The sequence below is a fragment of the Pseudomonas sp. P1_C12 genome, assembly GCF_056406435.1.
This window is the reverse complement of sequence record NZ_JBFUAE010000019.1, coordinates 1-110370: the sequence shown is the minus strand read 5'-3', so window position 1 is coordinate 110370 and position 110370 is coordinate 1. Positions and strand designations below refer to the sequence as shown.

The following is a 110370-nucleotide window of genomic DNA, read 5'->3' as shown; positions in this document are numbered from 1 at the left end:
GGTTGAGCATCCCCACCACGACGGTGCCGCTTTTAATCAGCGCCAGCTCGCTGTCGCTGGGCGCGACCACCTTCAAAATCAGCTCTGCACCAAACGCGTCATTGGCGCTGCCAATGGTTGCGCCTGCCGCTTCATAGGCACTGTCGACTACGCTGGCATTGACGCCGGCGCCGCTTTGTACAGTGACCTTATGACCCTGGCTGATCAGCTTCTTGATGGTTTCCGGGGTTGCAGCAACCCGTGTTTCACCGGTCTGGGTTTCGAGAGGAACACCAATGTGCACGTCAAATCTCCTGCGTGATCTTATTGAGTAAACCCATGCACTACGGATGAATGGGGCGGCAGGGACGGCCGATCAGCACGATTGCGCCAAATCGGAACGATCAATCATTCGAACACTGGCAAAAGTCGATTCGTTTCGTGCCTGGTCGAGTGCTGTCAGTGGTCTGGTCGATGACTGCTGCGTAGTCGCAAGCGTTGCCGCTATGCGACTCATTTCAGAGCCGGAACGCTCGTCGCTGGGTGGAACACCAAAGTACTCGCGATAGCATTTGGAAAAGTGGGGTGTGGACACGAAACCGCATACATACGCCAACTCTATGATCGACAATGATGTTTGCTTAAGCAGTTGTCGCGCTCGAACAAGACGTAACCTCAAGTAGTAGCGTGACGGCGTACAGTGAAGGTATTTCTGAAATAGCCGCTCCAGCTGTCGACGTGACAGATCAACGTATTCTGCAAGCTTATCCAGGTCGAGCGGTTCCTCGAGGTTGGCCTCCATCAACGCAACGATCTCCTGCAGCTTGGGCTGATGAGTTCCCAGCACATGCCTAAGCGGAACACGCTGATGGTCCTGTTCGTTGCGTATGCGCTCGTAGACAAACATTTCCGAAATGGCAGCAGATAATTCACGACCATGATCGCGACCGATCAGGTGCAACATCATGTCCATAGGGGCCGTTCCGCCGGAGCTTGTGAAGCGGTTTCGGTCGAGGGTGAACAGACTCGCACTGATGCTGACTCGCGGAAATGCTTCCTGCATGGCGGCCAGAAACTCCCAGTGCACACTGCACTCATAACCATCGAGCAGCCCGGCTTTGGCCAGTGCCCAACTGCCCGTGCACACGCCTCCCAGCCGTCTGGATTGACGCGCAAGGGCTTGCAGCCAGGTAACGTGCTCGCGGGTAATCACGCTCTGGATTCCAACACCACCGCACACGATTACAGTGTCCGCCACTAATGGATTGCTCCACGAACCGTCCGGCGTGATCGGCACGCCGTCACTGGCCCAGACAGGCTCTCCACCGGGGCTGAACGTATGCCAGCGATATAGCTCTCGCCCCGACAACTGATTGGCCATGCGCAGTGGCTCTACGGCTGACGCCAGGGAAATCAGTGTGAATTTATCCAGCAGCAGAAAACCAACTGATTTTGTAGCGGTACCGTCGGAAACGGTGGAGTTCGATGACATCGGAGGTCATGTCCTCACAAAGAGCGATTACGGCCGCAGACACAGGGGCTTGTAATACCCCCCAGCCTCGGCGTAGGGAGTATCAGGTTCGGCGCAAATACCTCCTTGGTTTTATCCCACCGACGTCGCCCTTGCATCCCGCGCAGGCTGACGCGATGTCACAAGACCGATAAAGGAAATCGCCAGCGCCAGGCCAATGGTCGAGCTCACTTCGCTACGGTGCTCTGGGGTTATCATCATGACCGCCAACGCTGCGCAAATGAACGCGATCACCAGCCATGTGAGCCACGGGAACAGCCACATACGAAAGGCCAGTTCGACATTCTGCCGATGTAGCATCCGGCGCATACGCAGCTGCGACACCGCAATGGCCAGGTACACCAGCAAGGCAATCGCACCGGAGCTGGCCAGCAGGAAGTCAAACAGCCCGGCGGGCATGAAGTAGCTCCACACGGTGATCGCTGCGCCCAGCACGGTGCTGGCGATGACTGCTGCCCGCGGCACGCCCTCGGAGGAGGTCGCCTTCAGCGCTTTCGGCGCATCGCCACGACGGCCCAGCGAGTACAGCATTCGCGAGGCAATGTAGATCGAGGAGTTCATGCAACTGGCCACGGCGATCAGCACCACCACGTCCACCATGAACTTGGCGTGGGGAATGTTCATGATTTCCAGTGCGCGCTGGTAAGAGCCTACCGAGGCCAGCAGCGGATCGTTCCAGGGCACCACGGAGATAACCACGAAAATCGACAACAGGTAGAACACGCCGATGCGCCAGATCACCGAACGCGTGGCTTTGGCAATGTTCTGCGACGGGTTGTCGGATTCGGCGGCGGCGATGGTGACCGCTTCAGTACCAATGAAGCTGAACATGATGGTGATGAAAGCGCCGACTACCGCCGACAGGCCGTTGGGGGCAAATCCGCCATGCTCGGCCATCAGTCCGCTCAATCCGCTGACTTCCCGATCGGGCACCCAGCCCATCAGCACGGCAAAACCCACGCCGATGAAACCGATGATCGCCACCACCTTGGCCATGGCGAACCAGAATTCGAATTCGCCGTACTTGGAGACACTGAACAGATTGGTGATCACCAACGCAATGATCGACACCAGGGCGAACAGCCAGGCATCGATCTGGGGAAACCATTGGTTCAACACATGGCCGGCGGCCAGTGCTTCAATAGGGATCACCAGCACCCAGAACCACCAGTAGAGCCAACCGATGGTGAAGCCTGCCCAACGACCTATTGCCTGGTCGGCATAGGTGGAGAACGAACCGGTGTCCGGGTTGGCCACCGCCATTTCACCGAGCATGCGCATGACCAGAACGACGAGCAGGCCTGAGAATAGATAGGCCAGGAGGACGGCCGGCCCGGCAGCGGCAATGGCATGTCCTGAGCCAACGAATAAACCGGCGCCGATGATACCGGCGATTGACAGCATTGTGACGTGACGAGGCTTGAAGCCCTGCGCCAATTGGCCATTCGAATCCTTGGAGCTCGGGCTAATCATTGGTTTTACTCTTTGGCGATCGACATTCAAGCGTTCTGAGTGAGGGGTAGGCGATCAGGGGCTTGCTGTTGCCCCTCCTGAAAGCGACAGTCCTCAACGCTACTGTTCTATATGCTCTGTCACCGCGATGTGGCCACCGCAGTGAAAAGTTGCGCCACCTTACCCGGCTTGTCCGACAATCCAGATACCTGATCGCGCCACCTCCGTGCCTGATATCGACACGGGAAAACTTTGCACTCGCCGTTGATGCCGAGGTTTTGGCAGCCGCGCGCGATCAAGGAAAACTCACGTTATCGGAGTATTGAATGCCGATGTCGCTCCTGAAAGAGATCGTTTCGCTGCCGCAACTGACCTGAATCTGCGCAATCACAGCCATTAAAAAAAGCAGCCCTTTGGCACCGATAACATCGTTTCTCGGCGGCGCTGCTTTTCACTATATTGGCCGCCAGATCCGGTGAGTGACTCAACATTCGCCACCCTCAGTGCGAGTAGTCTTTATGAATAAAAAACCAGGCAGCGCAGGGTTTGTTAATGCGGGTGCGGGAACCCGTGCAGTGTGGGGCGGGGAGCAAGTCAGGCATCCCTACAACGCCACTCAAACGCCCATCGTGGTCAGTGCCGCCTATGGTTATGACGACATCGATGTCTGGTACGACGTTGCGTTGGGCAAGGCGCCCGGCTTTATTTACAGCCGCATGAGCAACCCGACAGTCGAGACCCTCGAGGCAAAGATTCGCGAGTTGGAGCAGGCCGAATCTGCCGTGGCGTTCAGCAGCGGGATGGCGGCGATCAGCAGTGTGCTTTACACCTTCCTGGCCCATGGCGATCGGGTGGTGTCGACCAAGGACAGCTATGGCGGCACCAACAAGATTTTCGAAGAGTTCCTGCCGCGTACCGGTGTGAACGTGACATTGTGCGAGACGTTCGATCACGAAGAAATCGAATGCGAAATCGCCAAAGGTTGCCAGTTGGTGTATCTGGAAACACCGACCAACCCGACGCTGAAAATACTCGATATCGAGCGTCTGGTGGCTGCGGCCAAGCGCGTCGGTGCCATTGTGGTGGCGGATAACACCTTCGCCACGCCATTGAATCAGAACCCGCTGGCGCTGGGTGTGGACGTGGTCATTCACAGTGCCACCAAGTTTCTCAGCGGCCACGGCGACGTGCTTGGCGGCCTGGTGTGCGGTAGTGAATCACTGATGGCCAAGGTGCGTCATTATCGGGAAATCAACGGTGCGGCGCTCGACCCGTTCTCCGCCTACATGATCATTCGCGGCATGAAAACGTTGGTGCTGCGCATGCGTCAGCAGCAACGCAGTGCCCGTGCTCTGGCAGAGTATCTTTGCGTCGAACCGTTGGTGGAGTCGGTCAATTATCCCGGCTTGCCCGGCCATCCGAATCATGCGGTGGCGTGCGCGCAAATGTCCGGTTTCGGTGCAATCGTCAGTTTTGTCGTGGTGGGCGGCATGGACACGGTCAAGGTGCTCTTGCCACGACTGCAATTCGCCCACTGCGCGGGCAATCTCGGTGCGGTGGAAACCATCTACGGTCCGGCCCGCACCACCAGCCATGTCGAGAACACGCTGGAGGAACGCCTGGCCCTGGGTATTTCCGAAGGGCTGGTGCGGATCTCTGTCGGCATTGAAGACACCGACGATCTGCTCGACGACCTGAAACAGGCGTTCGCATTTGTCAGGGAGGCGGGCAACGGACCCGCACAAGCAAACACGCAGCTTTCAATCAATGAAAGTTGCGCCGAAGTTGCAAACTGAAGCGTTAGCGTTAAACCTCACTGCAAGGATGTGAGTGGGGCGTTCATGAAGTGGAATAATAATAAAACTTAGTGGCGATCTGTTTTTTCTCTGCCCAGTCAGTCATCGCAGACGTTAATTCGAGCCCTAATAACTTTCATGAGAACAACCATGTCCATAAAAGAAGAACAACTTCATTCGCGTTCCGGTTTTAAACAGGAAATGCAAACACGGCATATTGTCATGTTGGCATTGGGCGGCGTCATCGGTACCGGACTGTTTCTCACGTCCGGGTACACGGTTAACCAGGCCGGTCCCTTGGGCGCGGTGATCGCTTACATCATCGGCGCACTCATGGTGTACATGGTGATGATGTGCCTGGGCGAACTGGCGGTACAGATGCCGGAAACCGGTTCATTCAGTACGTACGCCACCCGTTTTCTCGGGCCTGGTACCGGCTATACCGTGGCTTGGCTGTATTGGCTGACCTGGACGGTGGCCATCGGTTCTGAATTCACCGCCGCCGGTATCTTGATGGCGCGTTGGTTCCCGGATACACCGGTATGGATCTGGAGTGCGCTATTTGCGGGCTTGGTGTTTCTGACCAATGTGATTTCGGTGCGCCTGTTCGCTGAGACCGAGTTCTGGTTGTCTCTGGTTAAAGTGGTGACCGTCATCGTGTTTTTGATGATTGGCGGTGGCGCGATTCTCGGTCTGCTGCACATCGATCAGGGCCACAGTATCGGGCTGAGCAACTTCACTCGCGAAGGACTTTTTCCTACCGGAGTCATGCCGATAGCAATGACGTTACTGGCGGTGTCTTTTGCGTTCTCCGGCACTGAGTTGATCGGTATTGCCGCTGGGGAAACCAAGGACCCGCAGCGCAACGTGCCGCGTGCCATTCGTACGACGGTGCTGCGCCTGGCGATCTTTTTCGTGGGGACCATTTTCGTCCTGGCGACGCTATTGCCTCGAGAGCAGGCCGGCCTGGTAGAGAGTCCATTCGTCACTGTATTTACCTACATCGGGATTCCATATTCGGCAGACATCATGAACTTCGTGATCATCAGTGCCTTGCTGTCGGCCGCCAACTCCGGTTTGTATGCCGCGTCACGGATGCTCTGGACGCTGAGTGACCAGGGTCACCTGCCCAAGCGGTTCTCGGCCCTGACTCGCATGGGTACGCCGCTCAACGCCATTATCGTCAGCATGGCGGGTGGGGCTGCCTCGTTGCTCAGTAGCGTGTTTGCCGCCGACACCATCTATCTGGCGCTGGTGTCGATCTCCGGATTGGCGGTCGTGGTGGTCTGGATGAGCATCGCTGCGAGCCAGATTGCTTTTCGCCGTCACTATGTGGCCAACGGCGGTGACATCCGCGACTTGAAGTTCCGTGTCCGGGGTTATCCATGGGTGCCGCTGGGAGCGCTGGTCTGCTGCAGTCTGGCGTGTGTCGGGATTGCGTTCGATCCGGAGCAGCGAGTGGCGTTGTACTTCGGTTTGCCTTTCATCGCCTGGTGCTATTTCGTGTATTACATTACCCGCAAAAGCCGCGAGCGACGCTTGTCGGTTGCCCCCTTGGCACAACCGTCCGACGCGTTCTAGTCAGCGTCGACGGGATGGGCAAGCGTGCTCGGTGGAGGGGGCGTCCAAGAGGTTCAAGCCATGAAGCAAAAGACGCTACCCCCATTGAACTGGCTGCGGGCATTCGAGGTGTCTGCCCGCTGTTTGAACTTCACCCATGCTGCCGAAGAACTGTTTTTGACCCAGGGGGCAGTCAGTCAGCAAATCCGCCAACTGGAAAGCCATCTTGGAGTGGCTTTGTTCAAGCGCTTGCCCCGTGGCTTGGGACTGACCGAGGAAGGCCAGGCGTATCTGCCGGTGGTGCAGGATGCGATCACGCGACTGGCAGTGGGGACCAACGAAATTTTTGGTCAGCACAAACGTCGGCCGATCAAGGTGCGTGGCAGCCTGGCGTTCTTCGTGCATTGGCTGGCGCCCAAGCTGGCAGGGTTCAGCCAGGCGCATCCGCATGTCGATATCCGCTACATCAGCAATATCTGGGTCAAGGAACTGGACGGGGAGGATGACATGGAGATTCGCTGGGGCCACGGTCAATGGCCCGGCCTGGTGTCGCAGCGCCTGACCTGGGACACGTTGTTCCCGGTCTGCTCGCCGGACCTGATGGCAAGGTCGCCGCTGACGGTACCTGCGGACGTGTCGCACCATTCGCTGTTGCATGTTCTGGGCTACGAAGAGGGTTGGGGTTACTGGTTGAACATGGTCGGTGCGGACACTGTCGATTTCTCGACCGGCATGCAGTTCGACACATTGATCTCCACTTTGCGCATGGCCGAGTTAGGGCAGGGGATCGCCCTGGCGCGGTCCTCGATGGTGGAGGAGATGCTTCAGGATGGACGATTGGTCGAACCCTTTACCCAGCGTATCGAAGCCAGCGAGTCTTTTTACCTTGTGCGCGGTTCCGGGGCCGAGCAGCACCCCGACGCGGTGATGTTTTCCACCTGGCTGGTCGAGCAGGCACATCGTTTCAAATGAATGGCCGGAGCCAACCATGCGTTATGTGAGTACCCGAAATTCGGCCGTGCAGGTCGACTTCGAACAGGTCGTATTGTCTGGCATTGCCGAGGACGGTGGGCTGTTCGTACCGCTCGAACTGCCGCTGTTTGAATCGCAGGATATCGCCAACTGGTCGACCTTGCCCTATGACGAACTGGCCTACAGGGTGATCAGTCCGTTTGTGGGCGAGGCGATCCCCGAGACAGACCTCAAGCGCATGCTCAAAGAGGCTGGCAGTCAATTCAGCCATCGTTCCCTGGCGCCTTTGCATCAGGTCGATCGTAACGAGTGGGTGCTGGAACTGTTCCACGGGCCGACTCGCTCCTCGAAGGATTTTGCCGCGCAGTTGCAGGCGCGGCTGGTGCCGTATTTTCTGCACAAGCGCGGGCGCCGCGGGGTGGTGATCGGTGCCACCAACGGCGATACCGGGCTGGCGGCCATCGAGGCGTTCAAGCACTGTGAGGACACCCCCGTGGTGGTGTTTTACCCAGAGAAGGGCGTACCCCTGGACCAACTCCAGCATCTGCGAGCAGCGGCGCACCCAAGGGTTCATCAGTTTGCGGTGAATGGCAGCTTCGACGATTGCCAGACCATCGTCACCCGGCTGTTCCGACAATGGCCGTATGCGCAGCACGAGGCGATCAGTTTCAACTCGAGTAACTGGGTCAGTGTGTTGGCGCAACTGGTGTTTTATTTCCACGCCGTGTTGCAACTGGGGGGTGGTCAACGTCCGATCGGTTTCAGTGTGCCGGCGGCGAGTTTTGCCGAGGTGTACGCAGGCTACATCGCGCAAAAAATGGGCCTGCCGATCACCCAGATGATTGTTGCGACCAACCAGAATGACGCGTTGCATCAGTTGTTTCAGAAGAACCACTACAGCAGGTCACGAGCCAACAAGACGCTTTCGCCTGCCATGGACCTGTCGATCTTTTCCAATCTGGAACGGTTTCTCTGGGAGCTCTACGGGCGTGACGACCAGGCGGTGTGTGCCCTGATGGAGGGGTTCGAGTCCAGCGGCGAGATGGTCATCGCCAACGAGTTCTGGTTGCAGGCGCGGATGATCATCGACTCCTATGCGGTCAGTGATGAGCAGACGCTGACGGAAATCACCTCGCTGTATCGTGACACGGGATACGTCATCGACCCGCATACAGCCACTGGTGTGCTGGCCGCCCGGTTGTATCGGCGAAGCCTGGTGGCGCCCATGGTGACCCTGGGGGAAATCTCACCGGTCAAGTCGGCGGCACTGCTTGGCCAGTTGGGCATCAGTGTGGCGGGATCGCAACCTGAGGTCGCGACGCAAGGACAGGCGCAGGTTTACCGGATTCAACCGGACGATCTCGACACCATCCATGAGCTGCTCAGCGCGCAGTGAAGGCGCGGCAACAGGAGGCCAAGTGAAGCGAATTCTGGACCCCCTCGATGAACACATCATCGCGGAGCTACAGCTCAATGCCAGGGCTGCACATGCCGAGCTGGCAGCCAAGGTCAATCTGTCACGCAATGCGGTGCGCCAACGTATAGAAAGACTTGAACGCGACGGGGTAATACAGGGATATACGGTACGCACGGGGGAGGGGCGACAAGCCACTTCGAACATCAACGCGGTGATTTTCGTTTACCGCTACGACCGGATGCGGGGTGCGGAAGTGCTGCAAGCGCTGCGGGCCATTCCGGAAGTCATCCAGTGCGATGTCATGAGCGGTGAATTCGACCTGATGCTGCGGGTGGGCGCTGCGAGTCCGCAGCGGGTGCACAAGGTCTGGACTGAAATTGCCGCGTTGCCCGGGGTGGAAAATACCGTGACCTCCTTTGTGCTGTCGTCTGTCGTATAGCCCATTTTTCGTACCGCTAAAAGCCAACGTGTGTTGGCTTTTTTTTGCGTGCATCGCGAGCATTTGCGCTGTTTATCGAGTGGTTGCGCAGGCATTAAAAGTCAAAGGATCGCAGCCTGCGGCAGCTCCTACGGGTTTTGCGTACACGCGCAAAATGACGGTTGTAGAGGACCCATGTAGGAGCTGCCGCAGGCTCGGGCCGCGTTCGGACGATCTTTTGATCTTCTACTCAGGCGGATCGACCCGGTCCAGCGCGTGGTTCACCGCCAGTTCGCCCAGCGTGATGACTTGCGCGATGCCCAACAGCGTATTTCGACTCGATCCCTGCGTCCGGTCCGCCAGATCCATCGTCATGACATTGGCCGAGGCCAGCGACTCGCAGGCGTGAGCCAACAGGGTTTCGGTATCGAGTTGCGGATTGACGATGAACATGCTGCAGAGTTTGCGGGGAGTGGCCTGTAAGTCGGCGGCAGAGGGGATGCGTTCGGAAGATATTGCCGGTTCATTGTTCGGGGGATTGGGTGTGACCTTGAACATGATTTTCTTTTCCTGTTGTAGTGCAGCCACGCCGTCGCTGCTAAACGAGGGGTGGCGGCTGTACGCAGGTTAGCAGACCGGGGAAAAGAAGAAAGCCGGCGCGCCCAAGGGCGCCCTACGCACAGCCACCATCAAATGCAGGTATGGAATACCTGCCTGACGGACACTCGTACGATCTTCAAATACCACGGGCTGCTAAACCCGATCACTGGGAATCAGTGACGCGGGCCAAGTTACCGATGGCTTCCAAGGCGCACAAGCCGGCGGATTCTGGCGTACCTGTAGGCAACGACGCAAGGCGTTGTAGCTTTCATCGAGTAACACTGACAGGCGTTAAACAAGCTCTATTCAATGGCCAAATCGGTGGCGCGAGCTTGCGCAATAACCTGTAGGAGCGAGCCGGCTCCGGGCGGCGTTCCGACGATGGTCGCCAACGATAACGCTGAAAGCCTGACACCCCGCGGCGTTCTCCGGCTTATCGCGAGCAAGCTCGCTCCTACCCGATTCTGAAGCTTTGTCCCGGCACTGGTCAAAACGCCCATAAAATAGAGCAAATTGGCCTATTTCACTGCCCTGGGCCCAGCCCTAACCTAGTGCCCAACAACCCATCACCCGGATCAAGGGCATAACAAAATGACTGAATACAAATTGGCGCTGGTTGGCTTTGGTGGTGTTAACCGGGCATTGGCTCAGCTGATTGCCGAACGTAACGAACAGTGGAAAACAGAACTGGGTTTCACCCTGAAAATCGTCGGTGTGACCGACTTGTTTCTCGGTTCGGTGATTGGCCGCGAAGGGTTGGATGCCAATGCGCTCGCCCAATTGCCGGCAGTCAAAGGTGCATTGGCGCAACTGTCGGGTGGCGACGTCACAGCCCTCAATGAAGCGGTGATCAAGGACTCCGGCGCGGACATTATTGTTGAAGCCACCTTCACCAACCCGGTGGACGGTGAACCGGCGACGTCGTTCTGCCGTTGGGCGCTGGAGGGCGGCCAGCATGTCGTCACCACCAACAAGGGCCCCATCGCCTTGCACGGCGCGGAGCTCAAGGCGCTGGCTCGACGCAAGCATGTCGCCTTTGAATACGAAGGCTCGGTCATGAGCGGCACGCCGGTTATTCGCCTGGCCAGGCAGGCGCTGGCCGGCAGCTCCATAGTCGGTTTTGAAGGAATTCTGAACGGCACGTCCAACTTCGTACTGACCAGCATGGAAGGCGGCCTGGGGTTTGCCGAGGCCGTCAGCAAGGCTCAGGAGCTGGGTTACGCCGAAGCCGATCCGACAGCGGATGTCGAGGGTCATGACGTACGCCTCAAGGTGGTGATCCTGGCGAATGAACTGCTGGACGCGAAGCTGACGGTCAGCGACGTCACGTGCAGCGGCATTTCGTCCCTGAGCCTTGGCGACATCGAAAAAGCCCGGCAGGACGGCGCTCGCTGGAAGCTGATCGGGTCGGCGATGCGCCATGCCGACGGCTCGATCAGTGCCAGTGTCGAACCGCGGCTGTTGCACAGCGATCATCCGTTGGCCAGTGTTGGCGGCGCAACCAACGCGGTGTCGTTTACCTCGCAACTGCTCGGCGCGGTAACGGTTTCGGGGCCGGGAGCCGGGCGTACGGAAACAGCGTTTGCGCTGCTCTCGGACATCGTCAGCATCCATCAATCCATTGCACGCAACCAGGAGTAAGACTGTGAAATTATCGCGCCTGGTTCTGGATATCGTGGAGTCGCCCATTGAAGTCTTTAACGCCTATGACGGTTCCGTCATCGGTAGCGTAACGAATGTCTGTGCGTCGCAAGTTCCGCAGTTGTTGGAGACCGGGCGCAGTGGTGCACGAGCGTGCGCGGCGTTAGCGCGTCATCGTCGGGCTCGCATTCTTGAGCAAGCCGCAATCAACATCGAACGTGATGCCGGTGTGTTTGCCAGGCTGATCGTCGACGAGGCCGGGAAGACCCTCAAACAGGCGGAAAAGGAGGTCAAGCGTTGCGTCAACACCCTCAAGCTGTCGGCCGAGGAGGCCAGGCGCAATGCCGGGGAGGTGGTGCCTTTCGACGCTTATGAAGGTTCCGAATCTCGTCAGGGCTGGTTTTCCCGTGAACCTCTGGGTCTGATCGTTGCGATCACGCCGTACAACGATCCGTTGAACCTGGTGGCGCATAAACTCGGTCCGGCCATTGCGGGCGGTAACGCGGTGATTCTCAAACCCTCCGAGCTCGCGCCATTGTCGGCCATTAAACTGGTGTCTTATCTGGTCGCAGCAGGCTTGCCTGAATCAGTGGTCACAGTCGCCACCGGCGGCGCGGAGCTGGGCAAGGCGTTGGTCGCCGCCCGTGAGGTGCGGATGATTTCCTTCACCGGCGGTTTCGTCACCGCAGAGCAGATTGCCCGCACGGCCGGGTTGAAGAAACTCGCCATGGACCTGGGCGGCAATGCGCCGGTAATCGTCATGGGCGACTGCAACCTTGAGGCCGCTGTCGAGAGTTGCGTGTCCGGAGCCTTTTGGGCAGCGGGGCAGAACTGCGTAGGCACTCAGCGCTTGCTGATTCAGGCGTCGATTTATGACGCGTTCCGAGAGCAACTCGTCAGCCAGGCCCGTGCGCTTGTGGTCGGCGATCCATTGCTGGCCGTTACCGATATCGGCCCCATGATTACTGCGCAAGCCGCGCAGAATGCCGAGCAAGTGGTGAACGAGGCCTTGCAAGAGGGCGCCACGTTGCTCTGCGGCCATCGGCGTGAAGGATCGTGCTACGCCGCCACCGTGTTGGAAAACGTCGATCACGCCAGTCGACTCTGGCGCAATGAAGTCTTCGCTCCGGTGGTGGTACTGCAGTGCTTCGAGAGTTTCGATGAAGCCATCGCGTTGGCCAATGAGCCCGAATACAGCCTGCATGCCGGGATCTTCACCAATGATCTGGCAACCGCGATGAGCGCCGCACGGAGAATCGAAGCCGGGGGAGTGATGATCAACGACTCTTCCGACTACCGCTTCGATGCGATGCCGTTTGGCGGTTCCAAGTACGGTAGCCTGGGCCGGGAAGGCGTACGTTTTGCCTACGAGGAAATGACCCAACCCAAGGTGGTGTGCCTTAACACGTTGGGTTAGTCGATTCGCGGCCACGAGCGAAATCAGGTTACTGGCTTCAAGCAATGGCGATTCAGTGATCAAACACTTCACGAATCGTGACGTATTGGAATTTCTTCGGCCCCGGAACGCCATTGGTAAAGGAAAACTGGAGGCGGCCAAATGGATCTAGCCGCCCAGCTTGGCCCAGAATTCTTCGGCAGATGGGCTGATTGGGGCTGTGGGACGCGTGAGATGAATCTCCAAGGGAATATCCCAGCTTTCGTCGAGCGCCCTGACAAGCCGACCGTCAGCCATTTCCTGTTCTGTCAGGCTTTTGGGTAACCACGCGACACCCTTGCTTTCCAAGGCCATGGACATCAGCACTGCTGCAAGGTGGCTACTAAAAAGAGGCTTGAGGTTAAGGTAGTCTTCCTTGCCGTGGAGTCGGTGAGCGACGATGCGGCCTAGACCCGATTCGTGGGTGTATGCCAAGTAGGGCAGTGTTTCTGGTGAGGTACCAAAATTGGCAGAGGCACTCGCCAATGGCACGAGTACATCCTCTCCAACTTTCTTCCCAATGAACTGATCAGGGGCTAGCAAGGGGGGGACGTCGGGATGGCGATGGCAAAGCAGGAACTGAACCTGGCCGTGAATCAGCATCTGCTCACAGACAGCCATGCTATCTGAGTGCAGTCGTACAGCATCTATCGGGGCGCCATTTTCCGTACTTCTCAGCCATCTCGGAAAGAAGGTGAATGACAGGGAGTGAGTGGCTGCGAATTGCAGCGTTTTGGCGGCCATCCCAGCCACCTCCTGTGCCTCTGTGCGCATCCTGTACAAGCGTCGTGCAGCCTCCTGAGCACTGGGCAAAATCTGCCTTCCAGCCTCGGTCAGCGTTGCGCCCTGAGGCGTTCGCACAAACAACTCCACGCCCATCCAATTCTCCAGTGAACGGACTCTGCGGCTGAAGGCCGGCTGAGTGACGTGGCGCGCTTCAGCGGCACGAACAAAGCTGCCGTATTCCGCAAGCGCTGAAAAATCTTCAAGCCAGACGAGTTCCAAGGGCAATGCCTCCTGTGCATAGGGCGCGGCATTAATAGCATTGGGCGGGTGTCATCGCAAAGCATAACGTGGGGCCACCAACAACAAGAGGAACCCGTCATGCGTATCGTAGACATCCGTGAAAAAACTGTCTCCATCGCTTCTCCAATCGCCAATGCCTACATCGATTTTTCGAAAATGACCTGCTCGGTTGTCGCTGTTGTCACGGATGTGATTCGCGATGGTAAACCTGTCATCGGTTACGGTTTCAACTCCAATGGTCGCTATGGACAAGGCGCTCTGATGCGTGATCGCTTCCTGGCGCGTATCACGGAAGCTGATCCAGATACTCTCATCGACCACGAGAACAACAACCTGGATCCGTTTGCCATCTGGAAAGCCCTGATGACCAACGAAAAGCCAGGTGGCCACGGCGAACGCTCAGTCGCTGTCGGCACCATTGATATGGCTGTATGGGATGCCGTTGCCAAGATTGAAGGCAAGCCTCTGTATCGCCTGCTGGCCGACCGTTATCGTGACGGCGTGGCAGATGACAAGGTCTGGGTCTACGCGGCGGGCGGCTACTACTACCCGGGCAAAGATCAGACCAAGCTCAAGGCTGAGATGCAGAGCTATCTGGATCGTGGCTACGACGTCGTCAAGATGAAGATTGGTGCGGTGCCACTGGACGAAGATATTCGTCGCATCGAAGCGGTGCTTGAAGTAGTAGGGGACGGGCGTCGCCTGGCGGTCGATGCCAATGGCCGTTTCGATTTGAAAACAGGTATTGCGTACGCGGAAGCCATCAAAAAGTACAACCTCTTCTGGTACGAAGAAGTTGGCGATCCGCTGGACTATGAACTGCAGGCCGAGCTTGCAAACCACTATGAACTGCCCATGGCGACTGGTGAAAACCTGTTCTCCCATCAGGATGCTCGTAACCTGCTACGCCACGGTGGTATGCGCCCTGATCGCGATTACCTCCAGTTCGACTGCGCCCTGTCTTACGGACTCGTGGAGTACATGCGCACCCTGAAGGTGATGGAAGAAATGGGTTGGTCTTCCCGCCGCGTAGTTCCGCATGGTGGTCACCAGATGTCCCTGAACATCGCAGCGGGTCTACACCTGGGCGGTAACGAATCGTACCCGGATGTGTTCCAGCCTTTCGGCGGGTTCGCTGACGGGATTCGGGTGGAGAACGGCTATGTCGGTCTGCCGGATATTCCAGGTGTCGGCTTCGAAGCCAAGTCAGCCTTGTACGCAGTGATGCGTGAGTTGGGCGAAGGCTAATAGCCCTTGAACTGCGGCCTTTTTCAAGAGGCCGCAGTTATCAGGCGTCACCCACTGACGTCACGCCACATGCCCATCACAAAAATAAAATGAGGTGCTTCCGTGGAAATCTCCAAGACCCGCTGGTACAGCCAACTGTATGTGCAGGTGCTGATCGGTATTGTAATCGGTGCAGCAATTGGTCACTTTGAACCGCAATTCGGAGCCAGGCTTCAACCTTTTGCAGACGGCTTTATCAGACTCATCAAAATGCTGTTGGCCCCTATTATTTTTGGCACCGTGGTTGTCGGTATCGCCAAGATGGGCAGCATCAAAGAGGTAGGGAGAATTGGCGTTAAATCGCTGCTCTACTTCGAGATTCTTTCAACCATCGCCCTGGTCATCGGCCTTATTGTGGTTAACGTCGTAAAGCCAGGCGTAGGGATGAACATCAATGTTGACGCACTGGATGGCAGTGCTATCGCCAAGTACAGCCAAGCTGCCAGTGAGCAGGGTGGCACCGTCGATTTTTTCATGAACATCATCCCGCAAACTTTTATCGGTGCGTTCTCGAATGGCGTCATGCTCCAGGTCATCCTGCTTTCGGTCTTGATGGGTGTTGCCCTGGTTCAAATGGGTGAAACCAGCAAACCGCTGATCAATACGATCGACCTGTTCCTGCAAGGGCTGTTCAAAATCGTGGCAATGGTCATGCGGCTGGCTCCAATTGGTGCCGGTGCCGGTATGGCTTTCACTATCGGCAAGTACGGGATCGGTACGCTACTGTCGCTCGGCCAGTTGCTGATTGCGCTCTACGTCACCACCCTGATCTTCATTGTGGTGGTGCTTGGAACGGTTGCTCGATGGTCAGGAATGCCTTTGTTACAGTTTCTCCGGTACTTCAAGGACGAGATCCTCATCACGCTCGGAACCTGCTCGACTGAGGCTGTGCTTCCGCGAATGATGGTGAAACTTGAAAAGCTGGGCTGCAAGAAGTCGGTGGTGGGCATGGTGCTGCCAACTGGATACACCTTCAATGCGGATGGCACCTGCATTTACCTCACCATGGCGGCGATTTTTATCGCACAGGCAACCAATACGCCGCTGACGTTTATGGATCAGATGATTCTGTTGGGTGTTTTCCTGCTGACCTCGAAAGGCTCGGCTGGCGTGGCGGGTGCCGGGTTCATAACACTCGCGGCAACGCTTACAACCATCCACTCCATTCCGTTGGTAGGCCTTGTACTGCTTTTGGGCATCGACCGGTTCCTCAATGAAGCGCGAGCTGTTACCAACCTGATTGGCAACGGTATCGGCACCATCGCCATTGCCAAGTGGGACAACTCGTTCGATGTAGAAGCCTGTGAGCGTGAAATTGCCGCGATGAAAAACGCAAAGGCGGAGCGTAGAGCGTTAGCAACGCAAAAGTAATCAACATCGCTTACCCGGTCATTCCTCTTCGGATAGGGCGCAATGACCGGTAGCTATTCGATGCCTCGTTCACATAGAACCATTCAAGCGAAGTTCTCAGTTGAATTGCGATGGAGCCGAAAAAATGATTGAGCGATCCCATCACGAACTACGCAAGGCGTTCGGTGATTTACTTCATGGAACAGTCTGTAAATTTGCCGCATCAGTGTTCGATCCGATCTCGGTTCGAATGGCCTCTGACCTTGGCTTTGAGGTCGCCATCCAGGGTGGATCCGTCGCCTCGCTTCAAGTGCTCGGTGCCCCGGATATCTCGTTGCTCACTCTTGATGAATATGCGGAGCAAGTTTCCAGGGTCGGACGGGCCAGCCAAATCCCAATCATTGGAGACGCTGATCATGGGTTCGGCAACGCGCTCAATGTAATGCGAACGGTCACCGAGTTGCAGAAGGCCGGTGTTGCCGCTCTTACGCTAGAAGATACTCACCTGCCGGCCAAATACGACGAGCAAGCGCACGTGCTTATCGAAATGGAAGAGGCCGCAAGCAAGATTTACGCTGCGCGATTTGCCCGGTCAGATGATGCCCTCAGCATCATCGCCCGTACGAATGTAGCCGTTTCCACTTTGGAAGATTCCATCGCACGCACTACGGCCTATCAAAAGGCTGGGGCCGATGCGATTTGCCTTGTCGGAGTAAAGGATTTCCAACACTTGGAGGCGCTCACCTCGCATCTTTGCGTGCCAATCATGCTGATTAATTATGGAAACCCTGCACTGAGCGATGTTCAGAAGCTGAGCGCAGCCAATGTGCGAGTTGTGGTCAATGGGCATGCCCCCTATTTGTCCGCAATCAAAGCGTCCTACGAGGCGCTACGCGAACAAAGCGGTATGGAGGGGCGCGAGCTTTCCCTCCCTGAGCTGCTTTCAAAATACACGCTCTCGGATAATTACCGTGAGTGGGCGAAGACCTACTTGAAGTCAGAACACGATTCGAATTGAGCTTGAAACAGGCGAAATAAAGCATCATGAAAAAGACCATCCTGGCCTTCAGCCGCGTCTCACCCAGCCTGCTTGAACCTTATAAAGATAAATACAACGTCATCATCATGAGTCCCGAGCTTGGTGACATGGATGCCCAGTTCGAAGCTGCCATTTCCAGCGCCCACGGACTGATCGGCGGCAATCGTCGTCTGGGTGAAGCTGAGCTGGCTTCGGCTGAAAACCTTGAGATCATCTCGAGCATATCGGTTGGCTACGACAACTATGACCTCAGCTTTCTCAATGGCCGAGGGATCATGTTGACCAACACGCCGGATGTCTTGAACGAAACCACGGCTGAACTCTCCTTGAATGTGTTGGTGCTCCGCAAGACTCCCGGTCTTTGTCTCATAGAGGTTGTATTCCTTTCAGGAATGCAATACATAAAGATAATGAATTTTTATTATCGCTGTTTATGACCTAACTTGATTCAAGGACATGGAGAACCGCCTTGAAATCATTACCTCTCAACCCAGCTGAAAAATTTGATACCACACGGGCCAATGAGTACGGACGACAGAGCCGTATTGCATTAGCAGGGTATGACGCCTGTCACGATCTTGCTGCATGCATGCTGGCGGCAAGCCTCAGCACTACAGGCTCGGCGAAGATACTGGTAGTTGGCGCTGGTGGGACGGCGCAGGAAATCATTGCAATGGCAACCTTGGAGCCCAGTTGGCGCTTCACTGCCGTTGATCCATCCGAGCCAATGCTGGCGGCTGCGAAGCACCAGTTAAAGACGAACGACTTGCTTGAAAGAACGGACATGCATCTTGGACATATTGAAGATCTGGTAGCAGACCAGTCCTACGACGCAGCCACTTTGATCGGCGTCCTGCATCATCTCGAGGGTGATGATGCCAAGCGCCAACTTCTGCATTCCATTCGGGCTCATCTGAAGCCGGGTGCGCCGCTGATTGTCGCAGGAAATCAGTACGCCTATGCCAGCCAACCGCTATTGCTGGCTGCTTGGGGCCAGCGGTGGCGGCAGCAAGGAGCCAGCCCGGATGAAGTGAAGGCCAAACTGGGGAAAATCCTCCAGGGCGCTGATCCGCCACATTCTGAGGCGGCGGTTCAAAAACTGTTAAACGACGCGGGATTCGGGGACGCCACACGTTTCTTCAGCAGCTTGTTCTGGGGGGCTTGGTTGACGTTCAAAATGGTTTGAAGCTGGACGCGACAGGCAGCTATTGGCCGATTCTGTTGAAAAAGTCGGCCATGGTTTCCACGGCAGAAAAATACGCGCCTGAGATTGAAATCTTTACTTTTGGGCAGAGGCTTCCGGGCTCGGATTTCACGTAGCAGCGTGTAAAAAAGGCGTTTTCACCACTCAATATTCAGGCCATTTGGGCGGGCCGACTTTTTCAACAGAATCGGCCGATAGCAGTCTGTCGAATCAGCTTGAGCTTAGCTTGAATGAACACGCAGTCACATTAAACAAGCTCTCCAAAGCCCCCCAAGGAGCAGCCATCGGCAGCTCCTTGGGGATCTCCTTTGTCATTCAGATTGTGCCAGGCATAAAAAACTACCCTCAGGCCTGCGCAACTCATCGAAATGAGCCTGATAGGTGCTTATCGATGACATTCACTCCTCTGAAACCCCTGGGTGCCAAGCAGGACGCGGTGCTTCAACAGGCGGGGTTCCGTCGTGAAACATCGTCTTCAGTTGAGCACGCAGTTCTGGTGAGTCGGTGTGCTTGTGAACACTGACCGCATGCTGCGCGGCGGCCTCGAGCAGTTCGTTTTCAGAGTCTGCGGACAGTGCGATTGAGCAGTGGGAATCGCTCGGAAACTCGCGGCAGTCGATGTATTTACGCGCCATGAATGTTTTCCTCTCTACGACGAAGGCAGGCTGTGGCCTGCGTGAACGATCGCTCGACGCGTCTCCCATACATCAAACACGACTGCATGCCACATCGAGTGTGCCGATCGTTAAAGTATAGGCCCACCGATGTCAGGGTAGTTGTGCCAGACATGGAAAACGGCCGCGCGGAAACAGGGAACAGATCACGATGGCTCGGTATTTACCTGAAATCGTGCTCTGTCCCTTTTTATGCTGGTTACGTGGCAACTACTAATGACTTCACATGGCCGATTGCTGCCTGTAGTGAAGGGCTGCAATCGACCCTGGACAGAGTCGATCAGGCGAGGGCTTGGAAACTCCAGTCCTCGGCTTGGACGACTCGGCAGAATGGCCCTGCCAACGTCGCATTGTGGTGGGCAATGATGGCCTTTGCTTCGAGTGAAGGGGTGTCAGAGCAAGTATGTCCATCGGCGATCAGCACAGCATCGAATCCACAATCGCGGGCAGCCCGGCAAGTACTATCTACACAGTATTGAGTTTTCATTCCTGTAACGACGATGCCATCGCAGTTACGCAGGCGTAGTTGAGCAGCCAGATCGGTCTGGGTAAACGCGTTGGGTCGATATTTTTCAAATATCACTTCGTCACCTCTCAAATCCAATTCCTGGACAAACTCGGTCAGCGGGCTACCACGTTCTATCGGCGACCCGGCTGGGCCCAAATGGCGGGCGAGAAATATGGGCGCGCCCATTTCCCGGGCCTTGCTCATCAGGCGATTTAACGTGTCGACCAGAGATTCACTGCCCCAAGGTTTATCCGGGCCGTGAACGAGTCCTACCTGCATGTCGAGGATCAAGAGTGCGTACATTGTGCGTTTCCTTACGTTTGAGCCAGAAACGCCGGGGCAAAAAAAAGACCCGGTCATTGCTGGCGGGTCTTTGGGGGTTATGCATTGTTTCAACTCGCACAACCTCTCACGACCCGCCTCGAGCGGTCGTGAAAGTTGTGGTCGATTTGATGCATGGCTTAGTCATGGCGTTGACCATATCTTTGGGGCGCCGGCCGTGCAAGTGAACATCCCGAGAATGAAAGTGATTTCATGGGGCAGCAACGTCCGCTATTGGCTTCTCTGCCGGTCATGGCCACGAAGCAAGCGTTCCTGTAGCCGTTTAACGCGGTACCTGATTTTAATGCTGCACGTTCTTCTTCAGGCTTTCTGGGCTGCCAGCGCATAGACCATCCATCACCAGGTTCATCAATCTGGCGAGACGTGAGCGCCATTCGCTCTGGGAATCTATTTGCCATATTCCGGCAATGGCTAGAAAAAAGTCGTCGTTAGTAATCCCGCTACGAATCGTTCCGGCCTTTTCATTAGCCCTCAAAAGCGACTCGGCTGCTGTCTGGACTGGCGCGTATCCCGACTTCCCCGGGAATTCGTAAATAGACGCTGCTTGTCGTATCGCTGTCGCGAGTCCCGCCTTTGTCATTGCATATTCAGCGAGGCAGTCCATCCATTCTCGAAGGGCCTCCTTAGGTGGTTTTGTCGCGAGCAGATATTCCGCCAACGAGGCCACTTGCTGCATTTCGAATTGATAGACCTCGAATACCAGGTTCTCTCTGGTAGGGAAGTGGCGATAAAACGTTCCCTGTCCTACCCCAGCCTTCTTCGCAATCGTACTCAGCGGAACCGCAGGATCGCTAGTCAGCTCTACCACCGCGACCTCCAGTATCCGTTCCCGGTTTTTCCTGGCGTCAGAACGCATCACCAACTCGTCAGGCATGAGCAAAGTTTTCCCTTCATTCCATTGCTAAGCGGACAGTTGTCCGGTACGTTTTGAAAGTGGACAATTGTCCGCTTACACATCGTTTCTGGAGTTTACTATGAACGGCACTGGCAACACGATTCTGGTTACTGGCGGCACCTCAGGCATCGGCCTTGGTCTGGCACTCAGGCTTCACAAGGCGGGCAACAAAGTAATCATCGCGGGACGTCGCAAGTCTCTGCTCGACAAGATCGTGTCGGAACATCCGGGTCTTGAATCAGTGTTGCTGGACGTCTGCGATCCACAATCCATCCAGCGCAACAGCGAAGCGCTGGCGATCAGCCACCCGAATCTGAACGTTCTCATAAACAACGCAGGCATCATGCATTGGGAGGATCTGACTGATCCGGAAAACCTGAGCACTGCCGAAGATATCGTGACAACGAACTTACTTGGCACGATTCGCATGGTGTATGCATTTACTCCCCAGCTGATCAAACAGCCCAGCGCCACGATCATGAACGTCAGTTCAGCGTTGGCATTCGTTCCGCTGCCTGCAACACCGACCTACAGCGCAACCAAAGCCGCAGTTCATTCGTTCACTCAAAGTCTTCGAGTTCAGCTGGAAGCCTCGTCAGTTGAGGTTATCGAACTTGCGCCGCCGGGGGTACGTACCACGTTGCTTGGGCAGGAAAACGACGAACACGCCATGCCCTTGGAGGCGTTTTTGGATGAAATCTTCGAACTGCTCGAGATCTCTCCAACCCCACGCGAACTCGTCGTCGAGCGCGCCAAGCCATTACGGTTTGCTGAAGCGAGCGGTTCACATGATGAGGTGCTGAAAATGCTTGCAGGATACAAACCACCGGCAGAATGACGTTTACCGTGTGGGTATCACCTTATGCCGTCCAGGCAGGCAGATTGCTTCTGCCTGCCTCGAGCCCCTGGATGATTGCGCTGCGCAATCTCGTGCCCGAAGGTTTGGCTACCAGCAGAGCACTCTATTAGAGCCTGAAACGCTGGCCGGCGCTGTCGCGGCACCTCGTCGCCTGGAAGGAATAGGTGACTCTTCGATGGATCGCTACGGAGCGGAAAGCGGGCGGCGACGCAGCGGGCGAGTGGGATTGATCAGTTGCTTGCGCATAGGTGGCAACCGGATAAATTACTTAAAAATGTGATGACCGACTCGCTGCCGCATGACCCGGCGCCCGCCTCAAATCACAGGGGCTGTAAGGCAGAGTCTACTTGGCCAGATTGGCCATTCGTCGAGGGCAGACGGCATCGGTTGACAGTAGGCATTTCTAGCTGGAATATATAGTGCACTATACAATAGCGAACTATCTAATGAGCTCGAATCGGAAACGGGTGGGTACCCAGCTGTCTTTTTCACTTTATGCGGCGGCAAATCGGGTGGTGCGATTGCACAAACCTTATCTGGAACCGTTGGGCCTAACCTTCCCGCAGTACCTGGTCATCCTGGAGCTTTTAAACGGCTCGCCACTTTCTGTGGGTGCTCTTGGAACCCGCTTGGCGATGGACGCTGGAACCATAACGCCATTGCTGAAACGGCTTGAGGCTGCCGGGCTCGTCACTCGCACACGGGATCCCGCCGACGAGCGCCGCGTGATGATCGACCTGACGCCTGATAGCCGCATGTTGGAAGCCGACATTCGGGGAATCACTAGCAAAATCAAGTCAGCTTGCCAGCTCGATGAGCGGGGTATCGATGAGCTTCGTCAAACACTCGATGCGCTCGGCCATCCGGCAACCGACTGAACGTTTTTACACGTGCTCAAAGAGGAAATCATGACCACTTCAATGGCTAGGTTCGATGCTGATACAGCGCTGGATGACACCCTGCAATTTCAGAAGACGGCCCGTACACGGCGGTCTTTTCGTGGGTTTTTAGACACCCCTGTGCCCGACCAGATCATTCAAGAGGTGTTGAAGGATGCCCAGTGCGCTCCCTCCAACTGCAACACCCAGCCGTGGGATGTTCATGTTGTTCGTGGCCAGAAATTGAAAGAGCTTTCGCAAATTCTCCACGCGAAAAATACTGCAGGCGAATTCACCCCAGACTTTTCGTTCGATATGGGTGCTTTTTACGGCCCCTATGGAGATCGCAAGAATGCACAGGGCAAAGCCTACTACGAGGCTATGAACGTTATGCGCGAAGACAAGGAGGGGCGGCGGCGAGCGGCAGCCTTGAATTTGTCCTTTTTCAACGCCCCCCAGGCCGTTTTTTTATTCATGCCGGTGTTTGGTGACAATGTTCGAACTGCTGGCGACATTGGCATGTATGGCCAGACTTTCCTGCTGTCGCTTGCTGCCCGAGGGGTAGGCGGCATTCCGCAAACCTCGCTTGGTTTCTATGCAGCTACGATCCGAGAGGCGCTAGGCATTTCTGAAGAAATGAAAATGCTGTTTGGGATGTCATTCGGCTACCCGAACGAGAGCGCTCCAGGCAACCGCATGCATATGGATCGTGTGCCGGTTACCGACAGCGTTACCTTTCATTCTTGAAGAGTCGTATTTTCCTGAGTCAGGCGACATGCGTGCACACCTCAGATCGCGGGGGCTTCGCGACACACTTGATTCATTCGCACACCCAGCCAAGCAGTAACTTGAATATTGTTTGTAGGTGAGGAGGTTATTGAAATGAAAATCGGAATTATCGGCGCCGGCAACATTGGGGCTACCCTTGCCCGTAAGCTCGCTGCGTGCGGCCATGAAGTCAAACTGGCAAACTCGAAGAGCCCTCAGAGCATTCAGAACCTTACCAACGAAATCGGTGTACACGCGGTGACCAAGGAAGATGCTGTGTCCGATGTGGATGCCGTTATTCTCTCGATCCCCTTCGCGAAGTACCCGGATCTTCGGCAAACGTTGAGTAGTATTCCCGAGAAGGTCGTCGTCATTGACACATCCAATTACTATCCGGGACGAGACGGGGCGATCAAAGAAGTGGACGACGGCAAGCCCGAGAGCGTTTGGGTAAGTGAGCAGATTGGCCGCCCGGTCGTTAAGGCATGGAATGCCGTCCTCGCAGCTACCCTTGCCGATAAAGGCCAACCAGCCGGGTCTTCAACGCGTATAGCCCTACCTGTAGCTGGGGGGGACACCACCGCTGAGGCAATCGCGCAGGATCTTGTTGAGGATACGGGCTTTATCGCGCTTGCCGCTGGCAACCTTGAAGATTCGTGGCGTCAGCAACCAGGTACACCTGCTTACTGTACCGAGTTGACATTGCCGGAGCTGAAATTGGCGCTGTACGCGGCAGACAAGGCACGGGCGCCACAAAACCGCGACGCACTGATCGCCAGGTTCATGGCTCCCGGCAGTCAGTTTACACATGAGCAAATTGTTGCCACGAATCGTGCAATGACGGCCTGATCACGCAGTTTTAGCAATCGCTCAATCTCAGCGCCAGCTACCCCTCAATAGATATAACTGAAGTGGATGCCGTTAAACGCGATTCAGTCATGCATGGATTCCGCTTCATCCAGGTGATCGATGTGCTTGAAGCGCTCAACCAGAAAGTCGATCAGGCTGCGCACTCGCGCCGACAGGTGTAACTGTTGCGGGTAAACCGCGAAAACATCGGCGCGGGTTGGTGTCTGGTCTTCCAGCACTAATCGCAAGCGGCCACTGCGCACATAGCGGGCGATATCCCATTCTGCTCGCAGCAGAATTCCGTGGCCTTCCAACGCCCAATTCAGGGCCACCTCACCGTCATTGCAGCCCAATGCACCACGGACTTTGATGTTTTGTGTACGCCCACCGTGAGTAAAACTCCACACCCCGTAAGGCGTTTCGTTTTGCCGCAGAAAGATGCAGTTGTGTAGCTGTAAATCCGTGAGGCGTTGCGGCACGCCGTGTTTTTCCAGGTAGAGCGGTGAGGCGCATAACAGGCGACGGTTAGAGGCGATCTTGCGCGCGTGGAATGCCGCGTCGGGCAGGGTGCCGAAACGGATTCCCAGATCGAAACCGTGGGTCGCCAGATCCAGCGGGTGATCGCTGATTTCCAGCTGTATTTCCACCTCCGGGTACTGCGCGAAGAACGCGCCGAGGGCCGGGCCGATGTAACGACGGCCAAAGCCCAGCGATGCGTTGACCCGGATCAGACCTTTAGGTGTAGCCCGACTGCTGTTGATCAACTGCTCGACCTCATCGATCTGCGTCAGGATCCGGGCGGCATGGGAAAAAAGCAGTTCACCTTCTGAGGTCAGACTCATTGAGCGCGTGGTGCGATTCACCAGGCGGATGCCCAATCGAGCCTCCAGCACGGTGAGACGCTTGCTCACCGCCGGTGGCGTGATGCCCAGCTCGCGCGCGGTCGCGGCGAGGCTGCCTTTGTTGGCCAGAAGGTAAAAAAATGACAAATCCAAGGTTGGGTTCATTCGTAACTCAAAGCTATTTATGTAGTGATTTTGAGTAACTCACACCTATTTGTTCACTACATATACTCCGCTCACACCCTGATTGAACAGCCCGTTCGACAGGCAAAACAAGAACGTTACGAGAGTGGAGTTGACCATGAGCGCATACAAAATTGCAGCGGTACCAGGTGATGGCATCGGTGTTGAAGTGATCGCCGCTGGCGTCGAGGTGCTGCAAGCCCTGTCGAAAAAATCTGGCTTCGACCTGGACTTCAAACATTTCGACTGGAACTCGGATAACTACCTGAAAAACGGTTACTACATTCCTGAAGGGGGTCTGGAAGAACTGAAAACCTTCGACGCGATTTTTTTTGGTGCCGTGGGAGCACTCAACGTACCGGATCACATTTCCCTGTGGGGCTTGCGCCTGCCGATCTGCCAGGGCTTCGATCAGTATGCCAACGTGCGTCCGGCTCGCGTGCTGCCTGGGGTGAAAAGCCCGCTGCTCAATGGTGACCAGATCGACTGGGTGGTGGTGCGGGAAAACTCCGAAGGTGAGTACTCCGGCAACGGCGGTCGTGTGCACCGGGGACTGCCGGAAGAGGTTGCCACTGAAGTGTCGGTATTCACCCGTGCCGGGGTGGAACGTATTCACCGCTTTGCCTTCGAACTGGCGCAAAGCCGCCCACGCAAACACCTGACCATGGTCACCAAGTCCAACGCCCAACGTCATGGCATGGTGTTGTGGGACGAAATTTTCTACGAAGTGGCCAAGGATTTCCCGGACGTCAAAATTGACAAGGAACTGGTCGACGCGGTGACTACGCGCATGGTGCTCAAACCCTCCACGCTGGATGTGATCGTCGCCACCAACCTGCACGCTGACATTCTGTCCGATCTGGCAGCCGCGTTATCCGGCAGCCTGGGCATCGCACCGACCGCCAACCTGAACCCGTCGCGCAAATTCCCCTCGATGTTCGAACCGATCCACGGCTCGGCTTTCGACATCACCGGCAAAGGTGTGGCCAACCCGATTGCTACGTTCTGGACGGCGGCGATGATGCTCGAACACCTGGGCGAAGCCGCTGCGGCGAAACAGCTGATGTCAGCCATCGAAGCGGTGACCGAAAGCGGTGTGCATACCCCAGATTTGGGTGGTACAGCCACCACCCGCCAGATCACGGATGCGGTCATCGCATTGATCAACCGCTGATATTTTCCAGCGATTCAAAGTAGTACTGCGGCACAACTCCAAGGGGCAGATCGCTGGATCTGACTCCTTGGCATTTCCTGACAACAATAAAAAATCAGGGCCCTGTCATGAAAAGAATATTCGGCAAACTCTATGTGCAAGTGCTGATCGCCGTGATCATCGGCGCCATCGTCGGCGTGTTCGTTCCCGAAACCGGCGCTGCGCTCAAACCCTTGGGCGATGCCTTCATCAAATTGATCAAGATGCTCCTCGCTCCGGTGATCTTCCTGACCGTAGTCACGGGGATCGCCCGCATGGAAAACATGAAGGAATTAGGTCGAGTCGGTTTTCGCGCCTTGCTCTATTTCGAAGTCGTGTCGACGCTGGCGCTGGTGGTCGGCCTGGTGGTGGTCGATGTGTTCAAACCCGGCGCCGGCATGAACATCGATGTTGCTACCCTCGACACTTCCAGCCTGGCCACCTACACCTCGGCCGTGAAACATGCATCGTTCATGGACTTCGTCATGAACATCATTCCCGACACCATCGTGGATGCCTTCGCCAAGGGCAATGTGCTGCAAATCCTGCTGTTTTCCATCCTGTTGGGAATCGCCTTGGCTCATGTGGGGCCACGCGGCAAAGCGTTCGTCGATACGCTGGATAGCCTGATGCAAGGCATGTTTCGTATCGTCAACATGGTCATGCGCCTGGCGCCGATCGGTGCATTCGGTGCCATCGCCTTCACCATCGGCAAGTATGGCTTCGGCTCGCTGTTCTCTCTGGGCAAGCTGATGGCCTGCGTTTACCTGACCTGCGCCGTGTTCGTGATCTTTGTGCTAGGGCCGATCTGCCGCTACAGCGGTTTCAGCCTTTGGAAGTTTTTGAAATTCATCAAGGAAGAGCTGTTCACCGTACTGGGCACCAGCTCTTCGGAGTCAGTACTGCCGCAGATGATCTCGAAGATGGAAAAGGCCGGGGTGTCCAAGCCCGTCGCCGGGATGATCATTCCGTCCGGATTGACCTTCAACCCCGACGGGCAGGCGATCTACTACACCATCGCCGCGATTTTCATCGCCCAAGCGACCAACACGCCGCTGACCCTGACCGATCAGTTGATCGTACTGGCGGTGTTGATGTTCACCTCCAAAGGTTCGGCAGGTGTCACCGGTTCGGGGTTCATCATTTTGGCCGCCACCTTATCTTCCCTGGGCACCATCCCGGTGGCCGGCATGGTGTTGCTGCTGGGTGTCGACCGGTTCATGTCGGAAGCGCGGGCCATTACCAACACCATCGGTAATGGTGTCGGCACCATGGCCATCGCCAAATGGGTAGGGGCGCTGGATACGGTGAAAATGCACAAGGCGCTCAATGGTGAGATCGAAGAACAAAAGCCTGAAATTGTGCAGGCGGAGACTATCTATGTCCCTTCACCGGTGACGGGCAGTCCCTTGCCGTCCAGCCTCAAAAAGGCCTCTCGGGCGTAAGTATGTGGCGTTGAAATTAACACCATGCTTGATCGAGTATTTCGCTCAGAGAGATATGCCGCATTTAAATCCGGCACGGCTTCACGCGTGGCTCAGCAACGCTCGAGTCTTGGCTGACCAAGTGATTTCGGCTGGAGTACAAAAGGGCCCTTCACAGGCTGTGTGAAAACACTCTGGCGAAGGCACCAACAAACGCCCCGACATGTTCGGGGCGTTTGTTTTTGTGCTGGAAAAAAACCTTTCAACCAAATTAACTGAATCTTATAGCGATGCCCTAACCACCAATGGACAATCAACTGGCTGGGCTCCCGAGACGTCGAGGGTCTCGATCAGGTGCCGGGCAGCCTTGCGACCGATCTCGTAGTACGGCAGTTGCACCGTGGTCAGCGGCGGGATGAACAGCTCGGCAATACCGATCATGTTGTCGTAGCCGAGCACGGCGACATCGTCGGGAATTTTCAGGCCACGGCCCAACAACAGCTGATAGGCACAAAACGCGATGCGGTCGTTGCCACAGATCAGAATGTCGAATTGGGGACGACCCTCAATGATGTGCCGGTCGAGGATGGCTGCGGTTTCACCATAGGCGTCATGATCGGAAAGGTCGTATTGCAGGAGTGCGTCAGGCAACAGCCCGAATGCCTGACAGGCACGTTGCAGACCTTTTTGTCGCAGGTTCCAGGCCAGACTCTGTTTTGGCAGATTGATGCACAGAGGGCGCCGATAGCCCTGGCTCAACGCGTGATGTACGGCTCGATACTGCCCCGCTTCGTCGTCTGGCACATAACTCACCAGGCGACTGTCATCGGCCAGGCAATTGGCGAGTACCAGGGGTTTGCTCTTCAATCGCTCGGGAATGCTCACCTGGCGAAAACCCATGGCGCTGAAGATCAACCCGTCGGGGCGGTGCGACAACATCAGGTCGATGTTCTGGTCGGTGGGCGGGTTGCTCAACAGGTTAAGGATGAACACATTCCAGCCGGCTTGCTGCGCGGTCTGTTCGATGGACAGCAGCAACTCGACGGCGAACGGTGTGGTCGCGGTGTCCAGCGCGAACACACCGATGGTTCGCGACTGGAGGTTGTCGCCGCGCATCTTGCGCGCCGACAGGCTCGGTACGAATTGCAGTTCATCAATGGCGCGACGCACCCGTAGAAGGGTTTCGGGGCTCAGTTTTTCCGGATTATTGAGCGCTCGAGAAACCGTCATCAGGGACACGCCGGCCAGCTGTGCAACGTCTTTCACTGAAGTCATGCGAGGCGAGCCCGGTCAGGTTGACGCAGAATCATGACACAGGGCCCGGGCTTCTCGCGACTCGAATGACGTTGCTCATAACCATCCAGAATCGAGAGGCCATGCCTTGGGAATCGAGACACGCCCGCCACTCCCGCTGGCAAACAGCTTCACGCCCAGACTGTCGGGCCGCGGATAGAGGCGACTGCTGAGACTGAAGCGCCCGTTTTCGTCGAACACCTCGATGGACGAGCGATCGAGGAACACACGCAGTTCCAGTCGCTCTTGTGTCGGGTCTATCGACACGCTGCGCTGGCCTGTGACTTGCGCACCAGAGCGGCTGCGGTCAAGCACCAGACGCTGCAACGCCGCATCGTAGTAGAGCAGGGTTTGTTCATGGCCATCGTCGCTGCAGCGCAACGCGATTCCCAGGTGGCCATCGGTGCAGCCGAGTAAATCCAGGTGCACATGGATTTCGAGCATATCGCCATTCACTTCCGGCACCCGCCGGGTTCCCGACTCCTCCCACCACGGCGTGCCAGGCAATGGCGCTTTGCGCAGAGCGGTGAGCTCCCGTGCCGGATACACGCAAAGGCGATCGGCGCACAGTTCAAGTTCGCGTGGCAATCCGAGCATGCCGCACCAGTGATGGGCCTGGCTCGGCATCGGGCTTTCCCACATGTCGAGCCACGCCCACACAAGGCGCCGACCATCGGCGTCCAATAGCGTCTGCGCTGCATAGAAATCGTGGCCGTTATCCAACTCGATGAAAGGCCCGCCAGTGAAGTTCCACTCGTTGTCGAGTCGGCCCACTCGGTAACCAGTCTGGTACTTGTTAAGCCGTTCGTAACCTTGGGGTGGCATGCCTTGGGGGGAGTACAGCAGCACATCGCGTCCGTTCAGTCGAAACAGATCCGGGCACTCCCACATATAGCCATCACCCTCCCTGCCGCCGGACACATAGTTAAGGAACTCCCAGGCGTGCAGATCCGTGGAACGGTACAGCGGGAGCAGCGGCATATCGCCCAGACGTGCGCCGGCAATGAGGTACCAATAGTCATCCTCCTTCCATACCTTGGGGTCACGAAAGTGCATGATAGTGTCTTGCGGCGCGGTCTCGATGACGGCGCCATGCTTGACGAACCGGATGCCGTCGATGCTGGTGGCCAGGCACTGGACTTGACGGATCGAGCGTTCGTCTCCCACGTCCCCCAGCCAGGTGTGGCCGGTGTAGATCAGTGCCAAGGTATCTCCACACACCACTGCGCTACCGGAAAAACATCCGTCACGGTCGAAGTCATCGCCGGGTGCCAGCGCAATGGGCAGGTGCTGCCAATGAACCAGATCGGCACTCTTGGCGTGGCCCCAATACATCGGGCCCCATTTCGCGTCGAAGGGGTAATGCTGATAGAACACGTGATACTCGCCACGAAAGTACACGACCCCGTTAGGGTCGTTCATCCAGCCCACTTGGGGGGCAATATGATAGCCGGGTCGATAATCCTGGATGACGCGAGACAGGCCGTCACTCAGCGCACGCTGCGCAAGGTCAAGGGAAGAAGGCATTGGATCGCTCAGGGTATTCAAAGACAAGGTCATAGGGCGCGTGCTCGTGCCGGGCTTAGAGAGACACCATCCGGCAGCGTTTCAATGGCGTGTGGGTGGCGCTTCAAGGCCGTGCCGTCGGCGTCGAACAGGTGCAGATTGCCGAACTCCAGCTGCAGCTCGACCTGATCGCCCACTTGCCATCCGGCGTTGACCTCACAACGACAGATCAGTGGCTCGTCCTGACCTGTATCGAGGTGCACATAGGTTTCACTGCCCAGGTATTCGACCCCGGTCACGACGACGCCGGCAGTTCCCTGCGCCGCCTTGAGCGACACGTGTTCCGGGCGAATCCCCAGGCTCAGTGGGGCGTCCACCGCCAGGTTCGAGCTGTCGAAGGGCAGGGCGGTCATACCCAGGACGGGAGTATCGACCAGGCTGGTTTCACCCGGTACATGCAGGCGTGCCGCCAGAAAGTTCATTCTGGGCGAACCGAGAAAACCGGCGACAAAGCGGCTCGCCGGGCGCTCATAGAGTTCGCGCGGTGAGCCGACCTGCTCTACGCGACCGCCATTGAGCACAACAATTTTGTCGGCCAGGGTCATCGCTTCCACTTGATCGTGAGTGACGTAGATCATGGTCGAGCCCAGTCGATCATGCAGCCGGGCGATTTCGTTGCGCATCTGCACCCGCAAGGATGCATCCAGATTGGAGAGCGGCTCATCGAACAGCAAAATGTCCGGTTCCCGCGCCATGGCCCTGCCCATGGCCACACGCTGACGCTGCCCTCCAGACAGTTCCTTTGGCTTGCGTTGCAGCAGTTTGTCCAATTGCAGGATTTGCGCCGTTTTCAGCACGCGCTCACGCAGGCTGGACTTTTCAGTCTTGGCCAGTTTGAGACCAAAACTGATGTTGTCGTAGACGCTCATGTGCGGGTACAGCGCATAAGACTGAAACACCATGCCGACGCCACGCTCGCGCGGTTCCAGGTCGTTGACCCGACGCCCGTCGATCAGCAGGTCGCCGCCGCAGATCGAATCCAGTCCGGCGATCAGTCGTAGCAGGGTCGATTTTCCGCAGCCCGAAGGGCCAACGAACACCACGAATTCACCCGCCGCGATTTCCAGGCTGACGTCGCGAAGAATCCGTGCGCCGCCCAATTGTTTGTTCACGTTGTCCAGTTTCAATTTGATCACGATGCTGTTCCTTGTCTTTGTTGGGCATCAACCCTTTAACGCGCCGGCAGTGAGGCCGGAAACGATTCGGCGCTGGAAGATCAGCACCAGAATCACCAGTGGGACGGTGACCAGCACCGAGGCGGCCATCAACAATCCCCAAGGCAACTCATGGGGGCTGCCGCCGGAAATCAAGGCGATGGCCACCGGCACCGTGCGTTGCGTGTCGGTGAGGGTGAAGGTCAGGGCAAACAGGAACTCGTTCCAGGCTGCGATAAAGGCCAACAAGCCAGTGGTGACCAGTGCGGGCCAGAGCAGGGGCAACAGCACCCGGGTCAGCGTGACCCAGGGCGAGGCGCCATCCATGATTGCCGCTTCTTCCAGTTCATGAGGCAATTGCCCCATGAACGTGGTCAGCACCCAGACGGTGAAGGGCAGGGTGAAAATCGTGTAGCTCAGAATCAACGCCCAGGACGTGTTGTACAGGCCCAGGGCGCGGATCACTTCGAACAGCCCCGACAGCACGGCAACCTGGGGAAACATCGACACGCCAAGGACCATCATCAAGACCGTGCCACGCCCACGGAATTTCACCCGGCCCAAGGCATAGGCGGCGGTCACACTGAGGAACAGCGCCAGCGTTACCACGCACAGCGCAACCACCAGCGAGTTACCGATAGCCCGCAGGAATGAGGCTTGATGGAGTACCGCTGCGTAATTGGAGAAGTCGGGGTTATCGATCCAGTAGCTCACTTCGAACAAGGCGCTGGACGGCTTCAGCGAAGTCACGATGGCGTAGTAGAAAGGGAAGACCGCATACAGCAGCAATACCCCGATCAGACACCAGAACCCGAGGCGCAACAGCGCTTTTTTCAGTAGACGCGGGCTCATGACCGGACCTCCAGTTGACGGCGTCCGAGGTAGAGATAAAGCATGGCGATGACCGCAACCACCAGAAACAGCAGCGTCGAGGCCGCGCTGCCGTAACCGACGTCCTGGAACTCCACCAGGTGCTGGCGGGCATAGACCGACATGCTCATGGTGCTCGACGAGTTAGAAGTCAGCACATAGATCACGTCGAACACCCGCAGCGAGTCGAGGATGCGGAAGATCGCCGCCACCAACAGTGCAGGCATCAATAGGGGAAGGGTGACACGCCAGAACACTTTCAGCGGATGAATGCCATCGACCCTCGCGGCTTCGTAGCAATCGCTCGGCAACATCTGCAAGGCCGCCAGCATCAGTAGCGTGACAAAAGGGACGGTCTTCCAGACATCGACGATGATCACCGCCCACATCGACAGATCCGCATCGGCCGTCCAGGCCAGGGGCGCGTCAATCAGGCCGACGCTCAGCATCATGTGATTGATGATGCCGAACTGGTCGTTAAGCATCCATGACCAGATCTTCGCCGAGACAATCGTCGGAATCGCCCAGGGAATCAGAATCAACGCACGCACCAAAGAGCGTCCGGTGAACTTGATGTTCAGCAGCAACGCCACCAGCAGTCCCAGTACGACTTCCAGTCCTACCGACACCACGGTGAAATGCAAGGTGTTGCGCACAGCGTTCCACCATTGAGGATCGACCAGGATGCCCGACCAGCTGGAACCGTTGTGGAACAGATAATTGCTCAAGCCGACGAAGGCTCCGCCACTCGTATCCGACAGGCTCGCGTCGGTCAGACTGAACCAGAATGTGCGCAGCAGCGGCCAGGCTGCCACCAGGGCCAGACACAACAGCATCGGTGTCAAAAACAGCCAGGCAGCGCGTACTCGGCGACGTTGTACGGGCGTTTCCCTGGTGAGCAGAAGCTCCTCACAGGGGACATGGGTAGAAGAGACAGACATGGTGATTTCCTTCCTTGTGGCTTACCAGTTCCGGCGTTTGATGCGCGTGAGTTCGCTTTCCAGTTCGGCCAGCGCCTGATCGACACGCAACTCGCCCGCCAGCACGCCATGCACTCGATCGAAGAACGCATTGGAGACCCTTGGATAGCGATCGGCAGTGATTGAGGCGGGGCGCATGACCCCATCGTTGAGAATGCTGTGCAGCTGAGCGTAATAAGGCATTGCCGCGAGCAATTCGGGATCTTGATACAGCGACTCGATAACCGGGTTATAGGCGCCTATCAGGGCACGACGTTTCTGCTCTTGGGCACGGGTCAGGTAGCTCACCAGCTCGGCGGCAAGTTTTGGATGGGCGCTGTAACGCGATACCGCCAGACCCCAGCCACCGAGGGTGGAGGCATGGCTGCCGGTCTCGCCGCCGCGGGGCAGGGGGGCGACCCCAACCTTATCCTTTACTGCACTGTCCTGGCTTTGCACCAGGGCCCAGACATAAGGCCAGTTACGCATGAACAGCGCATTTCCCGACTGGAATACGCCACGGCCTTCCTCCTCGGTGTAATTGAGTACCCCACGCGGGGAGATGTCTCCCACCCAGCTTTTCGCCAGGGTCAAAGCCGTTCTTGAGGCCTGACTGTTGACCACGATGTCGCCTCGTGGATTGACCAGTCCACCTTCCGGTTGGCTGCTGATCCACTCCAGCGCATTACACGTCAGGCCTTCGTAAGCGCGCCCTTGAAAGATGTAACCCCATGCATTGGGGTTCCCGGCAGTGCGCTCGGCCTGTTGAATATTCCTGGCGGTAGCGGTCATTTCCTCCCACGTCTGGGGAACCTGCTGGTTGTATTTCTCGAGCAAGTCCTTGCGGTAATACAGCAGGCCCGAGTCGGTGAACCACGGCATCGTCACCAGCCGTCCGTTCACCGTGGCGTTATCCACCTGTGCCTGGAAGTAGCCCTGGGTCGCATTGGCAGGAAGCACCTCGCGCAGATCCATCAGATGTTTGGCCAGCATCCCCGGCCACACCATGTCGATTTGAATGATGTCGATGTCGCTGGACTGCGCACTGAGGATCTGTTGGTAGAACGACAACCTCTCGGTTGCCGAGTTAGGTGTTGAGACCACCTCGACGTGGTTGCCGGTCTGTTTCGACCACGCCTCGACAGCCTCCTTGCAGAGTTGTAACTCCGCACCCACCGCGCCGCAGGAGATCGTCAAATCAGCTGCGTTCGAGAGGGATGGAAGCCCGGCACAAAGGGTGAGCAGTGCTGCTGGAAGAAGAGATTTAAGCTGTTTCATAAAGCCCTCTTTATTTTTGTTTTTAGAAAAGTTAACGTTAACATCGCCAAATGTAGCAGCGTATTAGCGATGAGGCATCCTTTTTTTCGTCGATTGCGACAATTCGCAACTCACGAAAAATGGCCGGTCGCGGAAACTAGACAATAAAAACAAAACAGGAAATCCACATGCAGAAAGCATCAAGCTGGCTACTCGCAGGCGTGCTCGGCACCTCGGCGGTAACCTCTCAGGCCGCGACTCTGGAAGAACGCATGGCCGCGTTTGAAGCCCGTACCAGCGCAGCGGAGAAGCGTGCGGCCGCAGCCGAACAGCAAACCCAGGCACTTGCCAGGGAATTGCAGCAGATCAAACTCGCCACTGCTCCCTTGCCGCCCGCCGCGTCTACTGCGGCAGTAATTTCGGCGCCCGCTTTGGATACCCGAGTGGCAAAACTCGAGGCCCGTCAGCAAAGCCTGGAGAAAGAGGGCAGTACCGGACACCTCACTGATGGGTTCAGCTTCAACGGCTACGCCCGCTCCGGATTGCTGATCAACGATCGGCTGGGTGGTGGTCGTGGTGGCCCTTATGAAACTCCTGCCGGTTCAGTCGGTGGTGCAGTCGGGCGACTCGGTAACGAGGACGACACCTACATGCGTATAGACCTGTCGAAAGAAATCTATGCGCAAAACGGCACCCGTTCCAAATTCACGGTCTCCATCGCCGATGGTGTGGAAAGTTCCAATGACTGGACGGCCGACGAAAGCAAACTGAACGTGCGCCAGGTATTCACAGCGCTTGACCATGTCGCTGCGTTCAAGGGCAATTCAGTGTTCGAGAACGCCACCCTGTGGGCAGGCAAGCGATTCGATAGAGATAATTTCGATATCCACTGGCTGGACTCGGACGTTGTCTATCTGGCCGGCACCGGGGGTGGAATCTACGATATGCAGATGAACAAGAATTGGCGTTCGAACTACTCTTTGATCGGGCGTAACTACGGGGATTTCAGTCAAGGCGATCTTAGTGCCGATGTGGAAAGCTACATCCTGACCTCCAACCAGTTCTTCGAGGATGGTCAGTGGCAGTGGATGTTCAATGCCATCGGCGCAAAGAAAAACGATTTCGCTACCCGAACCAATGCAGCGGGTTTGACGCCTGCGGATTCCGGCTTGCACAGCATGCTGGCCAATCACCAGAAAAACTTTTTCGGCAGAGAAGGCTTCTTCAAAACGGCGCTGCTCTATGGGCAAGGTCTGGGAGCTGAGGTCAAGAACGTCGGCTCGGATGGTGAACTGATTGATGATGCCCGCGCTCTGCGTCTGGCACTTTACGGTGAGACACCCCTTGCGCCTGACTGGCGTATCGGCCCCAGCTTGCTGGCAGAACAGAGCAAGGATAGATACGTCAAGGGTGACGACTACCGCTGGCTGACCCTGAACGTGCGTTTGGCCAATAAAATCAACAGCAATTTCGAGATGGCCTACGAAATAAGCTGGCAAACCATGAACCTCGACCCGAAGGACTATCTACAACGTAATGCGGTCGACGGTAACTTTTGGAAGTTCACTGTCGCCCCGACATTCAAACCTGAGGTTGGAGATCTTCTCACACGTCCTGAATTGCGAGTGTTCGCAAGCTTCATGAACTGGTCTTCGGATCTGGACAAATTCAGTACCACAGACTCCTTTGGCATGACGGACTTCAAAGCCGGAGGTGTATGGCAATACGGTATACAGATGGAAACCTGGTTTTAATATTTGAACGGGTCCGGCCAACACGCCTTCAGCGCACCTGTCGGCAGTTCCCTACGACAAAATATTGAGGAAATGACGATGGTATTGCCTCGCGCAGTAGTGTTTGGCGAAGCCCTGACCGATCTTGTCCAAGGCACTCCTGGACAGTGGAAGGGTTACCCGGGTGGTGCTCCCTGGAACGTTGCACGAGCGCTAAGTCGCTTGGGTGTCAGCAGCGCTTTTGCTGGGTCGGTGAGCATGGATTCTCTGGGTGACGAGATAGTTTCGCAGTCGGAAGCGGCAGCATTGGATATGAGGTTTATCCAACGGGTAGACCGAGATCCTTTGGTCGCCATCGTTCCATCGAGCCGTCCTCCAAGATACTTTTTTGCTGGAGATGCCGATCTGTTTTTTGATCCGGATCTGATGCCCGAAGGATGGATCAACCAAGCAGAGCTTTGTCATTTCAGCTGCATCAGTTTGGCCCGACAGCCACTCGCAGACAAGCTGGTTAAAATTGCTCAGCAGGCCAAAAAAGCCGGTAAACGGATTAGCTATGATCCGAACTGGCGCAATTTAATGGATAGCCATTATCGGGAGCAGACCTTCCCTACGATGACCACCCTTGCTGACATGATCAAGCTTTCCGATGAAGACCTTCGGCAAATTTATCCAGGGCTGACAGAACACCAGGCAATGGATGAGCTTCGCGCTCTTAATCCTCAGGCGCAGATCCTTTTTACCCGAGGAGAACACGGGATGATTCTCCACACCCCGGACAGCCAACTCGATCAGCCGGCGATTGCCGTGAAGGTGGAAGACACGGTTGGAGCAGGAGACGCTTGTATGGCTGGTTGGCTGGCTGCGCAGTTGTTGGGGATCGCGGACTTGAGAGAACGCCTGCAATTTTCAGCGGCTTGCGCATCCATATCTTGCCGCCATGCCGGAGCCCATGCTCCAGCGCTAGCTGATGTGGAAGGTTTGCTGCAGCTGCTGAAACATACTTGACCATGGTTGCCGGCGCCGAGGAGTTGTCTAAGTAAAAAGACGCGGCACCGCCCCTGACCATAAGCGTTGCTGGCTCGGGGTTCTGGGGCTCAATGATTACGCACGAGCGAAAGTTGCTCGGTATGTGCGTTGAGATCATTGCGCAGGTTGGCGAGCATACTCTCTATTGCACGATTGCTGTTGAGCTCGGAACAGGAGATGCCGGTAGAGAAAAGATCTATCCGGCCTGTCTCTGGACTGTAGATACGAACAGTAAGACAGTTGTCAGATGAAACTGAGCATGCGCAATACATCGGGAGAAAGCTTCTCTCGACCAGGTATCGAAGCTCTAGACTGGAAAGCATGGTGGCTACCCTCAACAGGAGCCAACCAAGAGACTCATGCTATAGCGCGTAAAATCAGGAGCGTGTAACGATTACACGCTAGATCACCTTACCCTTGACCTTGGCGAAGAAGGTTACTTTTCAGTCTATGCTTTATCCGGCACCGACCGTTAGATCGTTTGGCAGCAGCCTGCAATCGGCTAGACAGAATCATCAGGGGGTGCAATATGCGCCTGATCACACCCTCGCCGGGCTGTTCATATATGCCCTGTCACACCCTTGTCACATCCACCCAGCATAGTGCGGTCAGCCAAAGGGATTTGGCCCATCTACAGAGAGCCCGGCCGACGCCGGGCTTTTTCGTATCTGCGACATGCTTTTCACGAAATGCTCACGGAATGGAGTGCAGATTGAACGAACAAAAGGATTTGACCCCGTACAGAAAGCCCGCCACTGAGCGGGCTTTTTGCTGCCTGCTACGCTTTTCGTCACACAAAGGAGGCGTCAGCAAGTTGAACAAGGTGCACTCGCCATCGCCACTGCGCAAAACCGGTTATCCAGCGTGAATCGAATCATGGTCTGGAGGCTAAGCCAGTCCCGCGGAACTAGCTTGTGCGTTCCTGAGTTGAATACCTGACGCGACGCTCGCTCAACATCAACGTCGCTATGGCAACCAGCACAGGTACAAAGGCAAGCGCACAGATAACGGTCCAACCGTATCGATTCAATATACCTCCCGATGCAAACGAGCCGAGTACCATGGCGCCAAAGACAATGAAATCATTGAGCGCCTGGACACTGTTTCTTTCGCTTGTTTTATGGCACTGAAGGACGAGCGCAGAGGCGCCGACAAAACCGAAATTCCAGCCAATCCCTAGAAGCACCAAACATAGATAAAAGTGGTAGGACTGCACGCCGGCAAGCCCGACAGCAACAGACGCGCCGGTTAACATCAACCCCATCAACACAACGCGGTTTGCCCCAAAACGGTGGATCAGATTTCCAGTGAAAAAACTGGGTGCGTACATTGCAATTACGTGCCACTGCAATGCCAGATTCGATGATTCCAGTGAAAGATCCTCATGCTTCATTGCTAGTGGGGCCGAAGTCATCAGGAAATTCATCAAGGTGTAAATAATGACACCACAGAGCATGGCGTTGATGAGTCGAGGCTGCCGAACAATCACCGCAAGCGGGCGACCTGGAGTACGAACAGCCGCCTCATGGCGTGGCAAATCGACACCTAGCAGCACCGCCGCCGAAACCACTGCCATTAATGCGGCTGCAACGTAAGTAGCGATAAACAGGTGTGACTCCCATAGGTCCATCGTATAGGTGACCGTCTGTGGACCTAGTACACCCGCCACTAGCCCGGCAGCCATGACGATTGAAAGCGCCCAGGGCTGCCTGTTTTCTGGAACGCATTCTGCGGCGGCGAAACGAAACGTCAGCACCACAGCGGCATAAGCGCCACCAAACAGCATCGCAGCACAGAAGATGAAAAAGGAGGACCAATAAATGCCAATCGCAGCCAGCACTCCCATCAGGATGCCGCACAACGCTCCCAGCATAAACACGGGACTGCGCCCATAGCGCTGCGCAATGGCACCGGCAGGTAGCGTGCAGCTCGCCATGCCCACGACAAAAATGGAGATAGGCAGCGTCGCCAATGCTTTATCCGGTGCAAGCATGTCTCCCACGATAGCGCCGGTTGCGTAGACGATGACTGAGTTACCACCCGCCAATGCCTGGGCGGTTGCCAGGCGAAAAATGTTGCTGTTTCCAGATGTGGCTGACACGACTTCTCTCCCTTGAATGAATCGTCCCTTAATGCAGCTGCAGCGTGCCGATTATCAATGAAAACTAATGGCCGCGCTGCTCCTTTCGATATCCAGGCGCCGGTACCGCGCAGGTCATCGACAAGGGCCTCCCGACAGCGGGTCTGCTAGCCCACGTCATGATGGCCAGGTTCGCCGACCATCTGCCGCTGTATCGCCAAGACGGTTTACTCGGATGACGATGAAAGCGGTGCTGCATTTGGCAGGCATCTCTGCCGACCAGTTGGCGCCTCTTACACACCATCGTACTGATACACGGTCGCACTCCAGTACTGACTGCCGTTACGTTTTTGGCGAGCCCATCCGTCGGCCACCAGTTGATTGGCGATCATTCGATTCATAAAGCCATGGCCGAGCAGCAGAACCGGTCCATCGCTGGCAAGGGACTGCAATCGTTTGGCTGCCGTGCTGGCGCGGATCCTCGCAGTGCCGGCGGATTCGACGTTGCGTGAGTAACCGCACAGCCATAAGACTCGAAGGATAAATGCCCAGGTAAACGGCGATAGCCGTGGCAGTTTCCAATGACCACAAGGTAGTTGTGCTTCGCAGAAAAGTGCGTCAACCAGTGCAGGCTTCAGGCCGAGCGCCTGGAGGGAGGTCAGCGCACGAGGCGCGCTGCTTGAAACAATCACCGTGGCGGTTGCGGCAAGTTGCATGCTGGCATGCGGGACCGGGTGGTGGGTAATTTCGGATCGGTCGTATTGCTCGATCCAGTCTTTCATCTCGAGCGCTGAGATTTTGTCGGTTGCGGCCAGTTTTGGCTGGCCGTGACGCATCAGGATTATTTCCCTGTTCACAAATTTACGTCCTTGTTCTTGCATGTGGTAAATGACCAGGAAGTGCGGTTTCGGGAACTCCAGGTACGCCTCGCGTGCCAGCATCAAACCGCACAATGAGGCTCGAGACTATCGGCTTTGGGGCTAGACGGTAAACCCGTTTCCGAAAGTCAGTTGTCGACCATGACGGATGAGCTTTTTTTCTTCGAGGCACGCGCACTGTGCTTTTCAAACCAGCCGTGATCGCGGTACCAAGCCACGGTATCAGTGATTGTCAGCTCTAGCGCCCGGAAACTCAGGCCAAGCTCTTGTTCACTCTTGCGGTGGTTGAAACAGGTGCGGTCCTTCTCTCGTACCAACAGGCGCAACGTGGCCATGCTCAGCAGAATGGGCTTGCCGGTAAGGCGCGCATAGATCTCCTGCACGGCCGCCAAGGTGTATAGAAAGGGGAGCGGTAGTTGTCGAACGGGTGTCTTTACGCCCGCTATACGTCCTAGAACAGGGACCAGCTGACGCATCGTCATATGCCGGCCCGCCGCGAGATAGCGCTCACCTCGTCGGCCCTGTTTGGCGGCAGCAATCAGCGCCCATGCCACATCACGGGCATCGACAACGGAGAAGCTGCCAGGGATCAGCCCGGGCAACTTGCCGTTCACGACATCGTTGACCAACTGTCCCGAGGAGGTCGGACCAATGTCGGCAGGACCCCACATCCAGCCGGGCAGGACCATGCAGGCATGCATCTCGGGATGTGCTTCCAGGAACGACAAGACGACACGGTCGGCGAGGATCTTGCTGCGGTAGTAGTCATCCGCGTCGGCATCGGCCCGCAGACATGTCTCATCGATGGACGAGCCAGGTGCGCCGTCGAGCACGGCAATGGAAGACGTATGGACGAACCGTCGTATACCGGCGCGATAGGCCTGGTTAAGCAGGCGCCGCGTACCAGACACATTGATCTTTTCGAGTTCTTTCCAGTGGCTGCCGCCCTTGTAGTTGTCGCGAAAGAACGCCGCGGTGTGAAACACCGTATCGCAGCCTTGCAGCGATGCTGCGAATGCGTCGACATCGGCCATGTCACCCACGACCAGCTCCACGCCCGGCAGATTGTTGAACTGCTGTTCACCTTTGGCTCTTGAGCGGACCAGGCCTTTGACCGTATAGCCACGAGCGACCAATTCACGCACCAGGTTGTTGCCCAGCAAGCCGGTTGCTCCAGTAACAAATGCGCTGCGCATGGCTCAACCCTCACCCTGTTCGGCTGACGGCATCAACACCGCACTGTCGAAGAAGACCTCTTCACGGATGGCCAGCCCGTTTCTGAAGGTGAAGTGTGCGGCGTAGCGCACGGTAATATGGCGTCCATGGGGTGCAATCACCCGGTCTGGCAGCACCAAGGGTGCGGCGAAGGTGCCGGTCAGTAAGGCAGTCAGCGCCAAACGATCGTCAGCGACCATGAATGGGGTGAAGGTCACTTGGGCATCGGGGAACGCTTCGAACAGCGCAGTCTCTCGTTTGTGCATGGATTCGCGACCGGTTTGAGTCCCCATACCGTCGAGGTAGATGAAGTCTTCGCAAACCAACGCAAGCATTGCCTCCACATCACGGCAATTGAAGGCTCTTGAAGCACGTTGCGCATAGTCGTTGGGGCCAGTCGTCATTACAGTCCATTCCATTCGTGTCGAGGGCCTGTAGATATACCGTTGTGGCCTCTCCCGAAAAACAGCGACTACTGCATAATGGATTTGCACATATGCAGACCAGGGAGGACAGGACGCATGGCGTTGCAAGCAAATTGGGACGATCTTCGTCTGCTGTTGGCAGTCTCGCGGCGTGGCAGCTTCCTTCAAGCTGGCCAGTTGCTGGGTATCGCGGCGTCTACCGTGTCCCGCCGCCTGACCCAGCTTGAGGTCGCACTGGGCGAGCCACTCGTCGAGCGGGGCGTTGAAGGATGCTGGTTGACCTCGCGGGGCCAATCCCTCGTGGAAGTTGCCCTGGCTGCGGAAGCGGGCTTGAGGCGTCAAACCGCTGCTGGCATATCCGAGCTGCACACAGAGCTATCTGGCAGTGTCCTGGTCAGTGCGGGCGAGGGGTTCTCGTCTTGCGTGCTGGAGGCCGCGAGTCGCTTCACTTCTCTGCACCCGCGTTGCTCGGTGGAGCTGATGGTCACAGCCGACTTTCACAAGATCGTCCGCGGCGTGGCAGACATTGCGGTACGTACGGCTCATCTGGGTGAGCCGTCGCTGATTTATCGACCAATAGGCCGGCTCGCCTACGGTGTCTTCGCTGATGCAGGTTATCTGAAGCGGTTTCCAGGGGTGACCCCGGCCACTGCGGTCAATATTGCCTTGCTTCCCCCGCTGGACATGTTGCCGCAAATGCGTGCGGCAAAGGCCGGTGGTCTGGACCGCGCGCAGATCAGCGTGAATTCGTTCGCCGTGCAGCTCGAATCGGTGAGGCGAGGTATGGGGGTGGCCGTACTGCCCCGTATACTGGCGAAGGATCTGATCGGGTTGTTCCCGGATCTCCACCTTCCAGATATGGAAGTCTATCTGGTGACCCGGCCTCAGGCATTAAAGCAGGCCCACATCAAATGTTTTTTTGCCATCCTGGAGCAGGTGTTGCTCGAAGCCCTATCCATGGAAAATGTCGAAGGTTACCTCTTGGGGGGCGACCGGTGAGTATCGGAGCAATAACGATCTCTACCGCGTACGGGTCACCGTGCAATAGACTGGGTTTTGCGATGAGCGTGGAGCGCTTGTCAAATACCCACTCAAAGGATGAGCACATGAGCCGTACCGGCCATATCTGCCTGATGGCGACCTATAACAAATGGATGAACGAAAAGATCCATGGAGCGGCCAGGTGCTTGTCCGATGATGAGCTCTCAGCTGATAGAAAAGCGTTCTTCAGGTCGATTCTCGGGACGCTAAACCACGTGGCAGCCGGAGACACCGTGTGGCTAAAGCGATTCGCCAAACATCCAGCGAACCACTCGGCATTGGAGCCGGTGAGGCGACTTCCTGATCCGAAAAACCTTGACCAGGCGTTGTTCTCTACTATTCGAGAACTCTCAGTGTATCGAGAGAGGCTTGATCAGATAATCGTCGAATGGGCCAGCTCTATTACAGAGTCCGATCTGGACCACACCCTCCATTACGCCAGCTTGAAGGGTGTCGTGTCCGACAAGGACTTTTACGGTCTGGTGATGCATTTCTTCAACCATCAGACCCATCACCGTGGCCAGGTTACTACGCTGCTTTCACAGGCTGATGTCGACATAGGCGATACAGATTTAGTCGTCCTCATCCCATCCCGATCCGGCGTATGAAGAAAAGCGGGATACCGGTATTGAGAATTCACCGCCAAAAGGGGTAATTCGATTCGGATCGCACTGATTGCATAGCTGTCGCCCTGGCTTGATCCATGACGAACACCTCGCACCGCTGGTGGTGAACGTGCGGTGTCCCACCGCATCGTTGCCTACCTGATAGCTAATCCCGGGGGTAGGGTGACCTTGCGACACAAGCGTCTGGCAAAGCCATCTGGTCATCGCCCAGAAACCAAGGCACGGGATTGACTCCGGTGGCTGGGCCGATGATGGTGCAGTAAGTGGCCCTCATGCGACACTCCCCGCCCTACAAATCAGGGAGCGTGTTGACATGGTGCGTTTGCTTGCGGTTTCAGGGAGTCTTCGTGAGGCCTCCTCCAACTCAGTGCTGTTGCGTGCAGCTGAGGTTCTCTGTCCCAAAGGGCTGTCGATAGCGCATTATCACGAGGTTGGCCAGTTACCTCATTTCAACCCGGATTTCACGGAAAATCCTCCTGAATCCATCATGGGCTTACGCTTGAGTATCGCCCACGCGGACGGCGTTCTGATCTCTTGCCCTGAGTACGCTCGCGGAATTCCCGGCTCATTCAAGAATATGCTGGACTGGCTCGTTAGCTCTGAGGAGTTCCCAGGTAAACCCGTTGCTCTTTTCAACGCTTCACCTCGGGCTTCGCACGCGCAGGCGGCACTGCGGCTGGTTCTGGAAACAATGTCGGCTTGTATCGTGGAGCAAGCATCAATATCCGTAAATTTGCTTTCCACGCAATTGAGTGCAGAGACTATCGCAAATGATCCAACGATCCGCCCACTGATCGTTTCGGCACTTGAAGCATTCAAGCAGCAAATCGATGGAAAAAAAGCGGGCTGATACACGTACGGATCATGGCCATTGAGCCTTGCAGACTGGATCAAACTCATGATCGCCGCCGCCCGTTTTCCGCTGCGTAGAGATCCTGCAAAGAGCCAGTTCTTGCGTCCAGGAGCCCATGGTCGGATCTGATTCTCGGCCCAATTGTTGCCAATGGGAACGGCCCCGTCATCAAGGTAGCGCGATAGCGCTGCCCAGCGTTTCAGGCTGTAATCCAGTACTCTGCTGATAGCCGAAACCGTCATGCACCAGAACTTTCATACGAGTAGCGCGCCGGTTGGCGAACAGATAAGCACAGTGCGGCTTAGCCGCGCCGAATACCGCGATCACCCTGGCCAACGCAGTCTCGGTGCCTGCACGCATGTCCATCGGCTCGGTGGCGAGCCAGATGGAATCGATGCGGATCATCGCAGCAGATCTCGCAGAAAAGTCGCGCAGGCAGCAGCACTTTCGGTTGGCCAGTTCACTTTTGCGAAATTGCACTCCACTTGACCACCCGGTTGCATTCGTTCTGACCACCAATTGCATCGGATTTGACCAGCTTGCTTCGTGGCCATGACCGGCAGAAATCGGCCATAAACGGTCATTCACAGCTTGTGCCCCCCCCCTCAAAAAATGTCGAGGCCAATCACTGCGAAAGGGGTAAATTCTGAGAGTCCTTGCGCGAATCATGTCTATAATTTTCCAGATATCGGCCCCATTGGTCAGTGAATACAAATGCCCGCAGATAACGATTCGCTACCCGGTTCTGACGTTCTCTTCGACGAGGCTGACTGTGGTTTACTGCTTACCGCAGAAAATGGCGAGATCGCACAGGTCAACCTCACATTCTGCCGTTGGTTAGGCTACCGGCGAGAAGAGCTGCTCGGTCGTCACATCCAGGACTTGATGAGCCTCGAGGGAAGGACGTTCCACAAGATGTACTGGGCGCCCCTAATGCAGATACAGGGCGTCGTGGCTGACGTGAAGTTCGATCTGGTTCACTACAACGGACATTCCATTCCATTGATGCTTAGCGCCATCAGCTGTGAGCATTCTGCTGGCGTATTTCATGAAATGACCCTGTTCAAAGCCGCGGATAGCCAAAGGTACGAGCGCGAACTGCTCAATGCCCGAATGCTTGCCGAAAGGCATTTGGCGAAGCACCTCAAGGACCAACGCGCACTGGATATGACCCAGGACAAGTTGCGCATCACGTACGCTGCAGCTGAGGACAGGGCTCTGTTCGCCGAGCAGCTTATCGGGATTGTCAGTCATGACCTGCGCAACCCATTGTCGGCGATAAAAATGGCGGCAGAACTGCTGGGCCGTAGGGCGATGGATGCTAAACAAGCACAAATACTTGGCCACATCACCCACTCGGTAGAGCGCGCACAGCGTCTGGTGGCCGATCTGTTGGATTTCACCTTGACGCAAGTTGGGCGAGGTATCGCAGTCCTGCCCAAACCAGTCGATCTACACGAACTGGTCGCCGATTGCCTGGATGAGCTAGGCTTGGCTTTCCCCGGACATGAGTTGATCCACTTGCGTTATGGGCAAGGTGACTTTACTGCCGACAGTGATCGGTTGTATCAGCTCATCGGCAACCTGGTCGCCAATGCAGTAGCCTACGGTGCTGCCGATAGCGACGTCACCGTTTCTTCGTGCTTCGAAGATCACGCGGTCATTATTACAGTGCACAACTTCGGTACTCCCATACCACTGGAATTGCTCAAGGACTTGTTCGAACCGATGATCCGTGGCAGTCATGACAATGCTGAACTTAGAAGTGTCGGGCTAGGCCTGTTCATTGTTCGTGAGATCGCAAGGGCGCACTATGGCGAAGTGGCGGTAACGTCTTCTCTAATGAGCGGAACGACATTCACTGCCACCTTTCCTCGCATCTTAAATTAGCTTGGATTGCCCCTGACTCACTCAATCCCCCTCCGTTACTAGCCGACGATAACCTGGCGTGACTGGCCGCTGTGGGTTGGTTTCAGCCGGTTGTGGAAGGCAGAAATCGGCCAAAAAGGACGTCCACCCCTGTTTACAGAACCGCCGTCAACCACAGCAACAAAAAAGGCCCTGCTTGGGCCGTTTTTGTATTCAAAACAAAATCATTTGGTCAACCAAGACTCGACAGTCGTGGAGCCGTACTCAGCCTTCCAGTTTTTAAGCGTTTTGTGATTACCACTTTTGGTATGTACGAAAATGCCAGTGTGCGGATTTTTGTAGACCTTCATTTGGTGAGGTTTACGAGTACCGGCTTTGTGCTCGGGAGCACGTTCACGTCGACCAGCCTGTGGATCAAGAAGTTTGATCACGTTTGGCAAGCTGTAGCCGTACTCAGCTAGCAGAGAGCGGAGCTTCGCTTCGAACTCAATTTCTTTCTCTAGACCAGCATCTCCTTTCAGCGCCTCGAGTGCTTGTAGCTGCTCGGCGAGGTTCTTTTCAAGCTGACGGATCTCTGCGAGTCTGGACATAGCAGATCTCTTTAGATAGTTTCCTAGCCGTGACTGAAAATCGGTTGACGCAATAGATATAGATGGTGAATAGCGTCAACGCTATGAACCGTCCCTGATTTCGTAGGCGTTTCTGGCCGTCAAGTTTTGGCCCTATTTGCGCACTATCTCCAGTGACAGTTTTTGCTGGTTTCTGCTTTGCTGACCGACAGCAAAGGGTCGTTCTCTGCCGGTCATGGCCACGAAGCATGCTGGTCAAATCCGATGCAAATGACTGGTCAAGTCGAATGCAAATGGGGGGGGGCAAGTCTGTGAAACTACCTAACTTTGACGGTGCCGCGCGGGTGCTTGATTTCAACGCAGATATTCGATGATGCTGCGTGCGAATTTGCTACGGCCAGCTGCATGGGTAACGGAATGAATGCAGGTTGCAGCGCTGTGCTTTTCTGCGCTTGCACCCGAATCCATTTGTGTACGAGGTTCGCGTTGAGGCTATGGCTGAGTGCGATGCTGGCAATCGAAGCGCCGGGGCGGGCACACGCTTGAATGACCTGGGCCTTGAAGGACTTGGAGTAGGAACGGCGTTGTGGCTGCATGAAAATACCCGCTTAAAAGGCTATAACTGGTGCCCACTTGAATTTAAGTGCACACCATGTCCTGGCCTTGCGGGGCTGGGTAGATGGCTTGGCCGGACGGATACCTTGCGACGATCCTCCAGCGCGCCCGATGTGCCAACCGCAAACAGTCCGGTTTAGCGTCACCCTTCGACGGTCATGCGCATGGCCAAGCCCGCGAGGACCGTCCCCATCAGCCAGCGTTGCACGGTCTGCCACACGGGCCTGCTGGCGAGGAATGTCGCAATGGAGCCAGCCATGATGGCAATCAGGGCGTTGACGCTCACGCTAATGACGATCTGCGTAAAGCCAAGCACGATGGATTGCGCCAGCACGCTGCCGTGGCCGGCGGGGTCGATGAACTGGGGCAGCAGCGACAAATACATGACCGCGACTTTGGGATTCAGCAGGTTGGTGACAAACCCCATCATAAACAGCTTGCGCGGGTTGTCCTTGGGCAGCTCGCGCACCTGGAACGGAGAACGGCCGCCGGGCTTGACCGCTTGCCAGGCCAGGTAGAGCAGATAGAGCGCGCCGCCGAGTCGCAGGGCGTCATACGCATAGGGAACCGCCAGGACCAGGGCTGTGATGCCCAGTGCGGCGCAAAACATATAAACGACGAAACCCAACGCCACGCCACCCAGGGAAATCAGTCCGGCCATTCGTCCCTGGCAGATCGATCGCGAGATGAGATAGATCATGTTCGGGCCGGGAGTCAGCACCATGCCGAGTGAAATCAGGCCGTAGGCAAGCAGGTTGGACAGTTCGGGCATGGCGTAACTCCTGAAGGAAGAGATAACGAATTGAAGCTCCGCTAAATCTGTATAAAACGGTTTTCGCGATCGCTGAGGTATGCACCTGGATGGCGCGGACGATAGTAGGGCGACCAAAGGGAGAACGTTAGATACAGATTGACTGACAAAACGTCATACAGCGGTCGCAGCACTTGATGTCGGTGGCTCGCGCCAACCGAGCGATGGCCGCCGCGCGCGGCCATGGTCCGGTTCACGCTGGACAACCGGTATTGCGCGGTGGCGATGGCGAGCTCACCGGCAGGGTGCCAGCGGCCGTCTGGCGACCGACCTTGAACCATGCAGCGTACAACGCCGGGACGAAGAAAATCGTCAGCAGCGTCGCCACGGTAAGGCCGCCCATGATCGCAATTGCCATCGGCCCCCAGAACACACTGCGCGTTAGCGGGATCATTGCGAGCACAGTGGCCAGCGCCGTCAGCATCACCGGACGGGCCCGGTGAATGGCGGCATCCAGCACGGCATTCCACGGGTCGCGCCCTTCGGCGATCTCGATCTGAACCTGATCGATCAGGATCACCGCGTTGCGCATGATCATGCCGCCCAGTGCGATGATGCCCAGGATCGCGACGAAGCCCAGTGGCGACTGGAACACCAATAGCGCCGGCACCACACCGATCAGGCCCAGCGGTGCTGTCAGCATCACCATCCACATGCGGGAGAAGTTCTGCAGTTGCAGCATGAGTAACAGCAGGATGGTGATCAGCATCAGCGGGGCCACCGCGAGTAGCGCCTTGTTCGCCTTGTCACTTTCCTCCACCGCGCCGCCCACGTCGATGCGGTAGCCCGACGGCAACTTCGCTTCGATATCCTTGAGCAACGGCTGGATTTCCTGCGTCACCGATACACCCTGCTCTCCATCCTTCACGTCGGCACGCACCGTGATCGCCATGTCGCGGTTACGGCGCCACAGCACTGGCTCTTCCAGTTCAGAGCGCACCTGTGCGACCTGCGACAGTGGCACCACCGTGCCCTGGCGCGTGTAGAGGTTGATGTCTTTCAGTGTGTCGAGGTTCAAGCGTTCCTCTGGTACGGCACGGGCCACGATGTCGATCAGGTCCTCGCGCTCACGCAGCTGCGACAGGGTCGCGCCGTTCATCACGGTCTGGGTCGCCAACGATACGTCGGCCGGTGTAAGGCCAAGCGCGCTCGCCTTGTCCTGATCAAGCTCCACTTTCAGCGTACGCACCGGGTCGTTCCAGTCGAGCTGCAGGTCACGCACCTTTTGGTTGGACGCAACCACCTTCTCCACGTCGCGGGCGATCTTGCGCACCACTTGGGTATCGGGGCCTACGACGCGGAACTGCACCGGGTAGCCGACAGGTGGTCCCAACTCGAGCCGTGTCACGCGCACCCACGCCTGTGGGAATTGTTGGTCAGCCGAGGCCACCAGCCGCGCACGTACTCGCTCGCGTGCATCCAGATCCTTGGTCATCACAACGAACTGGGCAAAGCCCGGATTCGGCAGCTCGGGGTTGAGCGAGAGATAGAAGCGCGGGGCGCCGGCGCCGGTGTAGGCGGTATAGAAACGCACGTCTTCGTCCTTCGCCAGGATCTCCTCCATGTGCTTGACCTGCTCGGTCGTCGCGGCGAACGAGGAGCCTTCCTTGACGCGCAGATCAATGACCAGTTCAGGACGCGAACTGTTGGGGAAGAATTGCTGCGGCACTAGCTTGATACAGGCCAGGGCAAGCGCCAAAGCGCCAACCGTCGCACCGATGACCACCCAGCGGCGCTCGATGGCGGCGTCGATCAGGCGGCGCAGGCTGCGGTAGAACTTCGTGTCGTACAGATCACCATGCTGGTGCTTGCCCAAGTCGTCAGGCAGCATCTTGACCGCCAGGTACGGCGTGAAGATGCCGGAGCAGATCCACGAGAACAGCACCGCGGCGCCGACGATCCAGAAAATGCCACCCGCGTACTCGCCGGTGGTGGACTTCGAGAGGCCGATCGGCAGGAAGCCCACGACGGTGATCAGCGCGCCGGTCAGGCGCGGCATGGCGGTGGACTGATAGGAGAAGGCGGCCGCCTTCACGCGGTCCATGCCGGTTTCCATCTTCGCCACCATCATCTCGATGGCGATGATGGCGTCATCCACCAGCAGTCCCAACGCGATAATCAGCGAGCCGAGCGAGATACGCTCAAGGTTCCAGCCCATCGCCAGCATCACCAGCGCCACGCCGCCCAGCACCAGCGGCACCGTGGTCGCGACCACGAGGCCGGCGCGCCAGCCCAGGCTGGCCAGGCTCACCACGATCACGATGATCAGCGCCTCGACCAGCGCGTGTGCGAAGTCGTGGATAGCATCCTTCACCGTAGTGGGTTGGTCGGCCACGAGCTCCAGCTCCACGCCGTGAGCAAGTTCCGACTGGATTTTGGCGACTGCCGTGTCCATCGCCTTGCCAAGGTCCACGATGTTGCCGTCGCTGGTCATTGTGATGCCGAGCATCAGCACTGGCTGGCCGTTGTGACGAACCGTGTAGGTGGGCGGATCCTCGAAACCGCGCGTGACGGTCGCAATGTCGCCGAGTTTGATCTGCCGGCCGCCCGCGGCGATGGGTACGTTGCGGATAGCCTCTTCGCTGGCGAATTGGCCACTCACACGCACCATGACGCGGTCGCCGCGGGTGTCGATCTGGCCGGCGGGCAACAGGGCGTTCTGGCTCTTGAGGCTTTCGGCGATGGCCAGCGGTGTAATGCCCAGCGCTGCCAGGCGCTCGTGCGAGAACTCGACGTAGACACGCTTGGCCTGCTTGCCGATGACATCGATCTTCTTGACCATCGGCACCTTCAGCATCTGGCGCTTGATGTCCTCGGCCGCGTCCGACAGGTCGGCGTGGCCAACGCCGTCGCCCTTGACCGCGTACATCAGGCCATACACGTCGCCGTACTCGTCGTTCAGGATCGGGCCGATCACGCCGTCAGGCATCTCCAGGCTCAGGTCGTTGAGTTTCTTGCGCGCCTGGTACCAGGCCTCGCGCTGGTCAGCCTTGGAGGTGCCGCCACGCACGGTAAGCGTCATGCCCGCGTAGCCCTGCCGCGCGTAGGTGACCACCTTTTCGAAGTTGTCGATCTGCTCGAATTTCTTCTCCATACGATTGAGGACCTGGTCCTGCAATTGCTGGGCGGTGGCGCCCGGCCAAATGACCATGGCGGTCATGGAGGGCACGGAAAAGTTCGGATCTTCGAGCTGACCGAGCCGGGTAAAGCTGAAGGCGCCGGCCGCCGCGACAATGAGGAGCATGAACAGGACAATGGCGCGATGGCGCAGCGCCCAGTCGGTGAGGTTGAAGTTGTTCATCGGGTGGCCTGCTGCGTGGTGTTCGCGTCAACAATCGCCGCGCCGGGAAGCGCGACCTTCAATCCGGACGTCATCTTCTGGATCCCGGCGGTAACGACCAATGCGCCGGCCTGCGGCCCGGAGACGAGCACTTCGTCATTGCGGTAGCCCCACACCGCCACACGCTCCAGTTCGACGATGCCTACCGGATCCTTGCCCGCGGGCGTGACTACCCAAAGCGCCGGCTGGCCGCCGCTTTGGGTCAGTGCCGTCGCCGGCACCGCCGCCACCGAGACACTTGCCATCATGCGCTTGGCCATTACAGTGGCGGTGGCGCCCAGCGGCAGCGCCTGCATTGGCTTAAGCCGCGCGCGATAGGTGCGCGTCTGCGCCGCAGCCTGCGGCGACAGCTCGCGCAGCGTGACATCGAAGGTCTCGTTCGGCGCACTGGCCAGCGAGGCCTTGAACTGCGCGTCCTTGAAGACGGACAACTGATCCTCGGGCACGTCGATGACGATCTCGGATTCATCCGGATTCGCAACCGAGACGACCGGTTGACCCTCCGCCACGACCTGGCCTGCCTCGAAGCGCACAGCCGTGACAACACCGCTACGGGAGGCGCGCAGCACGGTGTACTTGAGCCGGTTGCGCGCGAGTTCGAGCTTTCGCGCCTCGGCCTCGGCAGTCGCATGAGCGGTCTGGGCATTTGTATGTGCGCGCTCGTCGTCGGCCGCACTGACCGAGCCGTCAGCCTTTAGCGCGGTAAGGCGTTGGTGGTCCGAATCGGCCTGACGAGTCTGCTCGACGGCAACTGCCCACTGCTGCCGCGACGCTTGCTCAGCGAGGCGGTAGTCGCTGTCGTCCAGCACAGCCAGTACGTCGCCTTCGCGCACAATCTGACCTGCATCGACCTTGCGCTGGGCTACCTTGCCGCCCACGCGGAAGGCTTGATCGACTTCATGCCGTGACTGCACGGTGCCCACGTAGCGATTGCTTTCGCGGGCATTGTCGTAGCTGATTTCAACGGTGCGTACCGGTCGTGGGGCCTGCACGGACGGCTGATCCGGGCTGCACGCGCAAAGCATGGCAGCGACGGCCAAAACGCCGGCCGTAGTAAGGGGATTCTTCAAGACGGTTCCTCTTTGGAAAACGACAGATTCTCAGGAAAGTGGTGGCCGGTCGGCTTCGGCGGATGCAGTTGGGTTGGAGGGTTGTTCGAACACCTGCCAGCCCCCGCCCAGTGCCTTGTAGAGCTGCACGCTGTCGAGCAGCAGTCGGGTGTTGCTTTCGTTGGAGTTCAAGCGTGCCGCCAGGCGCGCTCGCTGCGAATCCAGCAGTGGCAACAGGTCGATCTGCCCGCGGTTATAGAGTGACTGGGCACGGTTCTGCGCAGCCTCGGAGGACGCGGCGGCCAATTGCAGCGACCCGGAGCGGCGGCGTTCCTGCGCAAGCGTGACGAGGGCGTTTTCCACATCCTCGAGCGCCCGTACGATGCCGTCTTCGGCGCGCAGCAGCGCCTCTTGTTGAGCACTTTCGGCAGCCTCGTTGATCGCTTGCGTGCGCCCGGCGTTGAAGAGCGGCATAGCCAGCAGGCCCGCCACGTTGGTGAAGCGCGCAACGCCGAGATCGGCACCGTTCAGGTTCAGACCCTGGCGGCCGAAGGACGCGCCGAGGAAGAGCTGTGGGAACCACTCAGCTTTCGCTTGCTGGCGACGAGCATTGGCGGCATCGAGCTGTGCCATCAGCGCCAGTACGTCAGGTCGGCGTTGCAGCAACTCGGCGGGCTGGCCGGGCTTGGCCTCGGGCACGTCGATCAAATCACCGCTTGAAGGCTGGATGTTTATGGTGTTGAAAGACTGGTCTGCGATCAGCACTGCGATACGGTGACGTGCCACCGCCACTTGGGTTTCCAGAGGCGGAATCTGCGCCCGCGCCGACAAGGCGTCGGTCTGCGCGCGTTCGACGTCGAAGGCGGATGCCAGTCCGACCTGTTGACGCGCGGTGACCAGACGCAGCGTCTCGTCCTGCATCGCCGAGATTGCGCGAAGCGTCGCGACCTGACGCTGCGCGCCGACCAGTGTGAAGTAGTTGCTGACGACGTCGCTCATCACCAGCAGGCGTACGCCGCGCATGCTGTGCTCCGCGGCCAGCGCATCGGCGTCTGCCGCTGCCGCGCCGGCGCGCAGGCGGCCGCTCAGGTCGAGTTCCCACGACACGTCCAGACCCACACTGGCGGTCTTGGTATCCGGATAGCCCTGTTTTACGGCTGAGTTGAAGCCGCTACTGCGGTCGCTGCCGGAGACGGATGCTCCGACGCCAGGAAGCAGCCAGGACTGGCTGACCGTTTCTCCGGCACGCGCGGCACGCAGGCGCTCGGCGGCAATCTTGACGTCGCGGTTCTCACGCGCGGCTCGGCGCACCAAATCCGTCAGCACCGGGTCGTGGTAGACCTCCCACCACGCCGCCTCGGGCTCCATTTCGGAGGCCGTGCTCGCGGCGAAGTTGCTCGGCAGGTCGACCGACGGCTTGACGACCGGCGTGGAGCAACCGGCCAGGGCGAGGGCGATCGAAGTGGCAAGGGCGGCCGCAACGACGAGCCCGGCCGGGCGCTCGGCCCGTTTCAAGGTTGTCCGAGCGGTGTGAAGGGGCAGTGGAAAGGAAACTGGTAGTCGCGGCATCGCATTGGACTCGTGTGGATTCGAGATGGCATCAGCGTAAGGCCCGGTGTGCACGAAGTCGTCAGCAAAGCGTCGCCGTTCGGTCGCCATATCGAGCGCACATTCATGTGGGAGACGTCACTCGCCGTCGGCATCTGCCGCGTGCTCGCCGGCTGCCAACGCGAGGTCCGAGGCAATCGACTCCAGCAGCTCTTCGGCTGACGAAAACTCGCGCTGTCGTCCGGTGACCAGGTTTTCGAGGCGGCCCACCAGGGCCCCCGGCATGGCATCGCTACGCAGCTTCACTACGTACGAGCGGCGGCTCGGGTATTTGGATTCAGGGTTCAGGATCATCGCGGACCAGGGGGGCAAGAAAGTTCGACGACAGCGTAAGCTGCCCCCTGGGTCGAGTCGTAAGCGAAAGGTCAGACTTCGGTCGGGACAGCACCCGCACCGCACAGAAATCGTGTCGCTTCAAGCCGACTTGGCAGCGTGAATCAGCGAGCGCGCACGTTTCACCAGCTCGGTTCCATCCGCTTCGGGCAACTGGTCAACCAGCGTCGCCAATGCCTGGTGGTCCTCGGCCACGGCGTCGTGGTGCTCGCACAGTTCGACCAGCGCTTGCAGCTCCAGCCATGGCGCTTCCTGGGCGCGAGCCTCCTCAACCGCGCGCCGCACCGCAACGCTGCCGGCGTCGGGCCGACCCTGTGCTCGCGAGATCGCTGCCTCCAGCAGCAATAGCTGTGGCAGGTATACGCGCTCGCCCAGTTCCTCGCCCACCCGAAATGCTTCCAGCAGCTCGACTTGCGCTGCGGTGCAATCACCTGCGAGCAGCAGCGTCTCGGTGGCGTAGCCGAGCACCTCACTGGCACCGGAGCGCATTCCAAGCCCGGTGTGTTCTTCATAGGCCTCACGGATGCGACGGTAGCCGTCGCGCGGTGCACCGTTGCGCGCGTCGGCCCAGCCGCGCCACCAGCGACAAGCCGTTCGCCCCAGTGCGAGCGAATACTCATCGACCAACTTCTGCATGTCGTCAGCCAGCGCGGCTACCCGCAGATGGTTCCCCAGCCGCACCTCGATCAGCACCTCCTGCCAGGCAGCGACCAGCCACGTCATAGGCTGGCGAAGCGCTTGCGCGCGGGTCCGCGCCCGCTGCATGTGGGCCCGGCCTTGCTCAACCAGGCCAGAGCGCACGAGTTCTATGGCCAGCATACCGTGCAGCATGACTTGAGGATCGACCGCAAAGATCTCGTTCGTCCCGATGTCCAGCGGCTCGGCGATCGCGAGGGCGCGCTCTAGCCAACTGCGGGTTGTCTGTGTGCGACCCTGGAGATGGTGCACCTCGCCCTGCACGATGCACGCCACCAGCATGAGCACTGGATCGTTCGCCTCGCACGAGAGGGCTTCGGCGCGTTCTGCCACCTCCAGCGCCAGCGCATAGTCGCCGCGCAGACCGAGCAGATAGCCGAATCCGTGCAGCAGGCGACCGCGCATTGGATGCTCGGGTACATTCGTTAGCAGCGTGTACGCGCGTTCGAACGCGTTCCTGGCTTCGCTGCCGACACCGAACGTGTGGAAAGCCGACACCCCCTGCAGTGTGGCCAAGGTAATTTCGAGTGCATCGCGCTCTATCCCTTCTGGTGCCTGCCGCAGCAGGACCAATGCGCGCTCAGTGAGACCGATGCACAAGGCCGGGCTGAAGTGCAGCAGCGCGGCTTCTGCGGCCTCGGCGTAATAGCTCAGCGCGGTCATCGGCTGCCGGGCCCGGTCGAAGTGCGTTGCCAGCTCCGAGGCAGCAACCGGCACTCCGGCCATGCGCTCGCGTTCGAGGGCATTGCCAACCTGGCGATGGAGGTGGGTGCGCAATGAGCGCGGCGTGCGGTCGTACAGTACCTGGCGGAAGAGGGCATGCCGAAACGAGTAGGGTTGCTCCACCGTCTCCTCGGGTTCTGCGGCCCGCGACCGCGTGAGCCACACCTGCTCGCGCACCAGTTCCTCGCAGGTGTGGGCCACAGTAGCGAGGTCGCGTTCGAGGGCCAGCGAAACCGTCTCAACCCGGAATTCGACTCCGCATACCGCTGCCGCCGAGAGCAGCGCAAGCTGCTCCGGCCCGAGCCTGGTGATGTAGTGATCAATGATGGCCGCGAGGTTCTCGGGAACCGCCATCCCCGTCAGCCGGGCCTCGATGGTGGCATCGTCGTCCGTTGGGTCCATCACTTCACTGATGACTGACGATACGAACAACGGCACACCGTCAGTGCGCTCGTGCAGGGCACGCACGAAGGCTTCATCGCGCGCCAGCGAGGCCGAACTCAGCGCAACATAGTCAGCGACCTCGGTTTCCGAGAACGGATCGAGCACCAATTCCTCGCACAGACGTTGCAGGCGCAGTTCGTGGCGCAACGAGCTGAGTGGATGATCGAGCGCAACCACCTCGGCGAGGCGGAAGCTCGACAGCCACATCAGCCGCGTGTGGCCACGTCGCCGCGCCACATAATTGATGAGCTGGACCGTCGCCCGATCGCTCCAATGCAGGTCTTCGGTTATCAGCAACAGCGGCCGCTGCTCCGTGTATCGGTCCAGCAGTTCGCCCATTTCCCGGAGCATGCGGTCCGGCCCGATGCCGGCAAGCTCGCGGCGCAACGCGTCTCGCTCTTGTGCGGTACTCAGCCACGGCAGTTGCAGCAGCCAGGTCGGCGCCACGTCGCGCAACAACGCCGGCAGAGTCGGGTCACTGCGGCACAGATCGGCCAACGCCTCCAGCACCGGCAGGTACGGTTCGCCGGTGCCGTAGTGCTCCACGCAATGGCCGCGTGCGCAGGTGATGCCGCCAAGGCTGGCGAGGAAATTTTCGATCAGCGTGGTCTTGCCAATCCCCGGTTCTCCAGCGAGCCAGACCACGGCCCGCTGGCCGCCATCCGCCCGTTCCCACGCCCGTTGCAGTCTTGAGATCTCGTCGGTGCGACCGATGAATGGCGGTGACGGATGCGCGCCGGCCGCCGGCACCGTTGCGGATGCAGGCGGTATCGAAGGTGCAGGGGAGGGCGCGGCGATGAAGCGATAGCCGCGCCTCGACACAGTCTCGATATAGCGGGGCTGCCTGGGGTCGTCGCCCAGCACCTTGCGCAGATCGCTGATGGCCGTCTTCAGCACCGAATCGCTGACGAACCGATGCCCCCACACGGCATCAAGCAAGGCATCCTTGGTCACCAGCGATCCCGGCTGGCGTGCAAGGACGCACAGCAGTGTGAAGGGAGTTGGCGCCAACGCCACGGCTTCTCCGTTGCGTGACAAGCAGGCGTTGGCTTCGTCGAGTTCGAACTCGACGAAGCGGAGCTGGACTGGGTTCGGTTGGGGCTGCGGACGCGCCACGTTGGATTCCTGAAGACTAAAACATGGGTGTGCCCTCGTGAGGCATGGCACGTGGTCACTCCAATAACAACGCTGATCGACTCAGAAGCCAAGCCTCACCGGTCGGAAACTGGCCCTCGGCATAGCTCACATGGCCTCATCACGGTGCGCTAATGATCCCGGAATATTAATGACAAAAATATCAATATTGAAATATTACTCAATATTACTTACCTTCACCTTGCCTGACGATGAGATCTCTACGTCTCACGACTTCAATCACAACAAGGGCTCGAGATGAACAACAACAAGAAAGCTACCGAACTGCCTCCCACCGCTGTCGATGTGCTGGTCGTCGGTAACGGTCCGGTAGGGGCGACAATCGCGGCGCTGCTCGGCCGCTACGGGGTAAAGACACTGGTACTGGACAAGACCCATGAGGTCCTGCTCATGCCTCGCGCCATTGCTCTGGATAACGAGGCGCTTCGCATCCTGCAACTCGCCGGATTGTCGGAAGACGCTTTCGAGAAGATCGCTATCCCTGAGGTGAGGATGCACTCCCCGGTCCTCGGGCAATTCGGTCGGGCCAATACCGCAGGATGCATCGACGGCCATCCCAAACTGGTGACTTTCTATCAACCCGACCTCGAACACGCGATGCGCAGCCAGGTTTCCCGGCTGAAGACAGTGACCAGCCTGGGAGGATTCGAGCTCGAGAACCTGGTCGAGGAATCAGATTGTGTCGTCGCCACCGTACGAGGCGATGATGGCCAGACGTATCCCGTTCGCGCCCAATACCTGGTAGGTGCGGATGGCGCAAGCTCCAGGGTCAGGGCACTGATTGGCCAGGAATTCGAAGGACAGACCTATGGTGAGGATTGGCTGATAGTCGATGCCAGGAACCGGCATAAGTCAGCCATTGATCACATCGAGTTTATCTGTGATCCACGACGCCCAACGCCGCACATGCCCGCACCCGGCGGAAGGGAGCGTTGGGAGTTCATGCTGCAACCAGGTGAATCCCGGGAAGAGCTGGAAAGCCCGGAAAGCATAGCCCGGTTAATCGCGCCATGGATCAATCCGCAGGAGCTGGAAATCGAGCGCAAGGCGGTGTATCGGTTCCACGCGCGCTGCTGCAACAGATTCAGCAAGGGGCGCATTTTTCTCGCGGGAGATGCAGCCCACATCACCCCCCCTTTTGTCGGGCAAGGTCTCGTAGCGGGACTGCGCGATGCAGCCAATCTTGCCTGGAAACTGGCCTGGGTCCTTCGCGGCCAAGCCGCGCCTTCAGTACTTGAAACCTATGACGTAGAGCGTCGCCCCCATGCCCAGGCGATGATCAATCTGGCGAAACTCATGGGCCGCCTGGTGATGCCGAGAAACAAGGTCGCAGCTTTCTTCATCCACGGCCTGATGCGCACGCTGGCGTTGACTCCCGCTACCAGAAAGTACTTCGAGCAGCTGGACATCAAGCCAAAGAACATCTTCAAACAGGGGCTGTTCGTGCAGCATCGTCGTGGCGACAAGCTGGTTCGTGGCAGTCTGTTTCCCCAAGCCTGGGTTCGCAACATGCAACAGCAGGTCCAACTGAGCGACGATGCTCTTGGAGCCAACCTGACCCTGGTTGGATTCGGTGTTGATCCGTTGTCACTGCTGACCGCTGCTCAGGTCGTTTCCTGGGACAAAATGGGAGGCCACTTCTTGCAGATCGGACCCTGCGGCCAGCGCTCTGGCGGCGGTTGCGACTTCATCGAAGACCTGAACCATGGCATCCTGCCGCTGGCTGCCAAAGGCACGCTGGTTGCGGTTCGCCCCGACCGTATCATCATGCACCACGCCCCAGGCGCAGATGCATGCAGTCTCATTCGAGACTGCATGGGCCTGTTGGCTAGCGCCGACGCCACAGCCGATAGCGTTTCCATTACCATTAACGAGCCCCCTCGATTAAGAGCCTGAAGATGCCTTCCCCCACTTTTCCTTCAGAAGCAACTGAGCAAGAGCCTCTCACTCGGGGGCACAAGAAGCGTGAACGCACCCGTCGCGGCCTGGTGGACGCGGCATTGCGTCTTGTCGCACGTAAGGAGGTGGGGGAGATCGCACTGCTCGATGTCGCCTCGGAGGCCGCGGTATCCAACGGCACCATCTACAACTATTTTCGAACGCGCGACGAAGTACTCGAGGCGGTTGGCATCGCCATGGCGAGCGAGTTCTCCGATGCCATTTCCGCCCTGAGTTCGGATGTGCACTGCGGTGCACAGCGGCTTTCGATTGGTGTGCGCATGTTCGTATGCCGGGCCGCGTACGACCATCAATGGGCCAATGCACTGCTGCGCATCATCCATTCCGATCAGACCATGCGCTCGCGCCTGGCTGCTCATGTGCTGGGCGACCTGCGTGAAGGTTTGAGCGCGGGCATTTTCGCTTACGAGGACGAAGGGATCGCCCTGGACATGGTCGTATCGTGCACAACCGGCGCCATGCGCTCGGTTGTCGAAGGGCGTGTGGTGGCGGAACACGACCAGCGGGTCGCCGAGATGATTCTCAAGGCTTTGGGCGTAACACCTGCCAGAGCCAAGAGAATCGCCGGTAAGCCGCTACCCTGATGTCATCCTCGACCCGCCAGGCCCCGGCCAATCCATTGCCGATAGGTCTTCGCCTGGCGACGAGACTTCAGCTGATTGCCGATCAATGCCATGAGTGGCGACGTCCTGGGTTTTGTCCGTTTCCCTTGGCTCAGCAAGCCGAGCTGCTTCTTGATCACCGACGCCACTGCAAGCGATGCCAGCGCCTTGTTCTTCCAGCGGACGACGATGGGCTCCACTTCGGTGTCCTGACCTGCCATCCACTGACTTGGCAGGGTCGGCTCGATTGCCAACGCGGTGGCAAGCCCCACCATCGACACCGAGCCGCTCACCACTCGCTCCGCCACCTCCTTTCTACGCACGCCGCCGGTAACCATCAGCGGCATGCGCGCTATTTCTCCTATTTTCTCCGCGCACTCGAGGAAATAGGCTTCTCGAGCCAAGCGGCTGCCATCGCGTGTTTGCCCCTGCATCGCCGGGCTTTCGTAGCTGCCGCCGGACAACTCGACCAGGTCGACCGCCTTGGCGTTGAGCATTTCCACCACCCGGGCCGCATCCTCGGCATCGAAGCCACCGCGCTGAAAGTCCGCGGAATTGAGCTTCACAGCGACGCAAAAGATCGGTGCCACTCGCTGACGTATTGCGTCGATGGTTCGCAGGAGAATTTGCGCACGATTTTCCAGGCTGCCACCCCAACAGTCGCTACGCTGGTTGGTCAAGGGCGAAAGGAATTGGCTGAACAGGTAGCCATGCGCTGCATGAATCTCCACGCCGGTGAATCCGGCACGCTCAGCCAGCACTGCAGCCTGGGTATAGCGCTCAATCAGTTCTTCGATCTCCTGCTCATTCAAAGCCCTGGGCGGCACAAAAGCTTTTGAAAGTCCGGGAATGTCGACAGCAACCGCGGAGGGACCCCGTGCCGATTGCCCCATGGAAGCCAATAGCTGCCGTCCGGGATGATTGATTTGCATCCAGGCCTGGGCTCCACGACTGCGGCAAGCATCGGCCCATAGCCTGAATTGGCCCAGGTTTCGATCGTCCTCAAGCACCACGCCAGCGGGGCCGGTCAAGGCGTGGCGGTCAACCATGACGTTGCCAGTGATGATCAGGCCTGCTCCACCGTCCGCCCAACGCCGATAAAGCTTGACCAGCGCCTCCCCTGGAGCGTGATCCTCGTTGGCAAGATTCTCCTCCATGGCAGCCTTGGCGATCCGGTTTGGAATCACCGTGCCGTTAGGCAAACGAAGCGGTTTGAAGAGCTTTGAGTCGGTCATGTTCTGTCCTTCAGCTGATAAAAAGTCGACCAGCCCGCGCAGGGCTTGATGTGCCGGGAAGGCAAGCCTGAAATACAACACAATTGAACATGCGTGTTCAATTGTGTCAATGATTCAGGACTTTAATTGACCCGGCTTCAGGTCGATTTTCAGACAGGAAGCCTACATCTTGAAAAATATGGTTGACGGAAAATGAACACGAGTGTTCAATCGGTCCATGAGGTAATCCTGGAGAGAGAACCGTGGAATCCCTGAATCCAACACAGCGCCGCATTCACCAAGCCGCCTTTCGCCTGTTCGCTGAAAGAGGCACCTCACAAGTGAACATTCTCGACCTCGCACAAGAGGCAGGCGTGGCGCGCGGAACGGTCTATAGCAACATCGACAGCATGGAAAGCCTGTTCGAGGCGGTCGCCAGTCATCTTGCGAGGGAGATGCACGAGCGCGTCAACAAGAGCTTCAATTCCCTCTCGGATCCGGCAAATCGCCTTGCCAATGGCATTCGATTCTTCATTCGTAGAGCGCATGAGGACTCCCAGTGGGGCGCATTCATCCATAAATTCGCCATGAGCAATTCTTCGTTGCGCGAAATGTTCAGCAGCCAAGCGACTACGGATCTTCTGAGCGGGCTTTCCACTGGGCGCTACACGTTTGCGCAGGAGCAATTGCTCTCAGTACTGACGTTGATATCGAGCAGCGTCCTGGGCTCGATTTTCCTGGTACTGGAAGGTCACAGAACGTGGCGAGAATCGGGCTCTGACACCGCCGAACTGGTACTGCGAGCATTGGGTGTGCCACCAGAGGAGGCTCGTGCGCTGGCGACCAAAGAGTTGCCGGCACTTCCGTCTCTCGACTGAGCTCCTAACTGACTCAACCAGACAACACCCCTGGCTTTTCAGGGGTGCGGGACAGCTTTGCCCTAAAAACCCGGAAAACAACAATGAACAACAAAAACGAATTGCACCGGTTGGCGACACCACACCCCGCGCGGCATCCGCAGCCGACGGTAAAGGCCCAGGATCTGACTCACCTGATTTTCCAACGGCCGGACTTGAAGGAGGCGGCGCGTTTCCTGACCGACTTCGGCCTGACGGTAAGTCGTCAGGACGCCGATACGCTCTACCTGCGCGCCACCGAGCCCACTTCATACTGTTACCGTATCCATCTTGCAGAACAGGCGCGTTTTATCGGATTCGGGCTGGCAGTGCAGTCTCGTGAGGATCTGGAAAAACTCACCCGAATCCCGGGTGCGTCACCGGTCGCGAAATCGGACCATCCGGGCGGCGGGTACTACGTCAGACTGACCGATCCTTCCGGCTTCACGGTGGAAGCTGTCTGCGACCAGACTCCAGGTGAAACGCTGGCACACCGGGCTCCGCTTGCCTGGAATCTGGCGCACGAGCAACCGCGAATCAACGCCACGCAGCGCCCGCCGATTGCTCCCCCTGAAGTACTCAGGCTTGGCCACATCGTGATCGAGGTGGCCGACTACCAGGCGACCTGTGCCTGGTATACGCAGCATTTCGGGTTTATTCCCAGCGATGTGCAGGTACTCCCCGATGGCACTCCCATAGTCGCCTTCATGCGCCTTGATCTCGGTGACATTCCCGCGGCTCACCATACGCTCGCCATTGCCCAAGGGTTCATGGCGACCTATAGCCATAGCGCCTATGAGGTCGTCGATGCCGACGCGGTGGGCATGGGGCAGCGGGTCCTGCGAGAGCGGGGTTGGGAGCACTCATGGGGAATCGGTCGGCACATCCTGGGCAGTCAGATCTTCGATTACTGGCAAGACCCATGGGGCGATAAGCACGAGCATTACTGCGACGGGGATATTTTCACGGCCAGTCGGCCTACGGGCATTCATCCGGTTAGCCCAGAGGCAATGGCGCAGTGGGGTCAGCGCATGCCCAAGAGTTTTACAAAGCCCAAGATGAGTTCAAGCAGTCTGCGTGCGCTGATCCGCAACCTGCGACGCAGCCCGGACCTGACAATTCGCAAGCTGATAACGCTTATGCGGATGTTCGGGTAGATCCGTCAGCCCCCCTCAGAACAACACCACAGTTCTCGCGCCACCGAGCACGGGACAAACACTGCTCCAGGAGTACCTTCAATGTCTGCTGTACACGTAGTCCGCTTTGAATTTGAGAACGGTATCCACTGGGGCGTGCTGCGCCAAGGCCGTATCACGCTGGTCCCCGGTGCTTTTGAAACCACCGGTGAATTCATTCGCCAGAACAGTATCGACGACCTCGCTCAACTCAAAGGTACGGAGCTTGCGGAGGGCGAAGTAAAACTGCTGTCGCCGGTGACCCGTAACCAGCAGTTCGTCTGCCAGGGCGCCAACTATCGGCAGCACATGATCGAGTCGGGCATGGACCCGGATGCGAAGAAATTCAACATGATCTTCACCAAGGCGACGAGTTGCCTGGTAGCGGCTGACAGTGACCTGATCAAGCCGCGCAGCGTGCGCTTCCTCGACTACGAGATTGAACTGGGGCTGGTGATGAAACGCGCGATCACCGGCGCTGTTGCTGTCACCGACGCCAATCTGCATGAGTTCATCGCAGGTGTCGTCATCGTCAATGACTACTCGGCTCGTGACATTCAGATTCCCCAAATGCAGTTCTACAAGGGCAAGAGCTTCCGCACTTTTGGCCCGGTCGGTCCCTACCTCTGTCTTCTGGGTGCCAAGGACATGCATTACCTCAAAGCACTGCAACTGCGCCTGACAGTCAACGACCAGGTGCGACAGAGCGACAGCACGGCCAACCTGGTTTACGGTCCGGCTGAAACCCTTACCGAACTTTCCGGCTTACAAGATCTCGCCGTTGGCGACCTGATCGCCACCGGTACGCCTGCCGGCTGTGCCCTGACGATCCCTTCGCCTGCCAAAATGCGCATTGCAGCCCTGCTGCCCGAAGCCACCAAGTGGAAGCTTTTCCTCAAGGCGCAGGAAGGCCGGACGCAGTATCTCAAGGTAGGTGACGTGGTCGAGGCGCGTATTCGCAGCGCCGATGGCGTGGTCGACCTCGGCGTGCAACGCAACCGAGTCGTGGGGGAAGCCTGATGGTTGTGCAGACCCTGAACGACATCGAAAGTCTCGAACGAGTCCCCTTGTCGGAGCGTGGCCTGGCTTGCAGCACTTATGAAGCGCTGCGACAGGCGGCCGAGTACTTCCCTCAGGCACCGGCGCTAAGTTTCTTCGCCGATGCCGCCGATTTCAAGCGCACCTGCGAGTGGAACTACTCCCAGCTCTTCGCGGATATCACCCGCGCGGCAAATGCCTTCCATGACCTGGGCATAAAACCGGGTGAGGTGCTTGCCTTCATCCTGCCCAACCTGCCGGAAACCCATTTCACTATATGGGGCGGGGAGGCAGCAGGCATCGTCATGGCGATCAATCCTCTGCTCGAGGCCAGGCAGATGGCTGGCTTGCTGAATGCCGCGAAGGCATCCGTGGTGGTGACGCTCGCGCCGACGGCGGGCAGCGATCTGTGGCCCAAACTGGCTTCGCAGCTGGATCAGTTAACCACGGTCAAGTCTGTCGTTTGGGTCAGCATGGAGCCCTATGTCGCCGAACCAGTGCGTAGGGCCCTGAAAGCTGTGGCATTGAACGAACGAGACTTACACCGCGACATCGCGATCCACGATTGGCAATCGCTGATGAATACTCAGCCGCACACACACCTGAAAAGCGGTCGGCAAATTCGCCAGGATGAGTGTTCCTCCTATATCTGTACGGGCGGCACCACCGGGCTCCCCAAGATCGCCGCGCGTACCCATGGCTCGGAAGTATTCAATGCATGGGCCATGGCTGCTCATATGCAGCCACGCAGCGTTGGCCAGGTTATCTTTTGTGGTCTGCCGCTGTTTCATGTCAATGGACAACTGGTGACGGGACTGATGCCTTGGACTCAAGGCGACCATGTGATCCTCGGGACGCCTCATGGGTATCGTGGCGAGGGGGTGATCCCGCGATTCTGGGAGATGGTCGAGCACTTCGGTATCAACTTCTTTTCCGGCGTGCCAACGGTCTATGCCGCACTTCTGCAAAATGAATGCGAGGGCCGTGACCTGTCCAGTCTTCGCTATGCGATGTGTGGCGCCGCACCCATGCCGGCTGAGCTTTTCCGGGAGTTCGAGCGCCGGACCGGGCTAAAGATCCTTGAGGGTTACGGTCTTACCGAGGGCGCCTGCGTTTCCTCAGTCAATCCGCCTCATGGCGAGCGCCGTATCGGCTCCATCGGGATACGGATCGCCTACCAGAATATGCGCGCGGTCGTGCTCAATGAGTCTGGAGAGTACCTGCGCGACGCCAACGTGGATGAGATCGGCCTCATCACGATCAGTGGTCCGAACCTCTTCGATGGCTATCTGGAGGAGCGTCATAACCAGGGCCTTTGGATCGATATCGACGGTCAGCGCTGGCTGAATACGGGCGATCTGGGGCGTCAGGATGCGCAGGGTTACTTCTGGCTGACCGGACGCAAGAAGGAGTTGATCATCCGCGGCGGTCACAATATCGATCCCAAGCAAATCGAGGAGGCGCTGCAGGCGCATCCCGCCGTCGCCCTGGCCGCTGCGATCGGCAGCCCCGACGCCTATTCGGGCGAGGTGCCGGTCGCCTACGTTCAACTGCGCCCCGGGTACACCTGCAACGCTGAAGAACTTGAGTCGTTCGCTCAACTCAACATCAGCGAGCGGGCTGCAGTTCCCAAGCGCATTGAAATCCTCGAAACGTTGCCACTGACTGCCGTGGGCAAGATATTCAAGCCCGCCTTGCAGCAGCGCGAGATTGCCAGGGTAGTCCAGCTGGAAGTGGAGCACCTGTGTCTGCGGGAGATTGCGGTGGACGTGGTACAGGACGGTCGTCGCGGGCTAGTCGCATGCATACGGGCCGGGGCCGATGAGGAGAACCTGGCCCGCCTTCTGGGTCGCTACAGCTTTCAAGTGGAGTGGCTTGAATGAGCCCGAATTTGCCACCGTAAGCCCGGCAAACATGCCTTGGTGCTGTTCCGCCAGGGCCTTTACACAACTTCGGTCAACTTCAACTGGCACTGACAAGTGCACGGGAAGGCGAAGCCTTGCCTGCGTGCAATCAAAAAAATAATAAAGAGGTGGAAAATGAAACTGAATAGCCGTGCGATTCCTTATTTCTCCGCTCCACGAACAAGTGCTGGCTGGATTAAGTTTACCGGCGCGATCGCAATACTCACCGCCTCAACAACCGCGGGCGCCAATGGCATTGCCCTTAATGAACAGAGTGCAAGCAGTGCGGGAACGGCGTATGCGGGAAGGTCGTCTTCGGCGCTGGACGCCAGTACCATCTTTGGAAATCCTGCGGGCTTGACCAAGTTGAAGCGTAGTGAGATTTCCGGCGGAGCCGAGGTCGTCTCGGTGAGCGACGACATCAGTGATGCGCAGAGCAGTGCCTCAGGAACGAATAAAGGGGACTCGGTACCTTTGGGGGTCGTGCCCTTCGCCTATATGTCGACGCCGCTTGACGATCGTTTTTCGATAGGTCTGGGTCTTTATGCTCCGAGTGGCCTGATCAATGACTACGAGAGCAGTTTTCAGGGTCGCTACCATGGTTCCTATAGCACGACCAAGGAAATAACCCTGCAGCCCACCATTGCCTATCGGATCAATGATTACGTGTCCATTGGTGGCGGACCGACCATAAACCATTTCAATGCCAAGCTTCAGAATGACCTGGCCACCGGCGCCCTGAACAACGGCGAGGACACACGGGTCACCATCAAAGGCGATGACACGGCATTTGGATACAACATCGGCGTCTTGTTTGATTTGAGTGATGCGACCCGTTGGGGGATTAACTATCACTCGAAGGTGAGCTATGAACTCAAAGGGCATACTGAGGTTTCCGGCTCCCCGAGCGTTATCCCGCTGGACGGAAACTATGACAACAAGATAGACATCACTATGCCCGAATCCGTGGACACGTCCATCACCCATCATTTCAACAGTCGCTGGACGGGATACCTGGGGACCACCTGGAAACGTTGGAGCCGGATCAAGAAGGTCGAGGCAGTCAACAGCGGTCTTTCCCCCCTGGGCCAGGCGGCTGGCCTGGGAAGTGTGACCGAAGAAATGAACTGGCACGACACGTGGTCCACCGCAGTCGGCGCCTCCTGGCAATTGAACCAACAATGGCTGCTGCGCGCAGGTTACGCCTATGATCCGTCGCCCATTGGAAATGCCGATCGCAGCGTGCGCGTTCCGGTTGGGAATCGCCAGGCCGTGACCTTGGGCGGTGCTTATTCGCCGAATGCCGATCTGACGATAGACTTTGCTTATGGTTATCTCTGGGATTCCAAAGTATCAGTAAAACAGTCGAACAACTCCGGTCTTCAACCGGAATACAGTGCCGACTACGAAAATAGTGCGAATGGGATTTCAGTGCAGGCAACCTATCGGTACTAATCGATGCGACTCAATTCTTGATAGAGTCCATTTTTGCGAGCCTTTCCGAAGATTCACCTTTAATCGTTAATCAACTATCCAACTGGGGTGTGAGCAGTTCTGTCTGTTAATCAGCACCCACTGCCGTGAATACTTTCGCGGTAGTGGGTGGGTAGTCATTGCAATACGTCTAATCCATCGAGTTTGCCACGTGAACCTTCTCAATCAGTCCAGATTATCGATCAGGCTTTTGACCTCGTTCGTCATCTGCGCCCTGATCCCCATGGCCGTGGGTGGATTGGGAATGGTGGGCATCCAGAGGGTTTAGCAATCCCGCGATTGAGTATCTATCTGGGTCGAAAGCCCTTGCCATGATTTATTCATTAGTCACGCCGCAATGGAAAGTAGGGCAGCAATCGTTCGGTTTCTCTTCTAACCACGGCGTAGCATTCGCAACTCAGCTCCTCGAGCCTGGCCCTGTCCAGGATCCTGATGTGCCCCCGACTGTATTCGATAACACCCAGGCGCTGTAGCTTGCCGGCGGCGTCGGTCACGCCTTCGCGGCGTACACCCAGCATGTTGGCGATCAACTCCTGGGTCATGGTCAGTTCATTGCCTTGCAGGCGATCGAGGGACAACAGCAACCAGCGGCACAGCTGCTGGTCGATGGAGTGGTGGCGGTTGCACACCGCCGTCTGGGCCATTTGCGTGATCAGTGCCTGGGTGTAGCGCAGCATCAGCAGCAGCATCTCTTCATGGCGGTTGAACTCGTCCTTGAGCTGCTGGCCGGGTAACCGGTAAGCATGCCCGGCACTTTGCACAACGGCGCGGCTGGGCGTGCTTTCGCCGCCCATGAAGACTGCAACACCGATCAGGCCTTCATTGCCGACAACCGAAATTTCGGCCGAGGCGCCGTTCTCCATCACATACAACAGCGACACGATGGCGTCGGTGGGGAAGTAGACATGCCGCAGAGCGCCGCCGGACTCATAGAGCACTTTGCCCAGTGGCAGCTCGACCGGTTCGAGGTGGGGGAGCAGGCGATCCAGCGCATGCGCCGGAAGCGCTGCCAGGAGGTAGTTCTGTTGTGGCTTGGGTACAGCAAACATATCAGCCACCGTTCAAGGGCGAATACCCTGATCGGGACAGGTTACTCCAAAGCGCACTATGCGGGGCAACGCACCGAAGCAAGCCCGGCAATCTGCGATGCTCAAGGGTACGACGCTGCATCTGCAGCGCCAAACGTTGGAGGTTGTCATGAGCAAGCACATTGACCCGAATCTTCGCCAGGGTCCCGGCAAGCCCACTGCGAAACAGCCACAGAACATGCCGATCCCCCTTCATTACAAGCCTGGCCAGTCTGCCAACCAGCCGGTACACACCAAGCTGGGTGAGGCCGTGCAGCCGCACCACCAGGGCCCGAGTTTTCCTGTCTGAATCCAGGCCTGCCAAGAGCGCTGTATCTCAGCGCTCAAGATCGGCTTCGACGGTTCTATCCCACCCTGGGGTTTCGGGTTGGTGCGCTTTTACCGGGCATGTCACCAGGACCTGGTGTTCTCTGCCGTCATCGAGCAATTCCAGCGTGTCATTGCCCAGCAGCTCGCCGTCCAGCGTGATCGAAGCTGTAGTGCTTGTGCCGGGGCGCACATTGATTTGGTAATGCGTCGCTCCATAGCGGTAGCGCAGCGTGTAGCCAGGCCAGCCCTGCGCAAGCAGCGGTACGATATGCAATGCAGTCCCGACTCGCTGCACGCCGAGCAATGACTCCACGATGAACCGGTACGTCCAGCCGGCCGACCCGGTGTACCAGGTCCAACCCCCACGGCCCGCATGGGGCGGCGTGCCGTAGACGTCGGCAGCCATGACATAGGGCTCGACCTTGTAGGTTTCGATCCGGCTGGCGATTTCGTGGCCCGCGGGGTTGATCATGTTGAGCAACCGCCAGGCCCTGACGTTGTCGCCAAGCTCGGCGAACGCCATGCCGGCCCAGACTGCGGCATGGGTGTACTGGCCGCCATTTTCCCGTACGCCCGGCACATAGCCCTTGATATAGCCGGGCTCGAGCGACCCTGTGTCGAAGGGCGGATCGAGCAGCAGTACCGCGCCTGTGTCGGGCCGTACCAAGTGCTGCTCGAATGAAGCCATGGCAGTGCGGCACCGCGTTTGCGAGGCGGCCCCCGACAGTACCGACCAGCTTTGCGAGATCGAGTCGATGCGGCACTCGTCATTGTTGGCCGAACCCAGGACCTGACCGTCGTCAAACCAGGCGCGCCGGTACCATGAACCGTCCCAGGCATGCTCCTCCAGACTGGCCTGCAGCATGGCGGCCTGCTGGGTACAACGCTGTGCGAAAACAGGGTCGCCATGCAATTGGGCGGTGATGGTGAACTGCTGGAGAACATCAAAGCCGAAGAAGCCCAGCCACACGCTTTCCCCTTGGCCCAGATGGCCGACCCGGTTCATCCCGTCGTTCCAGTCGCCCGTGCCGATCAAGGGCAAGCCGTGGCTGCCACGCTGCAGGCCGTGTTCGATGGCGCGTACACAATGCTGATAGAGGCTTTCTTCAAGGTGCGACTTGCCCGGCAGGTCGTAATAGGACTCCTCCCCGGCATTGAGCGGGCGGCCTTCAAGGTAACCCACGGGTTCGGCCAGCACGCTGAGGTCTGCGGTGACGCTGACATAGTGGCTGGTCGCCAGCGCCAGCCACAGATAATCGTCCGAACAGCCACTGCGCACACCCCGATCGAGCGGCGGGTGCCACCAGTGTTGAACGTCGCCTTCGGCATATTGATGGGCTGCACACAGCAACAAATGGCTACGCACGCTGGCGGGATCGGCATGGATCATCGCCATGCTGTCTTGCAGTTGATCGCGAAAGCCGATGGCCCCGCCGGACTGATAGTAGCCACTGCGGGCCTGGAAGCGACAGGCGATCACCTGGTACATCAGCCAGCCATTGACCATGACATCGATGCTCGGGTCGGGGGTCTGGACCTGAATCACGCCCAGCTGCGAACGCCAATGCTCGCGTACCGCCTCGAGTTGCGCGGTTGCCGCCCCCAGGCCCCGGTACTGCTGAACCAGGCGCAGGGCTGACGCGGTATCCCTGGCTGCACCGAGCCGGAAAACCACGTCCTGGTCATCACCGTTGTCGAGGTCGAGGGCAACCTGTATCGCCGCACAGGGATCCAAGCCACCACCGGTACGGCCCGACAGCCGTGCCTGCTGTAATCCGGCAGGAGCCTTGAGGCTGCCGTTGCGACCGATGAATTCACTGCGATCGCCGCTGATGCTGGTGTCGGTCGAATCGGTATCGAGGAACGCCACCCGTTCGCAAAACTCGATCGAATAGGCGTTCCTGGCGAAAAATGCGCCGCTGCTGGGGTCGGCTTCCGTCACCACATGCATCGCTGATTTGCTGCGCAAGTCGCCCAGCACCCACTCGACATAGCAGGTTGTCGACAGACGTCGGGCGCGGCCTGAGCGATTGCGAATCTGCAAATGCGAGAATTTGATCGAAGCATCCAGCGCCACATACACCCACAACTCGGTGTGGATACCGTCTTCATCGTGCTCGAAGACGCTGTAGCCGAAGCCGTGCCGAGTACGGTACTCACCGGTACCGGGACAAGGCTGTGGCGTCACCGACCAGAAATGCCCGGTTTCTTCATCGCGCACATAGATCGCCTCGCCGCTGGCGTCGGTGATCGGGTCGTTATGCCAGGGGCTCAGGCGAAATTCGTGAGCATTTTCCATCCAGGTGTAAGCGCCACCACTTTCGGACATCACCGTGCCGAAATGCGGGTTGGCCAACACGTTGGCCCATGGCGCCGGCGTCGGCCTGCCAGGCTGCAAGGTCATGACGTACTCGCTGCCATCGGCACTGAAGCCGCCATAGGCGTTGCCCAGGAGCAAACCTTCGATAGCGGACAGGGGAGCGGCCGCCGTTGCTTTTGCCTGGCGCTTGAGTGTGGGGACCAGCGCCGGGTACACCGGGCTGGCGTGACGCCGATGAACCTGCTCGGCAATGCCGCCGTTGCCTTCGCTCAGTACCAGGCGCGCCACCGACAGGATCAGCGTCCGGTCCTCGTTCGACAACTGCTGTGCCGGACGCACGAAAATGCCCCCGGGATGGTCGATCAACGAGGCTTCGCTGCCGGACGTCACCACACCCATGATCAGGTCCTGGAGTTGCTGGCGATAGCCGGCCTGGTCTTCGTTCCAGATGACCAGGTCCACCACCAGCCCCTTTTGCCGCCAGTAGGCATGGGCCTTGACCATCTGCTGCACCAGCTCGATGTTCTCGACGGTGGCGATCTGCAGCAGAACGATGGGCAGGTCGCCGGAGATCGCCTGGCCCCAGAGGCTCGATTGATTACGTCGATTGGCCATCAATACGCTGTTTTCCGCGCGCATCGAGGCATTGGCGTAGAGGATCGAAGCGGCCATCTGTTCAAACAGGCGGGCATCTTCCGGCGCTACATTGAGTTGGCGCAGCAACACCTGGCTGTGGGTCCAGGCCAGGTCGAAGACGCGATCGGCGAGGTGCCGGTCGCGGTATTTATTGATCAGGTACAGGCAACCCTCACGGCTGTCCGCGACGCCGGTCACCAGGTCGATGGTCGCCGTTTGCCCGGGTTCCAGGGCAATGCGGCAGCGGATCGCCACGATCGGGTCCAGCACCGAGCCGGCGGTGCCGGAAAGCTGCTGGACATGGCCATCGAGCGCCGCCGGTGCTGCAACGTCGCGCCCTCGGCCGATGAATCGCGCTCGATCGGTCTCGTAGGAAATGGCGTCGATGTCCACGCCATGGGCAGCCAGCAGATGGCACATCCAGGGCACGGCTTCCTCACTGGAGCGCCGCCTGCGGGTGCAGACGATGGCCTGCAGCGCCGGCAACAGTTCGGTCTGCACGAACAGGTTGCTGAAGGCCGGGTGCATGGCATCACTGATGGCCGGCGCCAGGACCACCTCGGCGTAGGTGGTGATCTCCACGCTACGCCGTACGCGGCCGCGGTTGGTGATGTGCAGCCTGCGCAACTCGATATCGTCTTCGGGAGACACGACGATCTCGGTGTGCGTATCGAAATCGAGCTCGCGAACACGAAACTCGGCCCGGGCATCGCTGAAAATCGCTTCATGGCTTTCTGGCCGGTGCAGGGTCGGCTGGTGCGCCGAGGACCAGAACACGCCGCTGCTGACATCGCGCAGGTAGCAGAACATGCCCCAGTTGTCGCGGGTCGCGTCTTCATGCCAGCGGGTTACGGCGATGTCGTTGCAACGGCTGTAACCGCCGCCGGCACTGCTGAGCATGACGTGATAACGGCCGTTGGAGAGTAGCTGGACGGCGGGGCGCTTGCGCCCGGGATCGGCGAACACGCGAAGCCTGGTTTCCTGCATCCCTGCGTTGTCTCCCGTGGCAGGCGCCTGGGTCGCATGCAGGTAGGGCGCGGCGGTTTTCGGTACGCGTTCCTGCAGCAACAAGAGGGTGGCCTGGAAGGCCGGGATCGACTCGAAACGTCGCTGCATGGGTCGGTCCAGCAGCAGGCTGGTCAAGGCCAGCAGGCTCATGCCCTGATGGTGCGCCATGAACGAGCGCACGACCGCATAGCGCTGGCCGCGTGGCAGGCGTGCCTCGGTGTAGTCGACCGCTTCGTACAGGCCATAGCGACCGGCCGACCCCTGGGCAGCCAGGCGTTGCAGGTTGCGACAGGCCGCTTGCGGTTCGACCATCAGCGCCAGGGCGCTGGCGTACGGCGCAATCACGGTATCCTCGGCCAGCCCGCGCTTGAGGCCAAGGCCTGGCACACCGAACGCCCGATACTGATAATTGAAGTGGGCATCCAGGGTGTTGTAGCCCGACTCGGACACGCCCCAGGGGATGCCCAACTGGTGGCCATGCTCGATCTGCAAGGCGACGGCCGCGCGGCATGTCTGCTCCAGCAGCGTGCCTTCATAGCTGGGCATGACCAGGTTGGGCATCAGGTACTCGAACATCGATCCGGACCAGGAAAGCAGTACCGGCACCCCGCGATTGTTGCTGAGCAAGCGTCCGAGGGTGAACCAGGCCTGTTGCGGCAACTGGCCCTGGGCGATGACCACGAAATTGGTCAGGCGCACCTCTGAAGCGAGCAGGTCGTAATAGCCGTTGTCCAGCCGGCGTTCGTCGGCGTTGTAGCCTATCGAGAACAGGTCACGCTGGGCATCGTAAAGGAAGGTGAAGTCCATGCTCGCCAGTGACGCGGACAATTCGGCCAGGCGCTCCAGCTGGCTGATTCGTGCGCGGGCCAGATGTTGTACCGCCTGCACTTGCGCCTGATCGGTGGGCAGCCACAGCGCGCAATCGAGCTCGGCCATGTGTCGCAGGGTGAGTGCTGGCGACTTGGCCCGGGCGGGTGCCTGCGGCAGCTCGAAGCGCAGTCGTTCTGCCCGCAGATCCGCACACTGCGCCTGCAATGCCTGCAACCAGTAGTGTGCTTCTTCAGCAGAGCTGGCCGGACTGTCGATTGCCAAGGCCTGCGCCTGATCGAGTAACTGCAGGAGGTTGTCCGCGGTGTCGTGGACAATCGCCGACTCCACCTTCGCGCGCAGTTCAAGCACGGCAACGTCATCGAGGTCCGCGTCCTGTAACGCCTGCTGCAGTACATTGAGGGTGTCGCCCAAACCGCCAAGGCTGCGTCGGTCGAACAGGGGCGTGTCGACCAACCCCAGCAGCCCCGGCCGCAGGGTGAGCAACAGGCCCGCCAGGTTGCCGCTGTCCACGGTGGACACATACCGAGGCGCCAGCGGCTGCAGTGTCTGGGTGTCGTACCAGTTGTAGAAGTGCCCATGGTGTCGCTCAAGGCCGGCCATGCACTCAAGGGTTGCTGTTATGCGTTCAAGCAAGCGCCCGGTACTCAGATAACCGAAATCGTGGGCCGCCAGGTGAGAGAGCAAGGCCATGCCCATGTTGGTCGGTGAGGTGCGATGGGCAATGGTCGGCTTGGGTATTTCCTGGACGTTGTCCGGCGGTAACCAGTTGTCCTCAGGGCCCACATAGCGATCGAAGAACGCCCAGGTCTGGCGTGACAGCATGCGCAGGAATCGCAGGTCTTGCGCTGACGGACTGAACCCCGTCGGTGTTGTCGGCAGGCTGATCCACCAGGCAATCGCCGGGCTCGCCAGCCACACCAGCAGCAAGGGCGCCGCCAGTGCGAGTACATAGAGAGAGGGGAGCAGGGCCGCGAATAGCAGCAGCGCCAGCGCAGGGGCAATCCACATGCTTTTATACATGCCGGACAGATCGTTGCCACTGGAGCGCTCCACCTCACGGGAAGGTTGCCATTGCAGCAGGCGGCGTTTGCTGACCAGCATGCGCCACAGTGAGCGGCCAATCGCATCGAAGCTCAACAACGCATCGGAGGGCAACCAGACAATCGACAACAGCGCTCGCATGAAATGCTGGCCCGAGGTCCGCAATGCCGCGCTCAGGTGGTGCCCCAATGGAATATCGGCAGCTTTCTGTACCAGCGCGAGTACCGACTGCAGTACCGGTTGGAGAAATACCAGGCCGAGCACTGCCAATGTCCAGGAGACGGCCTCGCTCGAACCCAACCAGCCCCATGCCAGCATGGCCAGGAAGGCGCCTGGCTCCAGGCTGCGGCGCAGATTGTCAAAAATCTTCCAGCGGGCAAGGTTGCTCAGAAGGTTGGGCGCGAATCCTCCCTGGGGTTTCGGTGCCCAAGGCAAGGCCCAGTACAGCACTTGCCAGTCTCCGCGAATCCAGCGGTGTCGGCGTTTGGCATCGGCGCTGTAGCGAGACGGGTATTCCTCATACAGTTGTACATCACTGAGCAGCCCGCAGCGGGCGTAGCACCCTTCGATCAAGTCATGGCTGAGGATGCGGTTGTCGGGCAGGCAGCCTTCGAGTGCCTGTTCGAAGGCGTCGACGGCATAGATGCCCTTGCCGATGAAGGAACCGTTGTAGAACAGGTCTTGATAAACATCGGAGACGGCGCGGGTATAGGGGTCGATACCTGCATCGCTGCCAAACAGGCGGGCGTAGGTCGAGCGTGCCGTGCTGGGCAGGCTGATCCCCACGCGTGGCTGGAGGATGGCGTAACCGCTGACGATCTTGCCGCTCTGTTCATCGAATACCGGATGGTTCAGCGGGTGCATCATGGTACCGATGCACTGACGCGCGACATCCCGTGGCAGCAAGGTATCGGTGTCCAGGGTGATGACGAAGCGTACGGCACTCAGTGGCGCGACATCACCGACGATCAATGCAAAGCGCTGTTTTCCTTTACCAGGCAGTCCTTTGTCACGCAGCAATGCGTTGAGCTCGGCGAGTTTGCCACGCTTGCGCTCATGCCCCATCCATACCCGCTCGGTAGAGCTCCAGTGCCTGGGCCTGTGCAGCAGGAAGAACCGGTCGACCTGGCCATCGGCATATTTGTGGTTGAGCGCCTCGATCAGTTGGCGCGCCAGTGCGAGCAATTCGGCATCCTCGGGCATCACCTCGGCAGGGGCGTCCATGAAGTCACTGAGCAGCGCAAAATGCAGGTTGGCATCGCGATTGGCCAGGAATCGCACTTCCAGGCCTTCCGCCAGGGCCTCGATGTCGCCAGCGTTGGCAAACATCGTAGGCACCGCCACCAGCGTACGCGCCTCGGCCGGTATGCCCTTGCTGTAGTCCAGGCGGGGCAGTAGCGACGGGGCTACCGTGAGGGTCACCAGCCAGTTGACCAGCCCGATCGCCAGACGGCTGGTCATCAATAGCGCGGGCACGGCGAGCAGGACCAGGCACCAGGTTGGCGTGCCGCTGCGATAAGCACTGCTGAGAAATGGCCAGGCCAACAGCAGTGTCAGCAGCAGTGCAGGGTACAGGTAGAACTTCAACGGGGCGCTCTGGAGCAGGCGCTTCCATCGTTCGAGCAGCGGCACGCTGGCGTGCAGCGCCTGCTCCAGGCTGAGCAACCCGTCAGCCACCAGGTAATAGCCCACGTGCGAGGTTACACGGGCCGTGGGCTGTGTGGTGCTGGCCAGTTCGATGGCGGCTTGTGCCACCTTGGTTTCAGACTGCACACAATGCCGGGCGAGGCGTTCGACCACATGGCGGTAACGATCGCGGGTAGCAAAATCCATGTTCGCGTAGACATCCGCCGGGTCCGTGCACAATACCTGTTCGACATGACTGAGCAGCTCGACGAACTCGCGCCAGTCGGTCGCCGCCAGCAACCGCAGGCTGGCGATGCTGTTGCTGATGGACACCTGGTCACCGGATTGCTGCTGGGCATCCATCTGCACCAGGCGTTCGACGGTAAGGCCGGACTCACCGAGCGTTTGTTCTATCCACGCCATGGGCAATATCAGCGCGGCGCTTTGCCCGTGCAGGCGGCGCGCCAGCTCTGCAACGAATGAAGGCGTCATCGGCGGTGCCGACCGCGCCATGTCGGCAACGGTCAATACCACGCTCTTGGCGTCGCGCTCGGCCATTTCGATCAATCGATCGGCCCAGTCATCGGCAAGGTTACGGTCATCCCGGTTGGCCATTACCCGGGACGCCACGCGCCGTAGGTTCTCGATCAGCGCCAGGCGCAGCATGATCGGGATTGCCCATAGCTCGCCCAAGGCCAGCGGCGTGATGGTCTGATAAGAGGCGATGAAACAATCCAGGCTTGGCGCGTCGACCCGGCCATCGCCATGAGCGATGGTTTCCAGGGCGATGTCGTAGACCCGCGGCAGGCCTGCCGAAGGACCTTCGGCCAGGCGTGGCAACTCGCGACTGTAGCCGTCGGGCAGGTGGGTCCTGGCGGTACGGATGTTTTCTTCGATGAGGTAGAAGTTGTCCAGCAGCCATTCCGCCGCAGGGGTGGCGCGCCGGCTGGACAGTTGTACGGTCTTGAGCGCTGCGCAACTACGCTCCAGAAGCAGTTGGTTGTCAGTCAGGCGGCCCAGCAAGGCGTCCTTTCTTGAAAGACGCCCGAGCACATGTTGGCGTGCCAGTACGATACCGTGGTCTGCCATCTGCTGCGCATTGAACAGGTCGGAACGCAGGATGGGCTCGTACTCGAACTTGTGCCGCGCTGCACTCCACCTGAGCCAGATGGCCGGTGAGCGCCAAAGGCTGGACAGCGTGCGAGTCAGGATATTTTGCATGAAATCCTTCGTACGACCCGCGCAGGGCAGGTCGCATGTGGAATGAAGGCGGTTCTACGCCAGACTAGGTGTGCGGGCGTTGCGCCGCCGGGCGCAGCATTCCGCCGATGAGTGTGGGTTATTCATCGGGGCGAAGTCTGTTCGCTAGCGAACATAGACAATGCCAGCCGCGGGGGCTGGGTGATTAGCGAACGATCCAGGCGGCCGCTTTTGGTCCAGGCTGTGTGAAAACGCATGCGCCGTATTGAGGTCTGCGTTGTTAGGTAAAATCTGCCAGTGTTTGGTTAATCAGCGATTGAAAGTTTGCGTAGAAACGCGAGGTCCCAAGCTCCGGTACCGAGATCTTCCAGTCCCATCTCGGCTTGCAGACTTCCTGCTCCCGCGTGCCGGTGTTCACCTTGAACAGCGCCATCGTTTGCAAGTTAGCCGGCAACTCTCCGAAAAGGATCTATGCCTGAATTCCTGTCTCACCCTGTGCAGCCTGTAACGCTCGCTCCTCGGTCAGCGGCATGAAAATCGGCTGTGTATTGCTGGCGTGCAGGTAAAGAAAGTAGTGCCCGGAATCGTCTAACAATATCCGGTACAGTTCTGATGGCCGAAAGTTGTTGCCGATAAAAATACTTTCCTTGAGGATCTCGAAAGACTTGATTTCATGCTGTCGCATTGTGGTTTCAAAGGCTTGGTAAAGACCTTCTCGGCGGCGTCGATTGTTTTGAGCATTAAGCTTGAAAAAAAGCACCATCAGCACCGCATAACTGATAAGGAGAATCACAAGGGCGCTAGTGCGCATGCGTGGAGCTCCATGTCCGCTCAATCGTTGTGCATTTCAGTGTAGGCGCGCTCCTGGTGTTCTTCGTCGAATGGCAAGTGTCGCGACACGTTTCGCGTATCAGCAAATTGTGTCGCGACATTGGAGTCAGCATGGCGAACATGAATGCGGCACAGATAAATCAAGGTTTTGAGTACTCAAGATAGAGTTTCTCAAGCGCTTCCTGGTACTTATCTCCGGATAGTGTTTCTTTCAATATCGCCACGGCTTCGAGAGCCTTGACTGCGGCCATGGCTTCGTTTTCTCCCCGGTAGCTGGCGCGAAGCCTGGCTGCTGCGTACACAGCCTCTTCAGTCGTTGGCATTGCTTTGCCCTCGAAGGATTCGGATTCACTGATCAGCACCGCGGCGTGGTTCATGGAGGAACACGCGCCCGACTTGATCCAGCGCATGCTCAATGAAATTAACAACAGCCAATCGCCAAAGCTGCTCTTCTACAGGCGTTGCGATCTTCATACAAACGCCAGAGTTTTGATGCAAATACCGATCAACCACAGCATTCGCCGATACCAAGAGGATGATTTGCTTTTTTTTACCGGGCTCGTCAGAGCGCTCCAAGTGTCAACTCCATCGCCATTGCAGCGGACAACGCCAGCATAATCAGCAGCGCGATAAACATTAGGCACAACTGAGCGACCTGCTTATAAAGGGTTATCGGCCTTTTCGTGATACGAGCAATTGATTTATTAGAGGATGCCATCACCAGTTCTCACTTTTCCGCGGAACATTAATAGCTCCAGAAGGTGTACATCAGGATCACCTGCAGGATGAACAGCGCGCCGATCAGGGCGAACATAAACGGCCCGCGCGGCCTTGGGGGCGGCCAGCGGGTTGGTAAACGCCGAGGGGGCTATCGGTGGTGGCGGGCCGAAATCATCCAGCGGCACGGCGTTGGCGGTGGTCAGGGTAAGGAGCATCGCACAGGGCGGGCTTGACCTGAGCAGCAAGGTGATGGAGCTGCATGGCGATGTCGCGCGTTTCATTTTTCACCCCTCGCCTCATGCCGAATCTGGCTAGCCCCGCCGTCTCCATGATGTCCGGGACGACAGCTGTTGCGGGTACCAGGGGGGGCTGCAACTAATGAGCCATTTCAATAGGGCGAAGAAAAAGCTCAAATTAATTAACGGGCTGTTTTTGAGTGTTCCAAGCGAGAGAAAGGGTGAGGGGGGAATATTCCTCAAATTAGGTGGTAACCGCCCGGTTGGGTGGGTGTAATGCCCCATTTATGGCGATGGTAGCGGCCCTGTTTCACCGACCGCTTTTGGTAGGGGCTGCGAGCTCATCGCGGTTGTGGCTGTCAATGCGATAAGGCGTGCCGGCAATAGGCTTACCGCAGCGAGCGATAGGCAATGGGGTCGATGTAAGCCGACTGCAGGTCCCGCTCCGGGATCTCCCAGATGATTTGCTTTGGCGGCGTTTCTTTGGAGGCCGGGTTGTTGAGGTAGCTGTTGGCAGCACCAGAGAACGCTCCGCCGTCTTTGGCGAAGTTACCTACGGGGGCGCCCAGTGCCTGCTGCACAAACCCTGCGAAGTTGGAGTTGCGTGAGAATGAAGTGCCGATGAGCACGGTATTGGGGAGGTCGGCATCGCCAAAGAGGTCTGCCTCGGTGTCAGGGCTGGCGGCTGACGCAACGGGAAGTTCGTGGGTGCTGGTCTGGGCGACCATTTCGGGTGCGGGTTGCCATTTGAGCGGCAGCCAGTCGATGCCCGCCAGATGGACCAGGTCGCCAGGCCGCACCGCGAGCGAGGCATGACTTTCGTTGAACGACCTGCGTGGCGTTGCGCTGATGCCCAGGGTCTTCAGGCGCTGCGCGATGGCCTCGGCCGCTGCCTTCGCGCCAGATTCGCTCCAGTGCGTATCGGTGCGCAACCAGGCACTGGCCCCCAGTGGCGTCAGCGCACCGGTGAGGTCCAGATTCGACACACCACCCACATCCAGCTTCGAGGTCCAGGCCTGGATGCGCCCTTCGAGAGCGGCCGGGCGGTGCAGTGCGCAACGCTGCCCGGCAGCGATGCGGCTCTTGTCTGGAACGATGACCACCAGCAGGCTGATGTCACGTTGGGAGAGCTGCTGCTTCAGATCAATCACTGCCTGGACTTTGGCATCGGCATTGCGCTGTGCTTGATGATTGACCTTGAGCTCATCGGCCAAAAACAACCAGTCAGGACAACCCGAGCGAACCCTCGGCCCGGTGTCATTGAGGAGCAGCCAACTGGCACCGCGCTCCAGCTCGGCGAAGGTCGTGGGGAGGTAAGCGTTCGACAGTTCCTTGGCAATCCGGTGAGTGATATCGCCGTCAAAAATCTGCGGGGCCAGTACCTTATCGGGTAGCAGCGAGATCTGCCCTGAAACGATCAGACGGCCAGTGGACAGCAGCCCGACGACCAGGAATATCAGTAGCGCCACGCCTGCCAACCGACTGTTGCGTGTCGCCAGATCAGGCTGAGTGGAGGGCGGGGTGTGCTTGGGGATCGTCATCAGAATTGGAAGTACAGGAAGGGTACGGTTTCGCGACTGGCGATCAGTGCGAACGACAGCATGAAACCGGCGATGGGCCAAAGGGCGGCGGTGTAGAGCCAAAGGCCGCCCAGTTGTTTCTCACAGTAAGGTCGCAGCAGTGGTGCGACGGCACCGAACACTCCCAGCAAACCCGCAAGGCCGTGCACCGGGCGCAGGGTCGTGGACAGTTCGTCACCGAGGGCGATGCCCTGCAGGCCGAACTGTCCGGCATACAGGCTCAGCGCGCTATGAAAGTCGGGGGCGCGGAACAGTGTCCAGGCCAGGCACACGAACAGCAGTGTCAGGCCATGGGAAAGCACCGGCGGCACCGGGGGCAGGGAAGAGCTGTTCCAGGCACGATTCACACACAACGCAATGCCATGGGCGCTGCCCCACAGCAGATAATTCCAGCTATCGCCACCGTGCCAGAGGCCGGCGATGGCCATGATCAGGAACAGGTTGCGGTAGGTTTTCCAGGTGCCGTTGCGATTGCCACCCAGCGGAATATACAGATAGTCACGTAACCAGCTGGACAGCGACAGGTGCCAGCGACGCCAGAAGTCCTGGATGCTGTTGGCCAGATACGGACGGTCGAAGTTCTCGGGAAAGTGAAAACCCAGCATCAGCCCCAACCCGATGGCCATGGCACTGTAGCCGGCAAAGTCGAAGAACAGTTGCAGTGAATAGGCAAGGCAGCCAACCCAGGCGTCGGAGAAGCTGGGGTTCGGCACATTGAACGCCACATCGACTACCGGCGACAGGGTGTCGGCCACAAGGACCTTCATGCACATCCCGACCATGAACCTGCGTGTGCCCAGCGAGAAATTCTGCAGGTTGAAGTAACGTTGATTCAGCTCACGCCGAACCCAGTCATAGCGAATGATGGGGCCGGCGACCGAATGGCCGAACATCGAAATATAGGTGGCGTAGTTAATGAAGCTGCGTTCGACCGGCACGGTACGGCGATGCACATCCACCAGATAGGAAATCGCCTGCAAGACGATAAACGACAGCCCCGCCGGCATGATGACCCGCTGCCAGTCCGGGGGCATGGCGCCGTACCCGGTGATGGTATCGATCAAGGTGCCGGCAACGATGTTGGCGTACTTGTACCAGCACAGCACCGCCGTGTTGAGCACGATCAGCGTCGCGAGTAGCCGCACGCGACCCTTGCCTTCTTCCCGCAAGGCGTCAATCAGCAAGCCGCCGATCCACGCCGTGATCGTCAGCACCACATGCACCGCGAGGAACCGTGGGCTCAACCAGCCATAGAACAGCCAGCTGCCGATCAGTAACGTGACGTTGCGCCAGGCGGCTGGGCACACGGCATAGGCCGCCAGGAACAGCGGCAGGAACAACGTCAGAAACTCGAGCGAGGCAAAAACCATGGTGGTGGTGCGATCCGGTCAGTGGGCCAGGACGTCAGTCGCGAGCAACAGGTAAGGGCCATTTGCGCCCGGCAGCAGCACAACGCTGTAGCGCTCGCCAGCCTTGAGCTGGCCCAGGTCCAGCGGGGCACCGACGTTGGTTTGGGCGCAGACCAATTGCACCGACAGGTTGACCGGGTTGATCGCTCGGCGTTGCACGCTGCCGTCGGCCACCTCCTTGAACAGGTCGGCGTTCTTCCCCGCAGCGCGCAAGCCGGCCTGGGTGCACGCTGGATCGGCGCTGATAAACGCCAGCGAGGCTCTCAGGCTATTGAAGTCGTCGGGTTGCTCACGGATGACGACCTGGCGGATACCTTGAGTGCTGTCTGGCATGGCGATCACGCTGGCGAACTCACCCGCCGCCACCTGGATGTCCAGTGGCTGGCTTTTGCCGTTGCGTTCCAGGGTGCCCTTGATCGGCTGGTTGGCGGGCACGGGCAGGTAGTCGGACACGGCATTCGGGCCTTCCAGTTTGAGGCTTGTCCGAGAGCCTTCGGTCAGCAGCTGCAAGGGTCGGTCGGCAGCGTTGATAAAACGCAGGAAGGCCGAATCCTGATCCGGGCCCGTCGGGTACAGGGCAATGTCGGCGGCCTGGGCGTGCAGGCTCAGCATCAAAGGCGCGAACAGCGCCCAGCCACGTACTGATTGGGTCATCGGGCGGTTCCTGTGCTGCTGACGCGGTCAGCGGGCAGTTTGGCCAATGCACCACCGATGGCAGTGCCCCAGGATTGATAACCGGCGACGGTAAAGTGCTGGCCATCGATGGTGATCCACTGCCCGGGTTTGGAGAACGTCAGCGAATCGATGTAGGTGCAAGGCGCCACGTTCGCGGCCAGAAACTGCGACATCAACTGGGTGCGGGCATCATTCTTCTGGTACATGCCACCGGCTTTGCCCCAGGCCGGGCCCACCCAGGCGCAACGGGTCCCGGTGGCGGCGATGGCCTCGGCCAGGCTGGTGACGCTTTGCCATGCCCAGGCCTTTGGAAACACCGGCTTGTCATAGGACGCCATGGTGTCGCCAATGACCAGTACCACCAGGTCGGGCTTGTCGGCGGCGATCAGGTCCTGGATCGGTGTGGTGGTTGCCTCGCGCCCCTTGATCACTATCTTGTCGATGCCTTTGCGCTCGGCGCCGCAGTCGACCTTTTTGCTGATCAGCCAGTCGCCGGCACCGGCACCGCAGGCGCCGATGGAGTGGACCTGGGCGCCTTGTTGGGTCAGGTTGTCGTGCAGTGGCTTCAGCAAGCTGTCGGGGAGGCTCATGTGGCTCTCCCCAAGGACAAGAAGCGTCAGGCCGGCAAGGGCAGAAGTGGGCATCGAAAGCTCCAGAATGATCAGTTGGAATAAGGCGAGGCGTACGGGCTGATCGGCAGGCTCATGGGGCCGCTGATCTCCTCGAACTGGTAGCGCAAGGACAGGGCGCCGCTGAGTTGTTGGTAGTCGCGGGCGTTGTCCAGGCCCAGATTGGCGCCCAGCAGGAAGTTCGAAGCGACCTTGTATTCAGCCGCCGCGGCGACGCTGTAGCCGATCCCGGTTTTGTTTTGCCCTGCGTAACGCAGGCCCGAGGCCGCCTGCTGGGCTTTGTCGGTCGGGAAATAGTCGACGCTGTCCTGCTCGAAATGCTGCACGCCGACCGAGCCCTTGACTTGATACGTCAAGCGCCCGGTGCGTTGTGCCCAGGTCACCGGAATGCCCAGGGCGAAGAACGTCTGCGGGCTGAAATAGCCGCCGTGGCCGTAGGTGAAAAAGTCCTGGTTGTTGGCGTAGCTGATGCCGGTCATGCTCAGTCCGACGGTCAGTTTGCTGTCCGTTGCATTTTGCAGGTACCAGTACACACCGCTGCCCAGTTCACTGCGGCTGTTGGACTCGACATGGTCGCCCAATAACTGGTGCCAGGAGGCGTAGCCATAAGCGCCGACTTCGTTGTCGTCAAAGCTCAACTGACCACGCCCGCCGTTGGCGGTTACGCCGCCCCAGGACTGCCCGCTGCGTTTGTCCGTGGTGCCGGCAAACGAGGTGAGGCTGTCAGTCACCGGACGCCGTGAAACGCTCACGCCATAACGGACATTAGAGGTGTCGCTCACTGGGCGATCAACACTGATGCCGCCCGTGGCGGTGGTGTATTTGAAACCGAACGGAGTGGTGCCGAGATCGGCTTTGAGCCCATCTGCGGGCCGTTGAACGGCGACGGAAAGGCCGACGCCCTCGGCTTTCTGCGAACCGACGCTGCCGCTCTGCGCACCGTTGCCAAAACGCGACAGCGCCTCGCTGCTGGCACTGCCGGCGTTCAGCGAGACCGGCGTCACGCGCAGCGCAACGCGGCTCTCATCCAGCGGAATATTGATTTCCAGCGGTGTTTCAATGTCGGTGAGTTTGCTCAGTCCCGACTCACTGTTGTTGCTGCGAATGCTCACGCCCTGGGTGACGTAGGCACTGCGCTCCTGAAGGATTTTATTGAGCGCCAGTTGCGCGGGGCTGATGTCCTCGCTCACCAGTGCTGCGCGCGGCAGTTGCGACTCGAATGGATTGCTCGCCTGCTGTGGCCTTGGCGGGGCGTCGATGGCAAAAGGGGCGCTGCCTGGCATCTGCTGAGCCGGTGGCGGGATGGCTGCCAGCAAGGTGTCGCGACTGACTTCATTACGTGAACCCGACACCCCGGCAAAAGGGTTGGGCGCCACCGTCGAGCCGGCCAGTTGGCCGCCCTGGCTTCTGCGTTGCTCGCTCTGTTCGATGGCCACGGCTTTGCGCAGCAGATCGGTCGCCGTGCCGGTCTTGCCCATGTTCTGGTAGAGACGTGCGGCCTCGGTCAGCGTTTGAGGGTTACCGGGTTCGGTCTTGAGCAGCTGTTGCAGCGCCTGTTCGGCAAAGGCCGTGTCATGTGCCAGCACCGCCGCGTCGGCAGCACCCAGCAGCAGTTGCGGGTCGTTTGGCTGGCGCTGTAACAGCGGTTTGTAGAGTTCGAGGGCTTTTGCCGTGTCGCCGTTGGCCGCGTACATCCGCGCCAGGGCCGCGACGGCGGCGCTGTCACCGGGACGTTGCGCCAGTGCGGGCGCCAGCGTCTCATAGGCGTTGGCCAGATCGCCGCGTTCACGCAGCTGGTCAGCCTGGCGGATGCGATAGAGATAGAGCAGGTCGTCGAAACGCTTGCGAGCCGGCGCATTCAGGGGCTTGTTCTGAAGGTCGCGCAGAATCTGGTTGACCTGCGTGTCTTCTCCGGTTTTAAGCAGGACAGCGGCGTATTGCAGGATGAAGTCCGCCGAGGGCGCTGTGGTCTGTTGCAACCGGCCGCGCATGAGGGCCAGCGCACGGCTCGGCTCGCCGATGTCGACGTAGGCCGAGGCCAGGCTCGCCGTGCGGTCTGGACTGTTGTTGGCCATCGGTTGAATACGCTCGAGCAAGGTCAGGGCTTCCTGGCGTTGTCCGCGCTTGCCCAACTCGATCGCCTGGCTGAGTTGCAGGTTGAGGCTGACGTCAGCGGCCAGCGCTTGCATGTCCGGGGTGCGCTGGTCGGGGCGCAAGCGTGCCAAGGTCGTCTGGGCGGCTTTCCACTCACCCATCTGGACCGACAGCAAGGCGCTGACGTAAAGCGCATCGGCATTGTCGGGATGGGCCTGGAGCATGGCGTTGATCAGGTCCCGAGCCTTCTGGGGTTCGCCCATCGCCAGGTTCAGGCGGGCCAGGGCGAAACGCGTCCAGATGTTGTCCGGCTCAACGCGCAGCGCGTCTTGCAAGGCGTTGCGTGCAGCGGGCAGGTCGTTGCGTTGTTCGGCGAGGGCGGCCAGTTGCGTCGCACGCAAGGCTTGCAGGCGTGCGGACTGGCCGATCTTTGCCTGGCCGGTGGCCGGCAGGCTGTTGATCAGTTGCAGGGCTTCATCGTTCTTGCCGCTCTTGAGCAGCACGTTGACCAGCCCTTCCTGTGCTTGAGGGTCGTCACGGCGCAGGCTCAGTACCTGGCGATAGTTGCGCTGTGCGTCATCGAACTGGCCCGCGCTGGCCTGAATATCCGCGAGGGCGAGGCGAGCGTCGACCCCGTTTTGGGTCTGGTTCAGCGCCTGGTTCACCAAGGCCAGTGCCTGGGCTGTCTGGCCTTTGGCCAGGGCGTCCCGAGCCTGCTGCAACGCAGACCAGTAGCGAACGTCGTCCAGTGCTGCTTGCCAGTGGCTGCCGTCGCGTTGTCGCGTGGCCTGACCCAGGAGCTTTTCCGCTTCGGCCAATCGGTGTTGCTGCTGGCGAATAACCCCAAGGCCACCCAGCGCGTCAGCATCATCGGGTTGGGCATTCAAGCGTGTCTGGAAGGCCTGTTCGGCGGTGGCCTGATCGCCTTCTTTCAGCGCCTTCAAGCCGCGCGCGACTTCGGCTGGCGGTTGCCATTCCTTGCTGCCCGTCGTTGCCACCTGTTGCTTGCCCTTGTTCATCTGCGCCCGTATCTCGCCATCATCCGGATGAGTCTTGAGGTACGTCTCGAACAACGGCACTTGTGCGGCATTGGGCGGGCCGATCCAGGTCAGCGCCAGGCGCCAGCTTTCGTCGGCATCACCGGCGATGTCGGTACGTTGGGTCAACCCGGCCAGGGCGCGGATGCCCTCGGCACGGCTGTCTTCATGGCGCACCAGATGCTTGGCGTAAAGCAGCGCGACGATCGAGTCGTTGGGCATTTCGCGTTGCAGGCGCTGAAATCCGCTTCGTGCTTCAGACCAGTCAGCCTGATTGAAGGCAAGGTTGTTGTAATACTCGCGGCCGATCGTGCCTTGAGGTGGCTGGCCATCGAACAGTGCGCGAAACACGGCGGTCGCCTTGTCGCGTTCGCCGGCATCGGCGAGGCGGCGAGCCTCTTCCAGACGCTGCTGGTTCTGCGGTTGTGCCAGGGCGATGTCCTGCGCCAATTGCAGTGCCTGCCGAGGCAGCGGCTGGATCGCCTGCAGGCGCGCGAGGTGTTGCTGCGCCTGTTGTGGCTTGCCCGACTGCACGCCGATCAAGCCCAGGCCATACAGTGCGTCAACCTGGACCGGGTCCAGCAACAGGACTTTCAGCCAGACTTCCGCAGCGCGTTGAGGATTTTTGTGCAACTGCCAGTACTGGCCTTGCTCGACGAGTAATGTCTGTGGATCAGGACTTTGAGCGTGGGCAGCAGAGGCCGTCCATACGCTCATGACGGCGATGGCTAGCGTGCGGTGGTGCGCGTGCATGCGGTCTCCCAGGAGAGTTTCAGCGTTCCGTCTTCCCGGAATCGATAATGTTTATCTGCCCAGCCGAGCGCGAACAGGCTGAGCATGATGTTGTAGTAGCGCGGCGGACCTGCGTTGGCATCCGGCCGGGCCAGCGCCTCTTGCAAGGCGTGCTCCACGCGGCGTCGTTGCTGATCGGCCAGCCCGGGTTGCCCCTTGGCCTGAAAGTACGGAATCAGTGCAGCCCAGAATCCGAAAGGGCTCTGACCCTGAACACTGCCGTTGAGAACCTGGACTGATTCCGGGGGAACACCCGTCGCCCCAGTGCTGCGGGCCATGCCGTCCAGCCGTTTGAGCAGGGGCGCTGCCAGCGGTTCGGTGGCCTCGCTCATGCCCAGCCAGAGGTACACGCGAATGGCGTCGTAGCTGCCCGTTTGGCCGTTGATCGGGTCGCTCACGAAGACACCCGATTGCGCTGAAGTGCCTTGATAACCGACCCAGTCCGCGACGAAGCCGCGTGGGCTGGATTGGGCAATCATCGTGGCGGTGTTGTTGGCAATCGCTTGCCAGGGCCCGGAGGGTGCTTCCTTGGCCAGCCGCCGTAACAGCGGCAGTGGCAGGTAGCTGGGGTTCAGGCGCCAGAGCGCATTCGGCTGAACGAAGCCCTCTGGTCCAGGTAATACCATCGGGCCCAGCCCGGGCAGCCTGACGACCAATTGCGCTTCAATCGTCGCCATCAGGCGCAGGGCGTCCTGGTGATAGTCCGGCCGATGCCACAGGCGTGCGGCTTCGAGCAGGGCGTAGGCGAACCACAGGTCGGCGTCGGCGGCCGAGTTGGCGTCTTGCAGGCGCCACTGACCGTCCGTGCCTTGCCCCCATAACCAGCCCGGCAGGCGTGTGGCGATGGCGGAGCCTGCGAGGTTGGCAGAGGTCCAGCGCCAGAGTGTGTCGAAGCGTGGCTGATCGTTGCCGATCAGTGCGAAGAGCATGCCGTAGGATTGCCCTTCAGAGGTGCTGCGATTGTTCTCCATACTGGATTCCAGAACCCGGCCGTCGGCCTGGACGAAGCGCGTGGCATAGGTTTGCCACAGTGGCCAGGCCGGCGGCTCACAGGGTTCTCCGGCCGCAATCGCAGGCGCCAACAGGGCGAGCGCAAGTACAGCGCTCAACCTGCGCGCGTTGCCGCGCAGGCACTGGCGAAGTGAAACACCCCGACTGCTCATGGACGACACAGGCATGCGCGGCTCATTGGCCAAGACGACGTTTGGTCCGTAAGCGCAGGGCCAGGTAGGCCATCGAGGCAAGCAGCAGGACCCCGAAGAGGGTGAACAGCATGAGCGCCATTACGTTTTGCGAGAGGTACCACTGCAGATAGCGCAATGGGCCCAAGCTCCCGACGTAGTAATCCTGCTCGGCGACCAGCGATTCGACATGCTTGCCCCTGACCACTACCAGACTGCCTTGCAACTCGTGGGCGTTTTCTTCGCTGCTGAGCAGGGCGTTGGTCACGTCGGCCAGGCCGCTGGGCCTTGCGCTGGCGATAAACACCACACTGCGCCCACTCTTGAGCGGCGATTCGAATCCGGTCAGATAAGCACTGCCGTCCTCAGCGCTAAACCTGAAGCTGCTGCGCGCTTCACGCAGATTGGTTTTCGTATCCGGGCTGATCCAGTTGCGCAGACGCAAGGGCAGGTCAGACAGTTCAAAGTACTGCACAGCATCTTCGCCCCTGGCCGGCAGAAGGTGCTGCCATTGATCCAGCAGCGGCTGATTGTTGCCCGAGGCGAGCACCAGCAAATCCCGGTCGCTTTGCTCGGCGAGTTGGTCGGCGTGGACCACCTTCACGCCGGTGGCCGGATAACCGGTGGAGTCGCCGAAGCGGCCCAGCAGGGTCAGATAGGTGCTCAGATCGGCCGGGCCTGGCTCGTTGGGCAGGATCACCGATGTTTCAGACAGGTCGGCCATGCGGGTGAACGGGAAGCCACTGTCCTTGAACACCCCGAGGTTGGGCATGGCCATGAAATGTTCGTATTGGCTGAGGTCCAGGGTCGAGTCCGGGTCGATCACACTGCGCACGTTGTCGATGATGATGTCGCGGCATTTGCCCTGTTTGATGTAGTCATACATGAAACGAAATTGCAGGCGTGACTGCAGCGCTACGGAATTGAGCGGCAACAGCATGCGCGACGTGCGGGCCAGGCTGTCGTCGGTTTTGAGCATCGCCAACAGGCTGTCGCTGCTGCCGAGTTTCTCGATCGAAGGCAGATCGATCGACTTGATGAAGGTGTCGTTGAAGCTGATCAGCAACGAGGAATTGGTGGAGACCGGTTGCGGCGTATAGCGGTACTTCAGGTCAAGTTGCGCACCGGGCTCACGCCAGCTGAACAGGTCGGGTGGCAAGCGCAGCGCAACCGTCAGTTGCCCCGGGTTATAACCCGACACATTAAGTTCTGCGGGCTTCGCCAGCTCACCCAGGCGAACCGGGCGATCGGAGGGCAGCCAGTTGGGCGCGTCGTACGGTTGGCGTGGCTTGAGCGAGTCGATCCGGTCGATCACCACGCTCTGCCCGGAAAAGGCCGAGCCGCCGAGGGCCAGCGCGGTCGCGGCGACCTTGAGATCGGCGCCATCGCGCCCGGAGACGATCAACAGTTTGCCCTGAGCATCATTCGGGTTGCTCACGAGGGTCAATGTCGGCCCGGTGGCCTCTTTGATCGGCAAACCACTCAGGGTCGTTGACTCGCTGCCGCTGACAAACACCACCGCGTTTCCTTTGGCCGGCAGGCTGGTGAGGCTGGCGGGAAAGGTTGCGCCGCGGTAGCTGGCCAGTGCGCCGAACCAGGAAGACAGAATGCCGGCGGCCTCAAGCTCCGGACCGCTTGGGTGCGCGGCGAACACGAAGGGCAGCTTCAAGGGCGAGGCATCTCGACGATCGAACAAGGGCTGCGGCAGCGCGGACAGGTCGTTGGGCTGTTTAATCGAGGACACCTGGAGGCTCAGCTGGCTCTCGTTGCCGATTCTGGCCCACAGGCTGGAGTGCAAAGGGTCTTCACATTGCATCGTGTAGTGACCGATGAACTGCAGGCTGAGCCGGTTGAATTCGGTGATGGTCTGCGGCGGAATCTGCACGGTCCGGGTCTGCAATTTACCGGCCTCCTCCTTCGGGAGGGGCAGGGTGGCGGCCACTTGATCGTTGATCAGCACGTTGATTTGCGAAAGGTCGGCCAGCAGCGCCGGTGAGTAGCTGTACTGCAGCGTGACGTGCGCCGCGGTGACGACTTCATCGGCGCGCACATCGAAATTCACACTGTCCGTTGCCTCCACGCCCTTGAGGGTCATCGAGTAGCTTTTGCCCAGCTCCTTGAGGGTGCGGGTATAGCTGTTACTCGGGGCATCGGTTCCGGGCAACGGTGAGACCGGCATTGCCGCCGGCTCTGTGGTGCTGATTTGGGCCGCAGCACTCAAGGTCCATCCGCTCCAGGTCAGTAGTGAGCAGGCGATCAGCATGAGTGAGCGACGAGGAAGAAAGGTCCGGCGAGTGGAATGCTTCAAGGTCGTTGCGTGTCCGCGGTGGAGTCGATAGGTGATGGCGCGTCCTGGCGTTTGTGCAGCAGCGCTTGGCCGTCCTTTAGGGTTGCAACGAACAAGTCGAGGATGGCGCGTAAGGCAATGCTGCTGACTTCCCGCAATGCCACCATAGGCGCGTCGAGGCGGCCATTACCCCAGGTGTTGGCCCAGGTGTCGGCCCGTGAAAAGGTCAGTCGCACCAGTTCACTTTGCTGGCGCAGGGACAAGGCGTCGAATTGCACGCCCGCCACGTCGTCGTTGCTGAACATCGTTGTTGCGGGAAAGAGGCTGGAAGGGGGCGTGCGCAAAATGCAGAGCTGCAGCTTCTCATTGGCGCAGAGCTGAACCTGCGGTGGCAGTTTCAGGCCCACGCCGTTTTGTGAGAAATCCTGGGTTTGGCAATCGAACGAGGTGCCGTCTTCGCGATAGATGCGCATGGGCAGATCAGCGGGCACCCTGGGTTCGGAGCGCACCTGGGCGGACTCACTGGCCACCGCCACGGCGGTGCTGACGATGATGATGTTGTACAAGGTCCAGGCGAGGTTGATCAGCAGGGTCGTGACCTCGGCCGAATCACTCCCTGGCAGTTTCACCACGCCGATCACCAGACCGATCATGTTCAAGGTCAGCAGGACGATGTAAGGCCGCGCGAGTTTCCAGTCGAAATAGTCCTTTTCGATGGTGCCGCCCTTGTCGGTTACGTTGAATTTGCCCAGCGAAGGACTGATCAGGGCGAACAGTACCGGGCGCATGATGTACCAGGCCAACACTGACTCATACACTTCGTTCCAGAACGAATGGCGGAAGCGGCCCTGGATGCTGGAGGTGGTCAGGCTGGAATGCAAAATATGCGGCAATACATAGACCGTGACCATCAACGCCGAGGCGTGAAAAATCTGCGCGTCGAACATCAGGTAGGCCAAGGGCGCGGTCAAGAACACCAGGCGGGGCAGGCTGTAGAAAAAATGCATCATGGCGTTGAGGTAGCAGATGCGCTGCCCCAGGTTCAGTCCTTTGCCAAACAGTGGATTGTCGGTCCGAAAAATCTGCGCCATACCCCGAGCCCAGCGTGTGCGCTGACGGATGTGCCGGGAAAGGCTTTCCGTAGCGAGTCCTGCTGCTTGTGGAATGGCGAGGTAGGCGGTGTTGAAACCACGGCGATTGAGCTTGAGTGCCGTGTGCGCATCCTCCGTCACGGTTTCGGTGGCGATACCGCCGACTTCCAGCAAGTGAGTACGCCGGATGACCGCGCAGGAACCACAGAAAAACGTCGCGTTCCAGAGGTCGTTGCCGTCCTGCACCAGGCCGTAGAACAGCTCACCTTCATTGGGCACCGAGCGAAAGGTATCGAGGTTCTTTTCGAACGGATCGGGTGAATAGAAGAAGTGCGGCGTTTGCAGCAACGCCAGGTTCGGGTCCTTGATAAACCAGCCCATGGTGATCTGCAGGAAGGAGCGGGTGGGCACGTGGTCGGCGTCGAATATGGCGATGAACTCGCCATCGGTGACTTTGAGCGCCTCGTTGAGGTTGCCGGCCTTGGCATGTTGATTGTTGTCGCGGGTGATGTAGTTGACGCCGATTTGCTGGCAGAAAACCTTGAACTCGTCCCGACGTCCGTCGTCGAGCACATGCACCCGCAGCTTGCCCTCGGGCCAGTCGATGGCCTGGGCCGCAAGCACCACCAGTTTGACGATGCCCAACGCTTCGTTGTAGGTGGGGATGAAGACATCTACCGTCGGCCATTCAGCGGGCGGTTGTTGCAGAAACTGCGGTGTGCGATGCAGCGGCCAGGCGGTCTGTACATAGCCGAAGACGAGGACGAGCAAGGCATACAGTTCGGCCAGCACCAATCCGTAGCCAAATACGGCATCCTGCCAGTTGTCGAAGCCCAGGGTGTCGGTCAGGCGCCAGTACATGTAGCGAAACGAAGCGATCAGCGAGAGGGTGACCAGGGTCAGGATCGCCAGACGCCCGGCTTGCTTGCGGATGATCAGGCTGGCGGCAAAACAGACGGCGGCAAACGCGGCCTGGGAATACAGGTTCAGCGGCGCAGTGAGGATACCCAGCACCAACAATGCAGCGATCAGCCCGGCCGAGATCTTCAGGCCTTGACGCCAACGCAGGGGCCAGCGACTGACGCTTGCCACGAAAGTATCCAGTAGCTCCTGCAACCACCACGTTTTTGCAGGTAGCTGATTGAGCCGGGCGGTCATGGCGTGCCCTGCTGGCTGCAAGCATCCGCAAAAAGCAGGGCATGGACCGCGCCTGACAGCGAATGAATGTCCTGACAGCCAATGCTCTCAGGTGCGTACTGCAACAGGTCCCGACCATAGGCCAGCGACTCGTTGAACTGGTGATCGAGACGAATCGTCCCGATCAGGTTAGCGCCGAGCCGCCGCCGAAACAGCACGCCCATGTCCCTGCTGAACGAACGCGAGTCATCCCGTTGGTTGAGTACATACCGGTGCCACTGCGCGCGTCGTCGGCTGGTTTCCAGCCACTGGGTCATGGTGTCCAGTGCCAGGTAGGAAGCCGCGTCGGCCACCGTCATCACCAGCACCAGATCGGCGGCATCGAGTGCCTGTTGCGAATAGACGGTCGCACCCGAAGGCGTGTCCAGGATCACGGTATCGTTTTCGCTGAGGTCCATTGACGCAAGGTGCTGATTCAACCAGTCAGAATCTTCAAGCATCAACTGCTTGAGCAATCGGCGATCGCTCACCTCGCCAGTGCCGAAGGGCAGGCACTCGCTGTCGCCAAAGCCCGGCAGGCGATGAGCGCCCCAGTCTGCGCCCTGCTCTTTGAGCTGGATCAGCCCGGGAACCTGCCTGGTGATACCCAAGTGGCAGGAAAGCGCGTTCTGAGGGTCCAGATCAATTGCGATGGTTCGCCCGCCAGGGCGCCGAAGTGTTTTTGCGAGGCCAGCGGCGACGGTGCTTTTACCCACCCCACCATTCGCCGAAACGATAGCAATGACCTTTGCCCTGGTCCGCTTGCGAGTCGTTTCTGGCAGACCGTCTCGACGAACCTGGTTGAGTTCACGTAACAAGTCGCTCAATCGCTGACGGTCACCCGTAGCAGAACTCGCAGGTGGCTTGGTCAGGAGAGGGGATATTGGCGAAGTTAGCGAGAGGGCAGCATTCTGCACAGGCTCGACCGGCGCGCCAATCAATAAAGAAGGCTGTGGCTCGTCCAGTAGAAACACAGGGGACATTGGCGTTGGTATTGGGGGAGGCAAGGCCACCGACGGTTCTGGCTCAGTCAGCGCAGGTGTAACCGGGTCGTCTTTGAAATCTTTATAGTTCGGTTGTATTTCCTGGTAGCTCTGCGCATTGGCGCCAAAATGTGTAAAAAGTTTCGTAATGTCGTCTACATATTTCATGCGTTGTACCAGGAATGAAATAGCTCAGAAACTCAGCATTCCATTAACTTGACAAAGTTGATGCGTCGTCGTGGTGTTGGCAGAGTGCCACTAATGTAGGGTGGCTGCGTCTTAGTGTCAACGAATGTTATAATAAGTCAGTGAGTTTTATTGGTGTTGGTCTGAGTGTTATCAGGGGTTATGTTATTCGTGGAAAGTGTAGGTGTTAGTGTGCGTCCAATAATTACTGTCCAGTGAGTTGTAATATGATGATAGGTAATGGATGTGTTTGTCGGGATAAATAACTTTCGGTGCGATGGGGTGTGAGTGTTGATCGCCTTCGATGGTTTTATGCCGGATTATTTATTAATGAAGTTGACTGCTGTATTTGAAGGAATAGTGGCGGTTTCCAGCTACCGGAAATGAGCTGGTACTGCTGGCCTGGCACAGCGAAGCCGTGGCACTCGCCGCACATGACGCTTGCGAGCGGTGGGCGTGGGTTCCATTTGAAAATCGGACATGGCGATTCCTCGCCCGTCGTTCACCGGCAGGTTCAATGTTAATTTTGTTCAGGGTTGTCTTCGGGACACTTGGCGCTGCGCTGGGTAAAGTCATGACCGCTTGCCCGGCCTGGTGTGTTTCAGATGGATTACTGAATGGCCAGCAACTGGTCAGGGTGGGCACCAATTCAGACAAGGTGCAGGCGACAATCCAAGTCGTTCAGCTAACGTTCAATCGTTCGCCTCGCCAGTGGCGTTACACACACTCCCCCTGAGGTGACTGGCGGGGTGAACCCTTGGCGGCGTGGCCCCTTGTAGATGAGCCAGAGCATCTAGAACGGCGCTGCTATCAGTAAGATGATCATGGGGGCACCGCCCCGAGCAGGCCTTGGGCATCCATTGCATGCGCCGCCCTCCGTGACTGGATGCGACGGAGGTAGTGGCATTTTGATTTCTTTTGAGCTATTTATCTCTATGGCCGGCATGGAGCCGGTTCAAGGAGATGAAATGGTCACTGATCGCGAAATTGCACTTGAGCAGGCCCTTGTAGCAATTATTGGAGAGGCCATCGCCAGCGGGCTTGATGTCAAAAGCCTGATGGACAACGCGGCAGCCGGCTTACTTGGAAGTGCTTCATACCGCTGGGTTGGGCATCCGCATGTGTCAAACGCCCTTCAGGTGATGATTGATGCTCATGCGCAGGCATTGGACGCCATGCCTGCGCATTAATTGAAGTTTCAGGTTTCAATACCCGTCCTGGCAACCGCTGCAAACTGTCACGATTGCTTTTCCGTAACGGCGATTTCAGGTCGCGACATGCTCGCAATGCGGGCGGACTCTTCGGCCGGCACCGTAGCGAGGGTGATCAGGAGCGTTGACACAGTCTCCTGCCATTCCGTGACCTGAAGCGACAGGTGGAGATTCCAGGTTTTGGTGTTCAGCTATGCTTTCAGCACTTTGTTCAAGAAATGGATTTCACTATGAGCAGCGTAAGAAAACCGACACAGCGAGAAATCTCCGATGCCTTGGAACTTAGCGAAAGCGAGGTCGCGTTGTACGTTGCAGACGTAGAGGAAAAGGCTGACGGCTCGGGGCACTGGATCTTTTTCAGCCCATTGACGCCTAACGACATACTGTTCTGGCTCAGGGTAGGTAACAACCTGAGGCTTGAAACAGATGCCATAAACCTCCTCTGGACAAAACAATCACCGAGTATCGCTCGGTAGGTTTGCGGGATCGCGCTTTAACTCCGCCAAGCTCGCCCCTGCAATCTCCTTAACTGAACAGCATTACATCCATGAGCCGGAGACTTAAAACTCATTCAGGATTTATTGTTTGGATAAGGCAGTAACCGCGACTTCTTACTGAACGGAGGAGGTTGTCGCCTTTGGTGAATTTCTTGAATTTCGCTTGCAGTCTACTGAGGCACATGGGCAATCCTTTGTAATTATGAGGGTCCTTATTTAACTTCATAAGGATGTCCTCGTTGCGGATAACGCGTTCCTCGCTGCTTGTTAATAAGTCAAGCACTACGCATTCCATGCGAGTTAAATTGATAGTCGTTAGATTGTTAGAAAGCAGGCGTTGGGGTTTGTTGAACACCCAGGTATGTAACTTCGGCATATTGATGCGATCAGACACACACGTAGCGCCGCGGTGGTCGATCCAGGCCGCAACCTCATCGATAGTATGCCCGAGGGCAATAGAGTCTTCGTCGCAAGAATTGAGCGGGGTGGGGGCAAGATCTTCTGGCATCGCGCTTCCTCCATGCACAGGAAAAGCGTAGCACCCAGAGCTGCGCCCACTGTAAGTAGCGCGTGAAAAAACCGCATTGGCGGACTTAAAGGGGTCGAAGACCCCCTGAAGGATGCCAGTGATTGTCGAGCAAGGTCTTCAGCATTCGGTGAGTCACTGCTGCCGCCAACTCTGCCGACTGGCGTACAAACAAGTGGCTGACCGTCACCAGTTCAGGCCGTAGTACTGTCACGTCGCCGCTTACCTGCCTGGAAAAATCCAGAGTGAAACTCTCGAAGCTTTCAAGAAGTATGAAAAAGAAGATGGGGAGCCAGGGGGGGATCACTCCGTCCCGCCCCCTTTTTATTTTTGAGTGTTCGGCTGGCATCCTTGGCAGTCAGCGACTCGAGATCTTTGAAAAAATACCGCGTCGCGTTGAATCAGTTTCGCTGATCAGGACGGCTACTCCAAAAGCATTAGTTGGCCAACATCACCCGCTTGAATTTTGCTTTCGAAAGCTGCGACCCGTAACTTCTAAGTGGAGTTTCCACAAATTGGTAGGAAAACTCTGCAATCACTCCAGTTAGTACTAGTGCGATGAGGACGGCAAATATTTTATCGGTTTCAAGTGTGAGATCCGTATACCCTGACTGAAGGCATATTTCTCTTACAATTGCAAATATAGGGTTGTGAACAAGATAAATGGAGTAAGAGCGCGATCCGATGTGAATGGCGATCTTTCGGAGGCGGCCATTTGAGCCCGTAAGGTTTAGATTTCCCGAACACAGGAGCACAACCAGGCTTGAAGTGATTGCGACAAATCCCATGAAATAGGGGGACCAGCCGATTTTTGCTGTGATGATGGGTAAGGGAATACAAATCAATAATGCAAGTTGTAATGTTTTTTTGTTCTTGGTAGAGAAAATACTTGATATCCGCTGTGGGTAGTAATGCCAGGCCAGCGCGATGAGGGTGCCGTAAAGCAATGCGTCGCTTCGAATAAACCAAAGCAATGTACCCCACGGACGTATCTGTGTGGAATGGTAAATTGCCACTGCAAGAAAAGGGATGATCAATAATTTGCGATTAGGGATGAAGAACAAAATGATGGGGAGAATTACATAGAACTGTTCTTCTAGCGACAAGCTCCAGTAGTGCCATAGTGGAGTTGCGCTGTTTGAATTTTCAGTGTACCAGATGTATATATTTTGGATATTCAACATGCCGAATATCCAAGAGTTTACCATGTTCTCTTGTGAGCCAAATGTCCTGGAGACGTCAAAGGCAAATGAAATTGCCAACGTTATGGTCGACCAGAAAATCGCTGCGGGCCACAATCGAAACAACCGCCTTGTCCAAAAAGATCCAGCAAAACGCAGGAACTGATCTTGCTGGTTCGAAGCTTTTATCAATGATGTCGTTATAAGGAATCCGGAAATGCAGAAGAATAAATCTACCCCTCCACCCAGCCAGAAATAGGTAGTCCATTTAAACCAATCCGGATTTAAAAGACCGAGATGGGCAACGAAAGTAATAGCGATGGCATAGGCACGCAATACTTCGATGTCCAGATTCTTTGTTTCGCTAACGGAGGGTGTCATGCGCTACCTGCGAATCAAGAAAGTTTTATTTTTTTCGGCGCACGATTCTATAAGCTAAGCCATGCGCTGTCGATAAGTCGGTGGCCAGTCGTTTTTATTCAGGACGATCTACATTCGAAGCGATGCAGACATGAGCATCACACCGCAGCAATTGCTGCAAATCTTACCCCGTGGCCGGCGCCTGATCCGGCTTTTTACGCTCGCTCTAACCCCGCCTGTTCCCGATTTCAGCATGTTGGTGCCAGGCGCGTAGTCGTGCAGGCACCATGATATCAAGGAGTGCGCAGTGCTGTGGGGGCGACCCCCCCCAAGAAATATCACTTTTTCGGCGATTTACTGCTGGAAGGAATATGCAGGTAAGACATCACGCTTTCGGTCAGCTCTGTCGCCAACTTGACGGCTTCTTTATTGCGGGCCATCACACCCGCCACTAATCCTTCGATCAAGGCGAGCACGGCGATGTTGGAGCTGGTCATGACCGGATGGTCGGCGGGGGCAAATAGCACGTGTTCGGCAATGCTGGTGAGAGGCGAGGCAGGTGAGTCGGTGATTGCCAGCACCGAGGCGCCGCGCTCATTGGCAAAACGCGCGAGTTGCAGGGTGTCGAGGGAATAGCGCGGCAGGGAAATCGCCAGCAATACATCCTGATCGGTGATTGCGGCCAGGCGGTAAGCGGCGTTTTCGTTGCCGCCTTCCATGCTGATGGCGGTGGCGTCCGCACAGAAGGGCATCAGGGTCGAGGCGGCCAGGCCTGCGAAGTAGACGCTGTTGCCAAAGCCGAGGATGTAGATTTTACGCGCCTCGGTCAGGCGGGTGACGAACGCTTCAAAGGCATCTTCATGGTTGTTGGTCGCCGCCGTGGCGAGGTTGCTGGTGGCGCTCTGGATTTGCTCATGCAGGCCAAATGCGCCACCCGGTCGATGCGCCAGTTCATTACGAAGCTTGTCGACCGGCGACACCATCTGCTGCAAAGTCGCCACCAGCTCGGCCTTCATGCCGGTGTAGCCACCCAGGTTCAGAGCCTTGGCCAAACGATTGACCGCGGCTGGCGAGGTGGATGTTTCATGAGCCATTTCTTCGATAGTCAGCGTCGCAGCCCTTAGCGGGTGACGCAGGATGAAATCCGCCACTTTGCGCAGTGATGGCGGTAAATCGGTAACGATTTCCGTCAGTTTGCGCATCACCGGCGCGGCATAGACCGTGGTGTTTTTCGTGGGGGTCGGCATGTCCGGCTCTGCAGTTCCTGAGGGTTGGAGATGGGGCTGGGGCGGGCGCATAACTTGTGGGAGCGTGGCTTGCCCGCGAAGAACGATAACGCGCAATGCCTGAAAAATCGCGGTGTTCGCTTCGCGGGCAAGCCACGCTCCCACAGGGTTTTGCGCGGGGGCATAAGTTGGCTGGAGTGTATGATTATTTCAAGCTGCCGGACAGAAATTGCTGGAGACGCTCGGACTGTGGATTGACCAGCACTTCACGCGGATTGCCGCGCTCTTCGACCCGCCCCTTGTGCAGAAACACCAGTTGATTGGAAACCTCGCGGGCAAACCCCATTTCGTGGGTCACGACCACCATGGTGCGTCCTTCGAGTGCCAGATCCTGCATGACTTTAAGTACTTCGCCGACCAGCTCGGGGTCGAGTGCCGAAGTCGGTTCATCGAACAGCATCACTTCAGGTTCCATGGCCAGTGCACGGGCAATCGCCACGCGCTGCTGCTCACCACCGGACATATGCGCCGGCCAGGCGTCCATGCGGTGTGCCACGCCGACTTTGTTCAGGTAGTGTTCGGCTTTTTCCCGGGCTTCTTGCTTGTTCATGCCCAGCACATGCACCGGAGCTTCCATGACGTTTTCAAGGGCACTCATGTGCGACCAGAGGTTGAAGTGCTGAAACACCATCGATAGCCGCGAACGCATGCGCTGCAGCTGCCTGGGTTCGGCAGCCTTGAGCCCGCCGAGTTTGTTGGTCACCAGCTTCAGCTGTTCGCCATTGAGCACGATGTTGCCAGCGTTGGGCTGCTCCAGCAGGTTGATGCAACGCAGGAAGGTGCTTTTGCCGGAGCCGCTGGAGCCGATGATGCTGATGACGTCACCGGCTTTCGCTTCCAGGGACACGCCCTTGAGCACTTCGTGGGCGCCGTAGCTTTTGTGAAGATCCTGAATTTCAAGTTTGTACATGGTTTCAACTCTCTGGAATCAGTCGCTGAGCAAACGGCCTTGACGAATAGGGGTGTTACCGGCCACTTTGGCCAACCACAAACCAGGCTGGGCAAAGCGCAGGCGTTCACGGGCATACAGGATGCCGTCGGTGCTGGCGTGCACCACGCTGTGCTGATCGGTCAGCGGATCGATCACTTCGAAGAGCGGATCGCCGACCTTGACGTGGGCACCCAACGGTTGCAGATAACTCACCACCCCCGGGTGCGGCGCATAGGCGTACTGCGCACCGGCGAACGGTGTCGCCTCACAACGGCTCGGTGGCGCTGCAGGCCAGTCGCCGCTGATCAGGTCTTGCTCGGCGAGATAGCCGAGAATGGCCTGGGCACTGTCGACGCATTGCTCGCGCTCGGTGTCGGCCATGCCGCGCAATTCAATCGTGGTGGCCACGCACGCCAGCGGAATATTGGCTTCAGGAAAGCGCTCGGCCAGGTGCAGCCAGGGGATTGCGCAGGCTTCATCGAAGGCGTTGCCTCCCGCAGCCTCGGCGAGCAGGGCCACGCCGGCGCCGAGGCGGGCGGCCAATGAGCTCAAGCGTGACCAGTTTTGCGGCATGGCATACAGCAGCATGATCGACTCGAAGTCGCAGTGCAGGTCCAGCACCACATCGGCATCACAGGCATGCTGCAGCAACAGGCGCCGCAAGCCATCGAGTTCCGATGTCGGTGCCGGCATGTTGGTGAGGGCGTCGCCCATGGCGCGGCGGATCAGTGCGATGTTGGCGTTGGCATCGTCGCCCAGTTGACCGTCCAGTTGCCTTGTCACTGCCTCGGCGAGTTCCGGGAAGTCGCGATTGAAATTCTTCCCGCTGGAGAATTCAAAGCGCCCTTGATGGGTGGCCTGGAACATCTGTGCGATACCAATCGGATTGGCCATCGGCACCAGTTCGATCACCCCGTTCAACAGGCCTTGCTCTTCCAGTTCCAGCAGACGGCGCTTGAGCTCGACGGCGACGCGCATCCCCGGCAGTTCGTCGGCATGCAGGGAAGCCTGGATGTAGGCCTTGCGCGGCCCGCTGCCAAAACGAAACAGCGACAGCTTTCGTTCTGTGCCCGAGGCACTCCACGGCAAAAGGTATTGAATGTGCTTCATAACGCTCCTTAGTGCTTGCGTGGTGCCAGATAGGCCAGCCAGCGGCGCTCGGCCAGCTTGAACAGGCGAACCAGGATGAAGGTCAGGGCCAGGTAGATGAGACCGGCAGTGATGAATGCTTCGAACGGCAGGTAGAAGCGCGAACTGACGGTTCGCGCGGCTCCGGTGATATCCACCAACGTGACGATGGACGCCAGGCTGGTGGTCTGCAGCATCATCAGCACTTCGTTGCTGTACTGCGGCAGCGCCCGGCGCAAGGCCGACGGCAGGAGGATGCGGCGGTACAAGGTCAGGCGCGACATGCCCATGGCTTTGGCGGCTTCGATCTCGCCGTGGGCCGTGGCCTTCAAACTGCCGGCCAGGAGTTCCGCGCTATAGGCGCTGGTATTGATTGCGAAAGCCAGGCAGGCACAAAAGGTTGCGCTGGACAGATATGGCCAGAACGCGCTTTGGCGTACCGCTTCGAACTGCGCCAACCCGTAGTAGATCAGGAACAATTGCACCAGCATCGGGGTGCCGCGGATCACATAGGTGTAGAGCCAGGCCGGGAAGTTGATCAGTGGTGATCGGGAAACGCGCATCAGCGCTATCGGAACCGCAAGCACCAGGCCAACGGCCAGGGAAATCAGCAGCACTTTCAGGGTCACCAAAGCGCCGTTGAAATACAGCGGCAGGTTTTCCCATATCAGGTTGTAGTCGAGAATCATGGGGGGGCTCCCAGTCACAGTTCGGCGGCTTTGATGCCGACCGAGTAGTGTTTTTCCAGATAGCGCAGCACCAGCAATGACACGCTGGTCAGCATCAAGTAGAGCGCGGCAACCGCGAGGAAAAACGTGAACGGCTCATGGGTGGCGTCCGCTGCGTTTTTGGCTTTGAACATCATGTCCTGCAAACCGATTACCGAGATCAGTGCGGTGGATTTGGTCAGCACCAACCAGTTGTTGGTGAACCCGGGAATGGCGAAACGAATCATCTGCGGCACCAGAATCCGCCAGAACACCTGAACGCCACTCATGCCGTACGCCGCGCCGGCCTCTGCCTGACCTTTAGGGATCGCCATGAAGGCGCCACGAAAGGTCTCCGAGAGATAGGCACCGAAAATGAAGCCCATGGTGCAGACGCCGGCGATAAAGGGATTGATGTCGATGTACTGGGTGTAACCGAGAGCAAGGGCCATGCGGTTCATCAGATCCTGGCCGCCGTAGAAAATCAGCAGGATCAACACCAGGTCAGGAATACCGCGAATCAGGGTTGTATAACCTTCGCCCAGCACCGCCAGCCATTTAAACGGCGACAAACGAAAGGCCGCGCCGATCAGTCCCAGGGAAATGGCCATGGTCATGGAGGTCAGGGCCAGATTAATGGTCAGCCAGGCGCCATCGAGAATGCTCGATCCGTAGCCGTGGAGCATGATGAAGTTCCTCAAGCGAGCGCCGGGAGGCGCACGAGACAAGCCAAAAGCGGCGCCCGCATGGGGCCGGCGCCAGGGTTTCGGATGAAGGCTTATTCGCCGTAGATATCGAAGGCGAAGTACTTGCCCATCACTTGCTGGTACTTGCCATTGGCACGGATCGCGTCAATCGCTGCACTCAGGCGTGCAACGTTCGCACTGTCGCCTTTGCGCACCGCGATCCCGGCGCCTCTGCCGAAGTATTTCGGGTCGTTGATGTCCGGCCCTGCCAGTGCGAAACCCTTACCCAATGGTGTTTTGATAAAGCTCTCGTCGGTGTTGACGATGTCTGCAAGCGTGGCGTCCAGGCGACCCGCTGCCAGATCGAGGAAGGCTTCATTTTGCGAGGAGTAGCGCACCACCTCGACACCGGCTTTCTCAAGCTGCTCGGTGGCGAAACGGTCGTAGGTCGAGGAGCGTTGCACGCCGAGTTTCTTGCCTTTGAGATCGACCAGCGGGTCGTTGATCACGCTACCGGCCTTCATCGCGAACTTGCCCGGCGTGTGGTAGTACTTTTTGCTGAAGTCGACCGACTTCATACGGTCTTCAGTGATCGACATCGACGACAGCACAGCATCGATCTTGCGCACTTTCAGCGACGGGATCATGCCGTCGAATTCCTGGATGACCCACTCGCATTTGACCTTCATCTCTTCGCACAGCGCGTTGCCAATGTCGTAATCGAAACCACTGACGTTGCCCTCTGGCGTCTTGAAGGAGAAGGGCGGGTAGGCGGCTTCGATACCGATACGCAGGCTGTCGTCGTCGGCGTGTGCCAGCAAGCTTGCGACGCACAGTGCCAGGGCGCCTAGAAGTTCTGTCTTGTACATATTGTTGACTCCTTGGATGGGGCGTTTGGGTGGTAGGGGGGCTGCCGTCCGGTCTGGCAAGGTGGACTGTCCCGATGATTCATGAGGGTATAAATGACATAAAACATTTCATAAATCAACTTAATGAAAAAAAACATATCAGCGCGAGGCGGCACACTGGGTGCTGGTGGGCAGAACCTCATCTGTGTCATCAATCCTTTGAACAAAAAACGGGCGCCGATTAGGCGCCCGTTTTTTCATTTCAGTATCAAGGTTTTTGCGCTGTCGGAAATTGAGCCAGTTCGCAGTACTACGCTGCCCTTAACGTCGATCCAGCCAAACCGTCTGTGCATTACAGAATTCGCGCACCCCGAAGTGCGAGAGCTCACGGCCAAAGCCACTCTTCTTCACGCCACCAAAACTGACACGCGGATCGCTGGCGCTATAGCCGTTGATGAACACTCCACCGGTTTCAAGTTCGCCGGCCATCTGCCGGGCGAGTTCGACATTGCGCGTGTAGAGGGTGGCGGTGAGGCCGAACTCGCTGTCATTGGCCAATTCCAGCGCATGGGCTGCGTCTCGGGCCGTGATGATTGAGGCCACAGGGCCAAACAACTCCTGTTTGAATGATGTCATCTGATCGGTCACGTCGCCGAGTACCGTAGGCTCATAGTAATTGCCGGGGCCTTCAGCCTTCTTTCCACCCAGCAGCAGCGTCGCGCCTTCTTCCAGTGTGTCGCGAACCTGTTGATCCAGTTCGTCGCGCAGATCGAAGCGAGCCATCGGGCCGATGTAGGTGTTGGTGGCGAGTGGATCACCGACGACCAGCTGCTGGGTGGCCTCGACGAACTTGCGGGTAAATTCCTCGACGATGCCTTGCTCGACAATCAGGCGTTTGGCGGCGGCGCAGACTTGTCCGGTGTTTTGATAGCGCCCGATCACCGCGGCTTTCACCGCCTCGTCGAGGTCTGCGTCGTCGAGCACGATAAACGGGTCGGAGCCGCCCAGTTCCAATACACATTTCTTCAGTGCCGCTCCAGCCTGAGCGCCGATGGCCATGCCTGCACGGACGCTGCCGGTGAGGGTGACAGCCGCGATACGTGGATCGGCGATCGCCCTGGATACACCTTCCGGGGTGACGTTGATGACCTCGAAAACACCTTCAGGAAAGTCCGCTTGCTGGAAGGCTTCCAGCAGCAGGTAGGCGCTGCCCATGACGTTTGGCGCGTGCTTGAGCACGTAGGTGTTGCCGGCGAGCAACGTGGGGACCGCGCCGCGCAGGACTTGCCAGATGGGGAAGTTCCACGGCATGACGGCGAGAATCGGGCCGAGCGGGCGATATTCAATGCGTGCCTTGTCGCCTTCAACCAGGGTCGTTTCTGAGCTCAGCATGGCGGGACCGTGTTCGGCGTACCACTGGCAGAGCTGCGCACATTTTTCAATTTCACCGCGGGCCTGGGCAATCGGCTTACCCATTTCCAGGGTGATCATGTTCGCCATGGCCTCGGCATTGTTGCGCAAGGCCTGGCCGAGGTTGATCAAAAGCTGTGCGCGCTGCTCAACTGGTTTGCGGCGCCAGGTGCGAAACCCGGTAGCGGCCCGCGTCAGCGCGGCCTGTAATGCCGAATCGGATTCGAAAGGGTAATGGCCGAACTGCTCGCCCGTGGTCGGGTTGATCGAAATGGCATGGGTAAGGCTGGATACGTGGGTCATGGCACCGTCCTGCGAGGTAGGAATGTGCTCAGGTTATGGGGCTATATGTTTTATGGAAACTGAATAATACTGAGCATAACGTTCACGTTTGGAGAATGAATTGGATCTGGTTCAGCTCGAAATTTTCAAGGCTGTCGCCGAGCACGGCAGCATCAGCGTGGCCGCCCAGCATATCCACCGGGTGCCATCGAATCTCACGACCAGAATCAAGCAGCTTGAGCTGGACCTGGGTGTGGATCTGTTTATCCGCGAGAAGAGTCGCCTGCGCCTGTCGCCGGCCGGCTGGAGCTTTCTGGATTACGCTCGACGTATTCTCGACCTGGTTCAGGAGGCGCGCGCCACCGTGGCAGGTGAGGAACCGCAGGGAGCCTTCGCCCTGGGCTCGCTGGAAAGTACTGCAGCGGTACGTATTCCAGAGCTATTGGCCGCCTATAACCAGAAACACGCCAAGGTCGAACTGGACCTGTCCACCGGCCCCTCCGGGACCATGATCGATGGGGTGCTGTCAGGGCGGCTGGCCGCGGCATTTGTCGATGGTCCGGTGTTGCATCCGGCACTGGAGGGCGTGCCTGCTTTCGAAGAGGAAATGGTCCTGATCGCACCGCTCAACCATGAGCCGATTCATCGGGCCAAGGATGTGAATGGTGAAAACATCTATGCCTTCCGCTCTAACTGCTCCTATCGGCATCACTTCGAAAGCTGGTTCGCCAATGGCGCGGCGGTACCCGGCAAGATTTTCGAAATGGAGTCCTATCACGGCATGTTGGCCTGCGTCAGCGCCGGTGCCGGCCTGGCGCTGATGCCCCGCAGCATGCTCGAAAGCATGCCTGGATGCACGACGGTCAGCGTCTGGCCGTTGTCGGAGTCGTTCCGTTATCTGCGCACCTGGCTGGTTTGGCGTAGGGGGACGGTGTCGCAGAGCCTGACGATGTTTGTGCGCTTGCTTGAGGAGCGTGGGGTGGTGTTGGTCGAAAAATAGTGGAAAGTTAACGGTCTGTGCTGAAAAACCGGATAATGGCGGCCAAATCGTTTAGCTCGTTATTCTGGTAAGCACGCATGGAAATCAAGGTCAACTTTCTCGACAACCTTCGACTTGAGGCCAAGTTCGACGACTTCACGGTGATTGCCGATCAACCCATTCGCTACAAAGGCGATGGCTCGGCGCCGGGGCCGTTCGATTACTTCCTGGCTTCGTCGGCGTTGTGTGCGGCGTACTTCGTGAAGTTGTATTGCGAGACCCGCAATATCCCCACCGAAAATATCCGCCTGTCGCAGAACAACATTGTTGATCCGGAAAATCGCTACAACCAGATTTTCAAGATTCAGGTCGAATTGCCAGCGGACATCTCCGCCAAGGACCGTCAGGGGATCTTGCGCTCCATCGACCGTTGTACGGTAAAGAAGGTGGTGCAAACCGGGCCTGAGTTCGTGATTGAAGAGGTCGAAAACCTCGACGCCGATGCCCAGGCGTTGCTGATGCCGCATTCGACTGGCGAAGCGGGCACCTACATTGTGGGCAAGGACCTGCCGCTGGAACAAACCATCGCCAACATGTCGGGCATCCTGGCCGACCTGGGCATGAAGATTGAAATCGCTTCGTGGCGCAATATCGTGCCCAATGTGTGGTCGCTGCACATCCGCGATGCGCACTCGCCGATGTGTTTTACCAACGGCAAAGGCGCGACCAAGGAAGGTGCGCTGGCATCGGCACTGGGCGAGTTTATCGAGCGGCTCAACTGCAACTTCTTCTACAACGATCAGTTCTGGGGCGAGGACATCGCCAACGCGGCGTTTGTGCATTACCCGGACGAGCGCTGGTTCAAGCCGGGTCCGAAGGACGAACTGCCGACTGACATCCTCGACGAGTACTGCCTGAAGGTTTACGACCGGGACGGCGAGTTGCGTGGCTCGCATCTGTACGACACCAACTCCGGCAACACCCAGCGGGGTATTTGTTCACTGCCGTTTGTGCGCCAGTCGGACAATGAGGTGGTGTACTTCCCGTCCAACCTGATCGAAAACCTGTTCCTGAGCAATGGCATGAGCGCAGGAAACACGCTGGCCGAAGCCCAAGTGCAGTGCCTGTCGGAGATCTTCGAGCGCGCGGTCAAGCGCGAAATCCTCGAAGGCGAAATGGCCCTGCCGGATGTGCCGCAGGAAGTACTGGCGAAATACCCGGGCATCCTGGCCGGTATCCAGGCCCTGGAAGAGCAGGGCTTCCCGGTGTTGGTCAAGGATGCATCGCTGGGCGGGGAGTTCCCGGTGATGTGCGTCACCTTGATGAACCCGCGTACTGGCGGCGTGTTTGCCTCGTTCGGCGCGCACCCAAGCCTGGAAGTGGCGCTGGAGCGCAGCCTGACGGAACTGCTGCAAGGCCGCAGTTTCGAAGGCCTGAACGATCTGCCTCAGCCGACCTTCGAAGGTCAGGCCGTGACTGAGCCGAACAACTTCGTCGAGCACTTTATCGACTCCAGCGGTGTGGTCTCGTGGCGCTTCTTCAGTGCCAAGCCGGATTTCGAATTCGTTGAGTGGGATTTCTCCGGTCAAGGCGAAAACTCCAATGTCGAAGAGGCCGCGACCTTGTTCGGCATTCTCGAAGACATGGGCAAAGAAGTGTACATGGCGGTCTATGAGCACATTGGCGCCAAGGCCTGCCGCATTCTGGTGCCGGATTACTCGGAAATTTATCCGGTAGAAGATTTGATCTGGGATAACACCAACAAGGCGCTGCAGTTCCGCGCGGACATCCTGAATCTGCACGGCCTGAGCAAAGTCGGCCTGAGAACGCTGGCCAAGGGTCTGGAAAATAGCGAGCTGGACGATTACACCGACATCACCACCTTGATCGGCATCGAGTTCGACGACAACACGCCTTGGGGCAAGTTGACGATCCTGGAGCTGAGGCTGCTGATTTATCTCGCCTTGCAGAAGTTCGACCAGGCCAAGGATCTGGTGGAAGCCTTCTTGCAATACAACGACAACACCGTCGAGCGCGGCTTGTTTTATCAAGCCGTGAACGTCGTGCTGGAAATGCAGCTGGACGATGATCTGGAACTGAGCGACTACGAGGTCAACTTCCGCCGGATGTTCGGTAACGAGCGGATGGACGCGGCGATAGGGTCCGTGGATGGCAGCGTACGTTTCTACGGTCTGACGCCGACGAGCATGAAACTGGAAGGGCTCGACAGGCACCTTCGTCTGATCGACAGTTACAAGAAGCTGCACATGGCGCGGGCCAGGGTGGCGACTTTATTCAGCTGACAGCGATAACAAAAAAGCACCTTGGGTGCTTTTTTGTTATTTGGCGGCCAGCCAACCGTCTGTATGTGGTGGGCTGATTTTTTGGCTATGACATGGGCTGTGGCTGCCCATGAGGAAGCTCTTCTATATAGAAGGGCGTTTTGGCTCCTCTATACAGGCTTGCTTTGGGGCGTTTTGCTGCATTCTGCAGGTTATTGATAGAAAACCTGAATCAGTGCTTGACGGCAGATTACAGGTGTCTATAATTCGCCCCACTTCCGGCGCAGTCGAAACGGAAAACTCCTTGGTAAACAATGAGTTATGCAGTTTTCGGCAGCAGGTTGCTTCAGGTCATCGAAGCCAAAAGGAAGTTGAAAAAGGGGTGTTGACAGCAGCGTGTAACGCTGTAGAATTCGCCTCCCGCTGACGAGAGATCTGAAGCGCAAGTGGTTGAAGTTGAAAAGGAAACTTGGAAAACTTCTGAAAAATACCACAC

88 protein-coding genes and 5 pseudogenes are annotated in these 110370 nt (G+C 58.3%); 37 read left to right on the top strand and 56 right to left on the bottom strand.

What is annotated here, in order from left to right; genetic code table 11:
• The 3 genes and pseudogenes from AC1D19_RS25990 to gabP form a co-directional block, all read right to left on the bottom strand.
• A pseudogene (locus AC1D19_RS25990) lies at positions 1-283 on the bottom strand (NAD(P)(+) transhydrogenase (Re/Si-specific) subunit alpha); the annotation flags it as partial.
• Between the two features lie 72 nt (positions 284-355).
• On the bottom strand, positions 356-1471 hold the full coding sequence (gbdR, locus tag AC1D19_RS25985) for a choline metabolism transcriptional regulator GbdR (protein WP_477765000.1): 1116 nt from the start codon (positions 1469-1471) through the stop codon (positions 356-358).
• 111 nt (positions 1472-1582) lie between these two features.
• Positions 1583-2983 carry a GABA permease gene (gene gabP, locus AC1D19_RS25980; protein ID WP_477764999.1) on the bottom strand — a complete coding sequence of 467 codons (1401 nt, stop codon included), beginning with the start codon at positions 2981-2983 and terminating at the stop codon, positions 1583-1585.
• 497 nt (positions 2984-3480) lie between these two features.
• Between gabP and AC1D19_RS25975 the strand changes: the two genes are divergently transcribed.
• The 5 genes from AC1D19_RS25975 (at position 3481) to AC1D19_RS25955 (ending at position 9146) form a co-directional block, all read left to right on the top strand.
• A complete protein-coding gene (locus AC1D19_RS25975; protein ID WP_477764998.1) occupies positions 3481-4758 on the top strand; it encodes a cystathionine gamma-synthase family protein in 1278 nt (425 codons plus the stop codon).
• A gap of 150 nt (positions 4759-4908) precedes the next feature.
• Positions 4909-6339, top strand: coding sequence for an amino acid permease (locus AC1D19_RS25970; protein ID WP_477755514.1), 1431 nt, complete (start codon positions 4909-4911; stop codon positions 6337-6339).
• Positions 6340-6399: 60 nt separating this feature from the next.
• Entirely contained in the window at positions 6400-7290 is an 891-nt protein-coding gene (locus AC1D19_RS25965; protein ID WP_150655576.1) for a LysR substrate-binding domain-containing protein, read from the top strand.
• 16 nt (positions 7291-7306) lie between these two features.
• Positions 7307-8686: a threonine synthase gene (thrC, locus tag AC1D19_RS25960; protein ID WP_477764997.1), complete on the top strand. Its 1380-nt coding sequence runs from the start codon at positions 7307-7309 to the stop codon at positions 8684-8686.
• A 22-nt stretch (positions 8687-8708) separates the two neighbouring features.
• Positions 8709-9146 carry an Lrp/AsnC family transcriptional regulator gene (locus AC1D19_RS25955; RefSeq protein ID WP_008003746.1) on the top strand — a complete coding sequence of 146 codons (438 nt, stop codon included), beginning with the start codon at positions 8709-8711 and terminating at the stop codon, positions 9144-9146.
• Between the two features lie 225 nt (positions 9147-9371).
• Here AC1D19_RS25955 and AC1D19_RS25950 read toward each other — a convergent pair whose 3' ends face one another.
• Positions 9372-9683 carry a DUF6124 family protein gene (locus AC1D19_RS25950; protein WP_477764996.1) on the bottom strand — a complete coding sequence of 104 codons (312 nt, stop codon included), beginning with the start codon at positions 9681-9683 and terminating at the stop codon, positions 9372-9374.
• A 633-nt stretch (positions 9684-10316) separates the two neighbouring features.
• Here AC1D19_RS25950 and AC1D19_RS25945 point away from each other — a divergent pair.
• Both AC1D19_RS25945 and AC1D19_RS25940 read left to right on the top strand, forming a co-directional pair.
• Positions 10317-11366 carry a homoserine dehydrogenase gene (locus AC1D19_RS25945; protein ID WP_477764995.1) on the top strand — a complete coding sequence of 350 codons (1050 nt, stop codon included), beginning with the start codon at positions 10317-10319 and terminating at the stop codon, positions 11364-11366.
• 4 nt (positions 11367-11370) lie between these two features.
• On the top strand, positions 11371-12783 hold the full coding sequence (locus tag AC1D19_RS25940) for an aldehyde dehydrogenase family protein (RefSeq protein WP_477764994.1): 1413 nt from the start codon (positions 11371-11373) through the stop codon (positions 12781-12783).
• 147 nt (positions 12784-12930) lie between these two features.
• Here the strand turns inward: AC1D19_RS25940 and AC1D19_RS25935 are convergent, their stop codons facing one another.
• Positions 12931-13806: a LysR family transcriptional regulator gene (locus AC1D19_RS25935; RefSeq protein ID WP_477764993.1), complete on the bottom strand. Its 876-nt coding sequence runs from the start codon at positions 13804-13806 to the stop codon at positions 12931-12933.
• Between the two features lie 99 nt (positions 13807-13905).
• Between AC1D19_RS25935 and AC1D19_RS25930 the strand changes: the two genes are divergently transcribed.
• The 5 genes from AC1D19_RS25930 (at position 13906) to AC1D19_RS25910 (ending at position 18689) form a co-directional block, all read left to right on the top strand.
• Complete coding sequence (locus tag AC1D19_RS25930) at positions 13906-15075, top strand: mandelate racemase/muconate lactonizing enzyme family protein (RefSeq protein ID WP_477755766.1); 1170 nt, start codon at positions 13906-13908, stop codon at positions 15073-15075.
• A gap of 102 nt (positions 15076-15177) precedes the next feature.
• Positions 15178-16485 carry a C4-dicarboxylate transporter DctA gene (dctA, locus tag AC1D19_RS25925; protein WP_477764992.1) on the top strand — a complete coding sequence of 436 codons (1308 nt, stop codon included), beginning with the start codon at positions 15178-15180 and terminating at the stop codon, positions 16483-16485.
• Positions 16486-16609: 124 nt separating this feature from the next.
• Positions 16610-17482, top strand: coding sequence for an isocitrate lyase/PEP mutase family protein (locus AC1D19_RS25920; RefSeq protein WP_477760523.1), 873 nt, complete (start codon positions 16610-16612; stop codon positions 17480-17482).
• A 26-nt stretch (positions 17483-17508) separates the two neighbouring features.
• Entirely contained in the window at positions 17509-17940 is a 432-nt protein-coding gene (locus AC1D19_RS25915) for a hypothetical protein (RefSeq protein WP_477764991.1), read from the top strand.
• Positions 17941-17972: 32 nt separating this feature from the next.
• Positions 17973-18689: a class I SAM-dependent methyltransferase gene (locus AC1D19_RS25910; RefSeq protein ID WP_477757063.1), complete on the top strand. Its 717-nt coding sequence runs from the start codon at positions 17973-17975 to the stop codon at positions 18687-18689.
• 416 nt (positions 18690-19105) lie between these two features.
• On the opposite strand, the gene AC1D19_RS25905 is transcribed toward AC1D19_RS25910, so the two are convergent.
• The 3 genes from AC1D19_RS25905 to AC1D19_RS25895 all read right to left on the bottom strand — a co-directional run bounded on the left by AC1D19_RS25905 (position 19106) and on the right by AC1D19_RS25895 (position 21105).
• Positions 19106-19342, bottom strand: a complete 237-nt coding sequence (locus tag AC1D19_RS25905) for a DUF1059 domain-containing protein (protein ID WP_477757065.1) — start codon at positions 19340-19342, stop codon at positions 19106-19108.
• Between the two features lie 319 nt (positions 19343-19661).
• Positions 19662-20192, bottom strand: a complete 531-nt coding sequence (locus tag AC1D19_RS25900; protein ID WP_477760519.1) for a cysteine hydrolase family protein — start codon at positions 20190-20192, stop codon at positions 19662-19664.
• 319 nt (positions 20193-20511) lie between these two features.
• Positions 20512-21105 (bottom strand): TetR/AcrR family transcriptional regulator, encoded by a 594-nt coding sequence (locus AC1D19_RS25895; RefSeq protein ID WP_477764990.1) that lies wholly within the window; start codon positions 21103-21105, stop codon positions 20512-20514.
• Positions 21106-21205: 100 nt separating this feature from the next.
• On the opposite strand from AC1D19_RS25895, the gene AC1D19_RS25890 reads away from it, so the two are divergent.
• From AC1D19_RS25890 to AC1D19_RS25875, 4 genes are all read left to right on the top strand, one after another.
• On the top strand, positions 21206-21964 hold the full coding sequence (locus tag AC1D19_RS25890; RefSeq protein WP_477764989.1) for an SDR family oxidoreductase: 759 nt from the start codon (positions 21206-21208) through the stop codon (positions 21962-21964).
• 467 nt (positions 21965-22431) lie between these two features.
• Positions 22432-22863 (top strand): MarR family winged helix-turn-helix transcriptional regulator, encoded by a 432-nt coding sequence (locus AC1D19_RS25885; RefSeq protein WP_477756653.1) that lies wholly within the window; start codon positions 22432-22434, stop codon positions 22861-22863.
• Positions 22864-22893: 30 nt separating this feature from the next.
• Positions 22894-23610 (top strand): nitroreductase, encoded by a 717-nt coding sequence (locus tag AC1D19_RS25880; protein ID WP_477764988.1) that lies wholly within the window; start codon positions 22894-22896, stop codon positions 23608-23610.
• A gap of 108 nt (positions 23611-23718) precedes the next feature.
• Entirely contained in the window at positions 23719-24480 is a 762-nt protein-coding gene (locus AC1D19_RS25875; RefSeq protein WP_477764987.1) for an NADPH-dependent F420 reductase, read from the top strand.
• A gap of 83 nt (positions 24481-24563) precedes the next feature.
• Here the strand turns inward: AC1D19_RS25875 and AC1D19_RS25870 are convergent, their stop codons facing one another.
• A complete protein-coding gene (locus AC1D19_RS25870) occupies positions 24564-25487 on the bottom strand; it encodes a LysR substrate-binding domain-containing protein (protein WP_477764986.1) in 924 nt (307 codons plus the stop codon).
• A 136-nt stretch (positions 25488-25623) separates the two neighbouring features.
• Here AC1D19_RS25870 and AC1D19_RS25865 point away from each other — a divergent pair, with 136 nt between their 5' ends.
• Both AC1D19_RS25865 and AC1D19_RS25860 read left to right on the top strand, forming a co-directional pair.
• Positions 25624-26679, top strand: coding sequence for a tartrate dehydrogenase (locus AC1D19_RS25865; protein WP_223616315.1), 1056 nt, complete (start codon positions 25624-25626; stop codon positions 26677-26679).
• 107 nt (positions 26680-26786) lie between these two features.
• Positions 26787-28142 (top strand): dicarboxylate/amino acid:cation symporter, encoded by a 1356-nt coding sequence (locus tag AC1D19_RS25860; RefSeq protein ID WP_477764985.1) that lies wholly within the window; start codon positions 26787-26789, stop codon positions 28140-28142.
• A 261-nt stretch (positions 28143-28403) separates the two neighbouring features.
• Here AC1D19_RS25860 and AC1D19_RS25855 read toward each other — a convergent pair whose 3' ends face one another.
• The 6 genes from AC1D19_RS25855 to AC1D19_RS25830 form a co-directional block, all read right to left on the bottom strand.
• Positions 28404-29396, bottom strand: a complete 993-nt coding sequence (locus AC1D19_RS25855; RefSeq protein ID WP_477764984.1) for a LacI family DNA-binding transcriptional regulator — start codon at positions 29394-29396, stop codon at positions 28404-28406.
• 75 nt (positions 29397-29471) lie between these two features.
• Positions 29472-30974 carry a glycoside hydrolase family 32 protein gene (locus AC1D19_RS25850; RefSeq protein WP_477764983.1) on the bottom strand — a complete coding sequence of 501 codons (1503 nt, stop codon included), beginning with the start codon at positions 30972-30974 and terminating at the stop codon, positions 29472-29474.
• A complete protein-coding gene (locus tag AC1D19_RS25845; RefSeq protein WP_477764982.1) occupies positions 30971-32116 on the bottom strand; it encodes an ABC transporter ATP-binding protein in 1146 nt (381 codons plus the stop codon). Before AC1D19_RS25845 ends, AC1D19_RS25850 begins: the two co-directional genes overlap by 4 nt.
• Before the next feature lie 27 nt (positions 32117-32143).
• Entirely contained in the window at positions 32144-32986 is an 843-nt protein-coding gene (locus AC1D19_RS25840) for a carbohydrate ABC transporter permease (protein WP_108228924.1), read from the bottom strand.
• Positions 32983-33945 carry a carbohydrate ABC transporter permease gene (locus AC1D19_RS25835; protein ID WP_477755231.1) on the bottom strand — a complete coding sequence of 321 codons (963 nt, stop codon included), beginning with the start codon at positions 33943-33945 and terminating at the stop codon, positions 32983-32985. Before AC1D19_RS25835 ends, AC1D19_RS25840 begins: the two co-directional genes overlap by 4 nt.
• A gap of 21 nt (positions 33946-33966) precedes the next feature.
• Positions 33967-35241: an ABC transporter substrate-binding protein gene (locus AC1D19_RS25830; protein ID WP_477764981.1), complete on the bottom strand. Its 1275-nt coding sequence runs from the start codon at positions 35239-35241 to the stop codon at positions 33967-33969.
• 167 nt (positions 35242-35408) lie between these two features.
• On the opposite strand from AC1D19_RS25830, the gene AC1D19_RS25825 reads away from it, so the two are divergent.
• Together AC1D19_RS25825 and AC1D19_RS25820 are read left to right on the top strand one after the other, a co-directional pair.
• Positions 35409-36974 carry a carbohydrate porin gene (locus AC1D19_RS25825; RefSeq protein ID WP_477764980.1) on the top strand — a complete coding sequence of 522 codons (1566 nt, stop codon included), beginning with the start codon at positions 35409-35411 and terminating at the stop codon, positions 36972-36974.
• Positions 36975-37052: 78 nt separating this feature from the next.
• Positions 37053-37961, top strand: a complete 909-nt coding sequence (locus AC1D19_RS25820) for a carbohydrate kinase family protein (protein ID WP_477764979.1) — start codon at positions 37053-37055, stop codon at positions 37959-37961.
• 89 nt (positions 37962-38050) lie between these two features.
• On the opposite strand, the gene AC1D19_RS25815 is transcribed toward AC1D19_RS25820, so the two are convergent.
• A complete protein-coding gene (locus AC1D19_RS25815) occupies positions 38051-38305 on the bottom strand; it encodes a DUF1652 domain-containing protein (protein WP_477755228.1) in 255 nt (84 codons plus the stop codon).
• A 584-nt stretch (positions 38306-38889) separates the two neighbouring features.
• Positions 38890-40083, bottom strand: a complete 1194-nt coding sequence (locus AC1D19_RS25810) for an MFS transporter (protein WP_477764978.1) — start codon at positions 40081-40083, stop codon at positions 38890-38892.
• Positions 40084-40173: 90 nt separating this feature from the next.
• On the opposite strand from AC1D19_RS25810, the pseudogene AC1D19_RS25805 reads away from it, so the two are divergent.
• Positions 40174-40298 (top strand): annotated as a pseudogene (locus AC1D19_RS25805) (IS66 family transposase); the annotation flags it as partial.
• Positions 40299-40355: 57 nt separating this feature from the next.
• On the opposite strand, the gene AC1D19_RS25800 reads toward AC1D19_RS25805, so the two are convergent.
• The 3 genes from AC1D19_RS25800 to AC1D19_RS25790 form a co-directional block, all read right to left on the bottom strand.
• Positions 40356-40898: a histidine phosphatase family protein gene (locus AC1D19_RS25800; protein WP_477765003.1), complete on the bottom strand. Its 543-nt coding sequence runs from the start codon at positions 40896-40898 to the stop codon at positions 40356-40358.
• Between the two features lie 170 nt (positions 40899-41068).
• Complete coding sequence (locus tag AC1D19_RS25795; RefSeq protein WP_477764977.1) at positions 41069-42136, bottom strand: SDR family oxidoreductase; 1068 nt, start codon at positions 42134-42136, stop codon at positions 41069-41071.
• 3 nt (positions 42137-42139) lie between these two features.
• The gene (locus AC1D19_RS25790; RefSeq protein ID WP_477764976.1) at positions 42140-42559 is read right to left on the bottom strand and encodes an ester cyclase; all 420 of its coding nucleotides are present in this window, start codon (positions 42557-42559) and stop codon (positions 42140-42142) included.
• Between the two features lie 117 nt (positions 42560-42676).
• On the opposite strand from AC1D19_RS25790, the gene AC1D19_RS25785 reads away from it, so the two are divergent.
• The 3 genes from AC1D19_RS25785 to AC1D19_RS25775 all read left to right on the top strand — a co-directional run bounded on the left by AC1D19_RS25785 (position 42677) and on the right by AC1D19_RS25775 (position 45097).
• A complete protein-coding gene (locus AC1D19_RS25785) occupies positions 42677-43579 on the top strand; it encodes a LysR family transcriptional regulator (protein ID WP_477764975.1) in 903 nt (300 codons plus the stop codon).
• Positions 43580-43686: 107 nt separating this feature from the next.
• Positions 43687-44229, top strand: a complete 543-nt coding sequence (locus tag AC1D19_RS25780; protein WP_477755613.1) for a DinB family protein — start codon at positions 43687-43689, stop codon at positions 44227-44229.
• A gap of 331 nt (positions 44230-44560) precedes the next feature.
• The gene (locus tag AC1D19_RS25775) at positions 44561-45097 is read left to right on the top strand and encodes an NADPH-dependent FMN reductase (RefSeq protein WP_477760673.1); all 537 of its coding nucleotides are present in this window, start codon (positions 44561-44563) and stop codon (positions 45095-45097) included.
• Here the strand turns inward: AC1D19_RS25775 and AC1D19_RS25770 are convergent.
• Both AC1D19_RS25770 and tnpB read right to left on the bottom strand, forming a co-directional pair.
• Positions 45097-45315: pseudogene (locus AC1D19_RS25770) on the bottom strand (IS66 family transposase); the annotation flags it as partial. The gene AC1D19_RS25775 and the pseudogene AC1D19_RS25770 sit on opposite strands and share 1 nt — an antisense overlap.
• Entirely contained in the window at positions 45269-45460 is a 192-nt protein-coding gene (gene tnpB, locus AC1D19_RS25765; protein ID WP_263289665.1) for an IS66 family insertion sequence element accessory protein TnpB, read from the bottom strand. The pseudogene AC1D19_RS25770 and the gene tnpB, both read right to left, overlap by 47 nt.
• A 354-nt stretch (positions 45461-45814) precedes the next feature.
• Here tnpB and AC1D19_RS25760 point away from each other — a divergent pair, with 354 nt between their 5' ends.
• Positions 45815-46990, top strand: a complete 1176-nt coding sequence (locus tag AC1D19_RS25760) for a PAS domain-containing sensor histidine kinase (protein ID WP_477764974.1) — start codon at positions 45815-45817, stop codon at positions 46988-46990.
• A 203-nt stretch (positions 46991-47193) separates the two neighbouring features.
• On the opposite strand, the gene AC1D19_RS25755 is transcribed toward AC1D19_RS25760, so the two are convergent.
• From AC1D19_RS25755 to AC1D19_RS25720, 8 genes are all read right to left on the bottom strand, one after another.
• Entirely contained in the window at positions 47194-47559 is a 366-nt protein-coding gene (locus tag AC1D19_RS25755; RefSeq protein ID WP_477764973.1) for a histone-like nucleoid-structuring protein, MvaT/MvaU family, read from the bottom strand.
• A 296-nt stretch (positions 47560-47855) separates the two neighbouring features.
• Positions 47856-48134 carry an IS66-like element accessory protein TnpA gene (gene tnpA / locus AC1D19_RS25750; RefSeq protein ID WP_477764972.1) on the bottom strand — a complete coding sequence of 93 codons (279 nt, stop codon included), beginning with the start codon at positions 48132-48134 and terminating at the stop codon, positions 47856-47858.
• Positions 48135-48295: 161 nt separating this feature from the next.
• Positions 48296-48925 (bottom strand): LysE family translocator, encoded by a 630-nt coding sequence (locus AC1D19_RS25745; protein WP_457266161.1) that lies wholly within the window; start codon positions 48923-48925, stop codon positions 48296-48298.
• Positions 48926-49157: 232 nt separating this feature from the next.
• A complete protein-coding gene (locus AC1D19_RS25740; protein WP_477764971.1) occupies positions 49158-52265 on the bottom strand; it encodes an efflux RND transporter permease subunit in 3108 nt (1035 codons plus the stop codon).
• Positions 52262-53374 (bottom strand): efflux RND transporter periplasmic adaptor subunit, encoded by a 1113-nt coding sequence (locus AC1D19_RS25735; protein WP_477764970.1) that lies wholly within the window; start codon positions 53372-53374, stop codon positions 52262-52264. Before AC1D19_RS25735 ends, AC1D19_RS25740 begins: the two co-directional genes overlap by 4 nt.
• A 30-nt stretch (positions 53375-53404) precedes the next feature.
• The gene (locus AC1D19_RS25730) at positions 53405-54922 is read right to left on the bottom strand and encodes a TolC family protein (RefSeq protein ID WP_477765002.1); all 1518 of its coding nucleotides are present in this window, start codon (positions 54920-54922) and stop codon (positions 53405-53407) included.
• Between the two features lie 117 nt (positions 54923-55039).
• Entirely contained in the window at positions 55040-55255 is a 216-nt protein-coding gene (locus AC1D19_RS25725) for a hypothetical protein (RefSeq protein ID WP_477765001.1), read from the bottom strand.
• Between the two features lie 120 nt (positions 55256-55375).
• On the bottom strand, positions 55376-58273 hold the full coding sequence (locus AC1D19_RS25720) for an ATP-binding protein (protein WP_477764969.1): 2898 nt from the start codon (positions 58271-58273) through the stop codon (positions 55376-55378).
• Positions 58274-58549: 276 nt separating this feature from the next.
• Between AC1D19_RS25720 and mhpA the strand changes: the two genes are divergently transcribed.
• Entirely contained in the window at positions 58550-60208 is a 1659-nt protein-coding gene (gene mhpA / locus AC1D19_RS25715) for a bifunctional 3-(3-hydroxy-phenyl)propionate/3-hydroxycinnamic acid hydroxylase MhpA (protein ID WP_477764968.1), read from the top strand.
• A gap of 2 nt (positions 60209-60210) precedes the next feature.
• Positions 60211-60855: a TetR/AcrR family transcriptional regulator gene (locus AC1D19_RS25710; protein WP_477764967.1), complete on the top strand. Its 645-nt coding sequence runs from the start codon at positions 60211-60213 to the stop codon at positions 60853-60855.
• A gap of 2 nt (positions 60856-60857) precedes the next feature.
• Here the strand turns inward: AC1D19_RS25710 and AC1D19_RS25705 are convergent, their stop codons facing one another.
• Positions 60858-62108: an NADH:flavin oxidoreductase/NADH oxidase family protein gene (locus tag AC1D19_RS25705; protein ID WP_477764966.1), complete on the bottom strand. Its 1251-nt coding sequence runs from the start codon at positions 62106-62108 to the stop codon at positions 60858-60860.
• A 242-nt stretch (positions 62109-62350) separates the two neighbouring features.
• Between AC1D19_RS25705 and AC1D19_RS25700 the strand changes: the two genes are divergently transcribed.
• The 5 genes from AC1D19_RS25700 to AC1D19_RS25680 all read left to right on the top strand — a co-directional run bounded on the left by AC1D19_RS25700 (position 62351) and on the right by AC1D19_RS25680 (position 68555).
• Positions 62351-62965 carry a TetR/AcrR family transcriptional regulator gene (locus tag AC1D19_RS25700; RefSeq protein WP_477764965.1) on the top strand — a complete coding sequence of 205 codons (615 nt, stop codon included), beginning with the start codon at positions 62351-62353 and terminating at the stop codon, positions 62963-62965.
• An 83-nt stretch (positions 62966-63048) separates the two neighbouring features.
• Complete coding sequence (locus AC1D19_RS25695; protein ID WP_477764964.1) at positions 63049-64140, top strand: VOC family protein; 1092 nt, start codon at positions 63049-63051, stop codon at positions 64138-64140.
• Positions 64141-64221: 81 nt separating this feature from the next.
• Entirely contained in the window at positions 64222-65178 is a 957-nt protein-coding gene (locus tag AC1D19_RS25690; RefSeq protein ID WP_477764963.1) for a fumarylacetoacetate hydrolase family protein, read from the top strand.
• Positions 65178-67079, top strand: coding sequence for an acyl-CoA synthetase (locus AC1D19_RS25685; protein WP_477764962.1), 1902 nt, complete (start codon positions 65178-65180; stop codon positions 67077-67079). The genes AC1D19_RS25690 and AC1D19_RS25685 overlap by 1 nt, the downstream gene beginning before the upstream one ends.
• A gap of 156 nt (positions 67080-67235) precedes the next feature.
• Positions 67236-68555, top strand: a complete 1320-nt coding sequence (locus tag AC1D19_RS25680; RefSeq protein WP_477764961.1) for an outer membrane protein transport protein — start codon at positions 67236-67238, stop codon at positions 68553-68555.
• A gap of 362 nt (positions 68556-68917) precedes the next feature.
• On the opposite strand, the gene AC1D19_RS25675 is transcribed toward AC1D19_RS25680, so the two are convergent.
• Positions 68918-69643 carry a Crp/Fnr family transcriptional regulator gene (locus tag AC1D19_RS25675; RefSeq protein ID WP_477756429.1) on the bottom strand — a complete coding sequence of 242 codons (726 nt, stop codon included), beginning with the start codon at positions 69641-69643 and terminating at the stop codon, positions 68918-68920.
• Between the two features lie 148 nt (positions 69644-69791).
• Here AC1D19_RS25675 and AC1D19_RS25670 point away from each other — a divergent pair, with 148 nt between their 5' ends.
• Positions 69792-69971, top strand: coding sequence for a hypothetical protein (locus tag AC1D19_RS25670; RefSeq protein ID WP_477756428.1), 180 nt, complete (start codon positions 69792-69794; stop codon positions 69969-69971).
• A gap of 27 nt (positions 69972-69998) precedes the next feature.
• Here the strand turns inward: AC1D19_RS25670 and AC1D19_RS25665 are convergent, their stop codons facing one another.
• The 15 genes and pseudogenes from AC1D19_RS25665 to bcsQ all read right to left on the bottom strand — a co-directional run bounded on the left by AC1D19_RS25665 (position 69999) and on the right by bcsQ (position 95542).
• Entirely contained in the window at positions 69999-78674 is an 8676-nt protein-coding gene (locus AC1D19_RS25665; protein ID WP_477764960.1) for a glycoside hydrolase family 94 protein, read from the bottom strand.
• A 310-nt stretch (positions 78675-78984) separates the two neighbouring features.
• Positions 78985-79122, bottom strand: a pseudogene (locus AC1D19_RS25660) (tyrosine-type recombinase/integrase); the annotation flags it as partial.
• Positions 79123-79464, bottom strand: a complete 342-nt coding sequence (locus AC1D19_RS25655) for a hypothetical protein (protein ID WP_477764959.1) — start codon at positions 79462-79464, stop codon at positions 79123-79125.
• A gap of 160 nt (positions 79465-79624) precedes the next feature.
• Positions 79625-79861, bottom strand: coding sequence for a hypothetical protein (locus tag AC1D19_RS25650; RefSeq protein WP_477754310.1), 237 nt, complete (start codon positions 79859-79861; stop codon positions 79625-79627).
• Positions 79833-80060 (bottom strand): hypothetical protein, encoded by a 228-nt coding sequence (locus AC1D19_RS25645; protein ID WP_477764958.1) that lies wholly within the window; start codon positions 80058-80060, stop codon positions 79833-79835. The genes AC1D19_RS25650 and AC1D19_RS25645 overlap by 29 nt, the downstream gene beginning before the upstream one ends.
• Before the next feature lie 128 nt (positions 80061-80188).
• A pseudogene (locus AC1D19_RS25640) lies at positions 80189-80298 on the bottom strand (ubiquinol oxidase subunit II); the annotation flags it as partial.
• Positions 80299-80829: 531 nt separating this feature from the next.
• Positions 80830-81981, bottom strand: a complete 1152-nt coding sequence (locus tag AC1D19_RS25635; protein WP_477764957.1) for an alginate O-acetyltransferase AlgX-related protein — start codon at positions 81979-81981, stop codon at positions 80830-80832.
• Positions 81981-83390: an MBOAT family O-acyltransferase gene (locus tag AC1D19_RS25630; RefSeq protein WP_477764956.1), complete on the bottom strand. Its 1410-nt coding sequence runs from the start codon at positions 83388-83390 to the stop codon at positions 81981-81983. Before AC1D19_RS25630 ends, AC1D19_RS25635 begins: the two co-directional genes overlap by 1 nt.
• An 18-nt stretch (positions 83391-83408) precedes the next feature.
• Positions 83409-84083: an alginate O-acetyltransferase AlgF gene (locus AC1D19_RS25625; RefSeq protein WP_477764955.1), complete on the bottom strand. Its 675-nt coding sequence runs from the start codon at positions 84081-84083 to the stop codon at positions 83409-83411.
• Positions 84080-84748, bottom strand: a complete 669-nt coding sequence (locus tag AC1D19_RS25620) for an SGNH/GDSL hydrolase family protein (protein ID WP_477764954.1) — start codon at positions 84746-84748, stop codon at positions 84080-84082. The genes AC1D19_RS25625 and AC1D19_RS25620 overlap by 4 nt, the downstream gene beginning before the upstream one ends.
• Positions 84749-84765: 17 nt before the next feature.
• Positions 84766-88617, bottom strand: coding sequence for a cellulose synthase subunit BcsC-related outer membrane protein (locus AC1D19_RS25615; protein ID WP_477764953.1), 3852 nt, complete (start codon positions 88615-88617; stop codon positions 84766-84768).
• The gene (gene bcsZ / locus AC1D19_RS25610; protein WP_477764952.1) at positions 88593-89834 is read right to left on the bottom strand and encodes a cellulose synthase complex periplasmic endoglucanase BcsZ; all 1242 of its coding nucleotides are present in this window, start codon (positions 89832-89834) and stop codon (positions 88593-88595) included. The genes AC1D19_RS25615 and bcsZ overlap by 25 nt, the downstream gene beginning before the upstream one ends.
• A 7-nt stretch (positions 89835-89841) precedes the next feature.
• Positions 89842-92145, bottom strand: coding sequence for a cellulose biosynthesis cyclic di-GMP-binding regulatory protein BcsB (gene bcsB, locus AC1D19_RS25605; protein WP_477764951.1), 2304 nt, complete (start codon positions 92143-92145; stop codon positions 89842-89844).
• A complete protein-coding gene (gene bcsA / locus AC1D19_RS25600) occupies positions 92142-94373 on the bottom strand; it encodes a UDP-forming cellulose synthase catalytic subunit (protein ID WP_477764950.1) in 2232 nt (743 codons plus the stop codon). The genes bcsB and bcsA overlap by 4 nt, the downstream gene beginning before the upstream one ends.
• Positions 94370-95542, bottom strand: a complete 1173-nt coding sequence (gene bcsQ, locus AC1D19_RS25595) for a cellulose biosynthesis protein BcsQ (protein ID WP_477764949.1) — start codon at positions 95540-95542, stop codon at positions 94370-94372. Before bcsQ ends, bcsA begins: the two co-directional genes overlap by 4 nt.
• 986 nt (positions 95543-96528) lie before the next feature.
• Between bcsQ and AC1D19_RS25590 the strand changes: the two genes are divergently transcribed.
• Both AC1D19_RS25590 and AC1D19_RS25585 read left to right on the top strand, forming a co-directional pair.
• Positions 96529-96750 carry a hypothetical protein gene (locus AC1D19_RS25590; RefSeq protein WP_477756626.1) on the top strand — a complete coding sequence of 74 codons (222 nt, stop codon included), beginning with the start codon at positions 96529-96531 and terminating at the stop codon, positions 96748-96750.
• 251 nt (positions 96751-97001) lie between these two features.
• Positions 97002-97247 carry a hypothetical protein gene (locus tag AC1D19_RS25585; protein WP_477764948.1) on the top strand — a complete coding sequence of 82 codons (246 nt, stop codon included), beginning with the start codon at positions 97002-97004 and terminating at the stop codon, positions 97245-97247.
• 91 nt (positions 97248-97338) lie between these two features.
• Here the strand turns inward: AC1D19_RS25585 and AC1D19_RS25580 are convergent, their stop codons facing one another.
• From AC1D19_RS25580 to AC1D19_RS25540, 9 genes are all read right to left on the bottom strand, one after another.
• Positions 97339-97776 carry a winged helix-turn-helix domain-containing protein gene (locus AC1D19_RS25580; protein WP_477764947.1) on the bottom strand — a complete coding sequence of 146 codons (438 nt, stop codon included), beginning with the start codon at positions 97774-97776 and terminating at the stop codon, positions 97339-97341.
• 455 nt (positions 97777-98231) lie between these two features.
• Positions 98232-99356, bottom strand: a complete 1125-nt coding sequence (locus AC1D19_RS25575) for an acyltransferase family protein (protein ID WP_477764946.1) — start codon at positions 99354-99356, stop codon at positions 98232-98234.
• A gap of 317 nt (positions 99357-99673) precedes the next feature.
• On the bottom strand, positions 99674-100582 hold the full coding sequence (locus tag AC1D19_RS25570; protein WP_477760618.1) for a MurR/RpiR family transcriptional regulator: 909 nt from the start codon (positions 100580-100582) through the stop codon (positions 99674-99676).
• 184 nt (positions 100583-100766) lie between these two features.
• Complete coding sequence (locus tag AC1D19_RS25565) at positions 100767-101531, bottom strand: ABC transporter ATP-binding protein (protein ID WP_477764945.1); 765 nt, start codon at positions 101529-101531, stop codon at positions 100767-100769.
• A gap of 18 nt (positions 101532-101549) precedes the next feature.
• Entirely contained in the window at positions 101550-102662 is a 1113-nt protein-coding gene (locus tag AC1D19_RS25560) for a succinylglutamate desuccinylase/aspartoacylase family protein (RefSeq protein WP_477764944.1), read from the bottom strand.
• A gap of 8 nt (positions 102663-102670) precedes the next feature.
• Positions 102671-103369, bottom strand: a complete 699-nt coding sequence (locus tag AC1D19_RS25555) for an ABC transporter permease (protein ID WP_477756739.1) — start codon at positions 103367-103369, stop codon at positions 102671-102673.
• A gap of 14 nt (positions 103370-103383) precedes the next feature.
• A complete protein-coding gene (locus AC1D19_RS25550; RefSeq protein ID WP_477764943.1) occupies positions 103384-104073 on the bottom strand; it encodes an ABC transporter permease in 690 nt (229 codons plus the stop codon).
• Positions 104074-104165: 92 nt separating this feature from the next.
• A complete protein-coding gene (locus tag AC1D19_RS25545) occupies positions 104166-104942 on the bottom strand; it encodes an ABC transporter substrate-binding protein (protein WP_477764942.1) in 777 nt (258 codons plus the stop codon).
• A 300-nt stretch (positions 104943-105242) separates the two neighbouring features.
• A complete protein-coding gene (locus AC1D19_RS25540; RefSeq protein WP_477764941.1) occupies positions 105243-106634 on the bottom strand; it encodes an aldehyde dehydrogenase family protein in 1392 nt (463 codons plus the stop codon).
• Between the two features lie 100 nt (positions 106635-106734).
• Between AC1D19_RS25540 and ptrR the strand changes: the two genes are divergently transcribed.
• Together ptrR and AC1D19_RS25530 are read left to right on the top strand one after the other, a co-directional pair.
• Positions 106735-107613, top strand: coding sequence for a putrescine utilization regulator PtrR (ptrR, locus tag AC1D19_RS25535; RefSeq protein WP_008047600.1), 879 nt, complete (start codon positions 106735-106737; stop codon positions 107611-107613).
• A 77-nt stretch (positions 107614-107690) separates the two neighbouring features.
• Entirely contained in the window at positions 107691-109895 is a 2205-nt protein-coding gene (locus AC1D19_RS25530) for an OsmC domain/YcaO domain-containing protein (RefSeq protein ID WP_477764940.1), read from the top strand.
• The last annotated feature ends 475 nt before the right edge of the window (positions 109896-110370 follow it).

Excerpts from the sequence above, each read along its gene's own strand:
- gbdR (WP_477765000.1), bottom strand. The coding sequence starts at position 1,471 with ATGTCATCGAACTCCACCGTTTCCGACGGTACCGCTACAAAATCAGTT.
- gabP (WP_477764999.1), bottom strand. The coding sequence starts at position 2,983 with ATGATTAGCCCGAGCTCCAAGGATTCGAATGGCCAATTGGCGCAGGGC.
- AC1D19_RS25975 (WP_477764998.1), top strand. The coding sequence starts at position 3,481 with ATGAATAAAAAACCAGGCAGCGCAGGGTTTGTTAATGCGGGTGCGGGA.
- AC1D19_RS25970 (WP_477755514.1), top strand. The coding sequence starts at position 4,909 with ATGTCCATAAAAGAAGAACAACTTCATTCGCGTTCCGGTTTTAAACAG.
- AC1D19_RS25965 (WP_150655576.1), top strand. The coding sequence starts at position 6,400 with ATGAAGCAAAAGACGCTACCCCCATTGAACTGGCTGCGGGCATTCGAG.
- thrC (WP_477764997.1), top strand. The coding sequence starts at position 7,307 with ATGCGTTATGTGAGTACCCGAAATTCGGCCGTGCAGGTCGACTTCGAA.
- AC1D19_RS25950 (WP_477764996.1), bottom strand. The coding sequence starts at position 9,683 with ATGTTCAAGGTCACACCCAATCCCCCGAACAATGAACCGGCAATATCT.
- AC1D19_RS25945 (WP_477764995.1), top strand. The coding sequence starts at position 10,317 with ATGACTGAATACAAATTGGCGCTGGTTGGCTTTGGTGGTGTTAACCGG.
- AC1D19_RS25930 (WP_477755766.1), top strand. The coding sequence starts at position 13,906 with ATGCGTATCGTAGACATCCGTGAAAAAACTGTCTCCATCGCTTCTCCA.
- AC1D19_RS25920 (WP_477760523.1), top strand. The coding sequence starts at position 16,610 with ATGATTGAGCGATCCCATCACGAACTACGCAAGGCGTTCGGTGATTTA.
- AC1D19_RS25915 (WP_477764991.1), top strand. The coding sequence starts at position 17,509 with ATGAAAAAGACCATCCTGGCCTTCAGCCGCGTCTCACCCAGCCTGCTT.
- AC1D19_RS25905 (WP_477757065.1), bottom strand. The coding sequence starts at position 19,342 with ATGGCGCGTAAATACATCGACTGCCGCGAGTTTCCGAGCGATTCCCAC.
- AC1D19_RS25900 (WP_477760519.1), bottom strand. The coding sequence starts at position 20,192 with ATGTACGCACTCTTGATCCTCGACATGCAGGTAGGACTCGTTCACGGC.
- AC1D19_RS25895 (WP_477764990.1), bottom strand. The coding sequence starts at position 21,105 with ATGCCTGACGAGTTGGTGATGCGTTCTGACGCCAGGAAAAACCGGGAA.
- AC1D19_RS25890 (WP_477764989.1), top strand. The coding sequence starts at position 21,206 with ATGAACGGCACTGGCAACACGATTCTGGTTACTGGCGGCACCTCAGGC.
- AC1D19_RS25885 (WP_477756653.1), top strand. The coding sequence starts at position 22,432 with ATGAGCTCGAATCGGAAACGGGTGGGTACCCAGCTGTCTTTTTCACTT.
- AC1D19_RS25880 (WP_477764988.1), top strand. The coding sequence starts at position 22,894 with ATGACCACTTCAATGGCTAGGTTCGATGCTGATACAGCGCTGGATGAC.
- AC1D19_RS25870 (WP_477764986.1), bottom strand. The coding sequence starts at position 25,487 with ATGAACCCAACCTTGGATTTGTCATTTTTTTACCTTCTGGCCAACAAA.
- AC1D19_RS25865 (WP_223616315.1), top strand. The coding sequence starts at position 25,624 with ATGAGCGCATACAAAATTGCAGCGGTACCAGGTGATGGCATCGGTGTT.
- AC1D19_RS25860 (WP_477764985.1), top strand. The coding sequence starts at position 26,787 with ATGAAAAGAATATTCGGCAAACTCTATGTGCAAGTGCTGATCGCCGTG.
- AC1D19_RS25855 (WP_477764984.1), bottom strand. The coding sequence starts at position 29,396 with ATGACTTCAGTGAAAGACGTTGCACAGCTGGCCGGCGTGTCCCTGATG.
- AC1D19_RS25850 (WP_477764983.1), bottom strand. The coding sequence starts at position 30,974 with ATGACCTTGTCTTTGAATACCCTGAGCGATCCAATGCCTTCTTCCCTT.
- AC1D19_RS25840 (WP_108228924.1), bottom strand. The coding sequence starts at position 32,986 with ATGAGCCCGCGTCTACTGAAAAAAGCGCTGTTGCGCCTCGGGTTCTGG.
- AC1D19_RS25835 (WP_477755231.1), bottom strand. The coding sequence starts at position 33,945 with ATGTCTGTCTCTTCTACCCATGTCCCCTGTGAGGAGCTTCTGCTCACC.
- AC1D19_RS25830 (WP_477764981.1), bottom strand. The coding sequence starts at position 35,241 with ATGAAACAGCTTAAATCTCTTCTTCCAGCAGCACTGCTCACCCTTTGT.
- AC1D19_RS25825 (WP_477764980.1), top strand. The coding sequence starts at position 35,409 with ATGCAGAAAGCATCAAGCTGGCTACTCGCAGGCGTGCTCGGCACCTCG.
- AC1D19_RS25820 (WP_477764979.1), top strand. The coding sequence starts at position 37,053 with ATGGTATTGCCTCGCGCAGTAGTGTTTGGCGAAGCCCTGACCGATCTT.
- AC1D19_RS25815 (WP_477755228.1), bottom strand. The coding sequence starts at position 38,305 with ATGCTTTCCAGTCTAGAGCTTCGATACCTGGTCGAGAGAAGCTTTCTC.
- AC1D19_RS25800 (WP_477765003.1), bottom strand. The coding sequence starts at position 40,898 with ATGCGTCACGGCCAGCCAAAACTGGCCGCAACCGACAAAATCTCAGCG.
- AC1D19_RS25795 (WP_477764977.1), bottom strand. The coding sequence starts at position 42,136 with ATGCGCAGCGCATTTGTTACTGGAGCAACCGGCTTGCTGGGCAACAAC.
- AC1D19_RS25790 (WP_477764976.1), bottom strand. The coding sequence starts at position 42,559 with ATGACGACTGGCCCCAACGACTATGCGCAACGTGCTTCAAGAGCCTTC.
- AC1D19_RS25785 (WP_477764975.1), top strand. The coding sequence starts at position 42,677 with ATGGCGTTGCAAGCAAATTGGGACGATCTTCGTCTGCTGTTGGCAGTC.
- AC1D19_RS25780 (WP_477755613.1), top strand. The coding sequence starts at position 43,687 with ATGAGCCGTACCGGCCATATCTGCCTGATGGCGACCTATAACAAATGG.
- AC1D19_RS25775 (WP_477760673.1), top strand. The coding sequence starts at position 44,561 with ATGGTGCGTTTGCTTGCGGTTTCAGGGAGTCTTCGTGAGGCCTCCTCC.
- tnpB (WP_263289665.1), bottom strand. The coding sequence starts at position 45,460 with ATGCGTGCAGGCACCGAGACTGCGTTGGCCAGGGTGATCGCGGTATTC.
- AC1D19_RS25760 (WP_477764974.1), top strand. The coding sequence starts at position 45,815 with ATGCCCGCAGATAACGATTCGCTACCCGGTTCTGACGTTCTCTTCGAC.
- AC1D19_RS25755 (WP_477764973.1), bottom strand. The coding sequence starts at position 47,559 with ATGTCCAGACTCGCAGAGATCCGTCAGCTTGAAAAGAACCTCGCCGAG.
- tnpA (WP_477764972.1), bottom strand. The coding sequence starts at position 48,134 with ATGCAGCCACAACGCCGTTCCTACTCCAAGTCCTTCAAGGCCCAGGTC.
- AC1D19_RS25745 (WP_457266161.1), bottom strand. The coding sequence starts at position 48,925 with ATGCCCGAACTGTCCAACCTGCTTGCCTACGGCCTGATTTCACTCGGC.
- AC1D19_RS25740 (WP_477764971.1), bottom strand. The coding sequence starts at position 52,265 with ATGAACAACTTCAACCTCACCGACTGGGCGCTGCGCCATCGCGCCATT.
- AC1D19_RS25730 (WP_477765002.1), bottom strand. The coding sequence starts at position 54,922 with ATGCCGCGACTACCAGTTTCCTTTCCACTGCCCCTTCACACCGCTCGG.
- AC1D19_RS25725 (WP_477765001.1), bottom strand. The coding sequence starts at position 55,255 with ATGATCCTGAACCCTGAATCCAAATACCCGAGCCGCCGCTCGTACGTA.
- mhpA (WP_477764968.1), top strand. The coding sequence starts at position 58,550 with ATGAACAACAACAAGAAAGCTACCGAACTGCCTCCCACCGCTGTCGAT.
- AC1D19_RS25710 (WP_477764967.1), top strand. The coding sequence starts at position 60,211 with ATGCCTTCCCCCACTTTTCCTTCAGAAGCAACTGAGCAAGAGCCTCTC.
- AC1D19_RS25705 (WP_477764966.1), bottom strand. The coding sequence starts at position 62,108 with ATGACCGACTCAAAGCTCTTCAAACCGCTTCGTTTGCCTAACGGCACG.
- AC1D19_RS25695 (WP_477764964.1), top strand. The coding sequence starts at position 63,049 with ATGAACAACAAAAACGAATTGCACCGGTTGGCGACACCACACCCCGCG.
- AC1D19_RS25690 (WP_477764963.1), top strand. The coding sequence starts at position 64,222 with ATGTCTGCTGTACACGTAGTCCGCTTTGAATTTGAGAACGGTATCCAC.
- AC1D19_RS25685 (WP_477764962.1), top strand. The coding sequence starts at position 65,178 with ATGGTTGTGCAGACCCTGAACGACATCGAAAGTCTCGAACGAGTCCCC.
- AC1D19_RS25680 (WP_477764961.1), top strand. The coding sequence starts at position 67,236 with ATGAAACTGAATAGCCGTGCGATTCCTTATTTCTCCGCTCCACGAACA.
- AC1D19_RS25675 (WP_477756429.1), bottom strand. The coding sequence starts at position 69,643 with ATGTTTGCTGTACCCAAGCCACAACAGAACTACCTCCTGGCAGCGCTT.
- AC1D19_RS25670 (WP_477756428.1), top strand. The coding sequence starts at position 69,792 with ATGAGCAAGCACATTGACCCGAATCTTCGCCAGGGTCCCGGCAAGCCC.
- AC1D19_RS25665 (WP_477764960.1), bottom strand. The coding sequence starts at position 78,674 with ATGCAAAATATCCTGACTCGCACGCTGTCCAGCCTTTGGCGCTCACCG.
- AC1D19_RS25655 (WP_477764959.1), bottom strand. The coding sequence starts at position 79,464 with ATGCGCACTAGCGCCCTTGTGATTCTCCTTATCAGTTATGCGGTGCTG.
- AC1D19_RS25650 (WP_477754310.1), bottom strand. The coding sequence starts at position 79,861 with ATGAACCACGCCGCGGTGCTGATCAGTGAATCCGAATCCTTCGAGGGC.
- AC1D19_RS25635 (WP_477764957.1), bottom strand. The coding sequence starts at position 81,981 with ATGACGATCCCCAAGCACACCCCGCCCTCCACTCAGCCTGATCTGGCG.
- AC1D19_RS25630 (WP_477764956.1), bottom strand. The coding sequence starts at position 83,390 with ATGGTTTTTGCCTCGCTCGAGTTTCTGACGTTGTTCCTGCCGCTGTTC.
- AC1D19_RS25625 (WP_477764955.1), bottom strand. The coding sequence starts at position 84,083 with ATGACCCAATCAGTACGTGGCTGGGCGCTGTTCGCGCCTTTGATGCTG.
- AC1D19_RS25620 (WP_477764954.1), bottom strand. The coding sequence starts at position 84,748 with ATGCCCACTTCTGCCCTTGCCGGCCTGACGCTTCTTGTCCTTGGGGAG.
- AC1D19_RS25615 (WP_477764953.1), bottom strand. The coding sequence starts at position 88,617 with ATGCACGCGCACCACCGCACGCTAGCCATCGCCGTCATGAGCGTATGG.
- bcsZ (WP_477764952.1), bottom strand. The coding sequence starts at position 89,834 with ATGCCTGTGTCGTCCATGAGCAGTCGGGGTGTTTCACTTCGCCAGTGC.
- bcsA (WP_477764950.1), bottom strand. The coding sequence starts at position 94,373 with ATGACCGCCCGGCTCAATCAGCTACCTGCAAAAACGTGGTGGTTGCAG.
- bcsQ (WP_477764949.1), bottom strand. The coding sequence starts at position 95,542 with ATGAAATATGTAGACGACATTACGAAACTTTTTACACATTTTGGCGCC.
- AC1D19_RS25590 (WP_477756626.1), top strand. The coding sequence starts at position 96,529 with ATGGTCACTGATCGCGAAATTGCACTTGAGCAGGCCCTTGTAGCAATT.
- AC1D19_RS25585 (WP_477764948.1), top strand. The coding sequence starts at position 97,002 with ATGAGCAGCGTAAGAAAACCGACACAGCGAGAAATCTCCGATGCCTTG.
- AC1D19_RS25580 (WP_477764947.1), bottom strand. The coding sequence starts at position 97,776 with ATGCCAGAAGATCTTGCCCCCACCCCGCTCAATTCTTGCGACGAAGAC.
- AC1D19_RS25575 (WP_477764946.1), bottom strand. The coding sequence starts at position 99,356 with ATGACACCCTCCGTTAGCGAAACAAAGAATCTGGACATCGAAGTATTG.
- AC1D19_RS25570 (WP_477760618.1), bottom strand. The coding sequence starts at position 100,582 with ATGCCGACCCCCACGAAAAACACCACGGTCTATGCCGCGCCGGTGATG.
- AC1D19_RS25565 (WP_477764945.1), bottom strand. The coding sequence starts at position 101,531 with ATGTACAAACTTGAAATTCAGGATCTTCACAAAAGCTACGGCGCCCAC.
- AC1D19_RS25560 (WP_477764944.1), bottom strand. The coding sequence starts at position 102,662 with ATGAAGCACATTCAATACCTTTTGCCGTGGAGTGCCTCGGGCACAGAA.
- AC1D19_RS25555 (WP_477756739.1), bottom strand. The coding sequence starts at position 103,369 with ATGATTCTCGACTACAACCTGATATGGGAAAACCTGCCGCTGTATTTC.
- AC1D19_RS25550 (WP_477764943.1), bottom strand. The coding sequence starts at position 104,073 with ATGCTCCACGGCTACGGATCGAGCATTCTCGATGGCGCCTGGCTGACC.
- AC1D19_RS25545 (WP_477764942.1), bottom strand. The coding sequence starts at position 104,942 with ATGTACAAGACAGAACTTCTAGGCGCCCTGGCACTGTGCGTCGCAAGC.
- AC1D19_RS25540 (WP_477764941.1), bottom strand. The coding sequence starts at position 106,634 with ATGACCCACGTATCCAGCCTTACCCATGCCATTTCGATCAACCCGACC.
- AC1D19_RS25530 (WP_477764940.1), top strand. The coding sequence starts at position 107,691 with ATGGAAATCAAGGTCAACTTTCTCGACAACCTTCGACTTGAGGCCAAG.